Raw genomic sequence first — 115,343 nt, 5'->3', positions numbered from 1 at the left:
GAGGGTAATAGAAAATAATAATGCTATGTAAAATGCGAATGCTTTCAATGCTTACTGACCTAATCCGTCTATTTTTTCAATGGTTCCTGTTAAGTTTTTCTGTTCGTTGATATCAAAATATAAGAACACATTGGTGATTAATGTAATAGAATAGAACATTAAGTTCCCAAGTATTGATACTAGGTTTAATAGTAAATAAATAGGGTCTTTAAAAGTGTTAAACATTTGAGTTGGATCATCACTTTCTAGACTTATTCCTACGTTCATCATTTGGTATATAAATGCTGGAATTTGAAAAATATACCCCAAAATAGTCACTAGAATCCATACAACTAAAATAACTCCTAATGTTTCCCAAAAATGTCCGTTTACAAAATTGAAACATTTACTAATTGCATCGGTAGCTGAAGCATCTTCAAAAACTAATATTGATGCTCCTAAAGACAAGGCTGTCATGGTATAAAGAACTGGAAAGAAGCATAATAAAATACTTACTACAGCTATAATCCATGCAATAAATCCAAATCCTGCAAAAGACCAAAACTTCTCACGAGTTTTCTCTCGTACTTCTTCATAAACTACCCTACCCTTATTATTGATATACGATTGTATATAATACATTCCTGCTAAATTGATATATACATAGGCAACCAAATAGGCGATCATCAATATAAAAACAGCAGACATCATTGAAAATCCAGCACCAATATCATCGATTCGTTGCATTAATCCGGACATAGAATACATATAATAGAACATTGCCATTGCTGCAATAGCAATTGGTATCCATGAGATTTTAGCTATTGTTATAAAAAACGGCTTCCCTTCTAGCCTGATAAACTTAAAAGCATCAGTTATAATAGCTCCTAAATCTCTCTCTTTTTTAAATTCAATGTATTCTTGCGTCATTTTGTAGTTGATTTTTATAAACTTTTATTGGGTATATGATATAGTAAAATATAATTAATGCTAAGGAGCCAAATATGATTAGAATGGCTAACCAATCGGGCATTTCTGTATGACGGGTGACAAAACCTTCTAAGAAACCGGCTATAATAAAAAACGGTATGGTACTTACCATGATTTTCAATCCGTCTTTAATACTTCGTTTAAAAGATTCTAATCGCGAATAGGTTTTAGGAAACAAAATTCCGTTTCCTAATACCAAGCCTGCACATCCTGCAATAACAATTACAGAGATTTCTATGGTTCCGTGAATCCAAATAGTTCTAGAAGATTCCCATAGTAAGTCTTTATCATAAAAGAAATACAAAAACGAACCTAACATAATTCCGTTTTGCATCATGATATATAATGTTCCTACTGAGAATAAAATTCCAAATAGAAAGGCATACATAGCTACGCGAATGTTGTTTAAGGTAATTCCTATAAACATATCTACCTCATTGGCTTTTTTATAAACCGCCATCGGATCTCCTTTCTCTATGTTTTCAAGTGTCATGTTTACATAGCCATCTCCCATGATTAAACGAACAAAATCAATATCATTTGCCGATGAAAATGCGCCTACCAATGTAAAGAATCCAAATACTAAAAAGGTTATAAGTAATTGTTTTTGGTATCCGTAAAATAGCAACGGAAACTCTTCAGTAAAAAAAGTCAGCAACCTATTTTTACCTTCTTTTTGTGTTTTGTAAATCTTTTGATGAGCAGAAGAAGCCAGAGAGTTTAGGTATACTGCTGTATTTCCGTGAGGATAAAATGTTTTCGCAAAACTTAGGTCGTCAGTAATTTCAACATACAAATCTGACAACTTATCGGGCGTAATGGTTGTTTTTTGATGTAAAACATCTTCAAACAACTGCCATTTATCTTTATTTTTTTTTACAAAAGCAGCTTCTCTCATAGTAGCAACGCTAAACTTCTTTTATCACAGTTTTTTTTATCTTCGCTAAACTAAAAAAACTTCAACAAATAACCATAAAAATTGAAAAAGTAATTCATGGATAACTTTCAAATAGAAACTGCACAGAATATTACTATTAATCAAAATGCAGCGCATATCACTACCCGTATAGGTTCTTACTTAATTGATCTCTTATTTGTTGTTGGGTATTATATCATTGTTTTTTATGTATTGAATGCTCTAGATATAGAACCTAGTATGGAATATTATTCTATTTATCTCTTACTAGGGCTTCCTGCTTTTTTCTATAGTTTAATTTTTGAAGTTTTAATGAATGGACAAACTCCTGGTAAATACTTTAACCAAACTCGTGTGGTAAAATTAGACGGTTCAAAACCTACCTTTGGTGCCTACTTATTACGTTGGTTGTTACGTATTGCCGATTTTGGTTTTGCTAGTGGTGCAGTTGCCGTACTAACTATTTTATTAAATGGTAAAGGACAACGCTTAGGAGATATTGCAGCTGGTACTACGGTGATTTCAGAAAAGAAAAGAATTACCTTAAAAGATACCATTGCTACAGATGTTGAAGATGATTACAATCCAACCTATTCACAAGTTACCTTACTATCTGATAGTGATATTCATACCATCAAAAACTTGTATAAAGATGCTAAGGCAAAAGGAAATCATAAGGTTATTTTAAAGCTTCACATAAAAATTTTAGAAATCACCAATATTCAAACAAAAGAAAAACCAATGCAATTTATTGATACTGTTATTAAAGACTATCATTACTATGCACAGCAATAAAAATTATCGTTTCTAAATTTTAAATTCCTATTTATAAAGTTTACTTTCGCCTCCTTTTAAAGGGATATACGGGGGAAAATGAACAACGAAAAAAACTGGTTACACTATTACAAAAACAGCTTGTTTGATAGTGAAAACCTTGCCATTGATATTAGTCGAATAAAGAATTTGTTTCGTCAAAACAATTCAAACTTAAGCACTCCTTTGCTTAATAAGAAGAATGCTACTGTTTTATTAGATGCTGAAGAAAATAGAATTAATCGATTAAGAGGAATTACTAAAAAAGACAGTAATAATTGGCATAAAGTTGAGGATGCAGAAATATTAATTGCTCCATTTCATTTACAATATCAAACCGATAATCCGAAATTTAAAGACAAGGTTATTTATCCGTTTTGGGTAAGTGCTAAGATTGATAGATCAGGAAATTTAAAGCCTCCTAGAGAGCTATTCCCTTTGATTGTTAGAAATTTTTTAGCACCAGTAGCCGATGTTAAAAACGATTTTATCTTTTCTTCTATAGATACCGTTGTCCAAGCGCAAGAAATAGAAGCGCCTTATGCTGAAGAAGGCGAAACTATTGGTTGGGATTTATACTGGGATTATGTCAATGAAGTTTTTGCTGAAGTTACCCGTAAAAATTTATCTAACTATAAAGCAGACAGGTATACTACGAAGTTTGAGCTAACCTATTTTGCTACCAGTTCTAAAATATCCACAGCAAAAAGTATCTTATTTGTATATGATAATTTATTAGATACCACAGAGGAAGCTCCTTTACTATCTAAGCTTATCTCCCCTGCTCAACGAGAAAAAAGAGAGGCTGTAACTGATTTTGAATTTTTAAGCTACAACCATCTTCATTTAGGGCAAATGTCTAATGAGTTTCCTTTGTCCATAACACAAAGAAAGACTTTATTGTCTTACTTAAGTGCTGAAGAAAATTCAGTTATGGCGGTAAATGGACCTCCAGGAACTGGAAAAACAACCCTATTACAAAGTTTGGTAGCCACGGAAGTTGTAAAGGCTGCTATTCGAGGAGAAGACGCTCCTTTAATTGTAGCGTGTTCAAATAACAACCAAGCAGTAACCAATATTATTGATAGTTTTATCAATTCAAAAAGTACCCTAGACGATCTAGCTGAAAGATGGATTCCTAATTTTCATGGGTACGCTACCTATCTTCCTTCGAGCTCTAAGAGTGAAAAGGCGTTAAAAGGAATTAACTTTTTAAAAGGTAACTTATTCGGTCATGAAGGGACGCTTTGTGATTTAGAAGACGAGCAATATCTGTTTGAAGCCAAGCATTATTTCTTGGATAAGTTTAATACTTATTTTAATCTAGAAGCTTATGAATTAGAGGATGCTTGTAATCATTTACAGGAAGAGATTTTCAATATTGAAGATCAACTTTTAGATAGTGTAGATTTTCCGAGTAATTATTTAAAATCCATAGCACAAATCAACAAATGTTTGTGCAAGCAAGAAGATATCATACAAGGTTTTAATTTAGAAATTACTAAACTTCAAAATTGGAGAAAAGAGTTAACTGAATTAAAATCTTTAGAGAAAAACAAAGGTTTTCTTGTAAAAGGAAGTGCTTTTCTTTCTACGGAAGAGCATTCAGAAAGCCATACCTTTAAAACAACTCAAGAAGTTTTAGAGGATAAAAAACAATTGAGCAACTTTTTAAAACAGCTCATCAACCAAATAAACGTTGCACTACAATCTAATCTAAAGCTAAAAACATGGATTGTAGAAAATAATATCAAAGGTTTTCCTTCTGTTTCTGAAGAGGAAATGTGGAAAAATGAGTATAGTAAATTAAACGCCGATACTCTTAAACATGAATTCTTTTATGACGAATTAGATCTTAATCTTCGTCATAAGGCCTTTTTATTAGCAACTCACTACTGGGAAGCTCGCTGGATACTGCAAACTACCGAAGTTCTTGAAGAGGATTTAGAAAAAGGTACTGGAGAAAATGCTATTAGAGAAAAATGGAAGCGTCGTGCTATGCTTACTCCTTGTTTTGTAGCTACTTTTTACACAGCTCCATCTCATTTTTTCTACAGTCAGTTTATAGAAAAAAATCAAGAAGGTAGGCCTATTTTTGAGTACTATCCACTCTATAACTTTTTAGATTTATTAATCATTGATGAGGCCGGACAGGTAACACCAGAAGTAAGTGTTCCAATGTTTGCCGTGGCTCAAAAAGCTTTTGTGATTGGTGATTTAAAACAAATAGAACCTATTTGGTCTATCCCACCAAAAATTGATTTAGGAAATCTTTCTAGTGTACAAGTTGTTTCAAATCCTTCTGATTATGAATACCTAAAAGAACTCGGATTTTTAGCTTCTAACGGAAGCATTATGAAAATGGCTCAAAATTCTTGCGAGTATGTTACTACACTATCCGACCAAAAAGAGCAAGGTTTAATTTTATTAGAGCATAGAAGATGTAACGATGAAATTATTGGTTTTTGTAATGAACTCGCATACAATGGTATTTTAAAACCCATGAAAGGAAAAGCCAAAGAAGATCAAGTTTTTTCATCTATGGTGGCTTATCATGTAAATGGTGTTAGCGAACGTAAATACAATAGTCGTTGTAATATGGAAGAAGTAAAAGCCATTACTACTTGGTTACAACAAAACAAAGAACATATACAAAATGCTTATAATGTTGAGGATATTGAGAGCGTTTTAGGAATCATTACTCCTTTTGCAAGTCAAAAAGGAGAGCTTTCTAAAGCCTTAACTGAAGCCGGATACAATGTTAACAAAATGAAATTAGGTACCGTGCATGCCTTACAAGGAGCAGAACGTAACATCATTCTTTTTAGTTCTGTATATAGTAATGACGATGAGGGGACTTTATTTTTTGACAAAGACAACAAACCTAACATGCTCAATGTAGCCGTATCAAGAGCAAAAGACAGTTTTATTTTATTTGGCGACACCCGTATTTTTGATGAAACACAAAATACACCTTCAGGAGTTTTAAAGAAGCATTTAAGTGTTCATGAAATGGTTAATTAAGCAATAAAGTTAACCAAAAGAGAAAATTAAAACTGTGCTAAAAAGCTATTGAAAAACCAATAAATAGTCTATCATCAAAATAAAAAAAGCGTCACTTAATTTAGTGACGCTTTTTTATTGCTATCTAGAATTATTAAAATTCTGAAATTGTCTTTTTAATAATAGAAATACAATCCATTAATTGCTCTTCATTCATTACTAATGGTGGTGCAAAACGAATAATGTTTCCATGCGTAGGCTTTGCTAATAATCCATTATCACGTAATTTCATACAAATATCCCAAGCAGTAGAACTATCTTCTGTATCGTTAATTACAACAGCATTTAACAATCCTTTTCCTCTAACTAAAGTTACTAAGTCATTTTCTTTAGCAAACTCAGATAACTCTGCTCTAAAGATTTGCCCTAAACGCTCAGCGTTCTCAGCTAACTTCTCATCTTTTACTACTTCTAAAGCAGCAATTGCAACTGCAGCAGCTACTGGATTTCCTCCGAACGTAGATCCGTGGTTACCTGGTTTGATTACATTCATAATGTTATCATTTGCTAATACCGCAGAAACAGGATACGCTCCTCCACTTAATGCTTTTCCTAAGATTAAAACATCAGGTTGTACATTTTCATGATTTACAGCTAATAATTGTCCTGTACGAGCAATACCCGTTTGAACTTCATCAGCAATAAATAATACATTGTGCTTTTCACATAATGCTTTTGCTGCTGCTAAATACCCTTCAGAAGGTACATAAACTCCTGCTTCCCCTTGAATAGGTTCTGCCATGAAACCAGCAATATTATCATTATTCTCTAAAGCTTCTTCTAAAGCTTTTAAGTTATCATACTCTATTTTAATGAAACCGTTTGTAAATGGTCCAAAATTCTTACGAGCAACAGGATCATTAGAAAAAGAAATAATAGTAGTAGTTCTTCCGTGGAAGTTATTCTTACATACAATTATTTGTGCTTCATTTTCTTCGATTCCTTTTACTTCATACGCCCACTTTCTACAAAGCTTTAAAGCCGTTTCTACAGCCTCAGCTCCTGTATTCATTGGTAATAATTTATCAAACCCAAAATACTCGGTTGCAAATTTTTCATAACGACCTAACATATCGTTATAAAATGCACGAGATGTTAATGTTAAGGTTTGTGCTTGGTTTACCATTGCTCCAACAATTTTTGGATGACAATGTCCTTGATTTACCGCTGAATAAGCTGATAAAAAGTCATAATACTTCTTACCTTCTACATCCCATACATACACTCCTTCTCCTTTACTCAATACTACTGGTAACGGGTGATAGTTGTGCGCTCCATACTTGTTCTCTAATTCAATCGCTTGTTGCGAAGTTAATTGGTCTAAAACAGCCATTTTAAATAATGTTTAAGTGAATAAAATAACCATTCCTTATCTACCTTTATTTTTTCGAGTTTGGTTTTCTTGAAGTAGTGTCAAAAGCTCGAAAAAGCAGCGTGGGAAAGAAATCATCCCTAGAAAGTCGCAAATTACTAAATATTCACTGTTTCTTAAAACTTATAACCAAAATTTAACCTAAAAATCACAAATAGGCCGTCATTTTACCCAATTTCATTTTTTCGCCCCTATTAAAACTGATTTCTCTAACAGTATCCATCCCTTCTCCCCACAAATAAGTATGTCCCTTCAATCCTTTTAAAAGCTTCATTCTTCTTTCTAATCGTTTCAATTCTATCTCAGTAGCTTTTCTTTTCTCCCCTAATCCTCCATATAACTTTAGTGCTGGGTGTTTTGCAAACCTACTTTTATACAAAGACTTTATCCAAAACCATTTACTACTATTCACTGCCAATACACAAACCTGATTATTCGTAGCTGCATTAGAAGTTAATTTTGAAGAAAACTTTTCAAAATAAAATCCCGTTTGATCTTTATTTAAAAACAAGGTTCCAATAGAAGTAATCAATGGACCATTCTCCTTACTAACTGTAGCTATAGACACATGTAAACTTGTTTTAAAACTCTCTGTTACATGCCTCCTTATTGTCTTCCACTCTTTCTTAATGTCCATCAATTTTACTAGATAAAGATGATATTTGTATTTCCAATCGTTTCAATTCTCTCATCAATGCTTTCTTATCCATTTGCATCCATGCAAAAATCTTCAACATACTTACTCCAATTAAAAAGATTAAGGTTCCACTTGCCCATTTTAACAACTCCTTCATTTCTTCTGCGTTAAAAAACTGTACTAAGCAATAGATAAAGAGTCCAAAAAAAACTAAGGTCATAAAATTCATCATGTACATAATCCACTTGTTCTTTCCTTCGAACAAACCAAAGATCATTTCTACTACATTTTGCTCGTCTAAATCATCGTAAAACTTTGCCTCTTCTTCAGACAATGTTTCCTTTATTAACTTATCTATATCTTCTATCTTACTCATAATATTAATGTTTTATAATTGTTTTTAATTTTTCTCTGGCATGAAATAACCTTGATTTGGCAGTTCCTACTGATATTTTTAACAGACTACTAATCTCTTTAAGAGTGTATGACTGAGTATAAAACAGACGAATCACAACTTGCTGTTCATCGGATAGTTTCTGAATGGCGTCTAATAACTTTCTCTTTAATAGTTCTTCTTGACTCCCCACCTCTTTAGACTCTTCGGGTTGTTCAGTGATTTCTTTACTATACCTGTGAAGTTTACTTTCATTTCGTTGATGCGCACGTAACCAATCAATTGCTTTTCTATTTACAATACTAATTGCCCAAGATTTGAATTTTTCTGGCTCCTGCAAATCATATAATTTGTTAAATATAATTTTCCAACTTTCTTGTACGATATCTTTCGCTATGTCGGCATCTTTTACTTTGTAAAATGAAAGCTTACAAAAATAAAGGTGCCATCTCTTAACAAGATAATTCAGTGCAATCTTATCGCCAGATTGATAGGCTAACACGAGTTCTTTATCTGATATTTTGAGTCTGTTTTTCATTTTCAAATACATCTAATAGACGTAGAAAATATTAAAAGGTTCAATTTTCTTTTAAAAATAAAAATTTAAGTACTGTTTAGGCATATTTCAAAACATATCTTTTTCATAATTTTGCAATCCATAAATTTAGAGTCATAATGCCACGTAGAGAACGCAATAAGTTTGTAAAGAGAAATCAGGTTATAGAAATTTTAATTGAAGATTACGCCTTCGGCGGAAAAGGAATTGGACGTATTCGTTCGGAAGAAGGAGTTTTTGTGGTGTTTGTTCCCAATACACTTCCGGGTCAATTGGTGAAAGCCCGCGTTGACAAATCAAAAAAGAAGTATGCTGAATGTAAATTAATTGAAGTTTTAAAACACTCTGATGACGAAGTGGAAGTTCCTTATCAAGAAATTCCAGGAGCTCCATATATTCAATTACCTATAGATTTACAGCATCAATATAAAAAAGAGAGTACTTTATCTTTATTTAAGCGCATTGGTAAAGTTGAAAATATTGAAGACTTGTTTGATGAATTTGTAAGTTCTCCAAATGTATTTCATTATCGTAATAAAATGGAATATGGTTTTTCTGCTATTGGATACGATCATATCCACAAAACAGATGTTGATGAGTTTACTTTAGGATTCAAACGTAGAGGAGTTTGGTGGATGGGTGATAACCTAGATAAAGATTCTGGTTTATTCGATAAACAGGTAGAAGACAACCTAAAGAACATTCGAGAATATTGTAAAGCTACCAATTTAGCTCCCTGGCATGGCCCTAGAAAAGAAGGTTTCTTTAGATATTTTGTAGTTAGAAAATCTTACAAAACAGACAAGTTACTATTCAACCTAGTTACCACATCGCCTGATTTACCAAAATTCGACTTAAACAAGTTTGCTAATTATTTAGTGGAATTGTTTGGTGATAGAGTTGCTGGATTGTTACATACTATTAATGATGAAACTGGTGATAGAACTATAGCAACCTCCGGAAGTATCAACTTAGTATATGGAAAAGATAAAATTGTAGAGGAATTGTTAGGGTTGAACTTTGAAATTAGTATGAAAAGCTTCTTTCAAACAAACCCTAAATCTGCCGAAAAATTATATACCAAAGTGGTAGATTATGCTTTAGAAAATAAAGAAGCTATAGACAATACTGTTGTAATGGACTTATTCTGTGGAACAGGAACAATTGGACAAATCATTGCTTCTAAAGCAAACAACACTAAAATTGTAGGAGTTGACATTGTAGCCTCAGCTATTGAAGATGCCAAAGAAAACGCAAAAAGAAATAATATTGAAGGCTTAGAGTTTTATGCTGCTGATGTTGGAAAATTCTTACTTGAACATCCACAGTATAAAAACAAAATAAGAACTATTATTTTAGACCCTGCCCGTGCAGGAATTGCACCAAAAACATTGAAAAAAATCATTCAATTAAATGCTGAAAGAATGGTATATGTTTCATGTAACCCTGCCACACAAGCAAGAGATACTGAACTATTGAGAGAAGCTGGATATAACATCAAAAAAATTAGTTTGGTAGACCAGTTTCCACACACATCACATATTGAAACCGTAGTTCTTTTTGAAAAATAAACTAAAACCAGTCTATCGACTGGTTTTTTATTTATAGATCAACACTTCTTTTCTCTTTAGAATTATTCTTACTTTTGGCTTAACATAAGAATAATACATCAATGAAAAAATATGCTTTTTTAATAGCTATCTTATCTATACTTATTTCATCTTGTGAAAAGGATGATTTTTGTACAAATCCTAAAGCCACTCCGAAACTAGTCCTTAGATTTTTCGATAAAGATGCAAACAGTGACTTAAAAAATGTAGAGCGTTTATCTGTAATTGCTCAAGGAAAAACTGATAGTTTATTTACCAATCAAACTACAGATAGTATTGCTATTCCTTTAAACACACTCACAAACCTAACAGTGTATACTTTAAAAATGAATAATACAGATGAAACTATTGCTAACAATAAAGTTTCAACACTTACCATTCAATATACACCTAAAGAAGATTTTGTTTCTCGTTCTTGTGGATTTAGAATTATTTTCAAAGACGTTTCTATAAACGAATCTGGAGATTGGATAAACAACCTTTCTACAACATCAATTACAACTATTGACAACGAAAACAATGCTCATGTTAAAGTATTTCACTAACATTTTATTTTTACTTGCTTTCACAAGCAGTTTTGCCCAGAAACTTACAAATTCGAATACTACAGAAAAAGACACTATTACCTATAAAACGGTTTATGGACTGCGTGTAGGTGTAGATATAAGTAAACCTGGACTTTCTATTTTTGATAAAAGTTATAGCGGATTAGAAATCGTTGGAGATTATCGCATTTCTAAAAAATGGTATTTAGCCACTGAATTAGGATATGAAGAAGAAATAACCTTTGAAGATTTCTTACAATCTACCTCTAAAGGTAGCTTTATTCGACTTGGAGTTAATTATAATGCCTATAACAATTGGCTAGACATGAATAATGAAATATTTGTAGGAATGCGTTATGGATTTGCTTTATTCGATCAAACTTTAAATAGTTACACGCCCAACGTAAACAACACTTATTTTCCTTCGAACACAATCTCAACTCCAAGAACCGACACTGGATTAACAGCGCATTGGGCTGAACTTCAATTAGGTATCAAAGCTGAAACATTTAAAAATTTGTTTGTCGGATTTAGCTTCGCTTATAAAGTTGGTATTAGTATCGATGACCAAGAGAGCTTTAAAACATTGTATGCCCCAGGGTTTAATAGGGTTTTTGGTAGTGGTACAGGCTTTGGTTTTAATTACACCATTTCCTATTTAATCCCAATTGTTAATAAGTAATTTTCTTTATCACCCTTGTTTTTAATACCTTTACAATCGATTTAAAAAAAGTTATTAACAATGAGTAAAGTACCAAGTGTAAATTTAGCTGACTTTTTATCTGAAGATGAAAGTAGAAAGCAAAAATTCATAAATGAAATAGGACATGCATACGAAACTATTGGTTTTGTTGCTTTAAAAGGACATTTCTTAGATGATCAGTTAGTTGATGATTTATATAGTGAAATAAAAAACTTTTTCGAATTACCTGTTGACACAAAGCAGAAGTATGAGATTCCGGGTATTGGAGGTCAAAGAGGTTATGTTTCTTTTGGTAAGGAAAGTGCTAAAGGAAAGAAAGAGGGAGATTTAAAGGAGTTCTGGCACTTTGGTCAATATGTAGAAGACAACCCAAAATTAGAGGCTGAATACCCTGCAAATGTTGAAGTAGAAGAGTTGCCTAAGTTTAATGAAGTTGGTAAAAAAACTTACCAAATGTTAGAAAAAACTGCTAAGTATGTTTTACGTGCTTTAGCGTTACACTTAGGATTGGAAGAAACTTATTTTGACCAGTATATCAAAAATGGAAACAGTATCTTACGTCCAATTCACTACCCACCTATTCAAGAAGAACCTAAAGGAGCTGTAAGAGCAGCTGCTCATGGTGATATTAACTTAATTACTTTGTTAATGGGAGCTCATGGTAGAGGATTACAAGTACAAGATCATGATGGAGAATGGCATGATGCAATTGCACAGCCAGATGAATTAATGATTAATGTAGGTGATATGTTATCTCGCCATAGTAACAACAAATTAAAATCAACTATTCATCGTGTTGTAAATCCTCCTAAAGAATTATGGGGAACTTCTCGTTATTCGATTCCATTCTTTATGCACCCAATTTCTGATATGAAGTTAGATGTTTTAGAGAATTGTATTGACGAAAATAACCCAAAACAATTTGAGGATATTACTGCAGGTGACTTCTTAAACGAGCGTTTACGCGAACTTGGTTTAATAAAGTAATAATGGACTTACAAGACCAACTTAAAGACCTATTTCCAGATCATCAATTTGAAGAGAAGCCTGTAGAGAAAACCTCAGATATATGGCTTCAGGAAGAACCTTTGCTTTGTAAATATGAAAAGCGTAAGGGAAAACCAACAACAATTATTGATGGTTATAACGGAGCTACAAAAGACTTTAAACTTCTTGCAAAGCAAATTAAATCACAATTAAGTGTAGGAGGAAGTTTTAAAGATGACACTATAATTATTCAAGGTGATTATCGTGATCAAATCATGGAAATCTTAAAAGATAAAGGATTCAACGTAAAACGCGTTGGAGGATAAAAAAGTGCTGGATTTCATCCAGCACTTTTCATTTTCCCTGATTTTCAAAATGTTAAAATTCTTCTAATTAATAATAACGTATAAAAACCATCGTTTATTATACTAAACTATTAAATTCCCTAAACTATGGCTTCTTCTGTTTTACACATTACCAATGGAGATTCTACAACAAACCGCTTAAAAAAACTAAAGTATCAAGGCGATATCATTACTTGGAGAGAAATGCTTTGTGAAGGAAAAACTACTATTGATGTTGGTAGTGAAGGCTTCTGGAAAAACAGATTCGATTTCTTTAAAAACACCTATCAACTTTCGAAACAAAAATTTATTGATCTTACGCTAAAAGAATATAGAAACCTTTGTAACCAGAAAAAGCAAGATGAAATTGTTTTGTGGTTTGAATATGACCTGTTCTGCCAAGTAAATATGTTAGCTGTTATAAGTTGGTTAAAGCGCTATAGAAATAATAGGAAAATCTCTTTAATATGTAGTGGAAAGGTGGAAAATTCAGAAAAGCTATTCACTTTAAACGAATTATCTAACGAGCAGTTAAAAAATCATTTTGATAATAGATTAGAATTAAACCAAGATGATATTGAATATGCCGATTACATTTGGCAACTGTATTGTTCAGACAGTCCATTACGATTAGAAGCCATCCATAAACAAACCTCATCCTCTACATTTGCTTACTTAGAAGAAGCATTGAAAGCCCATTTACTGCGTTTCCCATCAACAAACAATGGCTTAAACTCTATAGAGAACTTCATTATAAACACCGCTCACAATACAAAACTAAGTAATAAACAAGAACTTGTAAGAGAGTTACTTATAAATCAAGAAACTTATGGTTTTGGAGATAGTCAATATTTTAGAAAAATAGACCAATTAAAGAAGCTATTTACCTCTTTTGATCCTATTAAGCTTAGTCGAGTTGGTAAGAAAGTCCTTGATAATCAAATGAATTATTACGGTCAGATTCGTTCAGATTTTTCGTATCTTGGCGGCGCTAAAAAATACAGCTACCTTTATGTAAACACTACAGACAAGCTGTTAAAAATTACAACATAAATGAGTATAAAACATTCTGAGTTAATCTTAAATCCAGATGGTAGTATTTATCATTTGAATTTAAGACCAGAACACATCTCCACTGATATCATCTTTGTAGGAGATCAATATAGAGTAGACAAAGTAACACAACACTTTGATAACATTGAGTTTAGCACTCAAAAAAGAGAATTTAAAACCACTACTGGTACTTATAATGGAAAACGATTAACTGTTATTTCAACAGGAATTGGTCCTGATAATATTGATATTGTTTTAAACGAATTGGATGCTTTGGTAAATATTGATTTAGATACTAGACAACCAAAAGAAAAACATACCCAATTAAATATTACTCGTATAGGAACTTCAGGTAGTTTACAAGCAGATATTCCTGTTAACAGTTTTCTTTTAAGCTCTCATTCAATAGATTTAAATGGAATGTTACAATCTTATCAAGTAGAAGAGATTGCACATCCAGATGTTGAAGAAGCCTTTATCAATCATACCAATTGGAGTGCTCGAAAATCATATCCTCTAGTAGTTGCCAACGGAAAATCTTTAGAAGAAAAATTAGTTTCTAACAAAGTTCATCTAGGAATGACTGCTACGGCAGGTGGTTTTTACGGACCACAGGGACGTGTATTACGTCTAGCTTTACAAGATGCTGATTTAAATGCGAAAATTGATAGCTTTAACCACAATGGAATTAGAGTTACTAATTTAGAAATGGAAACTTCAGCGATTTATGGTCTGTCTAAATTATTAGGTCATAATGCTGCTTCAATGAATGCACTTATTGCTAACAGAGCCAACGGAACTTTTAGTGAAGATCCAGGAAAAGTGGTTGCAGATTTAATAAAATACACTTTAGATAAATTAACCGAATAATCTATGGTTAACTTAAAAGTAGGTGGTGTACCAGAGCATTTTAATTACCCTTGGTACATCACTTTAAAAAACAAAGAATATACACAGAAAGGTATTAATCTTCGTTGGAAAGATTTTCCAGGAGGAACGGGTGCCATGTGTAAATCATTACGCGAAGGAGAAATTGATATAGCTATTGTACTTACGGAAGGTATTATTAAAGATATTATCAATGGAAATCCTTCAAAGATTACCCAAACCTTTGTGCAAAGTCCATTAATTTGGGGAATTCACGTTGGAGCAAAGTCGTCATTTAAAACAATTGACGATTTGGAACATGCTACTGTAGCTATTAGTCGTTATGGATCTGGATCACACTTAATGGCAATTGTAAATGCACACAATCATGGTTGGGATATTGACAAATTAAAGTTCAAAGTTGTGGGCAACCTACAAGGAGGAATTGATGCTCTTACCAATGGTGATGCAGACTATTTTATGTGGGAACATTTTACCACAAAACCTTTGGTTGACAATGGTACTTTTAGACGATTAGGTGACTGCCCTACTCCATGGCCATGCTTTGTGGTAGCTGTAAGAAATGAAGTTTTAGAAAACAATTTAGAAGAAGTTAAGACAGTTTTAAACATCATTAATAATTGTACGGAAGATTTTAAATCAATTGAAAACATTGATAAAACCCTTGCCAAACGTTATGAACAGCAATTAGAAGACATACAAGAATGGTTATCTATTACCGAATGGACAGATGGAAAACCAATTACAAAAAACTTAATTACACGTATACAAAATAAAATGATTCACTTTAACGTTATTGATGAGAAGAAAGATTCTGGTGAATTAATTAGAAATCTGTATATTTGACCACTCCTAAAATATTTAGATAATGAAAAAAGTAGTATTTATTGCAATTTGTGTAGTTAGTTTAGTAGGTTTTTCTTCATGTGGTAGCACTGCTCCATGTGGCTTAGCTAAGAACCAACAAACCAAACAAAAGCAACATCAACAACAAGAAGTATTAGTAGCAGAAGCTACTGCTGAATAGTTCGTTGATTTTTCTTAATCAAATTCAATAAATCCGCTTGTTAAGCGGATTTTTTTTATTCAAGATTTGGCATCTGTTGTTTCCATAAATTATAATAATTTCTTTTAGAACTATATAGTTCTTTATGATTTCCCTGTTCTAAAACCTTTCCTTTTTGTAAAACCACAATTTCATCGGCATTTACAACTGTACTTAATCGGTGCGCAATAATAATGATAGTTTTATTTTCTCTACGTAATCTTTCTACAGCTTTTTGAATATAGTTCTCAGAATTAGAATCTAATGAAGAAGTTGCCTCATCTAAAACTAAAACTTCTGGCTTTTTATATAACGCTCTTGCAATCGCAATTCGTTGTTTTTGCCCACCAGAAAGTGTTGCTCCATTTTCTCCAAAATAAGTATCAAAACCATTAGGTAGCGTTTCAATAAACTCCAAAATTCCCATAGATTTACATATATCAATAATCAATTCCATATCTGGATTAAAATCGCCAACAGCAATATTATCAATTACATTTCCTGCAAATAAATCTATTTTTTGAGGTACAACACTTACCTGTTCTCGTAAACTTTCTAATTGAATGTACTTTAAATCTAATTCTCCAATAGTGACTTGCCCTTTTTGTAAGGGATATAAATTTTGCAATAAAGAAATTAACGTCGACTTTCCAGAGCCACTTTCTCCTACAATAGCTGTAATATTTCCTTTTTTAATTTTTAAATTAAAATCGGTAAAAACCTGTACTCTGGTACCATATCTAAAAGTGACATTTTTAAACCTTATATCCGCTATTTTTTCTTTTCTTAAAATTACTTTTTCATCTTTTTCTTCCCTCTCTAAATCCATTATTTCAAACAATCGATCCGCAGCTATTAAAGCGCTTTGAATTTGCTTATTAGCTCCAATCAAACTTGCTACCGGGTTCATAAAATAACCTATAATGGCATAAAAAGACATCAACTCTCCCGCTGTAATTTGCCTTTCTATTACAAAATAAGAACCACTCCATAATAAAATTATTGTAAACAACTGTGCTACAAAAGTAGTTGAAGTACTTGAAAACACCGAATTTAAGGCAGATTTGTACCCTATTTGTAATAATTTTACAAACCCAGTTTCTGTTTTAATATTAGCAAAACTTTCTAAACCAAATCGTTTTATGGTACCTACAGCATTTAATGATTCTACAAGCTGACTTTCTAGATCTGCTGAACCTTCCATTATTTTACGTTCCGTCTTTTTATTTAACTTGTTAACAATAACATACAATATCAAGTATAAAGGAATAACCAAAAGCATTATTAACGCCAACTTCCAATAATACATAAACATTAACCCAAAAGAGAAAACTAGTATTAATATGTTTACCGTAAGACTTAAAGAAACCTCATTAATAAATGTTCTTATTTTTACAGCATCACTAATACGAGAAATGATTTCTCCCACACGCATAGTATCAAAAAATTGTTGAGGTAATTTTAGTAAATGTTTATAGTACCCTAAGATTAAACGAGCATCTATTTGCTGCCCTGTTTTTATTAAAAAAACATCCTTAAATACTCCTATTATAATTTGAAACGCTAGAAGTATTAGCATAACTATACTTAACAAATTCAGCAATTTAGTATTACCCCCTACTAAAACATGGTCTGTTATTTTTTGGATATATATAGAAGTTGAAAAACCAAGTAAAGTATACACAATTGCTCCAATAAATGCTTGCAATAAAATGAACTTATGCGGTTTCAATAAAAACCAAAAACGTTTTAAAACAGACACTTTTTCATTCCCTATAGCAAACTCTTCTTTTGGTAATAACAATACTAAAACTCCTGTCCATTCTTTTAAAAATACTTCATGTGTTTTTTTATGGATTTTTCCATCTCCTGGGTCCATAATTTTAACATGCTGTTTCGTTACTTCATAAATAACTACATAATGTTGTAATTGACCTCTTACAATTACATGTGCTATTGCTGGTTTAGGTATTTTGAATAGGCTATCTAATTCTCCGCGTACACCTTTAGCTTGAAAACCTAATTTTTCAGCTGCTTCAATTACCCCTAAAACATTGGTTCCTTTTTTATCTGTACCTGCATATTGACGTATCCGTGCTATTGGAATTTGCAAATTATAATGCGCAGCAATAGAAGCTAAACAGGCTGCTCCGCAATCGGTAACATCGTGTTGTCTGATACTAATTTTTGTCATTCCTCTTCACTTTTGGAATAACAAAGAAAGACAGGTTAACTGCAATTTTATTGCAAGGAAGCAACCAATTACATAATTCTTAAAAAAGAATCATTGAAACAAAATTATTTAAGCAATGAAAAATAACTCCATAAATGAAGCCATATTTTACTCTAAAGAAACCAATTAGTAATCCACTAGATAATTGAGGTAATATTAAAATTGGAATTAAATATGCGTTTTTAATTTCTACAATATTAAAAACGTGCAGTAAGGCAAATAACAAGGTGAGAAAATAAAATATTATGGAAAAGTTATTCTTCCAAAAGAGCCTTGTTTTTTCATTATTAACCCTAATAAAACAATAAAAAAGGCTTGTAACAAAAGCCGATAAAAGTAATCTTTCAAAAGTATTTTTAGAAAAATCTAAAAGTCCCTGATTGAATAAAATAGCAGAAAAAAAGAAAAAAGTCCCTATAAAAACAGCTATTACAAAGTTCTTCTTTTGATAGATCATTGGTAGCCTAAACATTAACTCTTCAAGTAATGGTACCATTACAACGCCATAAACCAAGGTTTTTAAAACACTCCATTTTTTTATTTTTTCCGCCACCAAATTTTGTTCCTGAATATCCAAAACATAAAAACAAGTTCCCATTACTATAAGGAGAAATATAAAGTAGTATACATATACTTTTAATATATTTTTTAGCTTCTTTTCTATATTTAAAGATACCTGACTAGGTTTTGGCTTAAGTAAAAAATCGAGTAGTTCTTTAAGCAAATCAAAAAAATAAAATAAGGTTTATTTCGCTAATAACTCTCCCAATAACTGACCCTTTTCAAATGCAAATCGAAAGAGCATCATTATTAAAAAAAGAAGTCCTATAACGATATAGTATTTTTGGTTATTACTATTTTTCATAATTCAAACGTTTAAGAAAATAGATTTCGTTTTTTTAAAACAGCATAAAGAAATACAAAAATAACTGATGAGAATATAAGTATTATTTCTGTGTACCAACCATATACCTCCAAGATAGAATTACTTCCATATTTAAAGTTTACATAAGAGAAAATACTAATAACAATATTTAAAACTATATGAATAAAAACAGTATAAAGTAAAGATCTTGTTTTGCAGTAAATATTACCTAAAAACAAACCCATTATGAAAGCCACAAGTATTTGGGTAAGATTAACATGAATTACGGCAAAAAGAAAAGAAGAAATCATAATGGATTTTCGCGAATCGTTATGAGTCAATAATCCTTTCAATATTATTCCTCTAAAAATTACTTCCTCTATAATCGGTCCAAAAAACAATGCTCCTAACCAATAAACACTATCCGATAAAAAAGAGAATTCAACTTTTTTGAACTCATGAGTTTAACTACTGGAAGCAAAAAGGATGTAAAAAAACAACATGCAAAAAGAGTATAATAAACGACATTTAACCCATTATTCAATCTTAACTTAACTTCTATTAAAGAACCTCCATTTATCTGATACACCAAAACACATGTTGCAATACATGAAACGGTATATGAACATAACATCCAAAGACTATTATTCGTCTTTACTTGTGCTATTTCTTTTAGAATAAAACCTAAAAAACCAGAAACAATAAAGAAAAACAAAGTAATAAAAACAGCTTGTATTATAGTGTGAGGAAATTTTACTTTCATTTTTTTATATTAAAAGGACTATTAATACTTTAGTAAATCATAAACTATGAAATAGTTAGCCAATAAACTCCTAAAATCAATCTTTAAAATACATCATAAGTTAGGTATTGTAAAAACACTTATAGTCCCATAGTCTTTTAAATGATTATGCCTTTCCAGAAACTAAACTATGTCTATATCCTTGATAATAAATGTAAATCACTATCTCCTAAAAAATAGCGGTCAACGTAAAAAATAAAAATTGTAGCTAAAATAAGAACACATAAAAGCATCAAACTTTCTTGATTGATTACCTCTCTTTGTTCAAAATAGTTAGGTGTTTCCATAAAAATTGTAAGAAAAAATGTGAAGATTAAAGAAATCTTTGGTCTTGCTCCTAAAAACCTATATACAAGATAAACAAACCCTACCCAAACAATATCAGAAGCTAAGAACACTTTTTCATTTCCAAATAAATGTAGTCCAATGTAAACTAAAAGAAGGAGTACCAATAAAACTAACCTTTTTGATAATTTCATAAATTTCTATTTACTATTTTAACGATAATCTAGAAAAAAATGTTTTTTAAAAATAAGGATTCCTTTTACCTGAAACCCTTATTGATTGTAATTTAAACTTTATAAATTAATTTCCTGATCCTGCCTGATGTGTTTCAATCGCTAATTCAAGTGGCACTCCCCAACCTGAACTTACTAATATTACTCTTCTCAAGAAATTACCAAAAAAAGCTGCATAACTCTCTCCTCCTCCTGAAATTCTAATTAAATCCTTTGAATCTAAATTTTGAACATTATAATTGTCTAATTTCATATTTTACATTTTATATTTTTAAAACTCTACCCTTTTACCTAGATCTCTTTCCTAAAAAACCATCAACAAATGCTTGAGGATGATCAATTGCATCATGGATCCCCATAGCAAACAAACCAACTCCAGCTGCTATAACAAAACTCAAAAACCCTCCTTCTGTTTCTTTAATTTCTTTAGCACTCAATTCCTGAACACCATAGTTTTGTAAATTTTTCATTTTTTTTAAAATTTTTAATTAACACTTTTTCTTTTGGTTGTGCTTTTTAAACTCACAATCCACATCAAAACACTATAATGCGCGCCTAGTACTATTTTGATACATCAAATGTATCTGGGTTCACTGCAATTAACTTGCAACGAATAAACTTCCTTTAAAAAAATAACAATAGAGGAATCAGGTTAATAAAAGAATGTACAATTACTGTATAGAAAAAACCAAACTTCATACGTACAAACACCAAACATATACCAGCAAAACTTATTGGTAGAAAAAAGACAGGAATTAATAGAACATTGATTATCGTCCATTTAAAATTATAGTTCATTAGATGCATTGTCCCAAACAAAATAGAACTCACGTAAACGAGCACATTGAAGTTTTTAAAAAATATCTTTTTAAGCTTTTTATAATAAGTTACTAGCAATACTAATAAAGAAAAAATAATGAATCCAAAAAACATGTTTATGCTGAAGCATATGCATCCCCAAATCAATAAAAATATTATGAAATAAATCTTCTTGGGTTTAAATATTAATCGAAACATAACTTCCTCTATTAGTGGAGTTATTACTAATACCCTAAAAAAAACAAAACAACTAATGGGAGAGCTAAACTTTTTAGTCCTTACAAAAACATCAGTTCCCTCAAAAAACCATCCATTAAAATATGATAACCCAAAATACAATACGCTAAATAAAAAAAGATAACTAAAGAACAGTTTATATGCTTTAGTTATCTTCACACACCCTCTTGGGTTGATAAGAAAATTACAAAAATCTTTTAAGTAATTCAATTTTCATTAAATCAGTTAATAATCAACCCCAAAAGTCCATATAGGAAATTCTAATTCCATCATATCATGCGTAGGATCATATCTCTCCACACAATTTAAAGGTCCTTGCCATTGCGTACCACCTCCATTAGAGCATCCTCCTGAATACCATTCTCCTCCTCCCTCTGTTTCTTTAATTTCTTTAGCACTCAATTCCTGAACACTATAGTTCTGTAAATTTTTCATTTTTTAAAATCTCTTAATTAATACTTTTTCTTTTGGTTGTGATTTTAAATTCACAATCCACATCAAAACACTATAATGCGCACCTAGTACTATTTTGATACATCAAATGTATCTGTGTTCACTGCAACTAACTTGCAACGAATAAACTTCCTTTAAAAAAATAACTTCCTCCAAAGATTTGTGTTACCTCATTATCCGTTAAAACATTTACAGAAATAGATATTTGTAAATCAAAATCATTGCGATAATAATACGTTTTTCTACTTCTACTGTAGTTAACAACTGCATCATAATCCTTTAATTGTTCAATTAATAAATGCACCGAACGTTGGCTTATTTGTAAATGATTTGCTAACTCTTTTGGTGTTCCTGTTTGTTCAATGGCAATCAGATTATGTAATTTCTGCAGTCTTTCTAATATTTTCAAATTTTTCATACTTTTCCTTTTATAGTTGTTCTTTATTTTAATCACCAGTATCCTTAAACATTGGCTAACCGGTTTATTACTTATTATCTGATAATTGTGTACTAGGATTTACCCAATCATCCATTTTATCATACAACAATTCGAAAAGAGTTCTCTCTGTAAGTTCAAAACGAGCATTTACCAACATTCCTTTTTTAAAATACCCTTTAACCCCATTCTTCAGTTGCAAGAATTCTTGATCTAAAGAGCACAATACTTTAAACCTTGGTAAATTATTTATCATTTGAATGTCTTTTCCAATTGAAATGATCTTACCTGTTGCAGTTCCCCATTGATTATAATTAAAAGCGCTTACTTGAAAATTTGCTTTATTTCCTTCATATAACAACCCCACGTCTGATGGACTTATTAAACACTCAATAATTAAATCTGATTGCGGTGAAATTTCGGCTAACTGAGTCCCATTTTGTATAAAACTTCCGTTTTCAATTCCCTTTACATTTAATAATGACCCCGTAGTAGGAGATTTAAGGACAAACAAATCACTATTTTCTTCCAATTGTATTTGTTTATCTTTTAATTCTTTTAGCTGATTTTGATAGTCTACTAGTTGATTATACCATATACCTTTTTGTTGTTTTTTATATTGATAAATGGTATTTAAGGACAAATCGTACTCCAATTTACTATTGTATAAACTTACTTTTGCAATTACTCCTTTTTCAAACAGTCCCTGATTTCGTTTATAGTCCTCCTCAATTTTTCGAAAACGAGTAGTTAATTCGTTCAATTTTTGTCTATAAAAACTATGCTCTTGTATATACTTTATCGTTTGTAGTTTATGAACAGAAGCTTTAGAACCAGACAATATTTTTAAATCTCCAATAAAACTATCTATCTCTTCTATCAAATTACTTGTATTGCTTATTTTTTGCGTTATAGCTACATCATTAATAAGCAGCAATGTATCTCCCTTTTTTACCTGACTGTTATTTTTTAAATTATAGTAAGTTACTTTTCCACTAATATTACTTTGCAATATTATACGTTCCTTATTAGGTTTTATCACCCCTTGTGAAGTATTATAAATAGTGATTTTGACAAAAGGTAGTGAACACAAAAGTGCTACAACAACACCCAAAATAATAACATATATTATTATACTCTTTTTGGCATGTTTAAATTGGTGTACTTCTAGAATAGTATCAATTACCTCCTTAGGGAAAATTTGTTTCATTTGTCTTCCTTTAACTAATGGAGGTAATTTTGTAGGACAAATTTATAATTATTTTTTTTACATAAAAAAAGAAACAGTAAGTATTAATAAATTTAGTTCTTCTTCTTCAGCATAGGCACAAATCTAAAGTCACCTAATTCATGTTTTTCAAATTCTTTTGGTGATTTACGAATGAATAAAGTCATTACCTGTTCTTTATCTCCCACCGGAATCAACAACATCCCTCCTACTTTTATTTGTGCCAATAAAGGTTTAGGAACATAAGGAGCTCCCGCGGTAACGATAACTCTATCAAACGGTGCTTTTTCTGGTAACCCTTTATATCCATCTCCAAAAATAAAACGTTTGGGTTTATATCCTATTTTAGGTAAAAACATTGAGGTTCTTTTAAACAATTCATGTTGTCTTTCTATAGTATAGACCTCTGCATTTAACTCTAATAAAACGGCTGTTTGATATCCAGATCCTGTACCAATCTCAAGAACTTTTTCACCTCCTTTTAAATTTAACACCTCTGTTTGAAAAGCTACTGTATAAGGTTGAGAAATTGTTTGTTCCGCAGCAATAGGAAATGCCTTGTCTTCATAAGCATGTGCTTCGAAACTACTATCAATAAATAAGTGTCTCGGAATTTTTCGTATTGCTTGCAATACATTCTCATTGGTAATACCTTTTGCTTGTAGTAAATTAGCTAACTGATTTCTAAGTCCTTGATGTTTGGTTGTATCTCTCACAAATTTTAAAATTTGAACAGGCTAAAATTAGCAATAAATATGGATAAAAGTGTATATTTGTTAGCATTGTATTTTACTTGTTTTTAACAGGGAGAATTACTTCATATTAAATAATTAATAATCTTTTATTTATGCTTAAAGCAGGAGTTTTAGGAGCAGGACATTTAGGAAAAATACACCTACGTTTGTTGCAAGAATCAGAAAAATATGAATTAGTAGGGTTTTATGATCCTTTTACTGAAAATGCGAAAAAAGTAGCCGCTGAATTTGGATATACATTATTCAACTCTATTGAAGAATTAATAGACGCGGTAGATGTTGTAGATATTGTTACTCCTACATTGTCTCATTTTGACTGTGCAAAACAAGCTATTGAAAAAGGTAAACATATTTTTATTGAAAAACCGATAACCAACACACTTCAAGAAGCGGAAGCTATTCGAACATTAGCTAGTCAGTATCATGTTCGTGGACAGGTTGGACATGTAGAACGATTCAATCCAGCTTTTACAGCTGTTAAAGATGTCATCGATACTCCAATGTTTATTGAAACACATCGTTTGGCAGAGTTTAACCCTAGAGGAACAGATGTTCCTGTGGTACTTGATTTAATGATTCATGATATTGATATCATTCTATCTGTGGTAAAATCAAAAGTAAAAAATGTATACGCTAGTGGTGTATCTGTAATTTCTGAAACTCCAGATATTGCCAATGCTAGAATTGAATTTGAAAATGGTTGTGTTGCTAATTTAACTTCGAGTAGAATTTCTATGAAAAACATGCGTAAGAGTCGTTTCTTTCAGAAAGACGCTTATATCTCTGTAGATTTTCTTGAAAAGAAATCTGAAGTGGTAAAAATGAAAGATGTTCCTGAAAAACCAGATGAATTTGCCATGATCTTACAAAACGCCGAAGGTGTTAAAAAGCAAATTTATTTCGACAATCCAGAAGTAACTCCGAACAACGCAATTTTAGACGAATTAGAATCTTTTGCAAACGCTATTCATACAAACACTACACCTATTGTTTCTTTAACTCAAGGAACAGAAGCTTTACGTGTAGCACATATGGTAATTGATTGCTTTAACAAATAAATATAACCTAACAAACAACATGAAAAATATAGCAGTAATTGGAGCAGGTACAATGGGGAATGGTATCGCACATACCTTCGCTCAATTCGGATACAATGTTCAATTAATTGATATTTCACAAGATTCTTTAGATAAAGGTATAGCTACTATTTCTAAAAACTTAGATAGAATGGTTGCTAAAGAACGAATTTCTGAAGATGATAAAAACAATACATTAAACAATATTACTACTTATACTTCTATTAAAGACGGTGTTCAATACGCTAGCTTAGTGGTAGAAGCAGCTACAGAGAATATTGATTTAAAATTAAAAATATTTAAGCAATTAGATGAAGTTTGCCCTGAGGACACTATCCTTGCTACAAACACTTCTTCTATTTCTATTACACAGATTGCAGCGGTTACAAACCGACCAGAAAAAGTAATTGGAATGCACTTTATGAATCCAGTACCAATTATGAAATTAGTAGAAATCATTAGAGGATATAACACTTCTGATGAAGTAAATGATTTTATTGTTGACTTAACTGAAAAGATTAAAAAAGTTCCTGTAGAGGTAAATGATTACCCTGGATTCGTGGCGAATCGTATTTTAATGCCAATGATTAATGAATCTATTGAAACATTATACAATGGGGTTGCAGGAGTAGCTGAGATTGATACTGTAATGAAATTAGGAATGGCACATCCAATGGGACCATTACAATTAGCTGATTTTATTGGATTAGATGTATGTTTATCTATTTTAAACGTAATGTATGACGGATTTAAAAACCCCAAATATGCACCATGTCCTTTATTAGTAAATATGGTAATGGCAGGTAAATTAGGTGTAAAATCTGGAGAAGGATTCTACGACTATAGTGAAAGTAGAAAGGCTGAAAAAGTAGCTAAAATGTTTTCATAACTAAAAAAACATCACTTAATGATTGCTGAAAGATTACAAGCGTTAAGAAATTATATGGCATCTAAGAATTTAGATGCCTTTATTATACCCTCTACCGACCCACATCAATCAGAATATGTAGCTGATTATTGGAAATTGAGAGAATACTTCTCTGGATTTACAGGATCTGCAGGAACTCTAGTAGTAACACAAGAAATAGCTGGTTTATGGACAGATTCTCGTTATTTTTTACAGTTTGAAGATGAATGTAAAGACACTGAAGTTACTTTATGTAAACAATCTATTCCTCATGCTCCAGAACATGTAGCATGGTTATGTGATTTACTAAAAGAACAATCGACTATTGGAGTTGATTACCGTCAGTTTTCAAAAGCACAAATTGATTATATACTCAGTTTTACTGGTGAAAAGCAAATTCAATTACAAAACGAACCTCATTTTGCAAAAGATATTTGGACAGATAGATCTAATCTACCCAATTTTGCTGTAGATATTCATCCTTTAGAATTTTCTGGAGAAACTACTGCTTCTAAATTAGCAAAGGTTCAGCAAGAAATTGAAAAGCAAGATGCTGATTACTATTTATTCTCTTCTTTAGATGAGATTGCTTGGTTGTTCAATATTCGTTCTAGAGATGTTGATTTTACACCTTTAGTAACGGCTTATGCTTTGGTAGGTAAAACGAATACTATCCTATTTTGTAATACCAATCGTTTTTCTAAAAGTGCTATTAACGTCTTTGAAAAGTTGAATATTACTATCAAAGATTACGATAACATAGCAACAATACTACCAGAAACCACCAATAATAAAGTAGTTCTTACGGACGCTTCAAGCTTAAACTATGCTTGTTTTGAAGGTATTAATGGTCAACTTATCTATAAAAACTCTTTAGCTAAAGAATTAAAAGCCATTAAGAACGAAACAGAAATTAATGGTGCTAGAAACTGTATGCTTAAAGACGGTGTAGCACTTACAAAATTCTTTATTTGGTTAGAAAAAGAACTAGAAATTCGTACTATATCAGAATATGAAATTGGTAGAAAGCTAGATAGTTTCAGGCAGCAGCAAGAATATTATACTGGAGAATCTTTTGCCGCTATCGTAGGGTACCAAGGTAATGGAGCTATTATTCATTATACCGCCCCAGAAGAAGGATCTTCCATGGTAAAAAATGAAGGCATTCTTTTGGTAGACAGTGGTGCTCAATATAAAGATGGAACTACTGATATTACCCGAACAGTTTGGTTGGGTGGCACTCCTTCTGAAAAAATAAAAACAGCATATACAGGTGTTTTAAAAGGATATATTGAATTAGAACAATTGCAGTTTCCACTAGGTACCACAGGAGCACAAATTGATGCTTTTGCGCGTGTTCATCTATGGAAAAACGGATTAAATTATCCACATGGAACTGGTCATGGTATAGGAAGCTTTGGTATGGTACATGAACCTGCACAAGGTTTTGCCACCGGAGCTACCACAGCACGTGGTACCACAGCTCATCTTGCCAAGCAGTTAACCACAATAGAACCGGGTTGTTATGTAACGAATGAATTTGGAATTAGAACCGAAAATATTGTCGTTTCAAAAGAGGTAAATCAAACTGAGTTCGGAGCCTTTTTAGGATTTGAACCACTTACCCTTTGTTATATAGATACTGATTTGTTAAACATTGATGATTTAACCTCTACTGAAATATTATGGTTAAATAACTACCATCAAATGGTGTTGGATAAATTATCTCCCATGCTTAATAAAGAAGAACAACAATGGTTAGCTCAAAAATGTAAAGCATTATAAAAAGTAATCACCACTCAAAAAAAGATTATTTTGAGTGGTGATTATTCATATTTTAACTTTTTAAAACTCTCTATAGTTCCTTTTTTATCACTCTTTAATTAATTCATTTACTTTATTCCAAAGATTTTTTCCCTCATCTTTGATTTTCCCTCCAGCTTCTTGCAAGTTTTCCACACTTGTGTACTTCTCAATATTCTCAACAAAATCCTTTAAATTATCAACTGTTTTGAAAATTTCTTCAACGTTAGGTACATTTTGCTCTTTCATTATATTTTTCCAATCAATTTTCGAAAGAATTGTATATACATATTTCGTAGCAATCTTACTTAAGAAAACTTTATCATAAACCCCATTAAGTACTTTTCCCGATTCTCTCTTTTTTATATATTCAATAGATTCTTCTATCTTTTCTTTATCACTATGAGATAGTAATTCACTCTCCTTCAACCTCTTTAATGCTTCGATTGCTTTTTCATTCTCTTCATTTTTTAAATATAGATAAGTTTCAACAGACCATACAACCTCATTACTTAAGCCTATTTGATTTACATCCTTTAAAAATATCTCAAAATCTTCTAATGCTCTTTTCTCATCTATTTCTCTTTTCATCATCAACCTATCAAACCCTCTAAACAAATGGTTTAAGGCATGAAAACCAATATAAGTTTGTTCATTAGTAAGTCCACCCCACTGAAAAACTCCTCTTGTAAAGGGTAAGTTTACGTCTTTATTATTGTTAAGCCAATCGATATTTCTTGAAATTTCACTTTCAGATAAATAGTACAAACCTTTTTCGAAAAACAAAAACCCCCTAAAGTATTGTAATAGTGTTTTTACTTCTGAATCGGGAAGTAACTCAGGTTTAGTTTGAGAACATTCATAAAGTGAAACTTCTTTCCCCAAACCTTTACTTAACAAAACAATAGCACTTAAAACCGCATGTTCAACATTTTGAATATATACTTTCCTGTCTCCTTTTAAATATTCTCTTTGTTTATAAATAGAGTCCCCATAAACTACATTAAAAGCATCTGATAAAGTAGGAAAATCATCTTCATCTGTTTTCATTATAAAATCTTCCATTTTTTTATAATCTCTATAAATGGAAATAAATTCTAATAATGATAAACTCTCAGAGTTATTGATATCATATTTAACAGCTGTGTTAAAAATTCTATCAAGATCTCCTTTAAATGATTGAAATTCTTTAGAAACGGTATCTTTTTCGACGGAAGACCTTATTAATATTTTTGCAAACTTGTATCCAGATACTTTATATGAATTGAGGTTTTCTACTAAGTCCTTTTTGTCTTTTTCTAATAAGCTTAGATCTGTTTTTTCTTCGGTACAACCAACAATAAAAATAAGTGCTAATAATAAAACCTTATAATTTAAATTCTTTTTCAACTCTTTATTAAATTTTATCTTTCTTAATTAGATATTCACAACACAAGGAATACTTCAATTTTTGTCTTAAAACTAAACAAAATATTTTAAAACATAGGTAATATATGTAAACAAAAAAGAAGCCTTAAAGGACTTCTTTTTTATCTTAAAATAAATCCATCTTTCATTGGGTCATTTGGATCGATTATAAAATTTTGAATTCCCGTTATATGTGCTGTTCCTTCAACTTGAGGAATCACAGCTTTAAACCTTCCATAATCTTCTCCACTCACCACAGAACCTTTAAAAATAGAACCTGTAATACTCTCAATAGTCATAGCCTCTCCATAATCTATTTCTTTTCTAGCTTTATGAATTGCCATTCTACCAGATACTCCAGAGCCAGTTGGGCATCTATCCACCTCCCCTTCAGCAAAAATGCACACATTTCTACTGTCTACTCCTGATGTTTGTTTAGAGTTATCAATAAAAATAGTTCCATATAAAAAGCTCAAATCTTCTTCAAAAGGATGTGCTATTTCTTCATCAGCATTCATCACGGCATGTTTTATATCCATTCCTTTACTTATCAATTGTCGATAAGAATTTGAAGTTAGGTCAAAATCAAATTTATTTTTAGCCATATCAACATATGCATAAAACGCTCCTCCATAAGCCAAATCATATGTAACTTTTCCAATACCTTCTACTTCCACTTCTCTATCTAAACCAACCACAAAGCTAGGCACACAATGGAATCGAACCCCTGTTACTTTTCCTTCGTGAACATTGGCATAAGAAATAATTCTTCCGCAGGGAGCATCAATCTTCAAGATATTATCACCTTCCTTTACATCAATCCAATTCATTTCTACCGCTAAAGTAGAAATAGCAATAATTGCATGTCCACACATGGTAGAGTATCCTTCGTTATGTAAAAAAAGAATACCAAAATCACCTTCATCATCATTGGCTGGTACTATAATGCAACCATACATATCGGCATGCCCACGAGGTTCAAACATCAAAGCCGTTCGTAAGTAATCATAATTCTCTTTACAATACCTGCGATATTCTAATACGTTGTTTCCTTTTAATTCAGGAAAACCATCTACAATTACTCTTAAGGGTTCTCCTCCCGTATGCATATCAATCGTTTTTATTTGTAACCAATCAGAAGGCACTTCAAAATTCGTTTGATTTATAATATTCTGATATACTTTACTCATTTGTATATTTTTTATAGTAATAATTTGCAGCCGCCAAATCTTCTAAAGCATGACCGACTGATTTAAACATTGTTATTTCTCTTGCTGATTGTCTTCCTTTTTTTGCTCCTTCGCATAATTCAAATAAATCCGCCTTTACTTCCTCTTCTTTGAGTAATCCTGTTTTTAAAGGAATTACAATATCTCCTGCTTCTTTTAAGCCTCCTTGATAGGTATCTAGATATACCAATGCCCTTTTAACGGTTTCATCATCTGCCTCTCTCATATCTTTCTTATACGCTCCTACTAAATCAATATGCTGACCTTCTCTTAAATAACTACCAAAAACCAAAGGTGTTTTTGACAATGTTGCGCTTGAAACAATATCAACTTCAGAAATTCTATCCTCTATTTTTTCAACAGGAACAATGGTAAAACGCTCATTCTTTAGCAATTCACAAATACCTTTTGCCTTTTTAAAATTGCGTCCCCAAACAAACACCTCTTTAATAGGTCTTACGGAGGCATGTGCTTGTATCAAATTAGCAGACAATGCGCCTGTTCCAATCATTAATAAACTATTTGCATCTTTTCTTGACAAAAACGATGATGCTAAAGCAGAAGTCGCTGCGGTTCTTTTTGCCGTTAAACTTTTTGCTTCTAAAATGGCTTTTATTGTACCTTTTACTGCATCTAAATACAAATAAGTTCCATTAATTGATGGTAAGTCAAATTGTGCATTTTCCGGACTAACCGTAACAATTTTAACTCCAGCACTTTTGCTTGGACTCCAAGCTGGCATAAGTAATAAGGTGGAATCTGCATTTACTTTCGGATTAGGAAAATCATGATGATGGCGCATAGGTACTATTGTAGCACTTTCTGAAAACGCTAATCGCAGTTCATCAATTAGTTCGGTAAACGTAGTATTCTCTTCAATAAATTCACTGGGAATTTGAATAATTTCATTCATAGATTAAAAATAAAAAAATACCAGCTTACACATCAAATATTACCCTTACAAAGATCAATATAATACCTACAGTAGTTAATATTATATTATTACATGTATTTGCTTACCAGTATTTTTACTTGTACTAATATTTTATCTAATGAAACATTTACAAACTATATTTCTACTATTTTGTATCTCATTGATTTCAGTTTCTTGTAAAACTGAAATTAAGGATACCGCATCCAAAGATCTTAAGGAACAACTGCAAACCTTGTTTCCAAAAGCTACAATTGATTCTATAGCCACCAAAGATCATTTTACAAAAGCCTACAAAATAGTTCTTGATCAATATTTAAATCCAAACAATCCTGCTGAAGGTACATTTAAACATTACATGTATATTTCTCATAGCGACTATAAAAAACCGACTGTTATAGTTACTGATGGATACAGTGCTTACAATCGAACTACTGAATTAAGTAATATTTTTAAAGGGAACCAAGTAATTGTAGAGTATAGAATGTATGGAAAATCTCGACCAGATTCAATTCCTTGGAAATACTTAACAAATGATAATGCCATTGAAGACTATCATAGCATCGTTACCAAATTAAAATCTTTATACAAAGGAAAATGGATCTCTTCTGGAATTAGTAAAGGTGGAGAAACCACCTTAATTTATAAATCAAAATATCCTAACGATGTAGATGTAGCAATACCTTATGTTGCTCCGCTTATCAATGGTACAGAAGATCCACGAACAACAAACCATATCAACTCTGTTGGAAGTAAAGAATGTAGAGATCATATTATAGCATTGCAAAGAAAAGTTTTAGAAAACCGAAAGGAATCTATTGAAGAATTTAAAAAAATTGCAACTGAAAACGATTTAAAATTCACCGAAGTACCACATGAAGAAGCTTTGGAATATTTAGTATTAGAATTTCCTTTTTCTTTCTGGCAATGGGGAGGTGGCGCTTGTGATAAATTACCAGCGATTAACGCTTCTACAAAAGAAATTGTGCGAAAGTTCCATAAAGATGTTGGAATAGGTTTTTATAGCGATAAGGGATTCCACACTTACCTACCTTCATTTTATCAACATTTAAAAGAACTGGGGTACTATGGTTTTGATTTTACACCAGTAAAAGATTTACTAAAAGTGGTAAAGAATACTTCAAATAATCGTTTTGCACCGAAAAATGTCGATCTTACTTATAACCCTAAGTACATTACAAAAGTTAGAGATTTTGTAGAAAACAAAGGAGATAAAATCATTTACATTTATGGGGCTTATGATCCATGGGGTGCTTGTGCTCCTTCTCCAAAACCAGAAGTAGATGCCTTGAAAATGGTTTTAGAAAAAGCAGACCATTCTACTAGAATAAAGCACTTCTCAAAAGAAGATCAGGATAAAATATACGATAAACTACAATCTTGGTTAGGAGAAGAAACGAAAATTCATAAATTATACAACAACTAAAACATTAAAAATGATAGGTATTGGAGGTTCCACTACAGAGAAAGAACTAGCAAAAATAAAGCCTTGGGTAACTAATATTCAACCGATACAAAAGGAAGAGTTCGAAGAGCGCGTAAAAAAAGCAACTACTTTGTTAAATGAACAAAGAGTAAAAGCCATGTATTTACATGCAGGGACCAACTTATACTATTTTACAGGTACTCGTTGGAACTCAAGCGAACGTATGGTTGGAGCGATTTTATATGCTGATGGAAGTTTAGAATACATTGCTCCAAAATTTGAAGAAGGAACAATTTTAGACTTTATGCTAGTTGAAGGTAAAGTTCGTTGTTGGGAAGAGCATGAGAGTCCATATGACTTGTTCTTAAATTTATTAAAGGAAAAAGGCATTAAAAGTGGTACTATTTTAATAGATGAAGCAACACCTTTCTTTATTTCAAACGGAATTCAAAAGCTTACTAAAGATTATGCTTTTGAAGATGCTAAATCTATTACAGCAACCTGTAGAATGATTAAATCTTCTAATGAAATTGCCATTATTCAACGTGCAATGGACATTACTTTGGAAGTTCAAAAAGCAGTAGCAAGAATTTTGTATGTTGGTATTAGTACTGAAGAAGTAACAAACTTTATTAATGAAGCTCATAAACACTACGGAATTCCATCTGGATCATATTTTTGTATTGTTCTTTTTGGTGTAGATTCTTCTTTTCCCCATGGTGTAAAAACTCCAAAAGCATTAGAAGAAAATGAAGTTGTGCTTGTAGATACAGGTTGTATGCTTCATGACTACATTTCTGATATTACAAGAACCTATGTTTTTGGTACACCTACTGAACAACAGCGTGCCATATGGGATATAGAAAAAGAGACGCAATTGGCAGCGTTTAATGCGGCCCAACTAGGAAAAAAATGCGCTGATATAGATAATGCTTCTAGAATGGTTTTAGAAAGTCACAATCTGGGTCCAGACTATAAACTACCAGGACTACCACATCGAACAGGGCATGGTATTGGGTTAGATATTCATGAGTGGCCATATATTGTAAGAAACGACCACACACTTCTTAAACCAGGAATGTGCTTTAGTAATGAACCTATGATTTGTGTTCCTGATGCTTTCGGAATTAGACATGAAGATCATATTTACATGACAGAAGACGGTCCAAAATGGTTTACAAAGCCTATGGAATCTATAGATAACCCTTTTGGAATATAAACTAACACTTCTACAAATAGACAAAAAAAAACGAGGACAAATGTCCTCGTTTTTTTATAACTAGCACTACCCTACCCAGTTAACCCCTTTTCTTACTAGGAAAAACACAAGGTAATTTTCAGGAATAAAATGCATTGATATTCAGTATTTTACACTGATAAAAAACTAAGCTACGGACGTAAATTTGCGCAATTATTAACCTTTTTAACCAAACTAAATTATGATTGTTTCAATGCAAGGAAACTGGTCTATTGGCGTAAAAACCAAACAGGCCTCTTATCCCCAACGCTTTATAGTAAGTGGCGCCACCACAGGAAATGGCGCTTATGATGCTAACACTGACATGTCTCCTGTAATTGTAAAAGGAGACCAATGGAGTATCTCTATTGAACATAACCCAGGAAGCGGGTTTCAACTTTCAGATACTCGTATTAAATTTCCAAGGAAAATTGGAAACGACTACGTTTTTGATGTAGAATCAAACGACTCTGGAGGAGACAATGATTTTAATGATTTAATTCTTGAATGTAAAAGCACTGCCTTAATCAATGATTATATGATTTATGGTAATGTAACTTTATATAGTGGACTTTGTCTTATCAACCCTTGTTTTAGAAGATGGTTTGTTATTGATACCCATGAACAATTATTAGAAGCTCTTAAAGTAGATCGTATAAGAGACATTATTAAAAAGTACTATCCAGAAAGGATTCCAGAGGAAGTTATCAATCCTCCATTTCCACCAATACCGCAACCTGGTCCAGATCCAATACCAGGTTTTAAACCAATTATGATAAATGTGGTAGATGAAGCTCAAATTCCAATTCAGGAAGTAAATATCTACAGAAGAATTCCACAAACAACAGAAATTGCCAAAGCGAAAAAAGACACTAATAATTCAGACTTATTGCTTTCAAATTATAAAGTAGAGAGCAGTATGTTAAAAGCCAGTACTTCTTTAAGCAGTTTGCAAACAATAGATATTAGTGATCGCTTAGAACTAGCAAAAAGCATTGACTTTTCTCGCTTTAGATGTGATACAGAAGTGGGTGCCAATCTTACTTTAAGTTTTGAGGAATACGACCGTACTACAAGTGAATTAGCAGGAGGAAGTTATACTGGAGATGGTCATCGTAAAAAATTAGGAGATGCGATTACCGACATGCATGGAAACTATCTCTTTAAATTTAAGCATGGATTCTGGGACAAACTAAAAGATATATTTCAAGATACCGCTCCAGGCGAGACATATGCTACTCAATTAAGACCTGATATTATTGTAAAAGTTCAAGACACATTTAATCCTTCTAAAACAGTTTTTGAAACTGCTCCAAGATTCAATGTGCAAAACTTACAACGAATTAACCTATGTCTTCCTAAGAGCAAAATAGAGACTACAGGACCATTATGTTTTAATGGAAACTTAGTAGGTAGTTTAGGAAATGTATTTATTGGAGGAAACCAAAATACTTTAGCACAAACAAATCCAAATATCTTAAAAAGAGAAGGATATAGTAATCATTTGCATGCAGATGGTAAAATAACAGTTAAAAATAGTCAAGCAGGCTTCTCAGTAGATTGTGCCTCTTGGGCTGGAACGGTTGATTTTCATGGATGTATGTACAATGCAGAACGAGAAGAAAATGACCCAATTATTAGGCATTATACCATTCGTTATCGTAAACCTGGTAATCCTTGGCAGTTTGTAAAACAGGTATATAGGCATCCACAATTTTCAAAAAGATCATTACCTAATTACCACGGTGATTTGGTAGGACCATTTGCTACTATGCTTAACGTAGATGGTGGTGTTTCCATAGAAGTTCCAGCATACAAGTGCATTCAAACAGAAGCTTTTTTAGGAGACGCTAGTGGTAACCGAATCGATTGGGAGTTTTCAAGACTAGACAGGTATATACGCCTAAATACAAATATTTATGATGAAGACACTCCAGGAACTGTTCATTTTTTAATTGAAGGGTATGATGTTAACGGAAATCAAATACCAGCAGCCAGAGATATGATTGCTTTATTTATCCACAATAAACCTCTTGGTTTTGGAATTGGAAGTGTTGGGTTTGCAGGCACTGTTGAAAAAATTCCTTGTGGACTTTATCGATTAACTGATAGTCAAATGAAAATACCTTTAAACCTATCAATTAAAGCTAACGATCCTTATGGTTTTGTTGATAATTATAAATTGAGTATGGGAAAATGTCCTGCTCCAAACATTGAAGTCGAAGTCATTAGTCCATCATCCATTTCTGGCGATAAAACAGGAACCATAGATTCTGGAAATAATCCATCTAATACTGATCCAACATGTCCAGGATATAGAGGTACTATTGATAAATTTGGCACCAATGATTTTGTAAACATTCAATTAAAACCTTCAGATGATGAAGATGGCTGGATGAGAACTGGTGAACAATTTGTTGTTATCTCTGGAGCGCTAACAGCGGCAAAACGAGTGACAAACGGATATAATTCTGGATTAGAAACATCTAGATACAAAAGACATTATAGTTTCTACATTGAACGTAAAACATCCTAATCAATGGATTCCTTCACTTTCATACTAATGATGCTAGCCATTTGGCGTATCACATATCTATTTAGTCATGAAGATGGTCCTTTGGATGTGGTAATCAAAATAAGAATGCAATTAGGGCAAAGTTTCTTCGGAAACTTGCTCGATTGCTTCTATTGCTTAAGTGTATGGGTAGCAATTCCTTTTGCTGTTTGGAAGGCAAACTCTATTGAAAATTTCTTTTTATTATGGTTTTCATTATCTGGAGCTGTGTGTATACTTCAAAAATTAATCGAAAAAAACAATTCTTAAAACATTATTAATTATGTCATGTTGTGGTCAAAAAAGAATAAAACTTAAAGAATATTACCAAAATAATAAACTAGAAAATTCTATAGATACATCTCTTAAAACACCGAAAAAAACGAGTTTTAAATATATTGGAGACCAGAGTTTATTGGTTCAAGGAGCTATTTCTGGAAATTTCTATCAATTTTCTTCGAGCAATACTGTTATTGAAGTTTTAGAAGTGGATGCTGCTGCTTTATATGCAGAGCCTCTTTTAAGAAATATTTCTATATAAAAAATATTTAAACCTAAGAGATCTTAGATCTCTTAGGTTTATTAAAATAATGATGTTATTATTTCTTTAACTGTAATATTCTCAGCTTCTGCTTTATAGTTTTTCACAACTCTATGAGATAAAATAGGAACAGCTACTGCTTGCACATCCTCAATATCTGGTGAATACTTTCCATTCACTGCAGCATGTGCTTTGGCTGCTAATATTAAATTTTGCGATGCTCTTGGTCCTGCTCCCCAATCAATATACTTTTTCACAAAATCAGTTGCTTTATCTGAATTAGGTCTGGTTTTACCTACTAAACCTACTGCATATTCAATTACGTTATCTGCCACTGGAATTTTTCGAATCAATTTTTGAATTTCCAAAATTTCTTGTGCACTAAATAATGATTTCACAGTATTGGTAGTATCAGACGTGGTATTTTTAACTACTTGAACCTCCTCATCAAATGATGGGTACTCCAAGTTAATTGAAAACATAAAACGGTCTAACTGAGCTTCTGGTAATGGGTAGGTTCCTTCTTGTTCTATTGGGTTTTGTGTTGCTAACACAAAAAATGGTAAATCTAATTGATAATGATGTCCTGCAACAGTAACCGAACGCTCTTGCATTGCTTCTAATAAAGCTGCTTGTGTTTTTGGAGGTGTACGGTTAATTTCATCTGCTAAAATAATATTAGAAAAAATAGGACCCTTTATAAATTTGAATTTACGACTTTCATCTAAAATCTCACTTCCCAATATATCAGAAGGCATTAAATCTGGTGTAAACTGAATTCTTTTAAAATTCAATCCTAAAACATTAGAAATGGTATTCACCAATAAGGTTTTTGCTAATCCTGGAACTCCTACCAATAACGAATGTCCTCCACAAAAAACAGATAATAATGTAAAGTTTACTGCTTCTTGTTGTCCTATTATTACTTTTCCTATTTCTTGCTGTAACTCTTTATATTTTACTACTAAGTTGTTTACCGCAGTTACATCTGACATATTTTAAAACAATTATTTATGTTAATTTTTTAAATAAAGATTCCCGCCGTAGCGGGAATCACAATATAGTAAATTTATTTACGACTATTTATTTTCTTTTTTCCAATCTTTGTTAAAAGTACACTTTTTGTACTCATCACCTAATTTGATATAAGTCTCTTGAATTTTTTCTTTAGACCACTTAGTAATCGTTTCCTCTTTTTTCTTAGTTAATGCAAACTGTTGCATTCTTACATAATCCTTTACTAAGTCTGCTTTATGCGTTTCAGTTTTATCCTTAAGAAAAATTATTTTGTACATCTTTTGTCCTCCTCTAGTTTCATCATAAAAGATATCAGACAAATCATCCTTTTTCAATTCACTTATTCTACCAAATAAATCTGGTGGCATTCTTGTAAGCTCCCAAGTTGTTTCTCCTGTATAAGGATTCACTAACAACCCTCCACTATTCTTTGTTTCTTCATCTTCAGAATGCTTTCTTACTGCTTCTTCAAAAGAAATTGTTCCTTCTTTTATTTCTTTTACAAGCTTCTCTAATTCTTCTTTAGTTTTATTCAACTTTTCATCAGAAACTTCTGGTTGTAATAAAATATGAGATACTTCTCTAGATTTACCTCTAATTTTATGCAACATAATAATATGATACCCAAAAATTGTTTTAAAAGGCTCTGAAATTTGTCCCTCATCTAAAGAAAACGAAACTTCTTTAAACTCTTTAGCAAAACCAGTATCTTTTGTAATTACATATCTACCACTATTCTGAGATACAGAAGGATCTTCTGAATTTATAATTGCTTTTAATTTAAAACTTGCGCCATCTTCTTCAACTTCCTTCTTAATTTTATTAAGCTTATCAATTACTTTCTGACTTGCTTCTTCTGTAGGTTCAGCTTTTAATACTAATTGCTGTAACTCAACTTCAGCAGGAATTTCAGGTAGTTCGTTTTTTTCTTTTAATCCATTGAAATATACACGTACTTCTTCTGGAGTAACATCTACCTTCTCAGTAATTTTCTTTTGTTCTTTTTCTATTAATAAGTTTTCTTTCTGAACTCTTGCTAATTCTTTCTTTAAGTCTTCTATATCATTAAATCCATATGCTGCGATTACTTTTTCTTCGCTACCATATTCATTTTTAAAGAAAGCTAAACTTCTATTTACATTGTTGTCAATTTCAGACTGAGATACCGTTACACTATCAATAACTGCATGATGCGCTAATAATTTCTGTTGCATTAATTCCTCTAACATTTCACAATCAGAGTATGAGATTTTACCTTCACTTCTTAATTCAACTTCTTTTTTAAATTTTTCTATATCAGAATCAAGCACAATGTTTTTTCCTACCACTACTGCTACTCCATCTATTTTTTCAGTTTCAGTTTGTGCCAATAAAACACCTGTAAAAAGAAGTGCTAGAACTGTATTAATACTCTTTAAAGTTTTTATTTTGAATTGCATCATTTATCAGCGTTTTTTCTATCTCTCTTATTAATTCTATTTTCCTCTTGTGTAAAATAATTTGTTTAATTCTTGGCACAACAACTCCCATAGGTGCTATTTCTGTTTTTCCAAGAATCTTTTTTACAGCGACCAAATATACTCCTAAACTATCTTCTTTTTGAATGAATTTTGATATTTTTAACAGTTTTTCTTTAGGTTCTGCTCTAAAAGGAGGTATTTTCTCCTTTAAATAGTCAACCGACACCCATGCAGAGTCTTTTAATCGGTAAGATTTAAAGCTAATTGAATTTTCTTCCAAAGAAATTTTATCCTCTTCTTTGTCTGATTTAAACTGTGCTATTGTTTCTTTTTTATCTAAAAAGTCTTCTCCAAAATGCACAAACTCAAACTGTACCAATTCATCATTTAGCTTAAAGTTTTCTTTATTGTTATCATAATACGTTGCTATTTCTTCTTCATTTACTATGGTATCTAAACGTTGTTTTATCAAACGTTCTTTATACCCGTTTATATATAAACTCTTCCTGTAATCATTTACAAGACCTTCAATTTTTTTGCTGTTTACCGAAGAAATATTCTCTTGTGCCTTTTTTAAAAACAATTGTTGTTTAGCCCAAGAATTTATCAAACTTTTTACTAAAACAATGCTATCTTGCTTTGACAAGTTTTTAGGAATCATTGAAATAATGTCTCTTTTATAAAGATTTGTTTCATTAACTGTTGCTATTGGCCGTTCATCTGTTACCTTTTCTTTTTTCAAAGAAACCAAATCACAACTTGTTATAAATAGACCTAATATGATTAAAACAAAATTTCTCACTATGTTTTGCTATATGCTTTTTTAAGCTTTTTTAATGCTCCTTTTTTAACTTTTATGGTATTCTTCTTTCTCAATTCTTCAATCCAGTTTTCTTCCAAATCTTTCTGATAATCATTCATTACCTTCCCTCTAATTTCTGAAAGTTCTTTAGCGTATTTTTTCCTATTTTCTTGATAGTATTTCTCCAACCCTTCTTTATTTTTTGAAGACTCGTTCCAAATTTTACGTTGCATTAATTCAAACAAGAGTAATCCTTCTTTGTATTCTAAATAAACACTTCTGAACTCTTGATTATTTTGCACCAAATCATCTTTAAAATAATTGAGAATTTCAATGTTTTTAAATTGATTAAACAACTCTTTAACAGAATAATTCTTTCTCCTTTGAATAAATTTATAAAAATCTTTTTGAAGAATCTCCCTTTCATTGATAACTAACAAAGTTTCTTTTAATTTATTGTCTAAATCAACATTCTTCTCTAAGTTATAAAATGGCTGTAAAGCTTTATCGTTAACTTGAATCTTATACGTTTCTTTTAAACCATCAAGCATCGATTTATCAGATAATTTAATCCTACTTGAACTTCGAACTTTCTTATTTAATGCTGATTTTAACTCATCAAAAGACGCTACAGGGTGTCTCTTTATTAATTTTACAATATGCCAGCCAAACTGGGTTTTAAAAGGGCTAGATATCTCATTTTCTTCTTCTAAGCTTAAAACCACTTTTTCGAAGTCTTCAACCATATCACCTGTCCCAAAACGCTTCAACTTACCACCATTCTTAGCGCTTATTAAATCTTCTGAAAATTCCTTCGTAGCGTCTTCAAAACTTATCTTACCTTCTTTTATATCTTTATAAATACCCTCTATTTTTTCTTTGCTTTTTTCATTTTCACTTCTAAGCAACATATGAGCTACTTCGAATTCTCCCTTAGAAAGCCTTCTATCGTATACCTTTATTACATGGTAGCCAAACCGTGTTTTAAATGGTTTAGAAACATTACCTTTTGCTGTTGTGTATGCTGCATTTTCAAAAGGGTACACCATTTTAAAGACGTTAAAATACCCTAAGTTTCCTCCATTAGTTGTAGCCGATGGATCTTCCGACACATCCTTTGCTACTTCTTCAAAATTTTCTCCTTGAAGAATTCTTTTTCTTGCCTCATTAATTTTATTATAATAAGTCAACGTATCTTGTGGTAAGATGTTCTTAGGAACTCTAACTAAAATATGGCTTGCTTTTACATCAAACTTAGTTCTTTCATAGGCTTCTTCAACTAAACTTTCAATAAATTCTTTATCTTGAAGATATGGTACTAATAACTCTTTTTTATATCCTTCTAATTCTTTCCTATAACTTGCTATTGTATCTAACTTGAGTTGGTAAGCTTCCTGAACCTTTAATTTATAGTTTATATACAACTCTAAATAATTGTCTATGTCTTTAGCACTTTCATCTGTTACCAAATCTAAATTTTTCTCATAAACTTGCTTAAACTCATCAATATAAACTGGTGTTTCATTTACAGTTAACAACACCTTATTACTTTGAGCTACAACAATACAATTGAAAATTAAACCTGTTATGAATACAATACTTTTTTTCATCTTATAATTATAGTGAAATTATACCTTCAATCACTTCTGCTTCTTGATAATAAGAAATAACCTCGTCTGAACTTTTTACTTTTAAATTGATAGACACACTAATATACTTTCCTGTTTTAGATTTTTTAGTTGTAATAATTGCTCCTCCTTTATCAAACAAATTTTTAACCTGCTCAACTTGATCTCCTTCCGCAGGCACAATAAATTTATATAAGTAATTTGACGGAAATGTAGTTGTTGTATCCAATTTTTCCTTTAATTTCTTATAAAACTCTTCTCTTTTAGTCATTCTTATCTAATTATTAAATTTCTTTATTTCTATCAAACTATAAAATATAGTTTTTAGAGACGGATTACAAAATTACACTATTTATTATATATATAAATTGAAACCTCTATTTTTGCCGAATGCAACAAAAAGTAGTTTTAATTGGTGGGCCAGGAACCGGAAAATCTTCTATTTTAAGAGAATTTATTAAAAGAGGATATGAATGTATGCCCGAAATTTCACGAGAAGTAACACTAAAAGCTCAAAAAGAAGGGATTGATCAGTTATTTTTAACGCAACCCTTATTGTTTAGTCAAATGCTATTAGAAGGAAGAGAGCAGCAGTATATTGATGCTAAAAACAGCACTTCTGAAATTATATTTTTTGATCGTGGTATTCCAGATGTCCATGCCTATATGAATTATTTAGAATCTGAATACCCTCCTATGTATAAAGAGAAGAGCAACCAATATCTTTATGATAAAGTTTTTATGTTAGCTCCATGGGAAGAAATTTATGTTTCTGACAATGAACGATACGAGACCTTTGAACAAGCTGTTAAGATTGATACTTTTTTAAGGGAAGCTTATGAAGAGATAGGATATACTATTGTGAATGTTCCTTTTGGAACAGTTGAAGAACGCTGCGAATTTATTTTACAGTCGTTATAAACAATGTTTGATAAAGCCTTACAAATAGTACAACATTATTGGGGGTATGATACTTTTAGACCTGTACAGGAACAGATTATAAAAACTGTACTTGATAAAAAAGATACGATCGCTCTACTGCCTACAGGTGGTGGTAAATCTTTGTGTTTTCAAATTCCTGCACTTTGTTTTGAAGGAGTATGCTTGGTTGTTTCTCCATTAATTGCCTTGATGGATGATCAAGTACAAAATCTAACCAACAAAGGAATTAAAGCCTGTACCATTTCTTCTGGAAGTACACAAAACGAAATCATAACGCTTTTCGATAATATTAGATTTGGAAACTACAAATTTTTATATATCTCTCCTGAAAGACTACAATCAAAGTTTATTCAAGAAAAAATTAAGCAACTAAACGTCTCATTAATTGCCATTGATGAAGCGCATTGTATTTCTGAATGGGGGCACGATTTTAGACCTTCTTATAGAAACATTTATTCTTTAAATAGCATACATCCAGATACTCCAATTATAGCATTAACTGCAACCGCTACGCAAAAAGTAATTTCAGATATTTCTTCTGTTTTAAATATTGAAAACATATCTATATTTAAACAATCGTTCTATAGAGAGAACCTAGCATATCAAGTTTTTTTTACAGAAGATAAACTATATAGACTTACTCAAATATGTACAAAAACAAAAGCACCGGTAATTGTTTATGTAAATTCTAGAAAAAGAACAAAGGATATTAGTAATTATTTAAATGCAAAAGGGTTTAAGAGCTCTTATTACCACGGTGGATTATCTTCTATTGAAAAGAAAACAGCATTCGATAAATGGTATACTGAAGAAACACCAATAATGGTTGCTACAAATGCCTTTGGAATGGGAATAGACAAATCCAATGTAAAAGCTGTTGTACATTTATACTTACCCTCTTCTATTGAAAATTACATTCAAGAAGCAGGAAGAGGCGGTAGAAATGGAGCTAAAGCTTTTTCTGTTGTCTTAACAAACAAAAGCGATATTGAGTTAACAAAAGAGCTACAGACAAAAGCCTTACCAACCATTGATGATGTAAAATTGGTGCATCAGAAGTTATACCAACATTTTCAAATAGCCAAAGGAGAACTTATCGAAACCTCTTTTAATCTAAACGTTTTAGACTTTTGTAATAAATATGGATTCCCTATTAATAAGGTATATAGTATTCTACAAATCTTAATTAATAATGGGATTATACAATTAGAAAACGGATATAATCAAAAATCAACTATTCAATTTTTGACATCTCCCTATTCATTAAAAAATAATAAAACCGTACAAACGATATTACGTTTATATGGAGGTGTTTTTGATCAAGAAACAAAAATTGATGAATTTTTGATTGCTAAAAAAATCAATCAAACTTCGTGGAGCGTTATTGAAGAGTTAGAAAGATTGGTACAAAGTGAAACAATTATATATAATAAAGCGAATACCGATAGTAAACTTTATTTCTTGGTTCCAAGAGAAGATGATGCAACCATTAATAGAATTTCCAAAGACTTAAAAACTTTCCTTAAACAAAAAAGGCAAAAGACGGAAGACCTCTTGTATTTCATTCAGAACAACACGGTATGTAGAAGTCAACAACTACTTTTTTATTTTGATGAAAATTCAACAAAAAAATGTGGCAAGTGCGATGTATGTCTTCATGAAAAAACAAATACTATTAAAGAGGAAAATATTATCATACTTTTAAAAGAGCATGAAGAGTTAAGTTCTCGAGAAATCTGTGAACTGCTAAATACAAAAGAAGAAAACATTTTAATACTTTTGCGCTTATTACTATCTGAAGAAAAAGTAACATTAAATTCTTTAAATAAATACACCTTATTATAATGAGAGATATTCGTATTGTTTTTATGGGAACTCCCGATTTTGCCGTAACTATATTAAAACATTTAGTTGACAATGACTATAATGTAGTAGGAGTAATTACTGCCCCTGATAAACCAGCAGGTCGTGGAAGAAAACTAAATCAATCAGCAGTTAAGAAATATGCTGTATCTCAAAACCTACCTATTCTTCAACCTAAAAACTTAAAGAACGAAGATTTTCAAGCACAATTAAAAGAATGGAATGCCAATTTACAAATTGTAGTAGCCTTTAGAATGTTACCAAAATCTGTTTGGGACATGCCTTCTTATGGTACATTCAATTTACATGCTTCTTTATTACCAGAGTATCGTGGAGCGGCTCCTATTAACTGGGCTATTATCAATGGAGAAACTAAAACTGGTGTTACTACATTTTTTATTGATGATAAAATTGATACCGGAGAAATCATCTTGCAAAAAGAAATTGACATCAAAGAAGATGAAACCGTTGGTGAATTACATGATAGTTTAATGTATTTAGGTGCCGATTTAGTTGCAGAAACTGTTGACCTTATTAAAAAAGGAGATGTAACAACCACAAAACAACCAGAACTAGAAGAAAAATCTGCTCCAAAGCTATTTCCTCATAACTGCCAAATAGATTGGACAGGGTCATTAGGCAGTATTTATAATCATATACGTGGTTTAAATCCATACCCTGCTGCTTGGACGACAATTGTAAATAATGATGACCAAATAACTGCGAAGTTGTATAAAGTGTCTAAACAATATGAAAATCATAAATTTGAAATTGGTGCTATTGTAACCAGTAAAAAGGAAATGAAGGTAGCCGTTAAAGATGGTTTTCTTATCATACATCAAATTAAACTTTCTGGTAAAAAACTAATGGATGCAACTAGCTTATTAAACGGTTATAGCTTTTCGGAAAATGCAAAAGTGCTGTAAGCCCTTATTTTAAAGGGATATGGCTTTTTATAGTCAAAAACAAGTTCGGTTATTAACATTTTACCCCTATTTATTAACAAATTGCATTTTTTTTCACCACAAAACTTGCGCAATCCCGCATTCCGTCTATATTTGTTGAGCTATTTAGCAAGAAACATTAATTAATTTTTAAAAATCTATTTAAATTATGAACAAATCAGATTTAATCGATGCTATGGCTGCTGACGCAGGTATTTCTAAAGCTGCTGCTAAGGCTGCATTAGATTCTTTAACTAACAATGTAACTAACACTTTAAAAGGTGGTGGTAAAGTAGCATTAGTTGGATGGGGAACTTGGTCTGTATCTCAAAGAGCTGCAAGAACAGGTAGAAACCCTCAAACTGGTAAAGAAATTCAAATCGCTGCTAAGAACGTTGTTAAGTTTAAAGCAGGAGCTGGTTTAAGTGATTCAGTAAACTAAGAATTACTCGCAACACATACACAAAACAGCATTTAAGTTTTCTTAAATGCTGTTTTCTTTTTTGCTATAGTGTCACAAATTTATTTTTCAAATGTCATTACTATAAAAACAATAAAAATCTAACCCATGAAAAATATAATTACACTTTTTAGCTTTTTAATTGCAACTACATTTTGCTTTTCTCAAAAAACAATTAACGCAGCCGATCTTTTAAAAGATATTAAAGATGGTAAATCTGTTACCATTTCAAATGCAACTATTGAAGGTATTTTAGACCTTACTTATATGGATGAAGCATTACCTAAACTACCTAAAAGAAGTAGATGGTGGAATAATGGAGGTTCGAATACCGTTGAAAAGCAAATTACCAATAGTATTTCTTTTGTAAACTGTACTTTTAAAGATGATGTGTTAGCATATATACCACACGAAAAAAGCGGATATACATTTATTGCTAATTTTGAAGATAAAGTTACTTTTAAAGACTGTAACTTTGAACAAAAAGCAATGTTTAAATATTCAGACTTTGAACAAGACACTGATTTCTCAGGAACAAAGTTTAATGACGCTTCTACTTTTAAGTATGCAAAATTTGAAAAGGATATCACATTTCAAAACACTCTTTTTGAAGAACCAGCTACTTTTAAATACGCAGACTTTAAACGTTTTGTAAGCTTTAAAAACTCAATCTTTAAAGACAGCGCTGTATTTAAGTATACTGAATTTAATGATGGAGTGTCTTTTAACAATGTACGATTCGAAGAAGATTTAAATCTTAAATACACTAAAGTACGTGGAGAGTTTGACATCAAAAACATGGAAGTTGCTTATGATATTGACTCAAAGTATACTAGAATAAACGGAAAAAGTTTTAGCAAGTATGTGATGAAAAACAAATAGTCTAAAACAAAATATATAAAAAAACTCATTATAGTATAATGAGTTTTTTTTATGCCTTATTCTAACCTATCAACTATTGTTAATTTAAACGGATATTTTAAAATCGAATTCTGTATTTTTACCTGCATGAAATGGATTTTTTCTTTTTTACTGTTGAGCTCTTTTTTATTACAATCGCAAGAACTTCCAAAAGGATTTTCTTATGTAAGAGACATCGCTCCAACCATACAACAAGAACTACGTTATTGCAACCATAACAACTTTGTAGGTATTCCTATTAATGGGTATGAAGAAAATGTGCTAATTACCTCTACCCTAACCGCTCAAGCTCTAAAAAAAGTACAAGACGAACTTTTAAAAAAAGGATTTAGTTTAAAAGTTTACGATGCCTATCGCCCTCAAACTGCTGTAAATCATTTTGTAAAATGGGCTAGAGTAATGAATGACACCCTAATGAAACAGCAATACTACCCCAAAATAAACAAGCGATATTTATTTAAATTAGGGTATATCGCTTCAAAATCAGGACATTCTAGAGGAAGTTCTGTAGATTTAACTATTGTAAACCTTGAAACAGGTAAGGAATTAGATATGGGAAGTCCTTATGATTTCTTTGGGCCACAGTCGCATATTACTTTTGAAAATATTACCGAAGAGCAAAAGAAAAACAGACGAATGCTACAACAGGTAATGAAGAAACACGGTTTCAGACCTTACACGAATGAATGGTGGCACTTTACTTTGCGAAATGAACCTTTTCCAAAAACCTATTTCGATTTTCCCATTAAATAAATTCTAAGCAAGTAAGTTTTAACTATTTATTTGGACCAAAATATCAAATCGGCACTATATTTGCGTTGAACAACTTACTATGAAACATTTATTTTCAATACTTATTAGCTTAACGATATCACAATCTATGTATGCTCAATTAGATGGTAGTAGTGGTGGTAAAGAAAAAGGTTCAAATACTATTGGACTCTTTAATATGCCAGCTAAAGAAGCTAAAAAACCAAAAAGTTTAGACTTCAAAAGTGATGATGGCTTTAAAACTGCTCATAACAAACAACAAAAAGAAGAGCAAAAAAAGCAAGCGGAAAGAGACTTCGAAAATAAAGGAATACTTACCAAAGCTAAAATAGCGGAAGAGCGTTATCTTAAAGCTTTTAAAAAGATTAATGGTCAATACAATTATCCTGTAATTGATCAAGATTTAGGAAGTTTTAGCACCAAATCACAAAGTGTTAATATTATTTGTAGAGATTTTCAATATCCAGATGGAGATAGAGTTACTATTTATATTAACGATGTTCCTGTGGTGGAGAACATTACCTTGAGACAACGATACCAATCATTTAATATTCCATTAGATGAAGGAGTAAATACTATTCAAATTGTAGCTTTAAACCAAGGAACTTCAGGGCCAAACACTGCGGCTTTTAAAATTTTTAATGATGCTGGTTTTTTAATTTCATCTAACGAATGGAACCTTGCAACAGGCGCTAAAGCCACGATAATTGTTGCGAAAGAAAAGGAATAAAAGGTATATCTTTTTATTTACTAAATCCATTGCGTAACTTTTACAAAGAACCTTTTTCTAAATTACTAAAAACTACTTACTTTTGTAGCTACGTTTTGAAACAATCAAAACAAACTTTAAATAAACAACTAATTATAATGAAGGAAATCACCAAAGAAACCTATATCAATTGGTATAGAGACATGCTATTTTGGAGAAAGTTTGAAGATAAGCTAGCTGCGGTTTATATTCAACAAAAAGTACGAGGATTTTTACACTTATATAATGGTCAAGAAGCAGTACTAGCAGGTGCTTTACATGCAATGGACTTAACCAAAGATAAAATGATTACAGCATACCGTAATCACGTTCAACCTATTGGTATGGGAGAAGATCCAAAACGTGTAATGGCAGAATTATATGGTAAAGCAACAGGAACCTCTCAAGGTTTAGGAGGATCAATGCATATCTTTTCTAAAGAACACCGTTTTTATGGTGGACATGGTATTGTAGGTGGGCAAATCCCTTTAGGAGCTGGTTTAGCTTTTGGTGATAAATATAAAGGAAATGATGCTGTTACATTATGTTATTTCGGTGACGGTGCAGCTCGTCAAGGTTCATTACATGAAACTTTTAACATGGCAATGAACTGGAAGTTACCTGTAATTTTTATCTGTGAAAATAATGGATATGCAATGGGTACTTCAGTAGAAAGAACTGCAAACCACGAAGACATCTGGAAATTAGGTTTAGGATACGAAATGCCATGTGGACCTGTAGATGGAATGAATCCTATTAAAGTAGCAGAAGCAGTAGATGAAGCTATTGAAAGAGCTCGTAGAGGAGACGGACCTACTTTCTTAGAAATGAAAACATATCGTTATAGAGGACACTCTATGTCAGATGCACAACACTACCGTACAAAAGACGAGGTAGAAGAATACAAGAAAATAGACCCTATTACTCAAGTCTTAGATGTTATTAAAGAGAAAAAATATGCTACAGACGAAGAGATAGAAACTATCAATAAAGAAGTAAAAGACTTAGTTAAAGAATGTGAAAAATTCGCAGAAGAATCTCCATTCCCAGATGAAAGTATTTTACATGACGTAGTATACGAACAGAAAGATTATCCTTTTATTAAATAAATCATCATTTTAAATTATGGCTACAGTAATTAATATGCCCCGTTTAAGTGACACCATGGAAGAAGGTGTAGTGGCAACTTGGTTAAAAAGTGTTGGTGACAAAGTAGAAGAAGGAGATATCTTAGCTGAAATTGAAACTGACAAAGCTACCATGGAATTTGAATCATTCCACGAAGGTACTTTATTATATATCGGAGTTAAAGAAGGTGAAGCTGCACCTGTAGATAGCTTATTAGCTATTATTGGTGAAGAAGGTGAAGATTATCAAGCATTAGTTAATGGTAATTCTGAAGCTCCAGCTGAAACTAAAGAAGAAGCTCCAAAAAAAGAAGAAAAAGTACCTAGTGCTACTGCAGTAATTCCTGAAGGAGTTCAAGTAGTTACCATGCCACGTTTAAGTGATACTATGGCAGAAGGTACAGTTGCTTCTTGGTTAAAAAATGTAGGAGATAAAGTTGAAGAAGGAGATATTTTAGCTGAAATCGAAACTGACAAAGCAACAATGGAGTTCGAATCATTTTATGAAGGAACCTTATTGTATGTAGGAATCAATGAAGGTGAAAGTGCTCCTGTTGATAGTTTATTAGCTGTTATTGGACCTGATGGAACGGATGTTTCAGGAGTAGTTGAAGCTGCAAAATCAGGTAACTTAGGAGGTACCGCTTCAGAAGAAACTAAAGAGGCTCCTAAACAAGAAGAAAAAGTAGTTCAAGCTGCAGCTCCTGTTGCAGAAACTACTACTTCAAATACTGGTAGAATCTTTGCTTCTCCATTAGCTAAAAAAATAGCTAAAGACAAAGGAATTAATTTAGCTGAAGTTAAAGGTACAGGTGAAAACGGACGTATTGTTAAGAAAGACGTAGAAAACTTCACTCCAGCCGCTAAAGTAGCAGCTCCAGCTCAAACAAGCGCTACTCCTACTACAGCAGTAACTAATTTTGCTATTGCAGGAGAAGAAGGAACCGAAGAGGTGAAAAACTCTCAAATGCGTAAAGCAATTGCACGTAGTTTAGCTGCTTCTAAATTTAGCGCTCCTCATTTCTACTTAAATATCGAAGTAGATATGGACAATGCTATTTCTTCAAGAAAGATTATCAACCAAATGCCAGATACTAAAGTATCATTCAATGATATGGTGGTAAAAGCTTGTGCTATGGCATTAAGAAGGCATCCACAAGTAAACACTACTTGGAAAGATGATGTTACAGTATACAACAAAGCTATAAACATTGGTGTTGCCGTTGCTGTACCGGACGGTTTAGTTGTTCCTGTATTAAGACATACAGACCACATGAATATTAATGAAATAGATATTCAAGTACGTGATTTAGCTGGTAGAGCTCGTAATAAGAAATTAACTCCTGCTGAAATGCAAGGAAGTACATTTACGGTTTCTAACTTAGGTATGTTTGGTATAGAAAGTTTTACTTCTATTATCAATCAACCAAACTCTGCTATTTTATCTGTTGGTGCTATTGTTGAGAAGCCAGTTGTTAAAAATGGACAAATCGTAGTTGGAAACACAATGAAATTAACTTTAGCGTGTGACCATAGAACGGTAGATGGTGCTGTAGGAGCTCAATTCTTACAAACATTAAAAACATATTTAGAGAATCCAGTTACTATGTTAGCTTAATTTTCTAATAACTAAATAAAAAAAGCCTGAGAAATTCTCAGGCTTTTTTTATGCATTCACTAAAAATCAAATCGATAATTAATTTTAAACGCTACTCCCCAATTGGTTCTGTTTATATATTTATTATAATTATCCGAGACCACTAGGTAGATATACGACAATGGCTTATACTCCCACTGCAATCGACTATTAATATTGAAATTATCTCGTTGCGTATTGTACTGTACATAGGTAGTCCAGTTCAAACGATTATTAAAGAAAACCTGCCCAGTAAACCTCGTTAAATGAAAAGTATCCTTACCTGACTCATTTAAATCCACTTTATTTATATCATAAGATAATTCCAGGTTAGCAAATGGTAATAATTGATAGTTTAAATAAGCCCCTGCGCTAGTTCTATTCCCGCTATAATAAGAACCCTTCTGGACATTAAAACGGTATCTAAAAAGTTGGTTATTTGCCGAATTATATCCTAACTTTAATGTTACAAAATTATACTTTCTAGGTGCTAAGGGATTTCCATTATTTAACGGATCAAATCCATATTTAAGATCAATCTCATCATAATTTAAAACATAATATACTGCTGATAAATTTTTAAAAAACACTGCTGAATTTAAAAAATGTGATACTTGATTCATAGCACCGTGCTCATCTAAATAAACATTGTTTCTATAATTTAAATATCGAACAAAATTCAAAGTTTTAGAATTCTCATAAAACTTTTTGAATTCTACTCCTAAAGAAGTTTCCACATAGCCTTCTCTTACTACTTCATCATTAATTGCATCGTAATTATAAATTCGAGGAGTAAAACCTACATCAGTTAAATAGTTCTCTCCTACTTTTTTAATGGAAGCGAATACCTCTAGTTCTCTTTTGTTATACCATACAGACAGGTTATAAAAATCATCTTTATTACTAACTTGATCGTTAAAACTCTTACCATAGTTAGCTAACCCAACCCATCTATTATCGTCCGACTTATAATTTAAATTAAACCCCGCTACTCTATTATAATTATTCAGAAAACTAAAACCATCGGTTTCCTGTCTATTAATTAGAAAACCAGTCGAAGTAAAGTTCTTAGACAATTGTTGTTCTAAAACCAATGCTCCATAGTTTTGAGCGGCCACATTATTTTCTTTAGATGTTTGGACATTTAGAGCTCCTATTCTTGTCTTAGAACTTATATTTCCAGATAATTTAACTCCAAACTGAATATCAGAACTACTTCCTATCCTTCTAGAGTAAAAAGGATTTACACCGTTTACTCCAAGATTAGAAAACAAATCAGCATTTTCTAAAAAGAAATTTCTTCTTTCTGGAAAGAAAACAGAGAACCTAGTAAGATTAGTTACTTGCTGATCTACATCTATCTGCGAAAAATCTGGATTTAAAGTAGCATCGAATTTCAATGAAGATGTTACATTATACTGAACATCTACACTGGGAACAAATGTTGTTTCCTGCCCTCCTGAAGCAACATCTTCTTGGTAATTTACACTTATAGATGGAACTACAGCAAATCGAGAACTTGACTTTTCTGGTAGTTCTTCAACTAAAAACTTTTCAGTAAAACGCAAGTCTAAATTAGCATAATTCCTTTTTACATTTTTCAAAATTGTCCATGAGTTATTTTTAATATCTCTTACATAAAACTGAATTCCAAAAACTGCATCTCCCTTATTAAAGTTTAAAGACTTTAGTGGAATAGCTATTTCATATTGTTTTTTTGTTCCGTTTAAAACTGCCTTTGATTTCCAAATAGCATTCCAGCTAAAGTTTAAGTTATAACTATCATTTACTCTTCCTACCAAACCATCTGTTTGGTTTCCTAATGAGTTTACTGCAAAGAAATATCCATTCTGCTCTTGATTTTGTGTATCCAAAATCATAACAAACGCATCACTAAAAGCTATAGACACATCTCTTTTTAGTGTATTTACTTGTGTTTTCGTTGTTGAATCAAAATAAATAGCTCTGATGTATAAATACTCTTTGTTATGAAATAGCTTTACAGAAGTTTGATTCTTAGCAAGCCCAATATCAGTAGGCAAATAATTATAAAATCCTGTATACTCTGGTAATTCTTCCCAAACGGATTCTTCAAACTTTCCATCTATAGTTATTTCTGTGTCCACATATTTCACAACCGCTTTTTGAGCATTTATCTGCACAATAAATAACAGCAATAGTATTACTACAAGTAAAACTTTATTTCTTTTCATTATCAACTCTAGTAGCCGTTTTACTTATTATTTTCCAACCATTTTCTAACTTCTTCAGTAAAAACAGATCTATATATACCATGCTTTTAGATGGCATAGAGATTTCGACTTTAGCTGTCGCAATATCTTTAACTACTTCTATTCCTAAGATTTTACCATGTCTACCGTTAAATTTCCCTTTGACACCGTTCTTAAAGAAACCCACATATTCTTTTGGAGTATATCTTTTAAAGCCTTCTCTTCCTGTTAAATACAATGTTGCATTTTTAGCAAATGCATCTTCCAACATTTTATGTTGGTTATATGAACTTCCATTCATATAATCTTCAAGTACTTTTTTAATTAGTTTATCATCCAAACAAACTTCTTGTGATGGTGCCCCTAAACTTTCAAAGAATAATTGATCATCGGATACAAAACTCTTATCGTAGTTAATTATTTTTCCCTGTTTAATAGCATAGGTATTTACAACTAATGCTCTTTTTGAAACCTGTTGTTGCCCACCTTGAGAAAAACAACTTATGGTTAATACCGTAAAAATTGATGTAAATAGGATTTTCATTTTTAAAAGATTTTTAATTTGAATTCAAACCTCTTAAAATGTCCTTTTAATTTGATGATTTTCTATAATACAGGTGTCCTGCATTATAATTCTATACTAATAAAACTGTTTTTGATACTGAGCAGGCGTTTTCCCTACAATCTTCTTGAAGGTAGCATAAAAGTTTGATCTTGAAGAGAATCCAGCTTCAAAACCAATAGCTTCTAATGTTATTTTATCATTTTCTCTTAATAGTTTCTTGGCTTCTTCAATTCGATACTCATTTAAGAAAGTAGCAAAACTTTTTCCCAAATTATCGTTTAAAAATTGTGATAATTTATGCGTAGAAACGCCTATTTTTTCAGAAATCAATGATAATTTAACGTCTGATTTCTTGAAAATTTCTTCTTCTATCATTAAAGCATCTAACTTTTCTTTTAATAACGAAACTTCATCTATCGCAATCTTTTTCGAAGAATATTTTTCTGGTAAATCCCTAAAAATTGAGTCTCTATTACTCTTCAATAAAAAGAAAAATAAGAGTCCATAAAACACAATTGAAAATGTAATAGTACCTATTAAATACAGGTAGTAATATCCTACTATATATGCTAAATAAATTAACCAATTCCCTAATAAAACTCCAACTAACCAATACTCGGAAGTTGTATTTTTTTCTAACCTTTTGGTTATTTTAACAAGTACATTCTTCAAGACATACGTAGCCATAAGTAAATACACTCCCCATGTTCCATAGATTACCCAAACAAACCACCCCCAAAACTCAAAATTATTCTTATACGGTTTTATAAAACCAATCATTGTAATAAAACTAAACAAGCTTAAAAAATGAACTTTCCAGCTTTTCGGAATTTCTTTTTTATTCTCAACAGATGCTTTTACATAGTAAAAAAGCGACACTCCTATTAAAAAACATGCCGATAAACCAATCTGCATGATTAACAAATCATGATCTGTAGCAAAGATCCTATAGACTGACTTTCCTATTCGTAAGCTTAAAAAGAAAACAAGTAGCCCAAATAAAAAATTAGACACTCTTTTTGTTTTGTTAAAAAACAAAAAAAACAAGCTTACTAAAATACCATTAAACACTCCTAGCGAGCAAATAAAAAAAAGCAGTGGATTGTTAAACATGTCTTGTTTTAAAAATTGCGAAACTAAAATACACTAATCTGATGTAATGATTTCTTTTTTTATCGACAAAACTCACAACTATAAAAAATATTCACATGAAATACCCTCAATTTTTACTTGCCTTTGTTTTGATATTTCAAAGCTGTATAGATAACGATATTATCAATGACAGAGTTGAAGAAAAATTATCATTTGACAATCCAATAGAGCAAATAACAATTAATACTACTCACCAGTATTCTACAAAATATACAGACAATGTTGGAAGCGTTAAAACTCCTCAAATCTCTTGGAGTAGTTCTAACCCAACGATCATTTCAGTTTCACAAACAGGTTTAATAACCGCCTTAGCGGAAGGAACTTCAACTATTACCGCTTCAACCACATCTGAAACTGGACAAACAATTTCAGCTGACAATATGGTAACCGCTACAACTCAAATGGTTGATAATAATACGCTTCAAGAAAGAACGGGAACTATCAAAACAACCAGTAGCTATACCTTAACAGGTACCTTTACTTTGAAGGAAATAGCCAACTCTAATAACCTAGAACTTATTATAAATGATGACTATCAAGCCTCTTCAAGTTTACCTGGGCTGTTCTTGTACCTAACAAACAATGAAAACACTGTTAGTGGAGCCAAAGAAATATCTGCTGTCTCTACATTTAACGGAGCGCATACATACATCATTGAGGACACAAAAATTAATGATTTTTCACATCTTTTATATTGGTGTAAACCATTTAGTGTAAAAGTAGGAGATGCAGAAATTGAATAATCTTAAGAAACTATAATCTACATGAAAAAATATATTTTAATCGCAATGGTATTTGCCATGAGTTCAACTTCAATAATGGCTCAATGGTCTAAAGGAAAAGGAAAAGGATACTATAAATTATCTGCTTGGTATTTAAAATCTGATCAACATTATACAGATACAGGTGCTATAGATCCTAATGTAACTAGAACTCAATTCAACACAAACATTTATGCTGAATATGGTATTTCTGATAAGATAGATGTTATTGCGTATGTTCCTTTTTTCGCTAGGACAGCACAAAACAACCAAATATCGGGTACTAACAACAATACTATTCAACAAGGTGAAGGGTTTAATTCTTTTGGAGACATTGACTTAGGTGCTCGATATGCTTTTTACAAAAAAGGACAATGGGCAGCAGATGTTAAACTTTTATTAGGAATCCCTACAGGTAATGATCGTGGAGGTAGTGATGGTAGTTTTCAAACCGGTGATGGAGAATTCAACCAATATTTATCAACGTCTTTAGGATTCTCTAATTCATTTGGAAGCGTTCCTTTTTATGCCAAAACCTATATTGGATATAACAACAGGTCTGAAGGGTTTTCAGATGAATTTAGAGGTGGATTTGAAACAGGGTTTAACTTGTTTAACAATAAACTTTGGCTGATTGGGCGTTTAAACATTTTAAAATCAATAAAAAATGGAACCTTAACTGCGGCCAATAGCAATGGTAGTATTTTTGCTAACAATATTGAATTTACAAGTTTTGGTTTTGAAGCTGCCTATTATATCACTAAAAAGCTCGGAGTTTCAGCAAGTTTTGACAGTGCCGTTTCAGGAAGAATCATTGCCGCCAATCCTTCCTTTTCAGGAGGTGTATTTTTAGATATCAAATAAGAAATAAAAAAAGAGAACTTGAATGTTCTCTTTTTTATTTTAAAGCTCTTTTAGCTTGCTCTATATGGCGTTCATTATGATAAATAACAAATCGAAACGTATCACCCAATCTAAATTTTAAGAGTGGTAATGTAATAGCTGTTTTAGTTTTTGTTAGATCCACTTCCCTCGCCATTTCTAATAATTCCTTCAACTCTTTTTGCAATATTAAAAATTGAGCTAATACCTCTTTTGATACTAAATTTGAATAGATAGGGTTCTTACTTTTAAAAGTTTTCATGGTTTTCATACCTTCCTTCGGAAGCATATCTAACGCGAACTTATTCCCCAAAAAACCTGATTTAAAAATTGCCGATTTCGGGTATCTAGATTCGTTTATTCTTTTTCGTATTTCCTTATTATAGAATTTTGCATACAAATTCAAATGCTCTAGGCATTCTATTGCAGACCATGATGTTGATGCTTGCTTCTTTTGTAAATCAGCCTCTGCCAATTGCTGTAATTGTTCTACATAGTTTATATGTGATTCAACTAACTCCTTTAAATCTTGAAGTAATTCATTTGTATTAAAAACCATTCTAATTTTTTATTCAAATTTGAGCATTTTAAAATTCGTAATTCTTGAGGCTAATCAAGAGTTTTTAAAATTCTAGATAACGTTTCTGGAGTCATTCGTAAATAGGAAGCTATATATTTTAATGGAATCTCTTGAAACACTTGCGGACTCCTTTTCAAGACATTTTCAAACCTTTTTTGAGGTGAATAAGTGATCAAATCTATTTCTCTTTCAATTTGTTGGTACACAAAACTCTGTAAGAGTTGTTCCCATATTTTTTTATTCTTTTCTGAAGATTGCATAAGTTCATTAAAACGAGCTTTAGAAATCATTTTTAACTTGCATTTTTTCAATGCTTGAATATAAAATTTGGTTGGTTTTTCGGTTAAAAAACAATCTAAAGCAGTTATGATAGAGTTCTTGTAACCAAATCGAATGGTATGTTCTTCTTCTTCGTCATCAATAAAGACACGTAAACTCCCCTCTTCTACCAAAAACAAATCAGTATTGATGGTTCCTTTTGAAACTAAATACTCATTCCTTTTAAGCGATACTTCTTGCTCCCAATTAGAAGATAAAACTTCCAAAAGTTGATTATAAAAATCCATTAAAATAAGCTCATTTGATTGGTTTGATATTTATCAAATTTAGTAAAATCTAAAGGAGGAAAATGATTTTCTTTTAAATACAATCTTCGAGCTAATTTAAACTGCATATTAATTTGTTCAGCTATTTTACCTTCTCCTCGCATTCTATTCCCGTACCTAGAGTCATTTAAGCTTCCATTATGACATTCTTCTATTTGATGAAGTATTTTATCTGCTCTATTGGGATAAGTTTTTCTAACCCAATTTGTAAAAATCTCACCGATAGCACCATTCAATCTTACAATTGTATATCCAACAGATTTTGCTCCAAGTTCACTTACTTTTTTTACTAATGGTAATATTTCATGACTATTGATAGAGGGTATAATTGGTGCCATCATTACATTAACCGGAATTCCATTTTCTGAAAGGGTTTGTACTGTTTGTAATCGTTTTTTAATAGTAGCTGTTCTTGGTTCTACCAATCTTCTAGTTTCTTCCGACAAAGAAGTTATAGAAATACTCACGCGAACTAAATTCATGCTTGCCATTTCCGTTAGAATATCTAGATCTCTGAGTATTAAAGAATTTTTAGTGATTATACTCACGGGGTGTTTTAGTTTTAAAAGCACTTGTAACATTTGACGTGTAATTTCAAGCTTCTTTTCTATAGGTTGATAACAATCTGTATTTCCAGAGAACATAATGTTTTGTGCTTCCCAACTCCTAGTTCTTAACTTTTTTTCAAGCAATTCAGGAGCATTTGCTTTGTACAAAATTTTACGTTCAAAATCTAAACCGGCTGAATACCCCCAGTACTCATGTGTATTACGTGCATAACAATAAATACAACCATGCTCACACCCCTGATAGGGATTCATGGAATAGGTAAATCCAATATCCGGACTGGTTACTTTATTTAATATTGTTTTGGGAAATATTTCTAAATAGGTAGTTTTATTATCATCTGCCGATTCGTTCTCTAGTTCGCAATAATTTAAAAAGTCATCTAAGACCTCTTTTTGGTGCTGTAAGAATTTATTATGCGTATTATGTTGCGCACCACGCCCTTTAATGTAGTCCATACCTCTCTCAATAAAATATTACTAAAATGTCTTTAGAATGATTTTATCGAGAACAAGTTGTATAACTTCTCGATACAATTTCAGTAGAAAACTGAAATCACTCGAAGTGACTTTGTAAAATTACAAAAAAAACCAAACATAACACAAGACTACTTTGTAGTTTTTATAAACAAAAAAGCTGAACTAAGTTCAGCTTTTATTTATATTCTTCTTGTTCTATCTAGCAACCAAAAGTCTGCCAGTACCAAAGCAGTAAGTGCTTCTACAATAGGTACTGCTCTTGGTACTACACAAGGATCATGTCGTCCTTTTCCATGTATTTCTGTGGCTTCTCCTTCAGAATTTATCGTTTTCTGATTTTGCATAATGGTTGCTACCGGTTTAAATGCTACTCTAAAATACACATCCATTCCGTTAGAAACTCCTCCCTGGATTCCTCCTGAAAGATTCGATTCTGTAGTACCATCTTCTTTAAAAATATCATTGTGTTCTGAACCTTGCATCTTTGCTCCGCAAAACCCGCTTCCGAACTCAAATCCTTTTACTGCATTAATAGAAAGCATTGCTTTTCCTAACTCTGCATGTAACTTATGAAAGATTGGTTCTCCTAAACCAACAGGCATATTTTGGGCTACACAGGTAATAGTACCACCAATCGTATCTCCAGCTTTTCTAATCTGATTGATTTTTTCAATCATCTTTTCCGCAGAAGTTTCATCTGGACAACGTACAATATTACTTTCAGTTTTAGAAAAGTCTAAATCTTGATAAGGTCTATCTATAAAAATATCTCCTACAGAAGATGTAAAGGCGTTTATATTGATATGCTTAATCAATTGTTTAGCCAAAGCTCCTGCCACAACCCAATTGGCTGTTTCTCTTGCTGAAGTGCGTCCGCCACCTCTATGATCTCTAATTCCATATTTTTTATCATAGGTATAATCGGCATGCGAAGGTCTATAAACATTGGTGTTATGATTATAATCTTTACTCTTCTGGTTTGTGTTTTTAATAACAAAACCAATTGAAGCTCCTGTAGTCTTCCCTTCAAATATTCCCGATAAAAATTCTACCGTATCTGGTTCTTTACGTTGAGTTACGATTTTAGATTGTCCAGGTTTACGTCGATCTAATTCATTTTGTATTGCTTCAAAATCAACTTCCATTCCTGCAGGAAAGCCATCAATGACTCCTCCTATAGCTACACCGTGTGACTCACCATAGGTAGTTACACGTAAAATGTTTCCAAATGTATTAAACATGTCCTATAATAATATAATTTTAAACGAAGGTATAGTTATTTTACAACAAAAGCTACATTTAAATACAATATAAAACCATCATAAATCATAGAATAAAACACATAAAACTGGCATTCTTTTTTAAAATTTCCACGGTTTAAAAATTATTTCAAAAAAATCTAAAATTATTTTTGAGCAAAACTCTCTGACTTTAAAACAATTACAATTCTCAATGATTTTATCATTAAAAAAAGTCAGGAAAAACTTTTTTTAAACTAAAAAAAGGTCATATATTTGCACCCGCAATCAGGAAATAATAATACTGATAAGCACCGGAGAAATGGCAGAGTGGTCGAATGCGGCGGTCTTGAAAACCGTTGTCTGTAACAGGACCGGGGGTTCGAATCCCTCTTTCTCCGCAACATCCGAAGCGTTAAGCTTCGGATTTTTTTAGGGGATTAAAGAAAAAAGCTTGCTTATACAAGCTTTTTTTCATTTATAAAAACTTCTAACTATTCCCTTTTAAAACATCACCTATTCCCTCACAATTGCATATTAAGATTTTAAAGGTATATCCTTACTTATTTTACGGTTTTTCACCTAACTATGAGCTTTAAATAAACTAATATTGATTTACTTAAAACTATTAACTATGTTAAAAAATATTTCTAGCTTAGGACTTACCTTAGATAAGTCTGCACAAAAAGCAATTAAAGGAGGAATTCGAAATTGTGAAGTGCAATGTCCAAATTACTGTCCAAAGTACATACCTTGTACTTGTATGTGTGATTGGTCTGGTGGAGTTTAATATTCCTTCTAATTTAAAAAGACAAAAAAAGAGAAGCGTTGTGCTTCTCTTTTTTAATTTTATCTAATTAGTTTTTTGTATTTGATTCGTTTTGGCATTAAATCACCTCCTAAACGTTTCTTCTTATTCTCTTCATACTCTGAGAAACTTCCCTCAAAGAAATATACTTGAGAATCTCCTTCAAAGGCTAAAATATGCGTACAAATACGATCTAAGAACCAACGGTCGTGTGAAATTACTACTGCACACCCTGCAAAGTTCTCTAAACCTTCTTCTAAAGCTCGTAATGTATTTACATCTAAATCATTCGTAGGCTCATCTAATAACAATACATTCCCTTCTTCTTTTAAGGTCATTGCTAAATGCAATCTGTTACGCTCTCCTCCTGATAAAGTAGACACATTTTTATTTTGCTCGTTTCCTGAGAAATTAAAACGACTTAGGTAAGCTCTTGAGTTTACTTGCTTTCCTCCCATCATTACTAAATCCTGACCTTCTGAGAAGTTTTCCCATATAGATTTATCCGGATCTATATTAGCATGTGATTGATCTACATAAGCAATCTTAGCAGTTTCTCCAACTGAGAATGTACCCGCATCTGGAGTTTCCTCTCCCATAATCATTCTAAAAATTGTAGTCTTACCAGCACCATTTGGTCCAATTATTCCAACAATTCCTGCTTGCGGAAGATTAAATTCTAAGTTTTCATATAATAACTTTTCTCCATATGCCTTTGAAACTCCTGTTGCCTCAATTACATTGTTTCCTAAACGCGGACCGTTTGGAATGAAGATTTCTAATTTTTCTTCAGCTTGTTTTTGATCTTGATTTAATAATTTATCATAGTTCTTTAAACGAGCCTTCTGCTTAGTTTGACGTCCTTTCGCTCCTTGTCGTACCCATTCTAACTCTCGTTCTAATGTTTTCTGACGCTTACTTGCCGTTTTACTCTCTTGCGCTAAACGCTTTGATTTTTGATCTAACCAAGAAGAATAGTTTCCTTTCCAAGGAATTCCTTCTCCTCTATCTAATTCTAAAATCCAACCTGCTACATTATCTAAGAAGTAACGGTCGTGCGTTACTGCGATAACAGTTCCTTTATATTGTGCTAAATGATGCTCTAACCAGTGTACCGATTCTGCATCTAAGTGGTTGGTAGGCTCATCTAATAATAAGATTTCTGGTTCTTGTAATAACAATCTACACAATGCCACTCTACGACGTTCTCCTCCAGACAATACTCCTATTTTCTTGTCTCCATCTGGTGTACGAAGTGCATCCATTGCTATTTCTAACTTCGTATCTAATTCCCATGCATTAGAGGCGTCTATTTTATCCTGTAACTCTGCTTGACGGTCCATTAATTTTTGCATCTTATCAGCATCAGAATACACTTCTTCTAAACCAAACATATCGTTGATCTTGTTGTATTCATCTAACACTGCTACCGTCTCTGCAACACCTTCTTTTACTATTTCTAAAACCGTTTTATCTTCGTCTAGTTGCGGTTCTTGCTCTAAATAACCTACTTTATATCCTGGAGAAAAAACTACATCTCCATGGTAGTTCTTTTCTACACCTGCAATAATTTTTAATAAGGTAGACTTACCTGATCCGTTAAGACCAAGAATTCCAATTTTAGCACCATAGAAAAAACTTAAATAGATATCTTTTAAAACTTGCTTTCCAGTTGATTGATAGGTTTTAGAAACCTTATTCATTGAAAAGATAATCTTCTTATCGTCTGACATTTTTATTCTTTTAAATTGTTATACCCTTCCTTTAAGAGCGTTAAACACCCACGCATTTGCAAAAAATCCAAGACCTACGGCTCCAAAACCATATCCTGCAATTTCATCATATTTAAAAACTGCCAAACACACCAGTAAAATCCCCATAAGTATCATTATCAAGGTTGCCCACCCTAATACTGTATTTTTATTCATTGCCATAATTAGTTTTTAATAATAGTTGAACCACAAATATCGTTAATTAATTGCACTTTACAAGTTTAAGTAAGCACATAAAAAAAGCCTCACAAATGCGAGGCTTTTATTTACAATCTTGTTCAACTATATCGTAGTGAATATTTCTTTTTCTGATAAACGTGATTTTGGCAACTTTGCGTTAAAATCAGTTTCTGTTCTATATCCTAAAGACACTAAGGTTACCGCCGTAAGCCCTTTTTCTCTTAACCCAAATTCTTCATCGAATGCCTTCATATCAAACCCTTCCATTGGTGTTGCATCAATACCTAATGCAGCTACACCCAATAAAAAGTTACCTATATTTAAGTATACTTGCTTTTCCATCCAATGCTGAAAATCCTTTAAATCATAACGATGAATATCTGCGAAAATATTTCTCGCGCCATACATTTGTTCTTTAAATTCAGCAGAAGCATAACGTCCATCTTTATCCTCCTTATCTAATAAATGCTTCATATATGTATCATCTACATCTGTTTTTGCACAAAAAGCAACTACATGAGAGGCCTTTGAAATCTTTGCTTCGTTAAATGAGAAAAATCCCTGAGTTGATTTTGCGAAACGTGCTTTTCCTTCTTCTGTGCCGGCAATTACAAAATGCCAAGGTTGTAAATTTGTACTTGAAGGGCTCATTTGCAATAAGGCCTTTACTTGTTCAAAATCTTCTTCTGAAATTTTCTTTGATGGGTCAAACTCTTTCGTGGTATAACGCCAGTTTAATACTTCTTTTAAATTCATATGTTTAAAACTTTATTCGTTGTTTTTATTAATTCTTCAATCTTTACTTTATCATAAGCATCTATATGTGCTACTCCAAAGGTTCCTTTTGGATCTCCTTTATCATTATCAAAATATTTTCCTGTTTCCTTTTCATAAATTGAGGCAACAGCCAAATCATATAAAATAGTTGCTCCTTTATCTGCAGAACTCCAATGTTGACCAAAAGCTTCCTGTACCATTCGTGTATTCAATAGCGATCCTGGATTTACCGCTATTGCTGTAGTATTTTTTACCCTATTAGCTAAATCAAAAGTCCACATTGTCAATGCTAATTTACTTTGGGCATATGCCGAGTTCACATTCAACACCTCAGCTCCTTTTACAACTTCGATATTCACGGGTGCTTGTGCAGCAGAACTTAGATTGATAACACGTGAAGTTTCAGCATCTTCTAATATTGGTAACAACTCATTGGTTAGTATGTAAGGAGCAAAATAGTTAACTACCATTCTTATGTCTCCATATGCATTTTGATTAATCTTACTTTTAAAAACCCCAGCATTGTTAATTAACACATCTAGTTTCACCAATCTTTCTTTTACCTCTGAAGCCATTTTTTTTACTGCTTCTAGATCAGAAAAATCAGCTACAAATCCATCGATATTTATATTTCCTGATACCTCTTTAATTTCTGAAATGACATTGGATACTTTTTCAGAACTTCTTCCATGTATATATACAGTATGTCCATCTTTTGCGAGTTTAATTGCAGCTAACTTCCCAATACCATCTGTACTTCCTGTGATTAAAATCGTTTTCATTGTGTTATTTTTATTGTTTTTTCTGAATGAAACTTGGGTAATACTTTTTCAGCCAATCGTTCTAAGGTATCTTCAATTTTATGGGTATTAAACCTAAGGTTTAATGCTACGTGATTTACCCCTATCTCTTCTAATTGCTGGAAATATTCTACCAAATAATTTGCTCCAATCTTAAACCCTAAATGAATTGGTTGGGGTTTAAAATCATCATCTTCTTGAAGGTCTATATAGAGCGGTTGCATAAAGGGTTTACTATAATTTTGAGGAATCATTTCTCTCCATTCTGCAATAGTATATTGTTGTTGTAATAGATTTCTTGGATAATACATCCAGCCGTCTCCAAACTCTGCATTCCATTCTAATGATTGCTGACTAAACCCAGTAACTAACATGGGGATTTTATGCCCAGCTGCCTTTGGCAACACCTCAATATGTCCCTGTAACTCTCCAAAAGCATTGTTCTTTAATACAGGATAATTCTCTTGAACCTTTCGAATATATTCATACGATTGACGAAAAGCTTCTCCTCTCTTTTGATGATTGAAATTCATAGCTGGATACTCATCAAAACGATCTCCTGAAGCAATCCCTAAAATCAAACGCCCATCGGAAAGTTGATCTATTGTGGTTGCCGATTTAGCTACGTGTAATGGATGGTGTAAAGGCAATGCAATACTCGCCACTCCTAAAGCTATATTCGAAGTACCTGCTGCCAAATATCCTAAGTAGGCAAAAGGATCAAAGGTTTGACCAGCATCTCCAAAAGATGGTACATGAAAAGGAACATCTCTTACCCACAATGCTCTAAACCCTAATCTTTCAATCAATTGAACTCGTTCAATATGATGTTTCATTGTTGGTATAGGATTCTGTCCATAGTTTTCAATAGGAACCACTACACCAATACTCAGCTTACCAAACTGGAACACATTATTATACCCTTTATTTATTTCTTCGAATTGCATTTTAAAAAATAATTTTCAACACTCCCTTATCTTATTCTTCAACTTTTAGCATTCCATCAGTTCTTATATATAAGATTACTTGATCAGTATTAGAAATTGTATGAACTGCTTCTCCTTCCGAAGTAAAATAACTCCCCTCATCAAGTACTTTTAACTCCTCCGAAGTAGGCATTTTATAATTCAACTCGCCATCAATAACTATGGAATGAAAAATTTTTCCGTTACTTTTTAATTTTCCCTTAAAGCCTTTTTGTAGTTTTATAAATAATCCTTGCAAATTTTTAGTCTTTGCATGTTGCCAAAGGAAACTGATTTGAGCTTTACTTTTTGAATCAACCCAATTCGTCTTGTTACTATCTAACCAAACCACATTTGACGCACTTACATTTACTGGACGTTCACCATTATCAAATGTTTCTGCTACAGATTTAACCAAATATGGTCCATGATCAATTTCTACATATGCTATATTCTCTTTTCCTTTAGCTGAAGTAATATGCTTTTCTCCTGCTGGTTGTGTCCAAAATGAGCCTTTAGGCATCCACATATTTTCAGCATTAGCATCATCATTATGAATCAAACCTTTGATTACAACTGCTCTGTAAGTTACATTGTGAATATGCTCTGGAGAAGAAAACCCATCGACAAACTTAGCTAAGAACCCAGTGGGTACTGCTCCCTTTCTATTTCCCCAAATAGTTCCTGCTTGTGGACTTTTATTTCCTCTTGGCGGGTTAAGTTTTTCCCAAACAATTTCAGAACTTAAAATGACTTTGTTTGTTGTTTTTACATTTTTGTTAGATTCTGCATTATCTTTTTTGTTTTCAATATGATTACATGAACACAATAAAATAAATCCCAGAAACAAGTTCAGTACTATCTTCATAATCTTACGCTAAATCGTCTTTCTTTTCAATTAAATAATGATGGCTTACAGATCCTTTTGTACGTGCTTCTAAATGTGGTTTATACTCTGGATCATTCATGAAATCTAAAGCAGCTTGTTTTGAGGGCCATTCTAAAATGATACGTAAAGTAGTTGGTTGTTCATCTCCTTCAACTTGCTCATGTGAAGCCGTACGTGCTAAATACTTTCCTCCATGTTTAGCAACAATAGTTGCAGAAACAGCAACATAACTCTCTACCCAATCCGTAGTTGTAGGTGTAACATCTAATACTGAATAATAACTCATAACTAAATAATTTATACTATAATTTTTATAGTAACAAAATTAAGTATAGTTTTGTAGTCATACAATAACGGTCAAAAATGATAGTATTCATTTTTACGAAAAATTAACATTATGCATCAATTCAAAGGCAAAGAATATCCTTGTTGTACAAGCTTAACTATGGGAGTTATTGGGGGGAAATGGAAAACGGTCATTTTATATTATTTAATAGATGGATCATTGCGTTATAATGAATTGCGTAAAAAAATGCCCACTGCTACAGAGCGTACTTTAAGCTTACAACTAAAAGCTTTAGAAGAAGATGGTATTATTAGTAGAAAAGTCTACACTACTAAACCACCTTTAAAGGTAGAGTACTCTTTAACCAATCTCGGTAAAACCTTAGTTCCATTGTTACAGGCGATTGCTAACTGGGGAGATTTTGTTGTAAAACAACAAACACAAGAAGCTCCTATTTAATTCAAACCATCCTGTTTTCTATAACTTATATATAAAAACCAAAATGTATAAGTCTGTTACCAAAATGTATAATTTTTGAAGGTATTCGGTATTCTAAATTTGCACTGTAATTCATTAACAATCAAAAAGAATGAAACAAATTATAGCAATATTTAGCATCATTGCTCTTGCTACAAGCTGTAAGCAAAACCAAGAGCAAAAAAGTATAACAGACAATACCATAATACATAAAACAACGAATACCATGAAAAATTTAAAGGCAGGAAAAAACAGTATAACATTCACATCATTTGGGGTACAATTAGCAGGTGATTTATATCTACCAGAAGGGTTTAACCCAAACAAAAAGTATAAAGCAATTGTAAGTGCGAGTCCGTTTCCACAAGTTAAGGGACAGGTTATGGCAACCTATGGACCTGAAATGGCAGCAAGAGGTTTTGTATTCTTAGGGTTTGATTATCTAGGAATGGGAGATTCTCCAGCATTACCAGGAGAGCATAAAAAATCTAGATATATGTTTAGATTAATAGAAAACACTTGGGACGCGGTATCTTATTTAGGAACGTTACCATTTGTAGAAGAGATTAATGGGTTAGGCGTTTGCCAGGGTGGTTCTATCATCGCATCGGCTGCAGTTACCGACCATAGAATGAAGAAAATTGCCATGGTTTCTGGTATGATGGCAGCAGATGGTTTTCAATGGTTAGGGAAAGAAGTTACCAACCCTATGATAACAGCTGCTAATGCGTCTAAGCAAAAGCAATATGAAACTGGGAAACCCGATTATCACGCTCCATTTGGATTGGACGATGAGATGACAAAAGAGGATTTTGTTGCAGCAGCAGCTTATCCGGCAATGGCAGGAGAAACCTATAGTTACTACGGAAAAGATGGTGTAAAAGGTCCAGGAACTGTTAAAAACGCTTCAAACATACATATTGCTGACCAAGCGATGCAGTCATTAATTTCTATCGGGGAAGCTTATGCTGATAAAATTGTACAACCTAGTTTAGTGATATATGGTACCAATGCATCTACTGCTCCTTGCTCTACGCAGTTTATAGCAAAACTTACTAATGATAACACGACGATAGCATTTGATGAGTTTAGTCATGTAGATTTCTACTACAAACCAGAAGCGGTAAAAGCATCAACCGATGCAGTAGCAAAATTCTTTAATAAATAACAGCCCTTTTTATTACTTCATATTATCGCAATAACCTTTTGTTTTGCTTAAGCTCAACAAAAGGTTATTTTAAAAGAGTTCAATATGACTATACAAGAATTAGAAAAACTAGTACAAAGCAAAAAAGTGCATCAAATTAGATGTGGAGATCATCGCTTTATAGACATTACCATTGTTGCAACTGAAGGACGTTTTTTTGTACGTCAATATAAATTCGGAAAAAGGAGTTGGTACGATGCCTTTTTAATAAACCCAAGTGGTGCCATGAAAATTGGTAATCTAGAAATAGAAATTGACGGTGTAGTTCCTTATGACCTGGAAGAAGTAAACCCTAAAATTAACAAGGCATATCGAAAATTACTAGGACTGCTTTATCCTGCAATGCGATTGACATACAACACCCAAAAACATGAAGCTTCTACCTTGGAATTAATTCCTAAAATAATATCGTAACTTTAAAGAGCAAATACATATGAAAATGCCCATTTTAAAATTTAATACGATATCAGAATTTCATAGACATTTTGATTTGCCCGATTCTGAAAGCCCTCTTTTCAGTGTATTGCATACCGAGTTAAAAGAAGGTGAGCAAACAAAATGTGATTCGTATGCTCTTGACGAACCTATGACCTTATCTTGTGATTTTTATAGTATTAGTTTTAAAAACATTATTTCTGGTGAATTGTCTTATGGACGTACCAAATATGATTGTACTAATGGAACTATGTTGTTTACTGCACCAAATCAATCATTAACCTTTAAGGATATGGTGTTTAGTTCTGAAAGTTATCATATCTCCTTTCATAAAGATTATATACGTAGTTTGGATATTTATGAAAAAATAAAGGCTTATAATTTCTTTAATTATAATGTTAATGAGGCATTGCATTTATCTCCTAAAGAGGAACAAATTATAAAAGACATTTTTAAAAACATTAAAGAAGAGTATCAAAGCAATCAAGATGAGTTTAGTAAAGAGATTCTTATTTCTCAATTGGAAACTTTACTAAAATACGCAGATCGATTTTATAAAAGACAATTTCTCAATAGAAAGGATGATAACAAGATTTTGATTACCAAGTTTAAAGAGGTACTCAACACTTATTTTGAACAAAATTTATTTGCAGAAGAAGGTATTCCATCAGTTGATTGGATGGCTGCTCAATTAAATGTGAGTCATCGCTATATGAGTGATACAATAAAAGCTGAAACTGGAAAAACAGCTATAGATCAAATTAATTTGTTTTTAGTGGAAGAAGCAAAAGGCTTGTTATTAAATCCGAATCTTTCTATATCTGAAACAGCTTATAAATTAGGGTTTGAGTATCCTGCATATTTTACAAGAGTATTTAAAAAGAAGGTAGGTATGAGCCCTAAAGAATATATTAAGACTCATTCTCTAAACTAAATTCAGTTTCATTAAATTCAATGACTGTTTTAAAGTAATGTCTTAAATTTTCATATGGTTCTTCACCGGGAATCCAATTTGCAAATTTCCAGTACCTCCATTTTAGCCCTTCCTTATTAGGTGGTATCAATAAAAAATATTGTTCTTCATCTACTCCTCCTACTAATATACTTCTTTCTAAATTTTCTCCTACCTCTTCAATTCCTTCAATACTATAGGCTTCAATTAATTCTGAATCAATATCCTTTAAAAAATTTACTTTTTCTAATGGTAAAAAACTTGGTTCTATACTATTTGGAGCAGGAAACCCATTTGTTAACAACATTAGTTCTTTGTAATCAGACGGAAGTTTGCATCCTAATCTTTTTTCTAATACTTCGAAATTACTTTCAGTAGCAGCATCAGTTTTTAAACAACTATTTTCAACTTGCTCTTGAGTATATGGTACATCTCCCAATTTTATGGCAGATATTGATAGTTCCTTAAACAATTTTTCCATTATATAATTTTGAATCTCACCCTTATTTTAATTCCTTAACTAACTGTCTTGCAACTACCGTATCATATATAATGATTAGTTTATCTATTTTATTTTGAGCATCAAACTCAATGATATCTACTACATCAAATGTTACTTTTTCATTGTTTTTTAGCGTCCAATTATAAGTAAAATAAAGCGCCAATTGATTCGAATCTTCCTCCTGAAAAATCCCTTTTACAGAAAGTTCAGAATTAGAAGTATCATTTGCTAACTCATTATAAAAATCACTCGCTTTTTTAATACCGTATAAAGGTGATTGTACCATCCCTTTATCACTAAATAAGGAAATAACCTTCTCTACCTCTCCATTTTCTAAATATGCTATATATCTTTTTGCTATTTCTTTTTTATCCATCCAATCTTACAATTTATTTTTTCTTCTATTAATATCTCAAAAACGAAAATTAATAAAATTTCTGTTTTAAATAAAAAAGACAGTACACTTTATAAATAATATAAAAAATGCCATTTGATTTTTTTACAATCAAATATTAGAAATAGTCTGCTCAAGAAAAACTTCAACTAAAACTATTAATACAAGGCTTCTATCTACTATTCAGTTACTTATTAATCAAATTAACCAATTTCTCTAATTGTGTATCTTTTCCCGTAAAAACTTGGGTAGCATCAACTGGAATATATATATCAGGTTCGGTTCCATTACCGTCTAAAGTTTTCCCATTACGTTGTAATGATAACATTGTAGATACTTTTACCCTTATTCCTGAATTTTTCAAATACATCTTTCTTGAATTTCCACTTGAACCATCAGTAGTAACTCCAACAATCTTAACATTTGGCAAACCTTTAAAAGCAGCAGTAAATACAGTGGCCGCACTAAAACTATTTTCATTTACCAATATATAAACTGGTTTTTTATAGGAAACCTCACTACTTCGTAAAACCATGTAAAAAGGACCACTGAATTTAGATTTATCAAATCGTCGAGCAATTTTATACGTTTTATTAAACGTATAAATAGCCTTTCTATCAATATTTGTAAAGGCATCTGAATTATACATATTTAAATAACGACTGCTCATAGAACTTTCGTCCGTAGTTAATTTTTCATTCGTACGTAGATAAGCTATATTAGCTATCCATGGAGATTGTGATGGCCGCACAAAATACTTCGCAAAAGTTTGAAGAATATTTCTCCTTCCTCCTGGGTTATCTCTTAAGTCTAAAATTAAAGCGTTGGTTTTAGAAAATTCCTTAATAGTCTTTTCTAAAAAGACTTTATATCCATCAATTCTTTTATAATGAAACATTCTTGGTATTTTAATATACCCAATATTATCACTGAGTAGTTTCTTTTGATCATCAAAATTCCCTTCTTCGATGTTCTTTGCAGCTATAAAACTATTGACATTTAAATTTGAGATATAGCCTTTTCTTTCAACTGTTAGATCGACGGTTTCTTTCTTTATGTTTTCCCCATTAAAGAATTCAACTTCTACGCTTTTAGGACAGGCTTTATTGTTTTTAAATAATAATGCTCCAAATTTTTGAATAGCATTTGCACCTCTAGTAAATTTAGTATCAAGTGGAGCTTTCTTGTTTTTATAATTATAGTCATTTATTAAACCATCTATAACAACGCCATTGATACTGTGAATGTATGGATACTTGGCATCGTAATATGTGTAACTTCTCTTATCATTATTGTTTTGTTTAACGGCAATTACTTTACCTTTTAAGACCGTAACACCAAAAGGTAATCTTAAGTTATAAGTATCATGATTTCTTCTGTTAAAAGCTTCATTCTTTATTGATGAATGTCTGTCTCCTATTTCAGCCATTATTTTTCCCATTTCATGAGCTAATTTGTCAATATTAACAGTTTCATTCGTACTATTTAAAATACGCTTTTCAAGTTTTTTAATAGCAGTACCATAATCATATTCAGAAAGCTGAGCATACGATGATTTATTATCGAGAATATTTTTAAATTCTTTTAAATCTTCAATCGCTTGAATTTTACTAATACTTGTTCTAACTGGTTTAATGGCTTTTTGTCTTCTATTATACAACAAACACTTAGTTCTATTTTCTAAAGTAAATACACCTGTATATTCTTTAGAAATACCGTTTTTTGACAAGGTCAATTTTACTTTCTCATTTGGTATATAATTTAAGCCTTTCAAAACTTCAACAAGGTCTTCAGAAAAGCGTTTTTTCCATTTAACATCATACCTTTTTTTACAGAAATCTAATATTTTATCCATGGGAATATGGTCTAACTTTTCAAAAGCATACCATTCTTTGTTAAATTGTACAACCGGTTGGGAGTTTTCCCATTTTACCGCTGTAAAAGGAGAGGCTTTTTCAAGCTTCAATTTTTGTCCAAAAGCAGTTAGTGTGCTTAAAGCAAGTATAACTCCTAAAATATTTGCTTTCATTTTTATATGTTTTGTAGTTATTCTTTTCAAACATATTTTTATTACAACAGGAAGAAAAATAAAATCGACAAACATAAATTCACAATAGATAACCTAATTGCTACAATCGATACATCAGTTTTACATTTTGATATCTTTACTAGATTAAAAAATAAATCATGTTTCATTTATCCGATAAGCAGATACAGGCTTTTAAAGTGATTTTTCACACCGTTTTTATTAGTATCATTATTATAATGCTATTTAGAAAAGCGATGTTAGTATTACCTAAGTACTGGCTTTTCTTTTTAACAAGTGATCCCGTAGAATATTTTGCTTTTGCCGTATTGGCTTATGCTCTTTATTATCATGTATTAAAACTTAAAAAGTTTTGGGTGAAAGTGTACTTTATTATTGCCTTTATAATAATTCTTGGGGTAATCGCTTCAGCTAAGTCCTATAGAATTCATAACGAGATATTCATCGATAGAACTTTTGATTTTTTTACGGAGTTTTTGGGGAAGACTTTTTTGTTTTATGCTCTCATATTAATAGTTAATCGGTTAGATTTTTTTAATAAATATGAAAAATTAAAAAATGAATTAGAGTTAACCAAAGGACAATTATTAAAAAATCAATTGCATCCTCATTTTTTATTCAATGCTTTTAATTCTCTGTATAGCATATCTTTAAGCAACAATCCAAAAACTTCCGACACCATTTTAAAATTATCTGGGATGATGCGTTACTTGACAGATGATTCAATTCATAAACAAGTAAAACTCGAACACGAACTAAAATTTATCAAAGAATATATAGCTTTAGAGAAAATCCGTTTTGGAGAACAAGCGAATATTAGTTTACAAATTGAGGGTATTACCGAGAATATACACATAGAACCTTTATTACTAATTCCTTTGGTTGAAAATGCATTTAAACATGGGTTTTACACCAATGATTCTAAATCATTTGTTCATATTACGGTAAACATACATAATGAATCATTATCGTTTAAAGTGAAAAACAGTATACAAAACAAACAACACTTTAATCAAGACACAAGAGAAGGTAAAGGACTTAAAAACTTAAAAAAGAGACTTCAGTTATCGTACTCAAAGAATCATAGTTTAACACTTAAAAGTGAAAACAATGTATATTTATCTCATCTTGAAATTAACTTTTGATAATGAAAAAGTACACAGTTATAATTATTGACGATGAGCCTTTAGCAATTGACATTCTAGTTCATTATTTAAATAGGTTTCCTGAATTTGAAATCATTAAAACCTTCACCGATGCTGTAGAAGCATTTAAATACCTAAACAACCATTCAATAGATATCGTCTTTACAGATATAGCAATGCCTCAAATATCTGGAATAGAAATGGTAAAACTTACACAGAATAACACACAGTTTGTAATGGTTACTTCTTATTCAAATCACGCCATAGAAAGCTTTGAACTCAATGTTACCGATTATCTCTTAAAACCTTTATCATTTGAAAGGTTCTCAAAAACTATAGAACGCTTTAAATCTAATATTCAAAGCGTTAACTCTAATGAAAAAACACAAGAAAAACCCTCTTTTTTCATCAAAGAAGGAGATGAATTTGTAAAAGTATTTGTAGAAGACATCGATTATATTGAAGGAATGAAAGATTATGCCAAAATCGTTTGTGGTAAAAACTATTATTTGGCATTAAAAACATTAAAATCAATAGAAGAAAAATTAAGCACCTCCAATTTTATGAGGATACACAAGTCTTTTATTATTCCTTTAAAGAAAGTATCTCAATACAATAGTAAATGTGTTCTTATCAATTCTCATGAAATCCCAGTTGGCAATAGCTATAGAAATCAATTAAAAGAGTACTTCGAAGAAAATAAGTTTTAGTTAGTTTATAACAAAACAAAAGTGAGAACTTAAAAATACCTTTTAAACTCTCACTAATGCTAAACTAAAAATCAAAAACATTAAAGTTTATCTTTAAAGAAGGCGCTTGTTTTTTCTACGGCTATCTTCACTTCTTTTTCTTGATCGTAAAAAGCAAATTGATGCATTGGAGAAGCTAATTCTGTTGCTACCCAAACCAACTCTTTATCTTCTGAATAAACTTCTTCAAAATACTTTTTCGTATAGTCTGGTAATACACAACCATCAGAATGTACCATAAACAAAGGTTTGTTTAACTTTGCTGCAGATGGAAACGGATCTAACTTTAACCAATCCTCCCAAGTAGCTACGGCAAATTGATCTGCACTCCATTCTGGAATAGCTCCTCTTTCTGGGTTTAAATAATAATCAAATTCTCCAAACATTGCAGCAGTAGCATCGGTAGTTGAAATTGCTTTTATATAAGTAAACTCACCTGTTTCTGCATATTTCTTTTTAGCTGCTTGCGCCGCTTGAATTCGCTGTTGCACTCCTTCTTCTCCTCCATAAAATAATTTTACAGCTTCACCATCGTGTAACCAAGATGCCGTTGTAGCAACTGCTTTAATATCGTCATCTTCAGAAGCTGCCATTAAGGTATACATAGAACCAGCACATACGCCAAAAGCTCCAATTTTATCCTCATCTACCTCAGGTAAGCTTTTTAAAAAGGCCACTGCATTTTTTATATCCTGAATCTTCATTTCTGGATTCTCCCAAGCTCTTGGTAACCCTTCACTTTCTCCATAATTTCTAAAATCAAAGGCCAATGTTATAAATCCGTTTTCTGCAAATCGTTTCGCATATAATCCTGCCATTTGTTCTTTTACAGTTGTCCAACTTCCTGAAGAAACAATTGTAGGGTACTTTTTACCTTTTTCAAAATTTGCTGGATAATATAAATTTCCGACTAAGTTTAATCCTTCACTTTTAAAATTGACTTTTTTCATGGTTACTTCTTTATTTATAGATTTCTTTAATGTTGTTTGTTCTGTATGCTTTTTTTCTGTTTTACCGCAGGCACTTAATAGAACGACTGTGGTTAATACAACTATTTTTTTCATTTCTTACTATTTGATTTTATCGATTAATCCAAAACCTTTGGCAGCAATAATTGGATTAAAAATTTCTACATACTCTATTATTTTTCCTTCTTCATTGAATTTAAAGGTTGAATAATAATCGTTACTATATACTCCTGCTCCATTCTTTAATTGAATGTTTCCTTTGTATTTTACAAAAACAATATTCGGATCCTCCATTGCATATATTTCCTCTATTGGAAATATCATTCCGTCAAAATTTGGAAATACTGGCTCCCAATAATTTTTAATTGCTTCTTTACCATTTGCTCCCTTAGGAAAAATCTCTGAATGATAAGGATTGATATGTTTTGCGTCTTCAGCAAATAAATTGGCTACGGCCTCGGCATTTTCTGCTGTTAAGGCATCGAAAAATGCTCTTACGGTTGCTTTATTTTTTCTGGCTTTGTTGGCTTTCATTTGATACTTTTTTAATTGGTTTTGTTTCTGTACTACTTTATCTGATAGTTCGTTATTAGTACAGGATAAAAAGAATGTTATTCCTACAAGGGTGAATAGCTTTTTCATTTTAGTTTGCTTTTACATTTTCAATTGCCTTCTCAATTAGCTTCCCATTCCCCTCTTGGTATTTATAGTTAAAAGTCATAGAAGTAATCTTCCAGTTGTTATCTATTTTTTCTAGATTAAAATCATATGTTCCTACAACCGTCCATACACTTCTTTTTCCATCTTCTATAAAATGTGTGGCAGTTCCGTAACAAAAAGAATGGGCTTTACTTCCATTACTTTCGGTAATAAAATTCCCTAATTGATGATGTGTATAAGTAAAACCAGGTAATACTGTTTTCCACCCTGAAGTAATTTCGGTTGGTGAAACTTCCGAAGCGAGATTTCCAGTCATAGAAGAATAATCTAAACTCACTTTTGAAGCAAATTGCTTTTCTACTTCACTCCAATTTCGCTCATCTGAACTGACAAACATTTTAATTACAGTTTCTTGTATTGCTATAGTTTCGCTCATAATTGTATTATTTTTTTGTGATTGACATCCGAACAAGGATAGTATTAGTATAAAAATTGTTATTGCTCTCATATCATTTGTTTTGATGATACAAAGGTCTGACAGCTTTTCCCGTAAAAGTTTATAGAATCAAATCAAGAAGTATAAAAAACAAAGAAAGGGTAGTTATTTTTGTTTTTTTCAAGGGTTAAAAGGAATTCTGTAGTAAGAAAATTAGTTACATGTAATAGTTCTCGATACATTTTCACTTCGTAAAAACACTCAAACTGACAACTGTATGCCTTCAATAAAATCTAACTGTTCTTTCTAAATGAATTGGGAGTTTGTCTAATATGTTTTTTAAAAAAACTATTGAAATTATTGGGAGCACTAAAATGTAATGAATAGGCAATTTCTTTAATACTCATTTGTGTTTGCAATAAACGAGATTTAGCCAAACGAAGAATATGATTGTTAATATGCGCCTTTGCAGTATGTCCCGTAATTTGTTTTACAGTTGCGTTTAAATGATTTGGATGAATCGCTAATAACTCTGCATAATAACTTGGTGAATGCGTTCTTTTGACCACCAAAGTATTTTCATAAAAACTCGTTTCTATCAAGATTTGAAATCTCGATAATAAGTTTACATCTGCTTTTCGGAAAGCAATTTCGGCATCTTGTTTAGTTACTTGCGCATTAAAGAATCGTTTTACAAAATTCAACAATACCAAAACCTGCGCTTCTATTATAAGAGGTGAATCTTTCTTTAAATTTTGCTGTTCTTCATAAATGCCTTCATATATGGTTAGTAATTTAGACACCTCTTCCGGCTTTACTTCAAAAGGAATAGATTGATCTATTTTTAAAAACGGAAACTCACTCAGTAATTGCTGTAAGTGCCTTGACCGCGTAATAAACTCTTTTGAAAACATTAAATAATACCCTTCCCAATCAGGTAAAATATCCCATGAAATTAATTGAAATGGAGTATTAAAAAATACAGTAGCCCCTTCTGGAAAATTGGTATGATGTCCAGAAATTGCTTTTCCAGAACCTTCTACCTTTATTGCTATTGCATAAAATTCGTGCTTAAAAGAAGGCATTTTAGCAACCACCGTTGGCATATTTTCTTCAAAAGTTCGAATATCAAAATAAGCTTGTTTTGGAGCTGGTATTTGAATAGCCTTACAATAATCTGATATCGTTTTGAAGTGTTGCATTACTCAAATGTACGGTTTCTTCTAAAATTACTCCATAAAAAAATCCTGTTCTAAACAGGATTCATACATAAATATACTTCTTATTTCACAGTATAACGTTTCATTTTCAGGGTAGTTGGATTTATCATATTGGCAAACTTAGCCACTGATGTATCTTTCATAAACTTTTGCATTGACTTTTCTACATCTTCATTTGTTTTCCAATAAACGACCACTACAACTTCATTATTCTCTTCTGAAAAACCACTTTCTCTTCGAATAAATCCTTTTTGTTTACTCGTATATATCTCTTCTACTTTTGCGTCTTCTTCCCAATAATCATTTTTATTAATCGTGTTTTTGTATTGAAAAGTGGTTACTTCTATAACATATGGTTTCTTCATTGTTTCTTTATTTTGTTGACAGCTAAAACATCCTATACATATTAAAACTAATAATAAATTTCTTACATTCTTTTTAAGAAAAAACCTCAACATTCTTAATGTCGAGGTTTTTATAAAATGCTTAGAACTTACCATTTTTATGTGCCATTTTTGTTGGAATTTCTTGAATCACATCCCAGTGCTCCACAATTTTTCCATCTTTTACTCTAAACAAATCATAAAAAGCTTGTGGCTTTCCTCCCCACTCTCCTTCACTCATGGTTAGTACAAAGTTTCCTTCTCCTAAAACCTTATGTACTTTCTTGTATATAAACATATTGTTTTGAGAAGTTAAATATGTAATAGCTTCATTTAATCCTTCTAAACCGTCTTTTACTAACGGATTGTGTTGATCATATTGTTCTGTACTAACATACTCTGTAATTTTTTCTGGCGCTTTACCAAACAATACATCATCTACAAACTTTTTAACCAATTCTTTATTAGCATCTGTTTTATCTAGATCTGTTACTTCAGTTGGACCATCTACCTGTGATCTTCCACTAGCAGTTTGTGCTACTTTAGGAGTTAAATTATCCCAATGCTCTGCTACTTTACCATCTTCCATTCTCCAAACATCAAAAGCTACCATTTCCTTTCCTCCAAACGCCTCTGCATTGTCATATGAATTGTGTAATACAATAAAGTCTCCATCTTGTAATATTCTATGAGTGGTTGATGTAGTACTCGCATTTTTTAAGGGTTCTAAAAATCCTAAAACCGGCTCTCTTCCTGTTGGTACATGCGGATTATGCTGAATATAATCTTCTGTAAAGTATTTTTTAATTCCATCTGCACTATATTCCTTAAAAAAAGCATCCTGTGCTTTTAATGCTGTTTCTTTTAAACTTTCTTTTTTGACTTCCATATTGGTTGTTTCTTTTGGTTGTTTTGATTCTGTTTTTTGTCCTGTTTTACAAGCTGCTAACAAAGCTATTCCTGTTACGATTACAATTGCTTTTTTCATAATTGACTTTTAATTGATTGATTTCTTATGATACCCCTAACTGATTTTTAAATTGAAAAAGCTACCTTAACTACCGAAAAGGCAGCTCCGATCAATCATAAACTAAAAATCAATTAAAGTTTATTTACAGGTACAAAATTATAGACAAGAGCTATTTCTGAAGATATCTAATACAGATTAAAAACTATCATTTTGATAACCTATATTGATTTGGAGGAACTCCCACTTTTAATTTAAATAGCCGAATCAAGTTGTTAGGTTCAGAAAAGTTTAAATCGTAGGCTATTTCTGATATGGTTTTAGTAGAATGAATTAATTGTGTTTTTACTTCTGAAATTATTCGATCTTTTATCATTTCTGTTGCAGTAACATTGAATTGTTTTTTAACAGATTGATTCAAGGTTATTCTACTCACATTTAGCAAAGAAACATAGTCATTCACCTTATGTTTATGTTGATAGTTTTGTTCTAACGCTTCTTTAAACAAGTAAGCATTATTATTTAATTGAGTCTCACTATCCAATTGGTATTTCTCACAAAACACACGATTCATTTTGATCAAAATATAATACAACAGCGCTCTCAAAATATGTCTTGAATCACTTTTAAAATTGACTATTTCATTTTGAATTTCACTGAAAATCGTATGATTAAAGATAGAAAGCAATTCTTCTGATTTGAAAGTTGTAAGCACACTTTTATTGTAAAAATATTGAAGTCGGTATACAAATAACTTATCCGAGAAAAAATTGGCTAAAAACTCCTTTTCAAAAATAACTGCCCATCCTTTTACTTTGTTTTCATCTACAACCCAACTTCTTTTTTGATAAGGAGACACAAATAAAAACAGCCCCTTTCTCAGTAATATCTTTTCTCCATCTAATACCACATACCCATCGGCTTCATCATAAAAGAATATTTCAAAAAAGTCCGTATCATGCACTTCTTCAGTTAAAAGAAACTCGTTATTTTCTTCTATCTTAAAAAAGTCCATTGCCAATGGACGATCATACTTATATTTATCAAAGGCTATCGTTATCATTTTGATAAGCTAAAATTACACTTTTATACCAAAAATAAAAAAACTAATCCATGCAAGTAATTTTCTCGCAAGGATTAGCTTTTAAACTTTTCTTAAAATGTAGATTTAAAGATTTTCTTTTACTCCTAGTACTATTCGTTCTATAATTTTTTTGGCTGTGGTTAAACTCGACAAATCCTTATAAATAATACCGTTTTGTCCAGAATGATGACCATGCCCAACAAGATCCATTAAATAATAATTCTTATCATCGTTCATATTTACTTTTGCTTCAAAAATTATAGAGGGTTGTCCTAATTGTCCTGTTCCATTGTGAAATACCTCATCATCAGGAAAATCATATGCCGAGTAATATTCATTATCATCAAAAGCTACATTAATTTCTATCTTTAATATAAACTCCTTCAACTTATCAATAGAGGTTACCAATTGAAAATTATCTGTTATGGTAGCTCCCGTAATAGCATCTGGTAAAGGTTGATTACTTGGAGGCACAAATAATCCGTCTGCATATTTCACTCCTCTTTTATGTGACCAAACAGGCAACGCATTTACTCTTCTATAATCACCTGATGCATTTTTAACCTCATCAAAATCTTTAAAATTCTCTTTACTCCTTCCTCCAAAAAACAATCCTTTTGCTGTTGCTTTTGAGACAAAGAGTGTTTCTTTATAGTTTCCTTCGGTATCTTCAATCCATATAGCCATTTGCGGATGCCAATAATGCTCTGAACGTAAAACATCAATAGATAATTGAATATCTTTTAATGTATTCATCTCTACCAACTCAAAAACGGTACGGTTAAGTTCTTTTTGACTTGTTGCTTTCTGCTTAGCTCCAAAGTCCATAAACTTATTTAAAGGATACACTTGATAGTATCCTGCAAAAAACACCAATACCCCAATTAATACTACCAACAATAGCAACTTTCCTTTGAAATATAAGATAATCGAGCGAAAATTGTTTTTTAAATGGAAAACTACCCCCAGCGTAAATAGTACTCCAAATACCGTATGTAAAGTTGCTGTATGATTGGAATAAGGTTGAAAAAAGGATAAAATTCCGGTAATAAATAATACAACGAAACTTACAGCAATGGATAAACTTATGAGTTTTCTAAAAGTCATTTTTTATGTAATTCTAGCTTTTACAAATAGGCTTTCAATTCTTTTATTCTATTATCTAAATAGGCTACTTGCTTTGCTTTATTACTAGGCAACTTAAAAGTTGAAGTTTTGAACTTTGTTTTACTAGCGAACTCTTTTTCAATTAACTTAAGTTCTCTCACAATAATTTGTAAACTCTTCTCCTCGTTTTCTCCAACGATCCCATGGATATCGTACGAACGCTGAGCAAAAATCGGAGTTTTAGATTGCTCCATTTGTGCTTTTAACCCAATTAAGTTTTCTCTTAAAGATGAAATTACTTTTGCCTCACCAAACTTCGTTTTAGCACCTCTACAACTAGAAGGTAAACATCCAGAAGTACTTTCTTCAGCTACTTTCTCTGTATTGCATGCAGCCTTGTCTTTTTTCTCATCACAACAAGCAGTTTGCGCTAATACATTTGTTGTAAAAAGAGTAAAGAAACTTACTGCAATTGCAAATACTGTTGGTTTAAATTTAAATGTCATCGTTTTCAGGTTTTAATAATTAAACATTGATTCTACCTGATAAGACGATGACATTTTAAAATGATGCAGAAAATTTATGATTTCACTCTTTTAAAGTGATTTTGTACCACTTTATCCAAATATATTGTAGTTTTTACACATTCAAAATGTAGCCTATTTGATAAACTTGAAAACAAGGATATTCCTTCTCCTAATAGTACTGGTATCTTTGTTATAATCATTTCATCTATCAAATCTTCTTTTAAAAAACTCTGAATCACCTTTCCTCCATCTATATAAAGAGCATAACATTCTTTCTTATGAATTTGTTCTAAAACTTCTTTTAAAGTTCCTTTTACTAAAAACACTTTTTCTTTCAGGTTTTCAGGTACATCAGACAATGTATTGCTTAACACAAACACAGGTTTCTGATAAGGCCAATCGATACCAAAGCCTAGCACCGTTTCATAGGTAGTTCTACCCATTACAATAGCATCCACTGAAGATGTAAATTCATGATATCCCATATCTATATTATCTGGATTAGGTATTTCATGAAGCCAATCTATGTTTCCATTTTTATCGGCTATAAACCCATCTATACTTGTTGCTATAAAAACCTTGTTACTTTTTTGCATTTGTTTTTTTATGCAAGTTATGATAAAAATTCTGTTATTTCTTTTACTGTTTGTCTTGCTGTTTTTCCTACTCCGTAAATGGTAGCAGAAGCAAAACCGGTCCAACTTCCATACCCCACCAACCATAAGTTAGGTTCTTTTATTGAGCGAGTATACTGCGTTTCTATCTTGTTATTTTCAATGATATTTAGTGTATCTAAATGTCTTAAGTTCGCTTTAAATCCTGTACACCAAATTACAACATCAAAAGGCTCTTGTGTTCCATCTTTCCAAATAACACCTTTATTATAAAATGATTTGAATGGTCTTTTCGCATGTAACACTTTCCTATCTCTTGCTTCTTTTACACTTTCAACCATTACAACACTGCTTAACGATACCTTTCTTTTGGAAGGTTGTTCCGTTGACTTTCCTAAAAACTTCTGCGTTGCTTGGTTAAACAAATAACGACCATCTATATCATCAGGTAAAAAATGAGGTTCTTGTAAAGTGATCCATTGGGTACTAGCAATCTTAGATACCTCTGCCAATATCTGCGCGCCTGAATTACCTCCTCCAACAATTAACACTTTCTTTCCCGAAAGTTCGTTGGAATCTCTATAATTAACCGAATGTAACTGCTCTCCTTCAAATTCTTCTAGATTGGCATAGTCTGGCATAAATGGTTCTTGAGCCGTTCCTGTGGCACTTACTAAGGTTTTGGTATAAAAATCTCCTTGAGTCGTAGTTATTTTGAATATTCCCTCTTCTTTATGAACACTTAAAACTTCCGTATTTCTTTGAACAGGAAAATTATATCGCTGTTCATACTGCTCTAAATAATTAATGAATTCATTTTTAGTAGGGTACTCATGTTCACTTTTTGGCATCATCCAACCTGATAGTGAACTATATTCTGTTGGTGAAAATAGTTTTAAACTATTCCAAGTATGTAACCATGCTCCTCCAGATTTCGCTTGGTTATCTAATATTAAATAATCAAGCTTAGAACGACGTAAAAAATAGGCTACCGAAAGTCCTGCTTGCCCACCTCCTATTACAATTGTATCGTATATTTTCATTTACTAAATAATATGGATGACTTTAACAAGAACAAGTCGAACTAGCTTCTTCATTTTCATTGAAATTTTCATCAACCCCATTATCAATAGCTTTTTTTAACTGGCTAAATACCTTCTGTATTGTTTCTAAAGGAGATGCAATATTCATTCTCATAAACTGTGTATGTGAACTTTCAAACCAGCTTCCTGGTGCCAAAGCTAATTTTGCTTGCTTTACAATCACATGCTCTAGTGCTTTATCTGATAATCCTAACTCGCTAAAATCTAACCAAATTTGGTAGGTTCCTTCAGGAGTAAATAATTTTACTTGAGGTAATTCTTTTTCAAGAAAGGTTTCAATCCAGCTCAAAGTGTTTTCTAAGTAATTTATTAATTCATCCAACCATTTTTCTCCTTTGGTATAGGCTGCAATAGTTGCATTCCCTGCAATAATACTTCCGTGATCTAAATACATAGAAGACACTAATTTCTTTATTTTTTCGTGTATTGCTTCATTCTTTATATAGAGATATCCGTTAGAAATACTTTGCATTCCAAATGTTTTCGCCGGAGATCCTAAAATAACAATATGATTTTCGCTTTCATTCAATGATGCTATGCTATGAAATGTGGCTTTAGCATATACAATATCTGAGTGAATCTCATCACTAACAATCGTAACATTATATGCATTTGCTAATCGAACTAATTCTTCTAGTTCTTCTTTACTCCATACACGTCCTACTGGATTATGCGGATTACATAACAAAAACAATTTAACCTCTCCTTCTTTAAAATTATTCTCAATTGTAGCTAAATCCATTCGGTATTTTCCTTCTACTATTTTCAAAGGGTTTGCTACTACTTTTCTACCAGTAGATTTAATAACATTTGCAAATTGATGATACACCGGTGTTTGTATCATAACACCTTCTCCTTCATTGGTCAACTCTTTAATTAGTACAGCTATTCCTGTTAATACACTTGTTACCTGTACGAATGATTCAGAATTTAACCTCAATTGATGACGCTTTACATTCCAGTCAATAATAGCTTTATAAATTCCAGCAGTGTTAAATTCATAGGCATATATATTTCTGTCTATCAATTCTTGAAGCGCTTCTTTTATTGGTGTAGCAACTTCAAATTCCATATCTGCAATCCAAAGAGGTATTACATCTGTAGTACCGAACATTGAGGTTAGCATTTCTGGATTACTCTTTACAAAATTGTGTTTATAATCGGTTTTAATTATATCGAATGAATTCATTGTTTATTTTTTTATTGGAGACGATCATTTATAAAAATGATGCATTCTTAATCACATGAGGTTGTTTTATCACATCTAGTTTTAGACTCATAGTCCATAATACTTCCTTTCCCTCCTTGCAAAACTATGCAACATCCATCAATTAATTCTTTTAATTTTTTTCGCCCACGTTGTATTTTAGAACGTACGGTTACATAGTTCATATTCAACTGTTCCGCAATTTCTTTTTGAGGGATTTCTTTTAGTTCCGATAACACTAGTAACTCCTTATACTCTTCTGGTAATTGTTCTATAAAAGCCTTTACACAAGTACTCAATTCCTCTCCTGCATCTTCCGAAGATTCATAGTTTACATAGGTATCTTCTTCTATTGAATTTGTTTCTATATGCTTTTTTCGATAGTAATCTGTAATGGCATTTTTTGCAATTGTATATACCCAACTTTTCAAATTAGTTACGGGTTCTTTAGTTGACTTTGCCAACTTAAAAAATACATCTTGTGTTAAATCTTCAGCATCTTCTTGATTACGAACACGCTTTTTAACGTAGCCTAATAAAGGATTATATAGTTGAACGATTTGTTGTTGCATTTTGAATAATATAAATGATGAATAAGATAGTTAAAGTTATTGATAAAATTAAAAAAAGTGTTTGCACTCCTAAAGCATTTACAAGCATAATTCCGATAAAAGCTCCTAAGGCAGCTCCCAAATCCCACCAAGTACTAACACTTGAAATGGCTTGTAATGAATTTTTATGTTCTTTTTGTTGTTCTATAGCTACCAATGGAGAAAATGTAACGACAATTGTGTTAAATAAGAAAGCTACAATGATTCCTATTATTGGAAAACCTACCACAATTAACAGCAAAGCGAATATTACACATACTACTCCAACAGAAAACAATGTACTTGGTCGAATTTTTATGGAAAGTACTCCGCTTAAAATTGAGAATAACAAAGTAAATAGCTTTTTAAGGAATAAGTAAAATGCTACTAAAACAAGGACTTCAGATATTTCCATAGTACCTCCTATCAAATTAGACAAGGCTACTACCATAATACCATCAACTGTGAGAGACATTAGAAAAACTAATATGTTTATGGTACTTGGATAAAATGTTTGTTTTGTTTTTACCGCTTTTGATTCTGATGGAATATTTGGCAATGTAAAAGCCAATAGTATTCCAATTACACTAATACTAGCAATAAGAAACAATCCTTTTTGAACTCCTACAGCCGCTATTAAATGAGATCCGAACCACAGCACAAACAACCCTCCTAAAGATTTTATGGCTGTGGTAAGTCCGAATGCCAATCCTGCATTCTTTTCAGATTTGGATGCATAATTTAACGTGGCAATTTTTAATCCAGAATAACTCAATCCCCATAAAACTCTAGCTATTAAAAAGAGTACCGCTCCCAATCTCAATCCATATACAAATGTGGTTAACGTCGCCAAAATGGAAGTTGCAATAAGCATTTTCTTCATTCCTATTTGGTTAATCAAGTTAGCGATATGTGTATTTGAAATGATTCTTACAAATCGATTGATGGAAAGTAAAACTCCAATAAACAAAGCAGAGAAGCCCAATTCAGCACCATATACTGGTAATAATGGGTATAAAATAGCGTCACCCAAACCTGCAAAAGCCATTACCCAACTAGCACGTAAAGCCCCTCTAAAAGAGGAGCTTTGCTTTTTATATGTTATTCCTTTTGTGGTTAACAACATCCACCACCCGCTTGTGGTTTTTCATTTACTTGTAGTGGAGTTCCACAAGTATTTTGAACTGTTGCAACTTTTGCAGGAGCAGTTCCACAGCATCCTCCTCCTTGTATTGTTTTTTCTTCTCTCTTACTATTTCTTGTTTTCATGTATTCTTGTTTTTATTATCTCTCATCTTTTAAGACGTAATACTTATAAAATGATGCAGTTTTATACTTTTTTTTATGTCAATGGTTTTCATTTTTAACAGCAAGAAGCTACTTTCTTCTCTTCTTCAACTCGTTCGGAACCACAACAGCTACCTACATTTCCTTCTTTTGCAGAATTAAAATCAGTGCTACACACTCCCGTTTGCGGTAAATATAATTCTACACGTGCCGCCGCTTCTAAATCTCCAGCCAAATACGCTACAATAGAACGCACTTGTTCATATCCTGTTGCCATTAAGAACGTAGGCGCTCTTCCATAGCTCTTAGAACCTACGATATAGAAATCTTTCTCTGGATGACGTAATTCTTTTTCTCCATGTGGCCTTACTGTTCCACAACTATGAATATTTGGATCAATTAATTCAGCTAAATCAAAAACAGATTCTAAAGAGGCATCTAAATCTGTTCGAACTTCTCGTATCATATCTAAATTAGGTCGAGATCCTGTATTACTAATAATTTCATCTACTCGATGAATGGTTTTCAATGTTCCATTCAGGTCTCCCAATATTTGGATCCCTTCTTCACTCTTCTCTAATTTTAAAATATGAAAAGGGGTGTATGCATTCAGTTTTCCACTATTTACCAAAGCTTCAATTTTAATTCCTAAAGCTCCTCTTGCTGCTAATGCATCATCTTTCTTTCCTCCATACACTCTTTCCATTGTATCTTTTCTCAAAATCCAATTCAATTGCGTTTCGGGATATTCTTTTTGTATTTCTGCTAAATCTAACAATGCATTAATCGCAGAATGTCCTCCTCCAACAACAACTACGTTCTTATTTTTATAACGTTCTAAATGATCTTCTTTCACATTCGGAATACCATAAAATATATGCTTACTTAATTCTTGCTCTCCTTCTGCAAACACCCCTCCAGAACCTATTGGATTTGGTTGATTCCATGTTCCCGTAGCATCCAATACCGCTTTGGCTTCATAGTAATTTACCTTTCCTTTTTCTTCTACTTTTATAGAAAATGGTTTTTCCTCTCTTCCCCAAGTTTTCATCTTATCAAAACCTTTTCTTCCAATCGATACTACTTTCGCATTTACATGTATATATGGTGAAATCTGCGGAAGATTTGCTAACGGACGAAAATATAGTTCTACTAATTCCTTTCCTGTTGGTAAACCTTCTTCATCAGGTGCTATCCAATCTGTTTGTTCTAAAAGTTCTCGTGCTACTTTATCTATATTATACCTCCAAGGTGAAAACACGCGAACATGACTCCAAGACAACATATTTTGTCCAACAGATGTTCCAGCTTCAAATACTATAAAAGGGATATTTTTTAAACTAAGATGAGCTGCCGCCGCTAAACCTACCGGACCAGCTCCTATAATTGCTACGGGTAATTGGGTGTTTTGCATCTTTCTTTTAATTTTAGTTATTATTCACCTTCTAAGACGCATCCTTTTAAAAATGATGCAAAAAAAATCCTGCATTTGCAGGATTAATTATAGTATTACATTTGGGTATCGAATCTAGCTTCAATAGGTCCAGGAATTTCATCTGGCTCATCTCCTATTATTTGACGAATATCGATTTCTATACCTCTAGACATAGTGGTAATTGGTACATCATTTGGTGTTCCCTCAAATGGATTTTCTGACACTTCTCCAATGCGTTCCATCGTATGAAATATCCAAGAAATCACAATACTAAACGGAATTGTAAACCAAACAAAATGTTCTCCAATTAATTCTATTAAATGATGATACCCTCCGTCTGGATAAGGCTTCCAAGTATGTGTAAGTTCTACTATTTGCTTTCCTATTTTATTAAACTCGTGCATCATTCCGTAAGGCAATAAAAACACGAAAATCCAAATAAAGAAACGGTTCAATGTAGCAAACTGACGTGGATATGGAAAGTTTTTAATACGCTCTACCTTTCCTTGCAGCGTAAAAAATTCTACTTGCATTCTTTCCATTTCTAAAAATGCAAACTCCCATATATACCCCTTCTCCTTTAAATCTCTTAATTGCTTTGATTGTAAATTCAAACAAGCTCCTTGTTTATTACGCTGACTTAAAATAAAATATTTTTCCTCCTCCGTTACATATCCTGTAAGTTCTTCATCTAAAGTTGATACCCGTTCTTTTACGTTCAATCTATTGTCTATATACTCTCTATCTGATTTATTATAATTAGATATTTCCCAAGGTTTTGGAGTACGTAAAGCATGACGTAAGGAAGCCATCCAAGCAACATGACGCATAATCAACTGCTTTCGAAATGTAAATAGTTCTTTCTCGCTTAACTTATGTTCAGCTCGTTCATTGGTTATAAAATCATTGGTCATCATTGCGAAAGAACGAGAAGCATTTACAATTCCTCCCCATATTTTACGCGCTTCCCATAGACGACCATAGGTAGCATTGTTCTTAAATGAAATTATAAAAGCTAGTGCGGTACCTACTAAACCAATTGGCAACCATGGTAGATGTAACCAATACCATCTTAGCCCTGTATATAACAGTACTGGAATTAATGATAGAATTACAAAGATGTAGATATAGCGCCGTGTCCATGACAGCATATCTCTGATGGAATAGTTTCTTCTAGTGTACATAGTTGATTATAATTGATTCGCTCCTTTTATAGATATTACAATATAGCTAATTCCATTGACTTTACAACCTGAAAATGAAACTGCTATATTTTATAAAGCTTTGATACAGCTTGACAATTATTTACTCCATAAACTATCCGTAAAGTAGTTTTTTGAATCCAAAAAATGATGTTCCAATTTGTATCCAGAATTGACTGCCAAAGTTTCTATTTCTATAAAATCGAATTTCTTCGACAATTCTGTCCAAATCAACTCATTTACATCAAAAGAAAAGGTTTTCTCCAACGACTGAATAAAAACATCTTGTTTTTCCAAGCTTACTAAATAACTTCTCACCTCACCTGTTATGGGGTTGTAATGGCAGTAAAAATCGAATTTATTCAGATTAAAATTTGCTCCTAACTCCTTGTTTATTCGGTGTAGCAAATTCATATTAAATGCTTTTGTTATTTCATGAGGATCATCATAGGCTTTTTTAATGGTAATTGGATTTTTTTTCAAATCAAATCCGATTAATAACTTATCATTAGGTTTTAAATGACTTTGAATCAAACTCAAAAAACTTTGCGCATCTTCATCTTTAAAATTCCCAATATTACTTCCTAAAAACAATACTAAACTAGGGATAGTATTAGGTAAGTTATTTAACAAATTAAAATAATCTCCTACATAAGGTTCTAATTTTATATCAGGGATTTCATCTGCTACTTTTGCTGATAAAATATCAATTGCCTTCTTTGAAATATCAACTGGAATATAGGTAAAGTTTAAACCTAAGTCTTTAAGATTCTTCAGCAATTTAATCGTTTTATAACCATCGCCTGCCCCTAACTCAATAATATTAAACGGAACCTTAAAATTTACCTTTTCTGCTATTTGTTTAGCTTGTAACGATAAGATCTCATATTCTGAATTTGTAAGATAGTATTCTGGCATAGCCATGATCTTTTGGAAAATTTGACTTCCTATATCATCATAAAAGTATTTTGACGATAAATGTTTGAATGATGCAGATAAGCCTGTATCTACATCTCTCATAAATTGTTCTAACATATTATTTTGCTAATCGAATTCCTGTAAATTGCCAACGTTCATTCGGGTGAAAAAAATTGCGATATGTATATCGACTGTGATTTGGTGATGTTGCTACAGAAGCTCCTCGGAGTACCATTTGGTTTATCATAAATTTACCATTATACTCACCAATAGCTCCTGCTGCCTTTTTGAAATTAGGATAAGGTAAATATGCTGAATAGGTCCATTCCCAACGTTTTCCCCATTCCATTTTCTTAGAGGCAACCTCCCACTCAAACTCTGTTGGTAATCGCATGCTCTTCCATTCAGCAAATGCAGCAGCTTCATAAAAACTGATATGTGTGAGTATTGCATCGGGATTTACTTTTTGTAATCCTGATAAGGTAAAATGAAACCATTCATTATCTATTTTATGCCAGTATAAAGGTGAGTTTATCGTATTTTCAGTTACCCAAGTCCAACCTGCATCTAACCAAAGATTAAAATTACTATACCCTTTATCTTCTATAAACTCTATGTATTCTTTATTGGTTACTAATGCTGAGCTAATTTCAAAATCATTTAGAAAAACCTTATGCACCCCTAGCTCATTGTCATAACAAAACTCATTTCCTTTATGTCCTATTTCATATACCCCTTCTTCTATTTTTATAAAACCTAAAGTTGTATTTTCAGAGTTTATTAAACTGGCTCCTTTTTGGTATACGGGAAAAATAGGATTACTCCCTAACATAAATTTAATATCGGTAATTAATAATTCTTGATGCTGTTGTTCATGATGCAAGCCTAACTCAACTATTTCTTCTATGTCTTTAGTATATGTTCCGCTCAGAAACTGTAACATATGCTTATTCACATAAGCCCTGTAATCATATACTTCAGTTACATTAGGACGAGTAATCGTTCCTCTGTTCGCTCTAAAAACTCTTTCTCCAACATTGTTATAGTAGCTATTAAACAAGAAACTAAAATTAGGATCATAAACCTGATAATTACGGACATGTGTTTTTAAAACAAACTCTTCAAAAAACCAGGTAGTATGTGCTAAATGCCATTTAGCAGGACTGGCAAACGTTGATGCTTGTACCACATAATCTTCTGTTTGTAAAGGTTTGCATATGTCTTCTGTATATGCTCTTACGCGATTAAAACGCTGATGTAAATTAGGGTGATTCATAGACTTCCTAAAGTAAGAAAAGATTCCACAAGTTTTACAACTTATGAAATCAAATTAATTAAGAAATTAAAATTTTCTTGTATTACTTCATTATAGATTACTTTTCAATATGAGACCACATGATTAGCTTGACCTATAATTTTAAAAATAAAATCATAATTAAAATTCCATTACTGCACCATCTTCAGGAACATAAGTTCTATCTGCCACTCTCTCTTTTTTAAATATCGCTCTTAAATCGGTTCGTTTTGTTGGACAATGATTTACTGCTTCTAAATGATTTGCAATTACTTTTCCTTGAGTAGTTTTTACAAACTTCACAACATCCTCTACACGCATGAGTAATGGTTGAAATAGATCTAATTGGGCAGTTCCTGCAGCTACTACACTAATTTCTGGTTTGTATTCTTTCAATACTTTTTCTACATCCTTTGTATAAATGGTATCGCTACTCAAATACACACTAGGTTCATCTTTTAACTTAATAACAAATCCCATTACATTTCCCATTGGTTTAGCAATGAATCCATAACCATGGCGAGCAGGAATTCCTTCAATAGTTCCTCCTAAAAATTCATTTTCATCCCAATATTCTAAAGTTTGAACAACATTGAGACCTTTCTTTTTGAATACTTTTTCATCCAGTTGGCTACAAGTAACTGGAATGTTTCTCTCTTTTAGAAATAGCTCTCCAGCTTTGTCAATATGATCGGGATGTTGGTGTGTAATTACACAATGGGTTACCTTTTCTAAAATAGTTTCATATCCAATTGGTAAATCTATAATAGGGTTTCTTTTAGGCTTGAATCGAAATAAAGTAAATGGTGGTCCTGCGCTTCCTTTCTCTCCTAACATAGGATCTACTAAAATCACATATTTAGCAGTTTCAATAACCATTGTTGCATTTCTTAAATGATGAATCTTCATGACGTTTAATTTTATATTACAAAGATTCCTCGATCTAAAAAATCACACATTGATTCAAATCAAGAAATTCTTTTTCGAATTCTACTTAAGGTTTCCGGAGTAATATTTAAATAGGAAGCGATATGATACTGCGGAATTTTCTCTAACCAATTCGGTTTATAAATGAGCATTTCTTTATACAGTTCATCTGCTGTTTTGGTAATTCTATTGTACTCCAAAAGCTCTTTATGCTTCAATAATTTTTGAAAGGACAAATCGATAAAAGATTTACCACATTCATATTTACTTAATAAATCTCGAAAGGCTTGCTTATCTATATATAACAACTCTACTTCCGTTAAACTTTCTTGATGCTTTTTGGTTCTTGAGTTATTGATAAAAGAAGATAAATCTGTAATAAACTGTGGTCTTGTAAAAAAGTTAATATTTGTTTCTTTCTCTGGAGTTGCATAGTACTCCCTAATCACACCAGCATTTAAAAATCGAAGCTGTTTTTCTTCCTGATTTCCATTTAAAAGTTGTGTTCCTTTTGAAAACGTTTTTGTTTGAAACAAACCGAGTAACTCTTCCAATCCTTCCTTGTTTAAGGGATATTCTGTTTCAAAAAACTTCGATATTTCAGTAAGGGTACTCATATCTACAAAAATAATAAAAACTCTCAGTCAAACGTATCATTATCCCAATACTCAAACAGAGTATAAGGATATAGTTTTTCTATACAACTTACATTCATTTATCTTTTAATATCTATATCTTTGAAAAGATGTAACATATTCTCTTTAGAACGCGTCTTTATAGTATGTTTAAAATAGTGCCAATAATATTCTTTTTATTAATCTGTACATCTTCCTTTTCTACGAATGAAGATGAAATTGTCATAAACTCTATTCCAATTCGTTTTAAAAATGCAAAAATTATAAACGAGCATTCTACTCGAATTCCGTTTAAACTAGTAGATCGACTGATAGTTATTGAAGGCACTATTAAAGATAAAAAAGGACAATTTATTATTGATACTGGTTCTGAGACGATGCTTTTGAATAAAGTACATTTTAAAACCTATACTTTTGAAGAAAAACAGGAAACTACAACAGGTGTAATTGATTTTGTTGATGATATTTTTGAGAAAAGAATCAAAAAAATGTCCTTAAAAGAAATGACACTTCACAATAAAAGATCTGATATTATTGACTTATCTCATATAGAAAAAAGTAAAAAAATTAAACTACTAGGTATCATCGGATTTAGTGTTTTAAAAGATTATGAGGTTTTTATAGATCTATATTTAAATCAAATTACACTGACTAAAATAGATGCTTACGGTAATACTTTGAATAAAAAAGTATACTTAGAAAAAATTGTTGATTCTTTAAATTTTAAACTAAAAAAACACACCATTGTTTTAAGCGGTTATATTGGAAAGGAAAAAATTACATTCGGATTAGATTCTGGAGCAGAATTCAACCAAATAAGTAAAAGAGTTCATAAAAATGTGCTACAACATTTTTATCCTAAAAAACGTGTAAAACTTGTAGGTGCTAGTAAAAGAAGTATAGAAGCCTTGTATGGAAACTTGTTTAGAGTTAAACTTAGTGATCAAATTTACTTTGGTCCTATGAAAACTATTCTAACCAACCTCAACAATATGAACAAAGCTTTTGGCACAAATTTAGATGTTGTTTTGGGGCATGACTTCTTTCTACAAAAAAGAGTTATCATTAACTATAAAAAGGAGAAACTATATTTTATTAATTATCCTCTGATAAGAAAATAACATGACACATTTTTTAAAAATAACTTTATGCATTATTGCTTTTTGGAGTCAGAATATTTTGGCTCAGGAAAAAGCTATAAAAGGTTATAAAATAGAAGGAGATTATGTTGTTTTTACATTTGATAAAAGAGATTATTCTGAGGCGACCAATGAAATAACCAAAGAAAAACTCGACTTTGATGATTTTGATATAAAGAATGTGGTGGTTTCAGGTAATTTTAATTCATGGTCTAGAGATAGCTGGAAAATGACTAGAGTTTCTAGATATGTATATGAATTAAGAAAAAAGATAAGCGACTTTAAGGATGAATTTGATTGGGAATTCAAATTCATTATTAACAATAGTATTTGGGCCGAACCTTCGGAAAACATTAGTAATATAACTCCAGCTACAGATGGGTATTACAACTACTATACCTATAATTTAAAAATGTATAGTGCGTATCCTAGCAAAAACGGAAACACAAAATTTAAACTTAAAGGCTATAAAAATGCCAAAAAAGTAATTGTTACAGGATCCTTTAATAAATGGAACGAACAGTTATTTGAAATGAAAAAAACAAACGATGGCTGGGAGCTTAGACTACAATTAAAACCTAATAGATATGAATATCGATTTATTGTAGATGGAAACTGGATGGAAGACCCTAGTAATCCTTTTAAAGTTCCTAATCAATTTGGGGAATATAACTCTTTGATTGATATTTCTGTTCATGTAAAATTTCACTTACAAGGTTTTAAAAATGCTGAGAAAGTAATCTTAGCTGGATCTTTTAATAATTGGTCTGAAGACACTTTTAAAATGGAAAAAACAACCGATGGTTGGAGTTATACAGCTAAATTGTCTTCTGGAAAACATCATTATAAGTTTATTGTAGACGGAAACTGGATCGTAGATCCATCAAACTCTATAAAAGAATATGATGAACATGGCAATATTAATTCTGTAAGAATGGTAAGATAGTTAGCAGATACGCTCTTATTTCATTAATAAACCAATCATAAAAAAAGCCCGTCAATTACGACGAGCTTTCTTACAACTTGATTTTAAATTTATAAACTATAGCTTAGCAGCTAATCTGCTACCTTGGTCTATCGCTCTTTTTGCATCCAATTCAGCAGCAACATCTGCTCCTCCAATTACATGCGTTGTAATCCCTTTAGCTTGTAAAGGCTCTAATAATTCTTTAAATGGTAATTGACCAGCACATACAATAACATTGTCTACATCTAACACTTTTTGTTCTTCATTTTGAACATAGTGTAATCCTTGATCATCTATTTTCGAGTACTGAACTTCATTGATAAACTGTACTTTTTTCTTCTTTAATACAGCACGGTGAATCCATCCTGTTGTTTTTCCTAAGTTACCTCCAAATTTTCCTTTACTACGTTTGAACATAAAAATTTCTCTTGGTGAAGGATGAAACTCAGGTTGAATACCTTCAATACCCGCTCTTGCTTCTAAGGTTTTATCAATCCCCCATTCTTGCAACCAAGCATCTATATTTTGAGAAGTACTTTCTCCTTCATGTGCTAAATATTCAGAAACATCAAAACCAATACCACCAGCTCCAATTACAGCTACACGTTTTCCAACTGTTTTTTTATGTTTTACAACATCTAAATAAGTCAATACCTTATCATGTTCTATTCCCTCAATACGCGGAGTACGAGGCGTAATTCCAGTTGCTAAAATCACCTCATCAAAATCTTCTCTCGCTAAATCATCTGCATTTACTCTGGTATTCAGCTTTAAGTTAACATTGTGTAATTCTATTTGCTTATTGAAATAACGAATTGTTTCATAAAACTCCTCTTTCCCAGGGATTTGTTTTGCAATATTAAACTGTCCTCCTGTTTCACTATCTGCATCGTAAAGCGTTACATCATGACCTCTTTGAGCCGCTATCGTAGCTGCTGCCAATCCTGCTGGTCCGGCTCCCACGACTGCAATTTTCTTTTTATTATCTGTAGGTAAATAGTTTAATTCTGTTTCATGACAAGCTCTTGGATTCACCAAACAACTTGCTACTTTCTTTTGAAATGCATGATCTAAACAAGCCTGATTACAAGCAATACAGGTATTTATTTCATCATCACGTTCTTCTTCTGCCTTATTTACCCATTCTGGATCTGCTAAAAACGGACGCGCCATTGATATCATATCAGCATCTCCTCTAGACAATACTTCTTCTGCCGTTTCTGGCATGTTAATTCTGTTTGAAGTAACTAAAGGAATTGATACTTCCTCTTTCATTTTTTTGGTTACCCAAGTAAATGCTGCTCTAGGAACTGAAGTTGCAATTGTAGGAATACGAGCTTCATGCCAACCAATTCCTGTATTGATAATAGTAGCTCCTGCTTTTTCAATTTCTTTTGCCAGCTGTACTACTTCTTCCCAAGAACTTCCTTGCTCTACCAAATCTAACATTGATAAGCGGTAAATGATAATAAAGTTCTCTCCTACAGCTTCACGTGTCTTACGAACAATCTCTACCGCTAAACGGATTCTGTTTTCATAACTTCCTCCATAATTATCGGTTCTTTTATTGGTTCTAGTAACAATAAACTGATTGATCAAATATCCTTCAGACCCCATAATCTCCACACCATCATATCCTGCTTCTTGCGATAATTTTGCACAGTTTACAAAGTCTTTTAAGGTTCTTCGTATTCCAGATTGTTTTAAAGCAAACGGTTTAAACGGATTAATTGGTGCCTGAATTTTAGAAGGAGCCACACTCATAGGATGGTACCCATAACGTCCTGAATGTAAAATCTGCATACATATTTTACCGCCTTCTTTGTGAACTGCTTCTGTAATTTTTTTATGTTCTCTTGCATGCTTTTTCGTACTCATACGAGCAGAAAAAGGAGCTGTCCATCCTTGAATATTTGGTGCAATACCTCCTGTAACTATCAACCCTACTCCACCTTTTGCACGCTCTGCATAATAAGCTGCTATTTTCTCAATACCATTTTTTTCTTCTTCTAACCCTGTATGCATTGACCCCATTAAAATTCTGTTTTTAAGTGTGGTAAATCCAAGATCTAAGGGCTCGAAAATGTGTTTGTATTTTGTCATTTTGTAGATAGTTTTTGTTGTTTTTATTATGCGTGCATAATAAAATGCAAGATACAATTTTTTAGACAACAAAAAACTCAAAGATTTTCATCTTTGAGTTTTTTTTATTCTAAGGTTCTTTTTCCCTTTATTTCATTGGTACTTCTACTAATAATATATCTGAAGTTTTCCTTGCTTTTAGTGTTACTTTAGATGTTTCCCAAACACCTAAGGCGTCCCTTTTTTCAAGTTGTTGCTCATCGATACTTACACTTCCATCAACATTCATAATATACACCCCATGTTTTTCTGATTTCGCGGTATAGTCAAAGGTGTTTCCTTCTGTTAATGTGATTCTAGATATTTGTGCATCCTGATGAATTTTTAAACTTTCACGATCCTCAGAACTCACAGAACTTACCAATACTTGTAGTTGATCTTTTCGTTCGTCTTCTTTAAAATGCTTTTGTTCATATCTAGGTACCACATTTTCTTCATTCGGTATAATCCATAACTGAAAAAAGTTTACTCTTTCTTCTGAGCTATCATTAAATTCTGAATGTGTTAAACCACTTCCAGCCGACATTGCCTGTACTTCTCCTGTGGTAATTGCCTTCTTGTTCCCCATACTATCTTTATGAGACAAAGCTCCAACCAAAGGAATAGAGATAATCTCCATATTATTATGAGGATGTGTTCCAAATCCCATTTTTGGTTGTACATAATCATCATTAAACACTCTTAATGCGCCAAAATGCATCCGCTCTGGATTGTAATAATTAGCAAAGCTAAAAGTGTGATAACTTTCTAACCAACCATGATTTGCATGTCCTCTTGAATTTGCTTTATGTAATACGGTTTTCATTATGATTTTATATTTTTTTTCTGATTATTTCTAAATCTGTCAACCTGAACTTGTTTCAGGTTCTCATTACAACCAGCTACTTTTGTTGATGAGATTCCGAAATAAATTCGGAATGACCTTTTAAACTATCGATATAATAAACCAGACATTTAAGTTGCTTTTACTTTAGTTTGTTAATATAAAAATCCCATCTTACCTTTTTGATAATCACGTAATGCTTCCATGATTTCTGTTTGTGTATTCATTACATAAGGTCCCCAAGAAGCTACTTTTTCTTTGATAGGTTTTCCAGATAGTACTAACAAAGTACTTTCTTGTTTTGCTGCTATTGCTATCGCTGTACCATCATGATGGAAAGTTATCATTTGCGTTGCTCCTTTTTTAAGAGTTACTTCATCATTAACCATGACTTCTCCATCTAATAAATACACTAGCGACTCATGATTCATTGGAAGGTCAACTAACATTTTTCCAGCATCTTTTGCGTTTATAGTAAACACATTCACTTCCGTTTGTGTTTTTATATGCCCTGTCACATCCCCTTGATTTCCAGCAATCACATTTAAAGCAATCGTTTTATCTTCATTCTCAACAACCGGAATGTCTTCTTTTTTTAAATGTTGATAGTTTGCTGCCATCATTTTCTTTTCCGCGGGAAGATTTAACCATAATTGAATTCCTTCCAACTCTCCACCTCTTTCAACAAATTCTTTCGATGGTCCTTCTGCATGAATAATTCCTCTACCAGCGGTTGTCCATTGCACATCTCCTGCTTTTACCAACATTTCATTCCCCAATGAGTCTCTATGAAACTGCTCTCCTTTAAATAATAAAGTAATCGGTTCAAATCCTCGGTGCGGATGTGGACCTAAGTCAAAAGGATTGTTAAACGGACTTATCGCATAGGGCCCGTAATGATGTAATAATAAAAACGGATCTACCATTGCTACACCTTCTGTTGGTAACGGCTGTCTTAATCTTATTGGTCCCATACTTACTAATGGGCTTCCTACTTTATGTTGTATTGTTTTTAGTTTTTGCATTTTATTTACCTTTGTTTTATTTTCCTTGGAAAATATTGTTGTAAAATTTTTTGTTTTGAAATTCTTCCTGATGAACAGGAAGAATCTTATCTAATTTTATCTAACAAGTTACTTAATTGTGTTGCTTCTTCTTCTGTAAGATTATGAATAAAATCGAAATCAATATTCTCATCAATTGTTTTTAATAATTCCAATCCTTGATTGGTAATATTAATAAACACCACTCTTCTATCATGCTCACAGCGTATACGTGCTATTAACTTTTTATCGCACAATTTATCCATTAAGCGAGTCGCATTCGGAGCTCTTTCAATCATTCTGTCTTTAATAATCTGAACTTTTGTTGGCTCGTTAGCTCCTCTTAAAATTCTAAGAATATTGTATTGTTGTGGTGATATTCCATAGGGCTTAAAAAACTCATTCTCCCTACTACTAATCCAATTTGCTGTATATTTTATATTGATAAAAGCTTTCACTCTATTATTTGGAAATGTTGAATTAATATCCTTTGAAATATCTCCCATTTACGTTACTCTTTAATCCTATTTCGATGCTCTCGAAATCACTTATAATTTTATCCTCTTAATTTTAAATCGTGCATTACTTTGTTAAAAGTATCTGATGTAGGTGTTAAATACACTTCATCATTTACAAACAATGTTGGATACTTTACCACACCGTCATACAATTCTCTAGAATGTTCTCTTGCTGCTTCATCTTCTGATACATCTTTGTAATCAAAAGGTACTTCTGCAGATCTTAAAAAGTTCTTGTAAGCAACTGTATGTGCATGTCCTTTTCTTCCGTACAATGTAATCTTCATATTTATCTCCTTTCGAGTACAAAATTACGAAAAATAAATTTATTTACCAAGGAATATATTACAACTGAAACTACTAGACCAACACATCGTTATATTCGACCTTTTTATCGAATACTGCTTTAGCAAATGGACATAATGGAATGGCCTTGATTCCTTTTGTTCTCATAAAGTTAACCGACGCTTCTACCAGCTTATATCCTACTCCTTGACCTCGAAGACTATCTCCTACTTCTGTATGATCTATGATAATTTTATCTTCTCCAGCCCAAGTATAGGTCATTAAAGCATCTCTACTTCCATTTACTTCTACGTAAAACTCTCCTTTCTTCCCGTTATCTTCTTGCAGTACTTCCATTAGCCAACAAAGTTTACATCATTGTGTTTACCATCACAAAATGGTTTGTTTGTAGAAGCTCCACATCTACAAAATGCAGTTACCTTCGTTCTCTTTTCTATTGTACCATCTGAGTTGGTAATATGAACATCTCCCATCACCATTAACGGACCATTTTCCATACACTTTACTTCAGTTTCTTTTGCATCTTCCTGAGCAGCTTCATTTTTCATTGTATAGGATAAAGCTCCTGAAGGACATTCGTCAATTTGCTTCATAATGCGTTTGGTAGTGGCCCCTTCCATGTTTACCCATGGTCTGTTTTGTGGATTAAACACTTGCAACAAGCCTTTCCAACATTTTTTAGCATGGATACAGGTATTTGGTTTCCAATAAACCGTTAAGTCTGCATTACTGTACTCTTTTGTAATTTCTCTGTTCTCAGCCATAAGTGTGTTGTTTTTTGTTAGTTATTGTTACCTGTAGATGAATTACAAAGTCTGTTCAAAAGCTGTAACCGCCTCTTTTAACTCATTCTTTTTATCTTCCGCTACAATTTCTCCTTCTTTAAAGTTATCATAAAATCCTGGAAGAGAAAAACTTCCGGTTACTTTTGCTCCCATATGAGGAAAAGTTCCTGTAGCTGCTCCTAATACTCCAGCTCCTCCTCTACCTCCTGGAGAAGTAGCCATTACCAATACTGGCTTGTTTCTAAATACTTCTCTGTTTTTACGAGATGCCCAATCGAATAAGTTCTTAAAAGCTGAAGCATACGAACCATTGTGCTCTGCTAAAGACACTATAAATCCGTCATACTGATCTAACACATCATTAAACAATTGTGCTCCTGCTGGATACTCATGTTCTCTTTCCTCGTCTTCACTAAAAATAGATACTTTATAATCGTTTAAATCTAATACATCAAATGATGCACTTCCTAATTGTGTTGCTGCATATGTAGCTAATTGTTTATTGATAGATGTTGAACTTGTGCTACCTGCAAATGCTGCTATTTTTTTCATTTTTACTTGTTGTTTTATACGATGTTACTTGTAATTGGAGTTGCTCCTTTTACCATTTTTGCCACAGGACATTTTCCTGCGATTTCTAATAATTTTTCTCTTTGCTCAGGGGTTACTTCCTTTTCAAAAGAAATCTCCTCAATTAGAGATTTCTTTATTCCTTCTGAAGTTAACTCTTCTTTCTGACGAACGTTTACGGTAATTTCACCTAAATCCCATCCCTTACGCTCTGCATACATACGTAATGTTATAGATACACATCCGCCTATGGCAGTTAATAAATATTCAACAGGTGTTGGTGCATTGTCATCTCCACCAGCTTTTATAGGCTCGTCTATGACAGCAAAATGTTGTCGCATCTTCGCCTCTGCTAAATAGTTCTTAGTGGTTAACTTTACTATTGATTCTTGTTGTTTAGCCATCTATTTTTTTACTAAAAATGTACGATGTAATTAAAAGTACCATGGCAATTAATGCTCCTGTTTGTTCTCCATCCCCAATCATAAAGTGCGCAAAGAATGCTAAAATGAATGCAAAGAAAAATCCAGCATATGCCCATTCGTTTAAAAACTTACCTCTAAAAAACCACAGTGCTACTAATCCTAAAACTTTAGCTATACCATAAGGGTAAATAATGTAAGTTGGATATCCGAATGCCTCAAACATCTTAGCGATTTCTGCATTGTTAAAAAAGTACATTCCTGCCGACATCAACATCATTAAAGTTAATAGTCCTGTAGATACGTAAAAGATAATTTTGTTTTTTTTCATGATTAATTAGTTTTAAAATTTCAACAAAGATATAAATTATTTTTTTATTTACCATGGAAAATATTCTCTAGGTAAATTATTAACAAGTAATTAACTTTCAAGTTATCATATTTTTTTGTAATTTTGTATAAGTACTTATATAAATACTTAATTATTATTAAATGGACGCTTTACAAGGTATTGGAGAAATAGGAATGGGCTCACGATTAAAAAGAGTGAGTGAATATATGATGAGAGAGACACAAATTGTGTATGACACTTTTCATATTGATTTTGATCCTTACCTCTTCCCTACTTTTAAAATCATTAAAAATAAAGACGGTGTAACCAATACAGAAATCAATGCCAGCTTAAGAACTACGCAACCTGCCACAACACAAGCTATTAATAAATTGGTTAAAAAAGAGCTTATTGAATTAAAAGAAGACAAAAGCGATAAAAGAAAGAAAATCATTCACCTTTCTGAAAAAGGAAAAAAACTGGTGCAAAAAGTAACTCCTATTTGGAATAGTATTGAGCATACTATTAAAGAGTATACTCAAATTGAATCAAGCTCATTAATTGAGCATTTAAATATTTTAGAATCTAAATTTAACAAAAAGGGCTTTAGCGAAGCCATTATAGAACACATCCATATGAATACAATAATAAATCCAGTAGAAATCATTACTTATGAAGATAACTACGCTTCGTATTTTTATGATTTAAATATCGAATGGTTACGATCATTCTTTTATGTAGAACCTTATGACGAGGAAGTATTAAGCAATCCAGATAAGTATATTATCAACAAAGGAGGACATATCTTTTTCGCAAAACTAAACGATGAAATTGTAGGTACGGTAGCATTGATGCCCATGAAAGAAAACAATGTTTTTGAGTTGACTAAAATGGCAGTTTCTCCTAATCATCGTGGATACAAAATTGGTCAGAAATTAATGCAGAACTGTATTGACTTTGCCAAAGAACATGACTTTGATAAGTTGGTTTTATATTCTAACACCAAACTTGAAAACGCTATTTACATTTATAGAAAATACGGTTTTATAGAAATACCTGTTGAAGCCGATTCACCTTATGTAAGAAGTGATATTAAAATGGAATTAAAACTCAAATAAAAAGCTCCCTTTCGGGAGCTTTTTGCTTCAAAAAAAGATTTACAAACAGCTTAATGTTTTATAAATACTATTGTTAAAATTCCCCATCTATTAGACAAACAACTTTTACAAACCAAAAATAGATAGGGAATTTTGGGTGTTAACTATATTATATTAATTATTATAAAGCTTCTGCAACTGCTCTTTCTACTTTCTTAGCAGTTTCAAATTGATTTGATGTATTTTTTGTACCACCTGCTTTTAAAGCATTGTCTCCAGAGAAAAATGTTTTATGATCATCTCCTAAATCAGATCCTGCCATTCTTTGGTGCTTCACACAAGAAACTCCTTTTCTAATTTCTTGACGTTGTACTCCTTTTACGTACGCTAACATTCCTTCTTCTCCATAATACCCTTCAGTTAAATCATTCATGTGTAACGCCGTTGTATGATAAGTTGGAAGTGTAATTAAATGGTGGAAGATTCCTGCTTCTCTAGCTCCGTCTATTTGGAAAGTTCTAATTTTCTCATCTGCTCTTGCACATAATTCTGAACCGTCGTAACGTGCATCCATTAGATTGTTTCTATCATACATAGAAACATCTTCTCCTGCTACTACCATTGCATCATATACTTGATTTCTAAAATTCAAAGTCCAGTTAAAAGATGGCGAATTGTTATATACCAATTTTGCATTAGGTACTACTGCTTTTACGCGGTTTACCATTGCTGCAATTTGCCCTACATGTGGTGTTGGTGTTTCAATCCATAATAAATCAGCACCATTTTGTAAACTAGTAATACAATCAAGTACTACTCTATCGATATTCGTTCCTTCTTTAAACTTATACAATCCATTTGCTAAACGAACCGGACGTACTAACTTTCCATCTCTCTTTAACAATACATCGTCTTCTCTAGCTTCTGCAATTGAAATTTCTTCTGCTTCTACAAATGCTAAATATTGAGAGGCTAAGTCTCCTGGTTCTTGACTTACAGGTAGTTTTTGTGTTAATCCAGCTCCTTCAGAATCGGTACGAGCAACGATTACTCCTTCCTCTACTCCTAATTCTAAAAAGGCATATCGAATAGCATTTAGTTTTGCAATAAAGTCTTCATGTGGTACCGTTACTTTTCCGTCTTGATGTCCGCATTGTTTAGCATCTGAAACCTGATTTTCTATTTGAATAGCACAAGCTCCTGCCTGAATCATTTTTTTAGTCAATAAATACGTCGCTTCTTCGTTTCCAAATCCAGCATCAATATCCGCAATGATTGGAACAATATGTGTTTCAAAATTATCTATTTGATCTTGCACATCTTCTCCTTGCTCTAATCTTCTAAACAAATCGTTTAGCGCTACCGCATCTGCTTGTCTTAAGAAATCATAAATCTCTTTAATTAAAGCAGGTACCGCCGTTTTTTCATGCATTGATTGATCTGGTAACGGTCCTAATTCAGAACGCAAAGCAGCCACCATCCAACCTGAAAGATATAAGTATCTTTTACTAGTTGTTTTATGATGTTTCTTTACAGAAATCATCTTTTGTTGTGCAACAAATCCGTGCCAACAACCTAAAGACTGTGTATATTTTGAATTATCTGCATCATATTCAGCCATATCTTTTCTCATAATAGCAGCTGTATACTTCGCAATATCAAGCCCCGTTTTAAAACGATTTTGAGTCATCATTCGTGCTGCACTTTCAGAAGTAATTGCATTCCAAGTACTACCATACTTCTGTTTTAAGCTTTTTACAGTTTCTAATGCAGAACTATAATTGCTCTGAGCTAAATTTTTCATAATTTTGTGTTGTTAATAAGTTATCGATTTATTAATAATTTATGGTCCCGAAAATGTTGCCGCATTTAGGGACTTTTTTGTTTTTATAGGTGTTTATATGCTGGTGTGGTTAAGAACTCTTCAAACTCTTCCGATAATACCAAAGTATCAAACAGCTCAATTGCCAAAGCAAACTTTCCTTTTGCATACTGTTCTTCTCCGACCAATCTTTGAATTTTTTTCAGTTCTTCTTTCTTAAACTGTTCATACATTCCTTTGGTAAAAGTTCTTCCATCTTCTAACATGGCATTGGTATGTAACCACAACCATAATTGCGTTCTAGAGATTTCTGCTGTTGCTGCATCTTCCATTAAGTTATACAAAGCTGCTGCTCCATACCCTCTTAACCAAGATTCTATATACAACACTCCTACATTGATATTTTCTCTAATTCCTCTTTCGGTAATGGTTCCTTCTGGCATTGCGACCAAATCTGCTTCAGTAATAACAAGATCTTCCTTTTTTAAATCAATTTGGTTCTTGTTTCGCATATATGCATCAAAAACTTCCATAGCTAAAGGCACCATTCCTGGGTGTGCTACCCATGTACCATCATGTCCGTTTTTTACTTCACGTTCTTTACCGTTTTTAACTTTTGTAAAAGCAAACTCATTTGCTTCCTCATCATTTTTAACGGGTATTTGTGCTGCCATTCCGCCCATAGCATGTACACCTCTTTTATGACAAGCCTGAATTACTTTTAACGAATAAGCTTCCATAAATGGTGTTTGCATGGTTACTTGTGCTCTGTCTGGCACAAAGAAATTCTTGTGATTTCTAAACTTCTTAATATATGAGAAGATATAATCCCAACGTCCGCAGTTTAAACCAGCCATATGATCTTTTAATTCATAGATGATCTCGTCTAGCTGAAAACTCGCTGTAATCGTTTCAATTAATACAGTAGCTTTAATGGTAGCTTGAGGGACTTCTAAATAGTTTTGAGCAAATACAAATACATCATTCCACCAACGAGCCTCCATATAATGCTCTAGTTTTGGTAAATAAAAATAAGTAGCACTTCCTCTTTTTTGTAATTCTTTGATATTATGAAAAAAGTACAACCCGAAATCTACTAATGATCCTGACATTTCTACCCCGTCAATTAGTAAATGCTTTTCATTTAAATGCAGTCCTCTTGGACGCACTAATAAGGTTGCTACCTCTTCTTTTAACTCATATGATTTTCCTTTTGCTTCATTGTAAAAAGAAATGGTTCTATTTACTGCATCTCTTAAGTTTACCTGACCATCTAGCATATTTTGAATAGAAGGTGAACTACTATCTTCAAAATCTGCCATAAACATTTTAGCACCAGAATTGAGTGCATTAATAATCATCTTTCTATCTACAGGTCCTGTAATTTCTACTCTTCGATCTAATAAATCTTCTGGTAAAGGTGCGCAGACCCAATCTACTTCTCTAACAGCTTTGGTTTCTTCTGGAAAACTCGGATAGTTTCCTGCATCAAAATAGGCTTGTTCTATTTTTCTTTCTTCTAATAATTGCAACCTACGTTGGTTAAACGTATCGTGAAGTTGTACAAGAAACTCCTTAGATTCTCTTGTCAAAATACTTTTATAAGGGGACTCTTGGAAATTTACGCTTTGGATTTCTTTTACTAAAACATCTTGACTCATAATTAGTTGTATTAATTTTTTGATGAAACAATATTAAAAAAAAGGATTTGAAACAAAAAGCGAACGTTCGCTAAATATTAAAAAAACACTAATTTTTATTAATTCGCTAATTTTTTTACCTTTGAATTGCGAATTTTTTAAAAAAATACTTTGGAAGAAGAATATATCAGACTCATATTTGGACTAAAACTGAAACAAATAAGAACCAGTAAAGAACTATCTCTCTTTGGGTTATCTAAACTCACAGGACTTTCTAAATCTTATTTAAATGAAATTGAGAAGGGAAAAAAGTATCCGAAAACCGATAAGATTGTTACGCTTTCAGAAAAATTAGAAGTACCCTATGATCATTTAGTTTCGTTAAAACTAGATAAAAACTTGGCTCCTATTGGTGAGATTTTACAGTCTAGAGTATTAAAAGAGCTTCCCTTAGAGTTATTTGGTATTAAGAAAAACAACTTAATTGATATTATTGCCAATGCACCTGCAAAGGTGAATGCCTTTATAAGTACCATTATTAAAATTTCGCAAAACTACAATCTTACGAGAGAGAGTTTCTTTTTGGCTTCTTTACGTTCGTACCAAGAAGCACACAATAATTATTTTGAAAGTATTGAAGAGCACGTAATTGATTTTGCCAAGGCTTATCATATCAATTTAGAGAAACCCATTACTTCTAAAGATTTAGAAGAAATACTTGTAGAGGAATATGGATATACCATAGATTTTGAAGAATTACAAAACCATCAAAACCTTTCTGAGTTAAGAAACATCTACATTCCAAATAAAAAGGTTTTATTGGTGTATAACAACATTTCAGAAGCACAGAAAACCTTTATTTATGCGAAAGAGATTGCCTATAATTATTTAAATATTCGCGATCGACTCTTTACTTTCCCATGGATTAAATTTGATACTTTTGATCAGGTATTGAATAATATGATTGCTTCCTATTTTGCAGGTGCTTTAATTATCCCGAAAGATAGCTTGATTAAAAAACTGAGTCATTTCTTTAGTTTAACCACCTGGCAACCTTTACAGTTACATAAGATTATAAAGAGTTATAATTGTTCTGATGAAACATTTTATCAGCGACTTACCAATATATTACCAGAGCATTTCAATATAAAAAACTTGTTCTTTTTACGTTTTACACATAAAGAAAACACACCACATTTCCGACTTACTAAGGAAATGCACATTACACAGCAACAAACGCCTCATGCTAATAGAAATAATGAACATTATTGCAGAAGGTGGATTTCTATCAACACCATTCAAGAGTTAGAGCAATCTTCTTCAAAGAAGTCTGCATACGGCATTCAAATTTCCTCGTATCAGAATTCTAAGAATGAATATTTAGTGCTTTCAGCAGCTACTTCAGATCCATTTAAAGAACACATAAATCGAAGTGTAAGTCTTGGTTTATTACTCTCTCCTCATTTAAAAAAGAAGCTTACTTTTTTTGAAGAGGATACCTTTGAAAAAAAGACGGTTGGTGTTACTTGCGAAACTTGTGGTGTACCAGACTGTAAAGAACGTGCTGCCGAACCAAAGGTTTTGATGAGGCAAGAACGCAACGAAACAATTGAAAAAACAGTAGAAAGTATTATAAAATCGTATCAATAAGCTAGTTGGAATCTCTGTCGATTTTCTTATTTTAGCACACCAAAAACAAACAACATACACATGGATCTTAACTTCAATAAAAACGAAGACCACAATAAACTTTTAGCATCAGAATTACGTCAACGCCTAGTAAAAGTAAAATTAGGGGGTGGACAAAAGCGTATTGATAAGCATCATGCTAAAGGAAAATTAACGGCAAGAGAACGTATTGAATATTTATTAGACAAGGATACCAAGTCTATTGAAATTGGTGCATTTGCTGGTGAAGGAATGTACAAAGAGCATGGAGGATGTCCTTCTGGAGGTGTAGTTGTAAAAATTGGATATGTAAGCGGAAAGCAATGTATTGTTGTAGCAAATGATGCTACTGTAAAAGCTGGAGCTTGGTTTCCAATTACAGGAAAAAAGAACTTACGTGCGCAAGAGATTGCCATCGAAAATAAATTACCGATCATTTACTTAGTAGATTCTGCGGGAGTGTATTTACCAATGCAGGATGAAATTTTCCCAGACAAGGAGCATTTCGGACGTATTTTTAGAAATAACGCTGTGATGAGTAGTATGGGAATTACACAAATTTCTGCGGTAATGGGAAGTTGTGTTGCAGGAGGTGCTTACTTACCTATTATGAGTGATGAGGCACTAATTGTAGATAAAACAGGAAGTATTTTCTTAGCAGGAAGCTATTTAGTAAAGGCTGCGATTGGTGAAAGTATTGACAATGAAACGTTAGGTGGTGCTACCACACACTGTGAGGTTTCTGGAGTAACTGATTATAAAGCAAAAGATGATAAGGATGCGTTAGATACCATTAAAAAATTAATGGATAAGATTGGTGACTATGACAAAGCAGGTTACAATCGTAAAGAGGCATTTCCTCCAAAAGAAGACGAACAAGAAATCTTTGGAATTTTACCAAAGGCTCGTAACGAGCAGTATGATATGATGGACATCATTCATCGTTTGGTAGATAATTCTGAATTTGATGAATATAAAGCTGGATACGGACAAACCATTATCACTGGATATGCGCGTATTGATGGTTGGGCTGTAGGTATTGTAGCCAACCAACGTAAGATTGTAAAATCAAAAGGAGCTAAAACAAAACCGAGCGAAATGCAGTTTGGTGGTGTGATTTATAATGATTCTGCCGACAAAGCAACGCGTTTTATTGCCAACTGTAACCAAAAGAAAATTCCATTAGTATTCTTACAGGATGTTACTGGATTTATGGTAGGAAGTAAGTCTGAACATAGTGGAATTATTAAAGACGGGGCTAAAATGGTAAATGCCGTTAGTAACTCTGTAGTACCTAAATTTACCATTGTTATTGGTAATTCTTATGGTGCTGGTAACTATGCCATGTGTGGTAAAGCTTATGACCCTCGTTTAATTGCTGCTTGGCCAAGCGCTGAATTAGCTGTAATGAGTGGTGCTTCTGCTGCTAAAGTATTGTTACAAATAGAAATGGCTTCTTTAAAAGCAAGAGGTGAAGAAATTACTAAAGAGAAAGAGACTGAGATGTTTAACAAAATTAAATCTCGCTACGACGAACAAATTTCTCCATACTATGCAGCGGCAAGATTATGGACCGATGGTATTATCAATCCGTTAGACACCAGAACATGGATTTCTTTAGGTATTGAAGCAGCAAACCACGCTCCTATTGAAAAGCCGTTTAACTTAGGAGTATTACAGGTTTAAATATTTAGATACACTTGCTATGAAAAAGACCCTTTTATTGATAGCCTTCTTGCTGGTTACCCAGTTTGTAAGTGCTCAATTTGATTTTTTAGATCCTTATAGAAAGGCTACCATTGTGTTTAAAGATGGTATCGAAAAAACAGGCGAAGCCAAATTCATTAGTGGAGATCGCATTAAGTTTAAGGAAACGGAAAAAAGTAAAGCCGTAAAACTTAATTATGAAACGGTTGATAAGATCATCATTAGTCAAACGACTTATCAATACAGAACTATCAAAAGAAAAAGAAAACCGAATTTGTTTGAAATTGTTCGAGATGGAAAACTTACGGTATTTAGTTTTACGCGAGATATGCCTGGAAGTCACTCGCCAGGAAACTCAAACATGAACTTTGGTGAAAGCTTTGAGTTTTTTTATGTTGCTAGAAAAGGAGAAACTCAGTTAACCGATTTAGAGCTCGACCGACTTTCTGCAAAGCGATTTCATAAAGCAGCTACAGTATATTTTAAAGACTGTCCGCTGTTGGTTGAAAAAATAAATACAAAAGAATTTAAAAGAGATAACTTTTTAGAAATAGCAGATTTTTATAATAACAACTGCCAATAAACATCAATTTATATCATGAAAAGTAAAATTATATGGGGCGTATTGATAGCGATTATAGGATTCATTTTATACCAAGCATATATTTTTACATTAGCCGATGAGGATAATATCAATCCGATTTATCTCATTCCTAAAGATGCTGTTTTTATTGTGGAAACAGAACGCCCAATTGATACTTGGGACGAAGTAAGTGCCAGCCCTATTTGGCAGCATTTTCAAACCAACAATTATTTTAAAGAGGTTACTGAAAACCTCAACAGCTTCGATAAAACATTTCAGGATCAAAAAGAAGTCATTGATTTTATTGGTGAACGCGATTTACTCATCTCTGTACATGTCTACAAGCCTAAAAAATACGGTTTATTATATGTTGCCGATCTTCAAAAGTTTTCCAAACTACGTTTTTTAAAGAGTGCTATTCAAAAGTTAGCAGGTGATAATTTTAGAGTGACTCAACGAATGCATCAGGAGCATGAAATTATCGAGTTATACAACACTAAAACCAGAGAAACACTTTACATCACCTTTATCAAAAATCAATTGGTAGCCTCGTATACACATGTACTGGTAGAACAATCTATAGAACAATACATGGCACCTGTAATTGGTAGAGATGTCAACTTTACCGAGATTAAAACAGCGACAGAGAACGATGGTTTTTTCAATGTATATGTACAATATGCTTATTTAGATAAATACCTAGGATGCTTTACAACAAATGCCAATCTTAAAAACTTTGAGAACATCAAAGCTACCTTGTTTTATTCTGGATTGGACATTTCTATTATTGAAGGAAGCATTGTACAAGCTGTTGGATATACCAATGTGAATCCGACTTCTGAGACCTTTTTAAGAGCGATTCAGAAATCTGGTAAAGGAAAGCGAAGTATTGCGCAAATTGCTCCAAGAAACACCTCTTTATACCTAAGTTTTGCTTTTGAAAGCTTTGAAGAATTTCATGCAAACTTTGAAGAGCTTCAGAAAGAAAATCCGAAGGCATTTACCAGCTATACTACCCAGCTTAAAAACATAGAAGACCAATTGAATATTAAAGTTGAAGAACATTTATACAGTTGGATTGGTGATGAAATTGGGTTATTACATTTTAACTCTGATTTATCTAAAAACAAAAAAGATATTGCTGCGGTAATCAAAGCAGATGATATAGATGATGCGAAAGAAAACTTAGAGTTTGTATTGTCTAAAATCAAAGAAAACACGCCGTTAAAATACAAGCAACTGAACTATCAAGGATATCCGATTTACTATTTTGACTTAAAAGGATTCTTTAAGATGTTGGCAGGAAATACTTTTGCTAAAATGGAGAAACCTTACTTCACTATCATTGATGATTTTGTGGTGTTTAGTAGCAGTCCGAATTCTTTAAAAGAAATCATCAACAGTCACTTGGTTGGGTATACCTTGGCTTCTTCTACACAATTTGAAGAGTTTAACTATCAGTTTGAACGTAAATCGAGTGTATTTGCTTATGCAGAAGCCGGCAATTCATATAACGATGTGCTAAGCTTATTAGATCGTAAAACCAAACAACAACTCATTAAAAACAAAAAATACTTTACTTCTTTTTCTCAAGCAGGATTGCAGTTAATTTCGAAAGGAGATCAGTTTAAAAGTAATATTACCCTTTCCTATCAGTCTCCAGAAGTATTGGCTGTTCAAACACAAAAAGAAAAAGAGTTAAAAGAAGAATTGTATCAGAAAATCACGCCTCAAAAAGATTCTGTGGTGGTAGAAACTGCCGAAACTATTTTTAAGGTTCCTGCCATTCATCCTTCTGATTTAAGCGCGAAAGAATACCAAGAATATTACGAAGACAAACAACTTAAATTTGAAGTTGAGTTGGACAACGGAATTCCAGATGGTGATTATAAATTCTATTATCCAAACGGAAAACTGAAATTAAAAGGTCAGTTTAAAAACGGGAAGCAATCGGGTACCTGGAGAGCTTATAAAGCTGCCGATGGTAAACAAATTTTCAAGAAAAGATTTTAATTGTAAATAAGTACTGCATTGGTTACATTTGCCATTGCGAAACAAAATAATAAGAAATGGGAAGAGCATTTGAATTTAGGAAAGCAAGAAAAATGAAACGTTGGTCTGCAATGGCTAAAACATTTACCAGAATTGGTAAAGACATTGTAATGGCTGTTAAAGAAGGAGGTCCTAATCCAGAAACCAACTCTCGCTTACGTGTTGTTATCCAAAATGCGAAGGCAGCAAACATGCCTAAGGATAATGTTGCGCGTGCAATTAAAAAAGCATCTGATAAAGATACTGCCAACTATAAAGAAGTATTGTTTGAAGGATATGCACCACATGGTATTGCTGTTTTAGTAGAAACCGCTACCAACAATAACAACCGTACGGTTGCCAATGTACGTGCTGCTTTTAACAAGTGTAATGGTAACTTAGGAACTTCTGGTTCGGTTGCTTTTATGTTTGATCACGTAGTAAACTTTAAAGTAAAAGACGATACCTTAGGAATGGACTTGGAAGAGTTTGAAATGGAGATGATCGATTTTGAAGTAGAAGAGGTTTTTACGGATGAAGAAGATAACAGCGTAATGCTATATGCTCCATTTGAACAGTTTGGTTCGATTCAGAAATATTTAGAAGAAAATAGTATTGAAATTATTTCTTCTGAATTTGAACGTATTCCAACCACTACTACTGCCCTTTCTGACGAACAAAAAGAGGAAGTAAACAAATTATTAGAGCGTTTAGAAGAAGATGATGATGTAAATACGGTTTACCACTCTATGGAAGAGTAAACTCAACAAACTCAATACAATCAACTATAGCCCTCTATTTTACTAGAGGGCTTTATTTTTCATATTAGTTTATATTTGTTTATTTTTATCAAAAAAATGAACCAATAATGAACCAATAAAAATTCGATGAATTTTAACTTCCAAATCAGAAGCTATAAAAAGAAAAATGGTACCCAAGCCATTCGATTAAGATTTTTTACTTCAGCAAATGATACACAATATATAGACACCAAAGTCTCTGTATTGGCAAATCAATGGGATAAGAAAAAGGAAATTATCAAAAGACACCCTCTAGAAGAAAACCTTAATGCTACTATTTATGACTTAAAAATTAAGGTTGAAAAAATTTACTACAAAAACAAAGGAGTGTCTGCTAAAAGATTACTACAGATATACAAAAACACCATAAAGTACGATTCTAGTTCTTATTTATCCTTTTTTCAATCTGTAATAGACGAAACCAGATTAAAAGGAAAAACGAGATCGGCTAAAACACTACAACTCTATCATAACAAGTTGAAATTGTTTTCCAATTATATTCCTTTCTCTGATATTGATCATAACTTTATGAAGGACTATGAACATTGGTTATTAAAAAGAGGAAATAAGAAAAATACTATAGCATCAAATTTAAGATGCATTATTACCACATGTAATCAAGCAGTAAAAGCCGGTGTGATTAAAAAAAATAACGCTCGAGGTTATAAAATTGAAAAAGAAAATGTAGTCAAACAATCTTTAACTTTAGATGAAATTCAAAAGGTAATTGAGTTAGAAATTGTCCCTAGACATAAAGGAATGATTAAAGCTAGAGATATGTTTCTGTTTTGTTTTTATACTGCAGGAATGCGCTTTACCGATATGTGTATATTAAAATGGGAAAATATTGTTGGAGATAACATTGTTTATACAATGAATAAAGTAAGAGACAGAGTTGGATCCAGAAGAACCATTCCATTGAATTCTAAATCAAAAGAAATTTTAGAAAAGTACCAGGGTAAGAATTCAACTTTTATCTTCCCTCCTCTTTACGGTTTTGAGAACAAAACTCAAGAAGAAATTGAATACAAAATATACATTAAAAGTAACAACCTAAATAGATCATTGAAAATCATCGCCCAAAAATGCAGCATAAACAAGCCCTTATCTATGCATATGGGGAAACATTCCTTTACTGATTATGCCGTTAAAAGTAACGTTAATTTATTAATGATTTCTAAACTTCTTGGACATACAAGATTAGAAACTACGCAAGCCTACCTTAAAGATTTTTACCAAAAAGAAGAA

At 32.1% G+C, this 115,343-nt stretch carries 120 protein-coding genes, 1 tRNA gene and 1 pseudogene (2 of these 122 only partly in view); 47 read left to right on the top strand and 75 right to left on the bottom strand.

The features are described from left to right. The 3 genes in view from Q0873_RS02050 to Q0873_RS02040 are tightly spaced (at most 3 nt apart) and all read right to left on the bottom strand, a layout consistent with a single transcriptional unit that may run on beyond the window. A protein-coding gene (locus Q0873_RS02050; protein WP_299104081.1) for a DUF4129 domain-containing protein crosses the window boundary here: on the bottom strand, window positions 1-48 show its 5' portion. 681 nt of this gene lie to the left of the window's left edge; 48 of the gene's 729 nt are visible here — the first part of the coding sequence; its start codon is at window positions 46-48; its stop codon lies off the left edge, out of view. Between the two features lie 3 nt (window positions 49-51). After that, on the bottom strand, window positions 52-909 hold the full coding sequence (locus Q0873_RS02045) for a hypothetical protein (protein ID WP_299104080.1): 858 nt from the start codon (window positions 907-909) through the stop codon (window positions 52-54). Further along, the gene (locus Q0873_RS02040; RefSeq protein ID WP_299104079.1) at window positions 890-1,867 is read right to left on the bottom strand and encodes a stage II sporulation protein M; all 978 of its coding nucleotides are present in this window, start codon (window positions 1,865-1,867) and stop codon (window positions 890-892) included. Before Q0873_RS02040 ends, Q0873_RS02045 begins: the two co-directional genes overlap by 20 nt. A 96-nt stretch (window positions 1,868-1,963) precedes the next feature. On the opposite strand from Q0873_RS02040, the gene Q0873_RS02035 reads away from it, so the two are divergent. Continuing rightward, the gene (locus Q0873_RS02035) at window positions 1,964-2,680 is read left to right on the top strand and encodes an RDD family protein (RefSeq protein WP_299104078.1); all 717 of its coding nucleotides are present in this window, start codon (window positions 1,964-1,966) and stop codon (window positions 2,678-2,680) included. A gap of 78 nt (window positions 2,681-2,758) precedes the next feature. Then, window positions 2,759-5,722, top strand: coding sequence for an AAA domain-containing protein (locus Q0873_RS02030; protein WP_299104077.1), 2,964 nt, complete (start codon window positions 2,759-2,761; stop codon window positions 5,720-5,722). Window positions 5,723-5,855: 133 nt separating this feature from the next. Here Q0873_RS02030 and rocD read toward each other — a convergent pair whose 3' ends face one another. From rocD to Q0873_RS02010, 4 genes are all read right to left on the bottom strand, one after another. Beyond that, window positions 5,856-7,094 (bottom strand): ornithine--oxo-acid transaminase, encoded by a 1,239-nt coding sequence (gene rocD, locus Q0873_RS02025; RefSeq protein ID WP_299104076.1) that lies wholly within the window; start codon window positions 7,092-7,094, stop codon window positions 5,856-5,858. 187 nt (window positions 7,095-7,281) lie between these two features. Next, window positions 7,282-7,770: a hypothetical protein gene (locus tag Q0873_RS02020; protein WP_299104075.1), complete on the bottom strand. Its 489-nt coding sequence runs from the start codon at window positions 7,768-7,770 to the stop codon at window positions 7,282-7,284. Continuing rightward, window positions 7,760-8,146: a DUF6768 family protein gene (locus Q0873_RS02015; protein WP_363322520.1), complete on the bottom strand. Its 387-nt coding sequence runs from the start codon at window positions 8,144-8,146 to the stop codon at window positions 7,760-7,762. Before Q0873_RS02015 ends, Q0873_RS02020 begins: the two co-directional genes overlap by 11 nt. A gap of 4 nt (window positions 8,147-8,150) precedes the next feature. Next, a complete protein-coding gene (locus Q0873_RS02010; protein WP_299104074.1) occupies window positions 8,151-8,702 on the bottom strand; it encodes an RNA polymerase sigma factor in 552 nt (183 codons plus the stop codon). A gap of 137 nt (window positions 8,703-8,839) precedes the next feature. On the opposite strand from Q0873_RS02010, the gene rlmD reads away from it, so the two are divergent. The 9 genes from rlmD (at window position 8,840) to Q0873_RS01965 (ending at window position 15,877) form a co-directional block, all read left to right on the top strand. After that, complete coding sequence (rlmD, locus tag Q0873_RS02005) at window positions 8,840-10,291, top strand: 23S rRNA (uracil(1939)-C(5))-methyltransferase RlmD (protein ID WP_299104072.1); 1,452 nt, start codon at window positions 8,840-8,842, stop codon at window positions 10,289-10,291. A 101-nt stretch (window positions 10,292-10,392) separates the two neighbouring features. Continuing rightward, window positions 10,393-10,875: a DUF6452 family protein gene (locus Q0873_RS02000; protein WP_299104071.1), complete on the top strand. Its 483-nt coding sequence runs from the start codon at window positions 10,393-10,395 to the stop codon at window positions 10,873-10,875. Further along, on the top strand, window positions 10,856-11,557 hold the full coding sequence (locus Q0873_RS01995; protein WP_299104070.1) for a DUF6048 family protein: 702 nt from the start codon (window positions 10,856-10,858) through the stop codon (window positions 11,555-11,557). The genes Q0873_RS02000 and Q0873_RS01995 overlap by 20 nt, the downstream gene beginning before the upstream one ends. A 60-nt stretch (window positions 11,558-11,617) precedes the next feature. Beyond that, complete coding sequence (locus tag Q0873_RS01990) at window positions 11,618-12,565, top strand: 2-oxoglutarate and iron-dependent oxygenase domain-containing protein (protein WP_299104069.1); 948 nt, start codon at window positions 11,618-11,620, stop codon at window positions 12,563-12,565. 2 nt (window positions 12,566-12,567) lie between these two features. Then, entirely contained in the window at window positions 12,568-12,891 is a 324-nt protein-coding gene (locus tag Q0873_RS01985; RefSeq protein ID WP_299104068.1) for a translation initiation factor, read from the top strand. Between the two features lie 126 nt (window positions 12,892-13,017). Further along, window positions 13,018-13,962, top strand: a complete 945-nt coding sequence (locus tag Q0873_RS01980) for a DUF1835 domain-containing protein (RefSeq protein WP_299104067.1) — start codon at window positions 13,018-13,020, stop codon at window positions 13,960-13,962. Beyond that, on the top strand, window positions 13,963-14,832 hold the full coding sequence (locus tag Q0873_RS01975) for a nucleoside phosphorylase (protein WP_299104066.1): 870 nt from the start codon (window positions 13,963-13,965) through the stop codon (window positions 14,830-14,832). It begins immediately after the preceding gene. Window positions 14,833-14,835: 3 nt separating this feature from the next. Continuing rightward, the gene (locus tag Q0873_RS01970; protein ID WP_299104065.1) at window positions 14,836-15,696 is read left to right on the top strand and encodes a substrate-binding domain-containing protein; all 861 of its coding nucleotides are present in this window, start codon (window positions 14,836-14,838) and stop codon (window positions 15,694-15,696) included. Between the two features lie 22 nt (window positions 15,697-15,718). Beyond that, the gene (locus Q0873_RS01965) at window positions 15,719-15,877 is read left to right on the top strand and encodes a hypothetical protein (protein ID WP_299104064.1); all 159 of its coding nucleotides are present in this window, start codon (window positions 15,719-15,721) and stop codon (window positions 15,875-15,877) included. A 55-nt stretch (window positions 15,878-15,932) separates the two neighbouring features. Here the strand turns inward: Q0873_RS01965 and Q0873_RS01960 are convergent, their stop codons facing one another. The 10 genes and pseudogenes from Q0873_RS01960 to Q0873_RS01920 all read right to left on the bottom strand — a co-directional run bounded on the left by Q0873_RS01960 (window position 15,933) and on the right by Q0873_RS01920 (window position 24,202). After that, window positions 15,933-18,089, bottom strand: coding sequence for a peptidase domain-containing ABC transporter (locus Q0873_RS01960; RefSeq protein ID WP_299104063.1), 2,157 nt, complete (start codon window positions 18,087-18,089; stop codon window positions 15,933-15,935). A gap of 79 nt (window positions 18,090-18,168) precedes the next feature. Beyond that, a complete protein-coding gene (locus Q0873_RS01955) occupies window positions 18,169-18,852 on the bottom strand; it encodes a hypothetical protein (protein WP_299104062.1) in 684 nt (227 codons plus the stop codon). A gap of 152 nt (window positions 18,853-19,004) precedes the next feature. Next, window positions 19,005-19,400: pseudogene (locus Q0873_RS18240) on the bottom strand (CPBP family intramembrane glutamic endopeptidase); the annotation flags it as partial. Between the two features lie 529 nt (window positions 19,401-19,929). After that, window positions 19,930-20,274: a hypothetical protein gene (locus Q0873_RS01950; RefSeq protein WP_299104061.1), complete on the bottom strand. Its 345-nt coding sequence runs from the start codon at window positions 20,272-20,274 to the stop codon at window positions 19,930-19,932. Between the two features lie 106 nt (window positions 20,275-20,380). Beyond that, entirely contained in the window at window positions 20,381-20,566 is a 186-nt protein-coding gene (locus Q0873_RS01945) for a hypothetical protein (RefSeq protein ID WP_299104060.1), read from the bottom strand. Between the two features lie 34 nt (window positions 20,567-20,600). Then, window positions 20,601-20,783 carry a hypothetical protein gene (locus Q0873_RS01940; RefSeq protein WP_299104058.1) on the bottom strand — a complete coding sequence of 61 codons (183 nt, stop codon included), beginning with the start codon at window positions 20,781-20,783 and terminating at the stop codon, window positions 20,601-20,603. Window positions 20,784-21,594: 811 nt separating this feature from the next. Further along, complete coding sequence (locus tag Q0873_RS01935) at window positions 21,595-21,804, bottom strand: hypothetical protein (protein ID WP_299104056.1); 210 nt, start codon at window positions 21,802-21,804, stop codon at window positions 21,595-21,597. A 127-nt stretch (window positions 21,805-21,931) separates the two neighbouring features. After that, window positions 21,932-22,240, bottom strand: a complete 309-nt coding sequence (locus Q0873_RS01930; protein ID WP_299104055.1) for a DNA-binding protein — start codon at window positions 22,238-22,240, stop codon at window positions 21,932-21,934. Between the two features lie 67 nt (window positions 22,241-22,307). Then, window positions 22,308-23,468 carry an HlyD family efflux transporter periplasmic adaptor subunit gene (locus tag Q0873_RS01925; protein ID WP_299104054.1) on the bottom strand — a complete coding sequence of 387 codons (1,161 nt, stop codon included), beginning with the start codon at window positions 23,466-23,468 and terminating at the stop codon, window positions 22,308-22,310. A gap of 92 nt (window positions 23,469-23,560) precedes the next feature. Then, window positions 23,561-24,202: a protein-L-isoaspartate(D-aspartate) O-methyltransferase gene (locus Q0873_RS01920; RefSeq protein ID WP_299104052.1), complete on the bottom strand. Its 642-nt coding sequence runs from the start codon at window positions 24,200-24,202 to the stop codon at window positions 23,561-23,563. 131 nt (window positions 24,203-24,333) lie between these two features. On the opposite strand from Q0873_RS01920, the gene Q0873_RS01915 reads away from it, so the two are divergent. From Q0873_RS01915 to Q0873_RS01905, 3 genes are read left to right on the top strand one after another with little or no spacing between them, the layout of a single operon-like run. Then, complete coding sequence (locus Q0873_RS01915) at window positions 24,334-25,299, top strand: Gfo/Idh/MocA family oxidoreductase (RefSeq protein ID WP_299104051.1); 966 nt, start codon at window positions 24,334-24,336, stop codon at window positions 25,297-25,299. A gap of 19 nt (window positions 25,300-25,318) precedes the next feature. Then, window positions 25,319-26,206 carry a 3-hydroxybutyryl-CoA dehydrogenase gene (locus Q0873_RS01910; RefSeq protein ID WP_299104050.1) on the top strand — a complete coding sequence of 296 codons (888 nt, stop codon included), beginning with the start codon at window positions 25,319-25,321 and terminating at the stop codon, window positions 26,204-26,206. 18 nt (window positions 26,207-26,224) lie between these two features. Further along, the gene (locus Q0873_RS01905; protein ID WP_299104049.1) at window positions 26,225-28,009 is read left to right on the top strand and encodes an aminopeptidase P family protein; all 1,785 of its coding nucleotides are present in this window, start codon (window positions 26,225-26,227) and stop codon (window positions 28,007-28,009) included. 87 nt (window positions 28,010-28,096) lie between these two features. On the opposite strand, the gene Q0873_RS01900 is transcribed toward Q0873_RS01905, so the two are convergent. From Q0873_RS01900 to Q0873_RS01890, 3 genes are all read right to left on the bottom strand, one after another. Further along, on the bottom strand, window positions 28,097-29,416 hold the full coding sequence (locus tag Q0873_RS01900; RefSeq protein ID WP_299104048.1) for a short-chain dehydrogenase: 1,320 nt from the start codon (window positions 29,414-29,416) through the stop codon (window positions 28,097-28,099). A gap of 140 nt (window positions 29,417-29,556) precedes the next feature. Further along, complete coding sequence (locus Q0873_RS01895; protein ID WP_299104047.1) at window positions 29,557-30,624, bottom strand: proline racemase family protein; 1,068 nt, start codon at window positions 30,622-30,624, stop codon at window positions 29,557-29,559. After that, window positions 30,617-31,576 carry an ornithine cyclodeaminase family protein gene (locus Q0873_RS01890; protein ID WP_299104046.1) on the bottom strand — a complete coding sequence of 320 codons (960 nt, stop codon included), beginning with the start codon at window positions 31,574-31,576 and terminating at the stop codon, window positions 30,617-30,619. The genes Q0873_RS01895 and Q0873_RS01890 overlap by 8 nt, the downstream gene beginning before the upstream one ends. A 139-nt stretch (window positions 31,577-31,715) precedes the next feature. Here Q0873_RS01890 and Q0873_RS01885 point away from each other — a divergent pair, with 139 nt between their 5' ends. The 5 genes from Q0873_RS01885 (at window position 31,716) to Q0873_RS01865 (ending at window position 37,373) form a co-directional block, all read left to right on the top strand. Further along, on the top strand, window positions 31,716-33,041 hold the full coding sequence (locus Q0873_RS01885) for a S28 family serine protease (protein WP_299104045.1): 1,326 nt from the start codon (window positions 31,716-31,718) through the stop codon (window positions 33,039-33,041). Window positions 33,042-33,051: 10 nt separating this feature from the next. Further along, window positions 33,052-34,260, top strand: coding sequence for a Xaa-Pro peptidase family protein (locus tag Q0873_RS01880; protein ID WP_299104044.1), 1,209 nt, complete (start codon window positions 33,052-33,054; stop codon window positions 34,258-34,260). A gap of 220 nt (window positions 34,261-34,480) precedes the next feature. Continuing rightward, entirely contained in the window at window positions 34,481-36,814 is a 2,334-nt protein-coding gene (locus tag Q0873_RS01875) for a hypothetical protein (RefSeq protein WP_299104043.1), read from the top strand. Window positions 36,815-36,817: 3 nt separating this feature from the next. Beyond that, entirely contained in the window at window positions 36,818-37,102 is a 285-nt protein-coding gene (locus Q0873_RS01870; RefSeq protein ID WP_299104042.1) for a DUF1360 domain-containing protein, read from the top strand. Window positions 37,103-37,115: 13 nt separating this feature from the next. Further along, a complete protein-coding gene (locus Q0873_RS01865; protein ID WP_299104041.1) occupies window positions 37,116-37,373 on the top strand; it encodes a hypothetical protein in 258 nt (85 codons plus the stop codon). A 41-nt stretch (window positions 37,374-37,414) separates the two neighbouring features. On the opposite strand, the gene Q0873_RS01860 is transcribed toward Q0873_RS01865, so the two are convergent. The 5 genes from Q0873_RS01860 to Q0873_RS01840 form a co-directional block, all read right to left on the bottom strand. Beyond that, the gene (locus tag Q0873_RS01860; RefSeq protein WP_299104040.1) at window positions 37,415-38,368 is read right to left on the bottom strand and encodes a MoxR family ATPase; all 954 of its coding nucleotides are present in this window, start codon (window positions 38,366-38,368) and stop codon (window positions 37,415-37,417) included. 84 nt (window positions 38,369-38,452) lie between these two features. Further along, the gene (locus Q0873_RS01855) at window positions 38,453-39,832 is read right to left on the bottom strand and encodes a peptidylprolyl isomerase (protein ID WP_299104039.1); all 1,380 of its coding nucleotides are present in this window, start codon (window positions 39,830-39,832) and stop codon (window positions 38,453-38,455) included. Next, window positions 39,795-40,652, bottom strand: coding sequence for a hypothetical protein (locus Q0873_RS01850; RefSeq protein WP_299104038.1), 858 nt, complete (start codon window positions 40,650-40,652; stop codon window positions 39,795-39,797). Before Q0873_RS01850 ends, Q0873_RS01855 begins: the two co-directional genes overlap by 38 nt. Continuing rightward, window positions 40,652-42,262, bottom strand: coding sequence for a peptidylprolyl isomerase (locus tag Q0873_RS01845; RefSeq protein ID WP_299104037.1), 1,611 nt, complete (start codon window positions 42,260-42,262; stop codon window positions 40,652-40,654). Before Q0873_RS01845 ends, Q0873_RS01850 begins: the two co-directional genes overlap by 1 nt. A 7-nt stretch (window positions 42,263-42,269) precedes the next feature. Further along, window positions 42,270-42,551 (bottom strand): DUF493 family protein, encoded by a 282-nt coding sequence (locus Q0873_RS01840; RefSeq protein ID WP_299104036.1) that lies wholly within the window; start codon window positions 42,549-42,551, stop codon window positions 42,270-42,272. Window positions 42,552-42,670: 119 nt separating this feature from the next. On the opposite strand from Q0873_RS01840, the gene Q0873_RS01835 reads away from it, so the two are divergent. The 9 genes from Q0873_RS01835 to Q0873_RS01795 all read left to right on the top strand — a co-directional run bounded on the left by Q0873_RS01835 (window position 42,671) and on the right by Q0873_RS01795 (window position 51,674). Further along, window positions 42,671-43,201: an ATP-binding protein gene (locus tag Q0873_RS01835; RefSeq protein WP_299104035.1), complete on the top strand. Its 531-nt coding sequence runs from the start codon at window positions 42,671-42,673 to the stop codon at window positions 43,199-43,201. A 3-nt stretch (window positions 43,202-43,204) separates the two neighbouring features. Continuing rightward, window positions 43,205-45,067 (top strand): ATP-dependent DNA helicase RecQ, encoded by a 1,863-nt coding sequence (locus Q0873_RS01830; RefSeq protein ID WP_299104034.1) that lies wholly within the window; start codon window positions 43,205-43,207, stop codon window positions 45,065-45,067. After that, window positions 45,067-46,011, top strand: a complete 945-nt coding sequence (fmt, locus tag Q0873_RS01825; protein WP_299104033.1) for a methionyl-tRNA formyltransferase — start codon at window positions 45,067-45,069, stop codon at window positions 46,009-46,011. Before Q0873_RS01830 ends, fmt begins: the two co-directional genes overlap by 1 nt. A gap of 187 nt (window positions 46,012-46,198) precedes the next feature. Next, window positions 46,199-46,471, top strand: a complete 273-nt coding sequence (locus Q0873_RS01820) for an HU family DNA-binding protein (protein WP_299104032.1) — start codon at window positions 46,199-46,201, stop codon at window positions 46,469-46,471. A 126-nt stretch (window positions 46,472-46,597) separates the two neighbouring features. Beyond that, complete coding sequence (locus tag Q0873_RS01815; RefSeq protein WP_299104031.1) at window positions 46,598-47,371, top strand: pentapeptide repeat-containing protein; 774 nt, start codon at window positions 46,598-46,600, stop codon at window positions 47,369-47,371. Between the two features lie 126 nt (window positions 47,372-47,497). Next, window positions 47,498-48,163, top strand: coding sequence for a M15 family metallopeptidase (locus Q0873_RS01810; RefSeq protein WP_299104030.1), 666 nt, complete (start codon window positions 47,498-47,500; stop codon window positions 48,161-48,163). A gap of 79 nt (window positions 48,164-48,242) precedes the next feature. After that, window positions 48,243-48,911, top strand: a complete 669-nt coding sequence (locus Q0873_RS01805) for a hypothetical protein (protein WP_299104029.1) — start codon at window positions 48,243-48,245, stop codon at window positions 48,909-48,911. Window positions 48,912-49,048: 137 nt separating this feature from the next. Then, on the top strand, window positions 49,049-50,038 hold the full coding sequence (gene pdhA, locus Q0873_RS01800) for a pyruvate dehydrogenase (acetyl-transferring) E1 component subunit alpha (RefSeq protein ID WP_299104028.1): 990 nt from the start codon (window positions 49,049-49,051) through the stop codon (window positions 50,036-50,038). A gap of 16 nt (window positions 50,039-50,054) precedes the next feature. After that, a complete protein-coding gene (locus Q0873_RS01795; protein ID WP_299104027.1) occupies window positions 50,055-51,674 on the top strand; it encodes a pyruvate dehydrogenase complex dihydrolipoamide acetyltransferase in 1,620 nt (539 codons plus the stop codon). Window positions 51,675-51,733: 59 nt separating this feature from the next. On the opposite strand, the gene Q0873_RS01790 is transcribed toward Q0873_RS01795, so the two are convergent. The 3 genes from Q0873_RS01790 to Q0873_RS01780 form a co-directional block, all read right to left on the bottom strand. Then, the gene (locus Q0873_RS01790) at window positions 51,734-53,905 is read right to left on the bottom strand and encodes a DUF5916 domain-containing protein (protein ID WP_299104026.1); all 2,172 of its coding nucleotides are present in this window, start codon (window positions 53,903-53,905) and stop codon (window positions 51,734-51,736) included. Beyond that, the gene (locus tag Q0873_RS01785; protein WP_299104025.1) at window positions 53,892-54,467 is read right to left on the bottom strand and encodes a nuclear transport factor 2 family protein; all 576 of its coding nucleotides are present in this window, start codon (window positions 54,465-54,467) and stop codon (window positions 53,892-53,894) included. Before Q0873_RS01785 ends, Q0873_RS01790 begins: the two co-directional genes overlap by 14 nt. Before the next feature lie 96 nt (window positions 54,468-54,563). Then, complete coding sequence (locus Q0873_RS01780; protein ID WP_299104024.1) at window positions 54,564-55,502, bottom strand: helix-turn-helix domain-containing protein; 939 nt, start codon at window positions 55,500-55,502, stop codon at window positions 54,564-54,566. Between the two features lie 194 nt (window positions 55,503-55,696). Between Q0873_RS01780 and Q0873_RS01775 the strand changes: the two genes are divergently transcribed. Together Q0873_RS01775 and Q0873_RS01770 are read left to right on the top strand one after the other, a co-directional pair. Beyond that, window positions 55,697-56,383, top strand: a complete 687-nt coding sequence (locus Q0873_RS01775; RefSeq protein WP_299104023.1) for a DM13 domain-containing protein — start codon at window positions 55,697-55,699, stop codon at window positions 56,381-56,383. A 21-nt stretch (window positions 56,384-56,404) separates the two neighbouring features. Continuing rightward, window positions 56,405-57,265: a hypothetical protein gene (locus Q0873_RS01770; protein WP_299104022.1), complete on the top strand. Its 861-nt coding sequence runs from the start codon at window positions 56,405-56,407 to the stop codon at window positions 57,263-57,265. A 34-nt stretch (window positions 57,266-57,299) separates the two neighbouring features. Here Q0873_RS01770 and Q0873_RS01765 read toward each other — a convergent pair whose 3' ends face one another. From Q0873_RS01765 to aroC, 4 genes are all read right to left on the bottom strand, one after another. Further along, window positions 57,300-57,842, bottom strand: coding sequence for a DinB family protein (locus Q0873_RS01765; RefSeq protein ID WP_299104021.1), 543 nt, complete (start codon window positions 57,840-57,842; stop codon window positions 57,300-57,302). 50 nt (window positions 57,843-57,892) lie between these two features. Further along, the gene (locus Q0873_RS01760) at window positions 57,893-58,429 is read right to left on the bottom strand and encodes a Crp/Fnr family transcriptional regulator (RefSeq protein ID WP_299104020.1); all 537 of its coding nucleotides are present in this window, start codon (window positions 58,427-58,429) and stop codon (window positions 57,893-57,895) included. Next, window positions 58,429-59,493, bottom strand: coding sequence for a PA0069 family radical SAM protein (locus Q0873_RS01755; protein WP_299104019.1), 1,065 nt, complete (start codon window positions 59,491-59,493; stop codon window positions 58,429-58,431). The genes Q0873_RS01760 and Q0873_RS01755 overlap by 1 nt, the downstream gene beginning before the upstream one ends. Before the next feature lie 200 nt (window positions 59,494-59,693). Then, a complete protein-coding gene (aroC, locus tag Q0873_RS01750; RefSeq protein ID WP_299104018.1) occupies window positions 59,694-60,755 on the bottom strand; it encodes a chorismate synthase in 1,062 nt (353 codons plus the stop codon). A gap of 313 nt (window positions 60,756-61,068) precedes the next feature. On the opposite strand from aroC, the gene Q0873_RS01745 reads away from it, so the two are divergent. Together Q0873_RS01745 and Q0873_RS01740 are read left to right on the top strand one after the other, a co-directional pair. Then, window positions 61,069-61,153 (top strand) — tRNA-Ser (locus Q0873_RS01745). A gap of 233 nt (window positions 61,154-61,386) precedes the next feature. Further along, a complete protein-coding gene (locus Q0873_RS01740; protein WP_299104017.1) occupies window positions 61,387-61,542 on the top strand; it encodes a hypothetical protein in 156 nt (51 codons plus the stop codon). Between the two features lie 59 nt (window positions 61,543-61,601). Here Q0873_RS01740 and ettA read toward each other — a convergent pair whose 3' ends face one another. From ettA to Q0873_RS01705, 7 genes are all read right to left on the bottom strand, one after another. Next, window positions 61,602-63,293 carry an energy-dependent translational throttle protein EttA gene (gene ettA / locus Q0873_RS01735; RefSeq protein ID WP_299104016.1) on the bottom strand — a complete coding sequence of 564 codons (1,692 nt, stop codon included), beginning with the start codon at window positions 63,291-63,293 and terminating at the stop codon, window positions 61,602-61,604. Between the two features lie 18 nt (window positions 63,294-63,311). Beyond that, on the bottom strand, window positions 63,312-63,488 hold the full coding sequence (locus Q0873_RS01730; RefSeq protein WP_299104327.1) for a CAL67264 family membrane protein: 177 nt from the start codon (window positions 63,486-63,488) through the stop codon (window positions 63,312-63,314). Window positions 63,489-63,614: 126 nt separating this feature from the next. Next, window positions 63,615-64,268: an oxygen-insensitive NAD(P)H nitroreductase gene (gene nfsB, locus Q0873_RS01725; RefSeq protein ID WP_299104015.1), complete on the bottom strand. Its 654-nt coding sequence runs from the start codon at window positions 64,266-64,268 to the stop codon at window positions 63,615-63,617. Further along, on the bottom strand, window positions 64,265-65,071 hold the full coding sequence (locus tag Q0873_RS01720) for an SDR family NAD(P)-dependent oxidoreductase (protein ID WP_299104014.1): 807 nt from the start codon (window positions 65,069-65,071) through the stop codon (window positions 64,265-64,267). Before Q0873_RS01720 ends, nfsB begins: the two co-directional genes overlap by 4 nt. Beyond that, window positions 65,068-66,036 carry an LLM class oxidoreductase gene (locus tag Q0873_RS01715; RefSeq protein ID WP_299104013.1) on the bottom strand — a complete coding sequence of 323 codons (969 nt, stop codon included), beginning with the start codon at window positions 66,034-66,036 and terminating at the stop codon, window positions 65,068-65,070. Before Q0873_RS01715 ends, Q0873_RS01720 begins: the two co-directional genes overlap by 4 nt. Window positions 66,037-66,067: 31 nt before the next feature. Continuing rightward, window positions 66,068-66,922: a DUF4437 domain-containing protein gene (locus Q0873_RS01710; protein WP_299104011.1), complete on the bottom strand. Its 855-nt coding sequence runs from the start codon at window positions 66,920-66,922 to the stop codon at window positions 66,068-66,070. A 4-nt stretch (window positions 66,923-66,926) separates the two neighbouring features. Then, window positions 66,927-67,229 (bottom strand): DUF1330 domain-containing protein, encoded by a 303-nt coding sequence (locus Q0873_RS01705; RefSeq protein ID WP_299104010.1) that lies wholly within the window; start codon window positions 67,227-67,229, stop codon window positions 66,927-66,929. Window positions 67,230-67,340: 111 nt separating this feature from the next. On the opposite strand from Q0873_RS01705, the gene Q0873_RS01700 reads away from it, so the two are divergent. The 4 genes from Q0873_RS01700 (at window position 67,341) to Q0873_RS01685 (ending at window position 70,282) form a co-directional block, all read left to right on the top strand. Continuing rightward, the gene (locus tag Q0873_RS01700; protein WP_299104009.1) at window positions 67,341-67,688 is read left to right on the top strand and encodes a helix-turn-helix domain-containing protein; all 348 of its coding nucleotides are present in this window, start codon (window positions 67,341-67,343) and stop codon (window positions 67,686-67,688) included. Window positions 67,689-67,818: 130 nt separating this feature from the next. After that, window positions 67,819-68,874, top strand: coding sequence for a hypothetical protein (locus Q0873_RS01695; RefSeq protein WP_299104008.1), 1,056 nt, complete (start codon window positions 67,819-67,821; stop codon window positions 68,872-68,874). A gap of 84 nt (window positions 68,875-68,958) precedes the next feature. Then, a complete protein-coding gene (locus Q0873_RS01690) occupies window positions 68,959-69,327 on the top strand; it encodes a hypothetical protein (RefSeq protein ID WP_299104007.1) in 369 nt (122 codons plus the stop codon). 25 nt (window positions 69,328-69,352) lie between these two features. Next, entirely contained in the window at window positions 69,353-70,282 is a 930-nt protein-coding gene (locus Q0873_RS01685) for a helix-turn-helix domain-containing protein (protein ID WP_299104005.1), read from the top strand. On the opposite strand, the gene Q0873_RS01680 is transcribed toward Q0873_RS01685, so the two are convergent. The 3 genes from Q0873_RS01680 to Q0873_RS01670 form a co-directional block, all read right to left on the bottom strand. Then, window positions 70,260-70,781 carry an SMI1/KNR4 family protein gene (locus Q0873_RS01680; RefSeq protein WP_299104004.1) on the bottom strand — a complete coding sequence of 174 codons (522 nt, stop codon included), beginning with the start codon at window positions 70,779-70,781 and terminating at the stop codon, window positions 70,260-70,262. The genes Q0873_RS01685 and Q0873_RS01680 overlap by 23 nt on opposite strands. A 22-nt stretch (window positions 70,782-70,803) precedes the next feature. After that, window positions 70,804-71,178: a nuclear transport factor 2 family protein gene (locus Q0873_RS01675; protein ID WP_299104003.1), complete on the bottom strand. Its 375-nt coding sequence runs from the start codon at window positions 71,176-71,178 to the stop codon at window positions 70,804-70,806. 205 nt (window positions 71,179-71,383) lie between these two features. Continuing rightward, window positions 71,384-73,225 carry a S41 family peptidase gene (locus tag Q0873_RS01670; RefSeq protein ID WP_299104002.1) on the bottom strand — a complete coding sequence of 614 codons (1,842 nt, stop codon included), beginning with the start codon at window positions 73,223-73,225 and terminating at the stop codon, window positions 71,384-71,386. 158 nt (window positions 73,226-73,383) lie between these two features. On the opposite strand from Q0873_RS01670, the gene Q0873_RS01665 reads away from it, so the two are divergent. Then, the gene (locus tag Q0873_RS01665) at window positions 73,384-74,388 is read left to right on the top strand and encodes a histidine kinase (RefSeq protein WP_299104001.1); all 1,005 of its coding nucleotides are present in this window, start codon (window positions 73,384-73,386) and stop codon (window positions 74,386-74,388) included. 2 nt (window positions 74,389-74,390) lie between these two features. Then, a complete protein-coding gene (locus Q0873_RS01660; protein ID WP_299104000.1) occupies window positions 74,391-75,098 on the top strand; it encodes a LytTR family DNA-binding domain-containing protein in 708 nt (235 codons plus the stop codon). A gap of 80 nt (window positions 75,099-75,178) precedes the next feature. Here the strand turns inward: Q0873_RS01660 and Q0873_RS01655 are convergent, their stop codons facing one another. From Q0873_RS01655 to Q0873_RS01555, 21 genes are all read right to left on the bottom strand, one after another. Further along, window positions 75,179-76,201, bottom strand: coding sequence for an alpha/beta hydrolase (locus tag Q0873_RS01655; RefSeq protein ID WP_299103999.1), 1,023 nt, complete (start codon window positions 76,199-76,201; stop codon window positions 75,179-75,181). A 6-nt stretch (window positions 76,202-76,207) separates the two neighbouring features. Then, entirely contained in the window at window positions 76,208-76,747 is a 540-nt protein-coding gene (locus Q0873_RS01650; protein WP_299103998.1) for a nuclear transport factor 2 family protein, read from the bottom strand. A gap of 1 nt (window position 76,748) precedes the next feature. Continuing rightward, on the bottom strand, window positions 76,749-77,201 hold the full coding sequence (locus Q0873_RS01645; RefSeq protein WP_299103997.1) for a nuclear transport factor 2 family protein: 453 nt from the start codon (window positions 77,199-77,201) through the stop codon (window positions 76,749-76,751). Between the two features lie 293 nt (window positions 77,202-77,494). Beyond that, the gene (locus Q0873_RS01640; protein WP_299103995.1) at window positions 77,495-78,403 is read right to left on the bottom strand and encodes a helix-turn-helix domain-containing protein; all 909 of its coding nucleotides are present in this window, start codon (window positions 78,401-78,403) and stop codon (window positions 77,495-77,497) included. An 80-nt stretch (window positions 78,404-78,483) separates the two neighbouring features. Further along, entirely contained in the window at window positions 78,484-78,786 is a 303-nt protein-coding gene (locus Q0873_RS01635) for a hypothetical protein (RefSeq protein ID WP_299103994.1), read from the bottom strand. 121 nt (window positions 78,787-78,907) lie between these two features. Next, window positions 78,908-79,792, bottom strand: a complete 885-nt coding sequence (locus Q0873_RS01630; protein WP_299103993.1) for a nuclear transport factor 2 family protein — start codon at window positions 79,790-79,792, stop codon at window positions 78,908-78,910. Window positions 79,793-79,979: 187 nt separating this feature from the next. Continuing rightward, entirely contained in the window at window positions 79,980-80,834 is an 855-nt protein-coding gene (locus tag Q0873_RS01625) for a helix-turn-helix domain-containing protein (RefSeq protein WP_299103992.1), read from the bottom strand. Window positions 80,835-80,939: 105 nt separating this feature from the next. Continuing rightward, on the bottom strand, window positions 80,940-81,962 hold the full coding sequence (locus tag Q0873_RS01620; RefSeq protein ID WP_299103991.1) for a hypothetical protein: 1,023 nt from the start codon (window positions 81,960-81,962) through the stop codon (window positions 80,940-80,942). A gap of 20 nt (window positions 81,963-81,982) precedes the next feature. Then, window positions 81,983-82,468 (bottom strand): hypothetical protein, encoded by a 486-nt coding sequence (locus Q0873_RS01615; protein ID WP_299103990.1) that lies wholly within the window; start codon window positions 82,466-82,468, stop codon window positions 81,983-81,985. 74 nt (window positions 82,469-82,542) lie between these two features. Next, complete coding sequence (locus tag Q0873_RS01610; RefSeq protein ID WP_299103989.1) at window positions 82,543-83,085, bottom strand: dihydrofolate reductase family protein; 543 nt, start codon at window positions 83,083-83,085, stop codon at window positions 82,543-82,545. A 17-nt stretch (window positions 83,086-83,102) separates the two neighbouring features. Then, window positions 83,103-84,146: an ArsO family NAD(P)H-dependent flavin-containing monooxygenase gene (locus Q0873_RS01605; RefSeq protein ID WP_299103988.1), complete on the bottom strand. Its 1,044-nt coding sequence runs from the start codon at window positions 84,144-84,146 to the stop codon at window positions 83,103-83,105. A 22-nt stretch (window positions 84,147-84,168) separates the two neighbouring features. Next, the gene (locus Q0873_RS01600) at window positions 84,169-85,395 is read right to left on the bottom strand and encodes a PatB family C-S lyase (RefSeq protein ID WP_299103987.1); all 1,227 of its coding nucleotides are present in this window, start codon (window positions 85,393-85,395) and stop codon (window positions 84,169-84,171) included. A 47-nt stretch (window positions 85,396-85,442) separates the two neighbouring features. Next, window positions 85,443-85,985, bottom strand: a complete 543-nt coding sequence (locus tag Q0873_RS01595; protein WP_299103986.1) for a sigma-70 family RNA polymerase sigma factor — start codon at window positions 85,983-85,985, stop codon at window positions 85,443-85,445. After that, window positions 85,957-87,129 carry an MFS transporter gene (locus Q0873_RS01590; protein ID WP_299103985.1) on the bottom strand — a complete coding sequence of 391 codons (1,173 nt, stop codon included), beginning with the start codon at window positions 87,127-87,129 and terminating at the stop codon, window positions 85,957-85,959. Before Q0873_RS01590 ends, Q0873_RS01595 begins: the two co-directional genes overlap by 29 nt. Beyond that, entirely contained in the window at window positions 87,120-87,272 is a 153-nt protein-coding gene (locus Q0873_RS01585; RefSeq protein ID WP_299103984.1) for a hypothetical protein, read from the bottom strand. The genes Q0873_RS01590 and Q0873_RS01585 overlap by 10 nt, the downstream gene beginning before the upstream one ends. 94 nt (window positions 87,273-87,366) lie before the next feature. Then, a complete protein-coding gene (locus tag Q0873_RS01580) occupies window positions 87,367-88,704 on the bottom strand; it encodes an NAD(P)-binding domain-containing protein (RefSeq protein WP_299103983.1) in 1,338 nt (445 codons plus the stop codon). Window positions 88,705-88,799: 95 nt separating this feature from the next. Beyond that, a complete protein-coding gene (locus Q0873_RS01575; protein WP_299103982.1) occupies window positions 88,800-89,909 on the bottom strand; it encodes a bestrophin family ion channel in 1,110 nt (369 codons plus the stop codon). A 117-nt stretch (window positions 89,910-90,026) separates the two neighbouring features. Further along, window positions 90,027-90,962, bottom strand: a complete 936-nt coding sequence (locus Q0873_RS01570) for an L-histidine N(alpha)-methyltransferase (protein WP_299103981.1) — start codon at window positions 90,960-90,962, stop codon at window positions 90,027-90,029. Window position 90,963: 1 nt separating this feature from the next. Further along, window positions 90,964-92,121, bottom strand: a complete 1,158-nt coding sequence (gene egtB / locus Q0873_RS01565) for an ergothioneine biosynthesis protein EgtB (RefSeq protein WP_299103980.1) — start codon at window positions 92,119-92,121, stop codon at window positions 90,964-90,966. 159 nt (window positions 92,122-92,280) lie between these two features. Beyond that, window positions 92,281-93,048: an MBL fold metallo-hydrolase gene (locus tag Q0873_RS01560; protein WP_299103979.1), complete on the bottom strand. Its 768-nt coding sequence runs from the start codon at window positions 93,046-93,048 to the stop codon at window positions 92,281-92,283. A gap of 59 nt (window positions 93,049-93,107) precedes the next feature. Continuing rightward, window positions 93,108-93,683 carry a Crp/Fnr family transcriptional regulator gene (locus Q0873_RS01555; RefSeq protein WP_299103977.1) on the bottom strand — a complete coding sequence of 192 codons (576 nt, stop codon included), beginning with the start codon at window positions 93,681-93,683 and terminating at the stop codon, window positions 93,108-93,110. 164 nt (window positions 93,684-93,847) lie between these two features. Here Q0873_RS01555 and Q0873_RS01550 point away from each other — a divergent pair, with 164 nt between their 5' ends. Beyond that, window positions 93,848-94,822, top strand: coding sequence for an aspartyl protease family protein (locus Q0873_RS01550; protein WP_299103976.1), 975 nt, complete (start codon window positions 93,848-93,850; stop codon window positions 94,820-94,822). A 1-nt stretch (window position 94,823) separates the two neighbouring features. Further along, entirely contained in the window at window positions 94,824-95,786 is a 963-nt protein-coding gene (locus tag Q0873_RS01545; RefSeq protein ID WP_299103975.1) for a glycogen-binding domain-containing protein, read from the top strand. A 96-nt stretch (window positions 95,787-95,882) separates the two neighbouring features. Here Q0873_RS01545 and Q0873_RS01540 read toward each other — a convergent pair whose 3' ends face one another. The 10 genes from Q0873_RS01540 to Q0873_RS01495 all read right to left on the bottom strand — a co-directional run bounded on the left by Q0873_RS01540 (window position 95,883) and on the right by Q0873_RS01495 (window position 102,747). Beyond that, window positions 95,883-97,910 carry an NADPH-dependent 2,4-dienoyl-CoA reductase gene (locus tag Q0873_RS01540; RefSeq protein ID WP_299103974.1) on the bottom strand — a complete coding sequence of 676 codons (2,028 nt, stop codon included), beginning with the start codon at window positions 97,908-97,910 and terminating at the stop codon, window positions 95,883-95,885. Between the two features lie 127 nt (window positions 97,911-98,037). After that, window positions 98,038-98,754: a pirin family protein gene (locus tag Q0873_RS01535; protein WP_299103973.1), complete on the bottom strand. Its 717-nt coding sequence runs from the start codon at window positions 98,752-98,754 to the stop codon at window positions 98,038-98,040. A 173-nt stretch (window positions 98,755-98,927) separates the two neighbouring features. Further along, window positions 98,928-99,797, bottom strand: coding sequence for a pirin family protein (locus tag Q0873_RS01530; protein ID WP_299103972.1), 870 nt, complete (start codon window positions 99,795-99,797; stop codon window positions 98,928-98,930). A gap of 86 nt (window positions 99,798-99,883) precedes the next feature. Continuing rightward, the gene (locus tag Q0873_RS01525) at window positions 99,884-100,321 is read right to left on the bottom strand and encodes a MarR family transcriptional regulator (protein ID WP_299103970.1); all 438 of its coding nucleotides are present in this window, start codon (window positions 100,319-100,321) and stop codon (window positions 99,884-99,886) included. Between the two features lie 50 nt (window positions 100,322-100,371). Continuing rightward, window positions 100,372-100,620 (bottom strand): glutaredoxin domain-containing protein, encoded by a 249-nt coding sequence (locus Q0873_RS01520; protein WP_086030035.1) that lies wholly within the window; start codon window positions 100,618-100,620, stop codon window positions 100,372-100,374. Between the two features lie 73 nt (window positions 100,621-100,693). Further along, on the bottom strand, window positions 100,694-100,975 hold the full coding sequence (locus tag Q0873_RS01515) for a GNAT family N-acetyltransferase (RefSeq protein WP_299103969.1): 282 nt from the start codon (window positions 100,973-100,975) through the stop codon (window positions 100,694-100,696). Then, the gene (locus Q0873_RS01510; protein WP_299103968.1) at window positions 100,975-101,403 is read right to left on the bottom strand and encodes a (4Fe-4S)-binding protein; all 429 of its coding nucleotides are present in this window, start codon (window positions 101,401-101,403) and stop codon (window positions 100,975-100,977) included. Before Q0873_RS01510 ends, Q0873_RS01515 begins: the two co-directional genes overlap by 1 nt. 42 nt (window positions 101,404-101,445) lie before the next feature. Next, window positions 101,446-101,976: an NAD(P)H-dependent oxidoreductase gene (locus tag Q0873_RS01505; RefSeq protein WP_299103967.1), complete on the bottom strand. Its 531-nt coding sequence runs from the start codon at window positions 101,974-101,976 to the stop codon at window positions 101,446-101,448. Between the two features lie 14 nt (window positions 101,977-101,990). Then, window positions 101,991-102,398, bottom strand: coding sequence for an OsmC family protein (locus Q0873_RS01500; protein WP_299103966.1), 408 nt, complete (start codon window positions 102,396-102,398; stop codon window positions 101,991-101,993). Further along, complete coding sequence (locus Q0873_RS01495) at window positions 102,391-102,747, bottom strand: DoxX family protein (RefSeq protein ID WP_299103965.1); 357 nt, start codon at window positions 102,745-102,747, stop codon at window positions 102,391-102,393. Before Q0873_RS01495 ends, Q0873_RS01500 begins: the two co-directional genes overlap by 8 nt. Window positions 102,748-102,908: 161 nt before the next feature. Between Q0873_RS01495 and Q0873_RS18235 the strand changes: the two genes are divergently transcribed. Next, complete coding sequence (locus Q0873_RS18235; RefSeq protein WP_363322517.1) at window positions 102,909-103,865, top strand: bifunctional helix-turn-helix transcriptional regulator/GNAT family N-acetyltransferase; 957 nt, start codon at window positions 102,909-102,911, stop codon at window positions 103,863-103,865. A gap of 160 nt (window positions 103,866-104,025) precedes the next feature. Here the strand turns inward: Q0873_RS18235 and Q0873_RS01480 are convergent, their stop codons facing one another. Both Q0873_RS01480 and aceB read right to left on the bottom strand, forming a co-directional pair. After that, window positions 104,026-105,648 (bottom strand): isocitrate lyase, encoded by a 1,623-nt coding sequence (locus Q0873_RS01480; protein ID WP_299103964.1) that lies wholly within the window; start codon window positions 105,646-105,648, stop codon window positions 104,026-104,028. 83 nt (window positions 105,649-105,731) lie between these two features. After that, entirely contained in the window at window positions 105,732-107,327 is a 1,596-nt protein-coding gene (gene aceB, locus Q0873_RS01475; RefSeq protein WP_299103963.1) for a malate synthase A, read from the bottom strand. Between the two features lie 150 nt (window positions 107,328-107,477). Between aceB and Q0873_RS01470 the strand changes: the two genes are divergently transcribed. The 6 genes from Q0873_RS01470 to Q0873_RS01445 all read left to right on the top strand — a co-directional run. Next, on the top strand, window positions 107,478-108,956 hold the full coding sequence (locus Q0873_RS01470) for a helix-turn-helix transcriptional regulator (RefSeq protein WP_299103962.1): 1,479 nt from the start codon (window positions 107,478-107,480) through the stop codon (window positions 108,954-108,956). 60 nt (window positions 108,957-109,016) lie between these two features. Next, complete coding sequence (locus Q0873_RS01465) at window positions 109,017-110,660, top strand: carboxyl transferase domain-containing protein (protein ID WP_299103961.1); 1,644 nt, start codon at window positions 109,017-109,019, stop codon at window positions 110,658-110,660. Window positions 110,661-110,679: 19 nt separating this feature from the next. Next, window positions 110,680-111,264: a hypothetical protein gene (locus Q0873_RS01460; protein ID WP_299103960.1), complete on the top strand. Its 585-nt coding sequence runs from the start codon at window positions 110,680-110,682 to the stop codon at window positions 111,262-111,264. Window positions 111,265-111,279: 15 nt separating this feature from the next. Continuing rightward, entirely contained in the window at window positions 111,280-113,277 is a 1,998-nt protein-coding gene (locus tag Q0873_RS01455; RefSeq protein ID WP_299103959.1) for a DUF3352 domain-containing protein, read from the top strand. A gap of 56 nt (window positions 113,278-113,333) precedes the next feature. Further along, window positions 113,334-114,056, top strand: coding sequence for a YebC/PmpR family DNA-binding transcriptional regulator (locus tag Q0873_RS01450; protein WP_299103958.1), 723 nt, complete (start codon window positions 113,334-113,336; stop codon window positions 114,054-114,056). A gap of 126 nt (window positions 114,057-114,182) precedes the next feature. Beyond that, a protein-coding gene (locus Q0873_RS01445; RefSeq protein WP_299103957.1) for a site-specific integrase crosses the window boundary here: on the top strand, window positions 114,183-115,343 show its 5' portion. 30 nt of this gene lie beyond the right edge of the window; the window shows 1,161 of its 1,191 coding nt (coding positions 1-1,161); it begins with the start codon at window positions 114,183-114,185; the stop codon falls past the right edge of the window.

The sequence above is a fragment of the uncultured Tenacibaculum sp. genome (genome assembly GCF_947498805.1).
Taxonomy (GTDB): Bacteria; Bacteroidota; Bacteroidia; order Flavobacteriales; family Flavobacteriaceae; genus Polaribacter.
Note: the sequence above shows the minus strand (reverse complement) of the source record. Positions and strands in the feature narration are given on the sequence as shown.

Excerpts from the sequence above, each read along its gene's own strand:
- Q0873_RS01700 (WP_299104009.1), top strand. The coding sequence starts at position 67,341 with ATGCATCAATTCAAAGGCAAAGAATATCCTTGTTGTACAAGCTTAACT.
- Q0873_RS01965 (WP_299104064.1), top strand. The coding sequence starts at position 15,719 with ATGAAAAAAGTAGTATTTATTGCAATTTGTGTAGTTAGTTTAGTAGGT.
- Q0873_RS01815 (WP_299104031.1), top strand. The coding sequence starts at position 46,598 with ATGAAAAATATAATTACACTTTTTAGCTTTTTAATTGCAACTACATTT.
- Q0873_RS01830 (WP_299104034.1), top strand. The coding sequence starts at position 43,205 with ATGTTTGATAAAGCCTTACAAATAGTACAACATTATTGGGGGTATGAT.
- Q0873_RS01555 (WP_299103977.1), bottom strand. The coding sequence starts at position 93,683 with ATGAGTACCCTTACTGAAATATCGAAGTTTTTTGAAACAGAATATCCC.
- Q0873_RS01450 (WP_299103958.1), top strand. The coding sequence starts at position 113,334 with ATGGGAAGAGCATTTGAATTTAGGAAAGCAAGAAAAATGAAACGTTGG.
- Q0873_RS01810 (WP_299104030.1), top strand. The coding sequence starts at position 47,498 with ATGAAATGGATTTTTTCTTTTTTACTGTTGAGCTCTTTTTTATTACAA.
- Q0873_RS01995 (WP_299104070.1), top strand. The coding sequence starts at position 10,856 with ATGTTAAAGTATTTCACTAACATTTTATTTTTACTTGCTTTCACAAGC.
- rlmD (WP_299104072.1), top strand. The coding sequence starts at position 8,840 with ATGCCACGTAGAGAACGCAATAAGTTTGTAAAGAGAAATCAGGTTATA.
- Q0873_RS02015 (WP_363322520.1), bottom strand. The coding sequence starts at position 8,146 with ATGAGTAAGATAGAAGATATAGATAAGTTAATAAAGGAAACATTGTCT.
- Q0873_RS01980 (WP_299104067.1), top strand. The coding sequence starts at position 13,018 with ATGGCTTCTTCTGTTTTACACATTACCAATGGAGATTCTACAACAAAC.
- Q0873_RS01915 (WP_299104051.1), top strand. The coding sequence starts at position 24,334 with ATGCTTAAAGCAGGAGTTTTAGGAGCAGGACATTTAGGAAAAATACAC.
- Q0873_RS01480 (WP_299103964.1), bottom strand. The coding sequence starts at position 105,648 with ATGAAAAATTTAGCTCAGAGCAATTATAGTTCTGCATTAGAAACTGTA.
- Q0873_RS01455 (WP_299103959.1), top strand. The coding sequence starts at position 111,280 with ATGAAAAGTAAAATTATATGGGGCGTATTGATAGCGATTATAGGATTC.
- Q0873_RS01720 (WP_299104014.1), bottom strand. The coding sequence starts at position 65,071 with ATGAAAACGATTTTAATCACAGGAAGTACAGATGGTATTGGGAAGTTA.
- Q0873_RS01500 (WP_299103966.1), bottom strand. The coding sequence starts at position 102,398 with ATGGCTAAACAACAAGAATCAATAGTAAAGTTAACCACTAAGAACTAT.
- Q0873_RS01695 (WP_299104008.1), top strand. The coding sequence starts at position 67,819 with ATGAAACAAATTATAGCAATATTTAGCATCATTGCTCTTGCTACAAGC.
- fmt (WP_299104033.1), top strand. The coding sequence starts at position 45,067 with ATGAGAGATATTCGTATTGTTTTTATGGGAACTCCCGATTTTGCCGTA.
- ettA (WP_299104016.1), bottom strand. The coding sequence starts at position 63,293 with ATGTCAGACGATAAGAAGATTATCTTTTCAATGAATAAGGTTTCTAAA.
- Q0873_RS01970 (WP_299104065.1), top strand. The coding sequence starts at position 14,836 with ATGGTTAACTTAAAAGTAGGTGGTGTACCAGAGCATTTTAATTACCCT.
- Q0873_RS01535 (WP_299103973.1), bottom strand. The coding sequence starts at position 98,754 with ATGAAAACCGTATTACATAAAGCAAATTCAAGAGGACATGCAAATCAT.
- nfsB (WP_299104015.1), bottom strand. The coding sequence starts at position 64,268 with ATGAATTTAAAAGAAGTATTAAACTGGCGTTATACCACGAAAGAGTTT.
- Q0873_RS01540 (WP_299103974.1), bottom strand. The coding sequence starts at position 97,910 with ATGACAAAATACAAACACATTTTCGAGCCCTTAGATCTTGGATTTACC.
- Q0873_RS01570 (WP_299103981.1), bottom strand. The coding sequence starts at position 90,962 with ATGTTAGAACAATTTATGAGAGATGTAGATACAGGCTTATCTGCATCA.
- Q0873_RS01940 (WP_299104058.1), bottom strand. The coding sequence starts at position 20,783 with ATGAAAAATTTACAAAACTATGGTGTTCAGGAATTGAGTGCTAAAGAA.
- Q0873_RS01705 (WP_299104010.1), bottom strand. The coding sequence starts at position 67,229 with ATGAGTTATTATTCAGTATTAGATGTTACACCTACAACTACGGATTGG.
- aceB (WP_299103963.1), bottom strand. The coding sequence starts at position 107,327 with ATGAGTCAAGATGTTTTAGTAAAAGAAATCCAAAGCGTAAATTTCCAA.
- Q0873_RS01805 (WP_299104029.1), top strand. The coding sequence starts at position 48,243 with ATGAAACATTTATTTTCAATACTTATTAGCTTAACGATATCACAATCT.
- Q0873_RS01460 (WP_299103960.1), top strand. The coding sequence starts at position 110,680 with ATGAAAAAGACCCTTTTATTGATAGCCTTCTTGCTGGTTACCCAGTTT.
- Q0873_RS01960 (WP_299104063.1), bottom strand. The coding sequence starts at position 18,089 with ATGACAAAAATTAGTATCAGACAACACGATGTTACCGATTGCGGAGCA.
- Q0873_RS02030 (WP_299104077.1), top strand. The coding sequence starts at position 2,759 with ATGAACAACGAAAAAAACTGGTTACACTATTACAAAAACAGCTTGTTT.
- Q0873_RS01605 (WP_299103988.1), bottom strand. The coding sequence starts at position 84,146 with ATGAAAATATACGATACAATTGTAATAGGAGGTGGGCAAGCAGGACTT.
- Q0873_RS01860 (WP_299104040.1), bottom strand. The coding sequence starts at position 38,368 with ATGTCAGATGTAACTGCGGTAAACAACTTAGTAGTAAAATATAAAGAG.
- Q0873_RS01935 (WP_299104056.1), bottom strand. The coding sequence starts at position 21,804 with ATGAAAAATTTACAGAACTATAGTGTTCAGGAATTGAGTGCTAAAGAA.
- Q0873_RS01665 (WP_299104001.1), top strand. The coding sequence starts at position 73,384 with ATGTTTCATTTATCCGATAAGCAGATACAGGCTTTTAAAGTGATTTTT.
- Q0873_RS01680 (WP_299104004.1), bottom strand. The coding sequence starts at position 70,781 with ATGGAAAAATTGTTTAAGGAACTATCAATATCTGCCATAAAATTGGGA.
- Q0873_RS01660 (WP_299104000.1), top strand. The coding sequence starts at position 74,391 with ATGAAAAAGTACACAGTTATAATTATTGACGATGAGCCTTTAGCAATT.
- Q0873_RS01990 (WP_299104069.1), top strand. The coding sequence starts at position 11,618 with ATGAGTAAAGTACCAAGTGTAAATTTAGCTGACTTTTTATCTGAAGAT.
- Q0873_RS01755 (WP_299104019.1), bottom strand. The coding sequence starts at position 59,493 with ATGGACTACATTAAAGGGCGTGGTGCGCAACATAATACGCATAATAAA.
- Q0873_RS01505 (WP_299103967.1), bottom strand. The coding sequence starts at position 101,976 with ATGAAAAAAATAGCAGCATTTGCAGGTAGCACAAGTTCAACATCTATC.
- Q0873_RS01550 (WP_299103976.1), top strand. The coding sequence starts at position 93,848 with ATGTTTAAAATAGTGCCAATAATATTCTTTTTATTAATCTGTACATCT.
- rocD (WP_299104076.1), bottom strand. The coding sequence starts at position 7,094 with ATGGCTGTTTTAGACCAATTAACTTCGCAACAAGCGATTGAATTAGAG.
- Q0873_RS01675 (WP_299104003.1), bottom strand. The coding sequence starts at position 71,178 with ATGGATAAAAAAGAAATAGCAAAAAGATATATAGCATATTTAGAAAAT.
- Q0873_RS02010 (WP_299104074.1), bottom strand. The coding sequence starts at position 8,702 with ATGAAAAACAGACTCAAAATATCAGATAAAGAACTCGTGTTAGCCTAT.
- Q0873_RS02020 (WP_299104075.1), bottom strand. The coding sequence starts at position 7,770 with ATGGACATTAAGAAAGAGTGGAAGACAATAAGGAGGCATGTAACAGAG.
- Q0873_RS01835 (WP_299104035.1), top strand. The coding sequence starts at position 42,671 with ATGCAACAAAAAGTAGTTTTAATTGGTGGGCCAGGAACCGGAAAATCT.
- Q0873_RS01620 (WP_299103991.1), bottom strand. The coding sequence starts at position 81,962 with ATGACTTTTAGAAAACTCATAAGTTTATCCATTGCTGTAAGTTTCGTT.
- Q0873_RS01560 (WP_299103979.1), bottom strand. The coding sequence starts at position 93,048 with ATGAAGATTCATCATTTAAGAAATGCAACAATGGTTATTGAAACTGCT.
- Q0873_RS01495 (WP_299103965.1), bottom strand. The coding sequence starts at position 102,747 with ATGAAAAAAAACAAAATTATCTTTTACGTATCTACAGGACTATTAACT.
- Q0873_RS01760 (WP_299104020.1), bottom strand. The coding sequence starts at position 58,429 with ATGGATTTTTATAATCAACTTTTGGAAGTTTTATCTTCTAATTGGGAG.
- Q0873_RS01510 (WP_299103968.1), bottom strand. The coding sequence starts at position 101,403 with ATGGCTGAGAACAGAGAAATTACAAAAGAGTACAGTAATGCAGACTTA.
- Q0873_RS01575 (WP_299103982.1), bottom strand. The coding sequence starts at position 89,909 with ATGTACACTAGAAGAAACTATTCCATCAGAGATATGCTGTCATGGACA.
- Q0873_RS01670 (WP_299104002.1), bottom strand. The coding sequence starts at position 73,225 with ATGAAAGCAAATATTTTAGGAGTTATACTTGCTTTAAGCACACTAACT.
- Q0873_RS01600 (WP_299103987.1), bottom strand. The coding sequence starts at position 85,395 with ATGAATTCATTCGATATAATTAAAACCGATTATAAACACAATTTTGTA.
- Q0873_RS01775 (WP_299104023.1), top strand. The coding sequence starts at position 55,697 with ATGAAATACCCTCAATTTTTACTTGCCTTTGTTTTGATATTTCAAAGC.
- Q0873_RS01645 (WP_299103997.1), bottom strand. The coding sequence starts at position 77,201 with ATGAGCGAAACTATAGCAATACAAGAAACTGTAATTAAAATGTTTGTC.
- Q0873_RS02035 (WP_299104078.1), top strand. The coding sequence starts at position 1,964 with ATGGATAACTTTCAAATAGAAACTGCACAGAATATTACTATTAATCAA.
- Q0873_RS01840 (WP_299104036.1), bottom strand. The coding sequence starts at position 42,551 with ATGACTAAAAGAGAAGAGTTTTATAAGAAATTAAAGGAAAAATTGGAT.
- Q0873_RS01690 (WP_299104007.1), top strand. The coding sequence starts at position 68,959 with ATGACTATACAAGAATTAGAAAAACTAGTACAAAGCAAAAAAGTGCAT.
- Q0873_RS01845 (WP_299104037.1), bottom strand. The coding sequence starts at position 42,262 with ATGAAAAAAAGTATTGTATTCATAACAGGTTTAATTTTCAATTGTATT.
- Q0873_RS01525 (WP_299103970.1), bottom strand. The coding sequence starts at position 100,321 with ATGGGAGATATTTCAAAGGATATTAATTCAACATTTCCAAATAATAGA.
- Q0873_RS01655 (WP_299103999.1), bottom strand. The coding sequence starts at position 76,201 with ATGAAAAAAATAGTTGTATTAACCACAGTCGTTCTATTAAGTGCCTGC.
- Q0873_RS01580 (WP_299103983.1), bottom strand. The coding sequence starts at position 88,704 with ATGCAAAACACCCAATTACCCGTAGCAATTATAGGAGCTGGTCCGGTA.
- Q0873_RS01730 (WP_299104327.1), bottom strand. The coding sequence starts at position 63,488 with ATGAATAAAAATACAGTATTAGGGTGGGCAACCTTGATAATGATACTT.
- Q0873_RS01950 (WP_299104061.1), bottom strand. The coding sequence starts at position 20,274 with ATGAAATTATCAAAAAGGTTAGTTTTATTGGTACTCCTTCTTTTAGTT.
- Q0873_RS01710 (WP_299104011.1), bottom strand. The coding sequence starts at position 66,922 with ATGAAGATAGTACTGAACTTGTTTCTGGGATTTATTTTATTGTGTTCA.
- Q0873_RS01610 (WP_299103989.1), bottom strand. The coding sequence starts at position 83,085 with ATGCAAAAAAGTAACAAGGTTTTTATAGCAACAAGTATAGATGGGTTT.
- Q0873_RS01820 (WP_299104032.1), top strand. The coding sequence starts at position 46,199 with ATGAACAAATCAGATTTAATCGATGCTATGGCTGCTGACGCAGGTATT.
- Q0873_RS01975 (WP_299104066.1), top strand. The coding sequence starts at position 13,963 with ATGAGTATAAAACATTCTGAGTTAATCTTAAATCCAGATGGTAGTATT.
- Q0873_RS01590 (WP_299103985.1), bottom strand. The coding sequence starts at position 87,129 with ATGTTGTTAACCACAAAAGGAATAACATATAAAAAGCAAAGCTCCTCT.
- Q0873_RS01870 (WP_299104042.1), top strand. The coding sequence starts at position 36,818 with ATGGATTCCTTCACTTTCATACTAATGATGCTAGCCATTTGGCGTATC.
- egtB (WP_299103980.1), bottom strand. The coding sequence starts at position 92,121 with ATGAATCACCCTAATTTACATCAGCGTTTTAATCGCGTAAGAGCATAT.
- Q0873_RS01880 (WP_299104044.1), top strand. The coding sequence starts at position 33,052 with ATGATAGGTATTGGAGGTTCCACTACAGAGAAAGAACTAGCAAAAATA.
- Q0873_RS01630 (WP_299103993.1), bottom strand. The coding sequence starts at position 79,792 with ATGAAAAAAGCAATTGTAATCGTAACAGGAATAGCTTTGTTAGCAGCT.
- Q0873_RS02000 (WP_299104071.1), top strand. The coding sequence starts at position 10,393 with ATGAAAAAATATGCTTTTTTAATAGCTATCTTATCTATACTTATTTCA.
- Q0873_RS01765 (WP_299104021.1), bottom strand. The coding sequence starts at position 57,842 with ATGGTTTTTAATACAAATGAATTACTTCAAGATTTAAAGGAGTTAGTT.
- Q0873_RS01640 (WP_299103995.1), bottom strand. The coding sequence starts at position 78,403 with ATGCAACACTTCAAAACGATATCAGATTATTGTAAGGCTATTCAAATA.
- Q0873_RS01740 (WP_299104017.1), top strand. The coding sequence starts at position 61,387 with ATGTTAAAAAATATTTCTAGCTTAGGACTTACCTTAGATAAGTCTGCA.
- Q0873_RS02045 (WP_299104080.1), bottom strand. The coding sequence starts at position 909 with ATGACGCAAGAATACATTGAATTTAAAAAAGAGAGAGATTTAGGAGCT.
- Q0873_RS01625 (WP_299103992.1), bottom strand. The coding sequence starts at position 80,834 with ATGATAACGATAGCCTTTGATAAATATAAGTATGATCGTCCATTGGCA.
- Q0873_RS01985 (WP_299104068.1), top strand. The coding sequence starts at position 12,568 with ATGGACTTACAAGACCAACTTAAAGACCTATTTCCAGATCATCAATTT.
- Q0873_RS01875 (WP_299104043.1), top strand. The coding sequence starts at position 34,481 with ATGATTGTTTCAATGCAAGGAAACTGGTCTATTGGCGTAAAAACCAAA.
- Q0873_RS01585 (WP_299103984.1), bottom strand. The coding sequence starts at position 87,272 with ATGAAAACAAGAAATAGTAAGAGAGAAGAAAAAACAATACAAGGAGGA.
- Q0873_RS01885 (WP_299104045.1), top strand. The coding sequence starts at position 31,716 with ATGAAACATTTACAAACTATATTTCTACTATTTTGTATCTCATTGATT.
- Q0873_RS01520 (WP_086030035.1), bottom strand. The coding sequence starts at position 100,620 with ATGAAGATTACATTGTACGGAAGAAAAGGACATGCACATACAGTTGCT.
- Q0873_RS01595 (WP_299103986.1), bottom strand. The coding sequence starts at position 85,985 with ATGCAACAACAAATCGTTCAACTATATAATCCTTTATTAGGCTACGTT.
- Q0873_RS01905 (WP_299104049.1), top strand. The coding sequence starts at position 26,225 with ATGATTGCTGAAAGATTACAAGCGTTAAGAAATTATATGGCATCTAAG.
- Q0873_RS01465 (WP_299103961.1), top strand. The coding sequence starts at position 109,017 with ATGGATCTTAACTTCAATAAAAACGAAGACCACAATAAACTTTTAGCA.
- Q0873_RS01945 (WP_299104060.1), bottom strand. The coding sequence starts at position 20,566 with ATGAAATTAGACAATTATAATGTTCAAAATTTAGATTCAAAGGATTTA.
- Q0873_RS01930 (WP_299104055.1), bottom strand. The coding sequence starts at position 22,240 with ATGAAAAATTTGAAAATATTAGAAAGACTGCAGAAATTACATAATCTG.
- Q0873_RS01770 (WP_299104022.1), top strand. The coding sequence starts at position 56,405 with ATGAAAAAATATATTTTAATCGCAATGGTATTTGCCATGAGTTCAACT.
- Q0873_RS01865 (WP_299104041.1), top strand. The coding sequence starts at position 37,116 with ATGTCATGTTGTGGTCAAAAAAGAATAAAACTTAAAGAATATTACCAA.
- Q0873_RS01795 (WP_299104027.1), top strand. The coding sequence starts at position 50,055 with ATGGCTACAGTAATTAATATGCCCCGTTTAAGTGACACCATGGAAGAA.
- Q0873_RS01890 (WP_299104046.1), bottom strand. The coding sequence starts at position 31,576 with ATGAATGAAATTATTCAAATTCCCAGTGAATTTATTGAAGAGAATACT.
- Q0873_RS01615 (WP_299103990.1), bottom strand. The coding sequence starts at position 82,468 with ATGACATTTAAATTTAAACCAACAGTATTTGCAATTGCAGTAAGTTTC.
- Q0873_RS01855 (WP_299104039.1), bottom strand. The coding sequence starts at position 39,832 with ATGATGCAATTCAAAATAAAAACTTTAAAGAGTATTAATACAGTTCTA.
- Q0873_RS01925 (WP_299104054.1), bottom strand. The coding sequence starts at position 23,468 with ATGAAACAAATTTTCCCTAAGGAGGTAATTGATACTATTCTAGAAGTA.
- Q0873_RS01785 (WP_299104025.1), bottom strand. The coding sequence starts at position 54,467 with ATGAAAATCCTATTTACATCAATTTTTACGGTATTAACCATAAGTTGT.
- pdhA (WP_299104028.1), top strand. The coding sequence starts at position 49,049 with ATGAAGGAAATCACCAAAGAAACCTATATCAATTGGTATAGAGACATG.
- Q0873_RS01530 (WP_299103972.1), bottom strand. The coding sequence starts at position 99,797 with ATGCAAAAACTAAAAACAATACAACATAAAGTAGGAAGCCCATTAGTA.
- Q0873_RS01790 (WP_299104026.1), bottom strand. The coding sequence starts at position 53,905 with ATGAAAAGAAATAAAGTTTTACTTGTAGTAATACTATTGCTGTTATTT.
- Q0873_RS01515 (WP_299103969.1), bottom strand. The coding sequence starts at position 100,975 with ATGGAAGTACTGCAAGAAGATAACGGGAAGAAAGGAGAGTTTTACGTA.
- Q0873_RS01910 (WP_299104050.1), top strand. The coding sequence starts at position 25,319 with ATGAAAAATATAGCAGTAATTGGAGCAGGTACAATGGGGAATGGTATC.
- Q0873_RS01545 (WP_299103975.1), top strand. The coding sequence starts at position 94,824 with ATGACACATTTTTTAAAAATAACTTTATGCATTATTGCTTTTTGGAGT.
- Q0873_RS02040 (WP_299104079.1), bottom strand. The coding sequence starts at position 1,867 with ATGAGAGAAGCTGCTTTTGTAAAAAAAAATAAAGATAAATGGCAGTTG.
- Q0873_RS01895 (WP_299104047.1), bottom strand. The coding sequence starts at position 30,624 with ATGAGTAAAGTATATCAGAATATTATAAATCAAACGAATTTTGAAGTG.
- Q0873_RS01715 (WP_299104013.1), bottom strand. The coding sequence starts at position 66,036 with ATGCAATTCGAAGAAATAAATAAAGGGTATAATAATGTGTTCCAGTTT.
- Q0873_RS18235 (WP_363322517.1), top strand. The coding sequence starts at position 102,909 with ATGGACGCTTTACAAGGTATTGGAGAAATAGGAATGGGCTCACGATTA.
- Q0873_RS01635 (WP_299103994.1), bottom strand. The coding sequence starts at position 78,786 with ATGAAGAAACCATATGTTATAGAAGTAACCACTTTTCAATACAAAAAC.
- Q0873_RS01685 (WP_299104005.1), top strand. The coding sequence starts at position 69,353 with ATGCCCATTTTAAAATTTAATACGATATCAGAATTTCATAGACATTTT.
- aroC (WP_299104018.1), bottom strand. The coding sequence starts at position 60,755 with ATGTTTAATACATTTGGAAACATTTTACGTGTAACTACCTATGGTGAG.
- Q0873_RS01650 (WP_299103998.1), bottom strand. The coding sequence starts at position 76,747 with ATGAAAAAGCTATTCACCCTTGTAGGAATAACATTCTTTTTATCCTGT.